We start from the raw sequence: 115,343 nt of genomic DNA on the forward strand, positions 1-115,343 counted from the left end.
GGCTGCGTGGAGGTGGGAACTTCTATCCACCACGCGCGGATTTACCGAATTGTGGGCCGTAAGAAACCGGTATATGCGATGCTCAGGGTATTTACGGTTGATTTACCGAATAAAGCTGGGGTTGATCTATTTCAGGTTGATTTGCCAGAACAAAGTATTTCGGTGCGTAATGCCGAAATGAAGTTACGGGAGGCTTTCCGGGAAGGCAATGCCGAGTATCTGGGTTGGCTAGTAGTCGATGACGAGCTGGAACTGGATTTATCTGCGGAAAGAAAAGGAGCAATTGCAGAGCTACTGTCAGAATATCCCGGAATTCCGCGTTGGTCGGTAGATGGGTTCCCATCTAATGGCAGATTTAGGTTGCGTCCACTTTATTTGGCTGGAGAAGGAATGCCGGAAGATGCCCTGCCAGGTACTCAAGAAATTTTACAAAAACAAGGGTGGAGACCGACAGTCAATAAGCTATTTTCAACCTGCAATTCTAAGGTAATCCGACGTGACGTGCTCGGAAATATCCGCAAGGATTCCTCGCGACTCCCCAGTAGCTGGTCTGTGTAGGAGGGGGAAGCATGGCTGCCTGGCGGATTATTGATTTAACGCAGTTTTCTGGGTCGGTTTCCTCGAAAACAGGAGCTATAGTCTTACATCCAGAAGACAAACCGCAGGTGACTCTACCAGTAGCTGATGTTGCGGTGGTTCTTATCGGGATGGGAGTTCACTTCTCCGGAGCTGTGCTGCATCGCTTAACCGCTGCAGATGTGTGTGTATTGCTCTGCGATTGGCGCTGTATTCCCGAGGCAGGAGCCTTTGCTTGGCGTCCCCATTCCCGAGTAGCTGCGCGACGAGTGGCACAGGCAGGTATGAGCGTTCCTAAACAAAAAACTGCGTGGAAAGCAGTGGTTAGGCGAAAAATAGAAAATCAAGCGAAAACTTTGCTGCTGTGTGGCAAAGGTAAAGACAGCAAAAAATTGTTGGAGTTGGTAAGCCTGGTACGCTCTGGCGATCCGGATAACACCGAAGGCAGAGCGGCCCGCTATTATTGGTCGGCGCTGTTCGGAAAAGGGTTCTCGCGTCAACCAGGGTTGGGCAATGGCATCAATTCTATGCTGGACTATGGTTATACGATAGTGCGCGGTCACGGGGTTAGAGCGGTGCTAGCTGCCGGTTTAGAACCGTCACTGGGGATATTTCATCACAATCGAGCTAATCTGTTTTGTTTGGTTGATGATTTGATGGAAATCTTTAGACCGTTGATTGATTTGGAGGTTTATCGCCTTGAAAAGGCCGGTAAATCTTCCGTGGCTGATTGCAAAGCTGAGCTGGTGGCGGCGGCCAGTAACCAGTATCGCGATGATGGTATCGGTATTCCTGCCGCTTTTGAGGATCTCGCTCAGTTATTTGGCCTTTATATAGAGAGTCAGGTAAGAAGCTTTTCTCCTCCTAAATGGTTTAAGTAGTTTCTATGAGTAAGAAACCCATGTGGTGCCTGGTGATGTTCGATTTGCCGGTGGATACCGCCCGCCATCGGCGCGAAGCAAACGCATACCGGCGAATGCTTTTGGACCTAGGGTTCAGCATGGTGCAGTTCAGTGTCTACGCAAAGTACACTCCGGCAGGTTTAAGTGACGTATCCACCATCGGCCAAGTCCGTGCCGGTATTCCTCCCGAAGGAAACGTTCGTATGATCTTCTTAACGGATAAGCAATGGTCTCGGACGTTTCATTTTTCCAACGGAACCTCTAGCAAAGCAGAGGAAAAACCGGAACAACTATCAATTTTTTAAGGAGAATTTGGGTGCAAAACCCTATATAAGCAGGGATTATTTACCCCTGCTCAAGCATATCAGGGGTAAATAAGAACTGAATCCCAGCTCCGCCAGGCTATCCCGGACGGGATACCCAAGCATATCAGGGGTAAATAAGAACTGAATCCCAGCAGATTAGCGAGGTCGTTGGTACCGCCTAACAAGCATATCAGGGGTAAATAAGAACTGAATCCCAGCCTCGAGAGTTGGCGCAGTATTTACCGTCCAAGCATATCAGGGGTAAATAAGAACTGAATCCCAGCGGAGCATGAGCACATTAACCACACCCTTCAAGCATATCAGGGGTAAATAAGAACTGAATCCCAGCATGAAAGGGGAATATTTTATATTCCTGGCAAGCATATCAGGGGTAAATAAGAACTGAATCCCAGCGTACCTCTGAGTAGTAGCAGGAGACGACAAGCATATCAGGGGTAAATAAGAACTGAATCCCAGCTATCCAGCCTTTACCTACCCAGTCACCACAAGCATATCAGGGGTAAATAAGAACTGAATCCCAGCCTCCGCTGAGTATTCGGCGGCTACATGGCAAGCATATCAGGGGTAAATAAGAACTGAATCCCAACAGAAATCGCGGGGGATTCCGAGTCAGAAATGACAATTACTGATCCCACCTTGATTAAGGTTTATCAGGCGTTATTGACACCGATAGAACGGATAAGTGATTAGACCGAGGGGTAAAAGAGGGTCGTAACCAAGGTTAGATCTGGCAGGCAATCGGTGAGAATATTGATATGAATCGGCAAGATGCAATGAAAAATTTCGCTGCCTAAGTAACTTACTGGCCCGTGATGTGGAGCCGCTAGGAAGGGGAAGTGGGGCGGCGGAGACTCTTGTCGCCTCCGCGGTGCTCGTGCGACTTACGTCCGGTGGGGGACGCTAATCAATCTGATAGAGTTCTAACCGTCTGTTCAGGTGACTCTAATCACCGCTGGCGGACGCTCCATTTTTCAAAGTTGAGGGTTGAGATAGGTCATTGAGGGGTGACCTGAAGGAGAAATAGCGTAATGAAGCAGCATGCCAAAAAACTGACGGCCACCGGATTTGCCTTAGCCTTGGCGGGGGTTCTACCAGCTACAGGGATTGCGCAAGCCGCGCCCGAGCCTACCGAACCCACTAATCCTGCGGATAGTCAGCAACAAAACCAGCAGCCGAATCCGAAACAAAAATCAGCAAAGCAGCTAGAGGAAGCCAAGAAAGCGGCACAGGACAGCGCTGCGACGGCCGCCAAGGCCGATAGGGAAGCAAAGGAAGCCTCACAAGCGGCAGCTACAGCTGCAAAAGAATCCGGGGAAAAGTCTGCTGCCAGTGAAAAAGCGAAGAAAGACGCCCTCAACGCTCTAGTTAAAGCACAGAAAGATAGTGCGGACGCAGTCACGGATGCGAAAGTTCTCCTCAAAAAGGCAAATGAGAATAAAACCGCTGCCGATGTCGCCGCAAAGGCAGCAGGAGAAACCTTGGCTCAAGCTGAGCAAGCTAAAGCTGTGGCCGATAAAGCAGTTGCGGATAATCCTGCTCCCGATGCCGAACAGTTACAGGCCGCTAAAGATAAGGTAGCGAAAGCTGAGAAAGCTAAGCAGGCAGCAGAAGCTAAGCAGGCAGAGGCGCAAAAGGCGCTAGCAGGGGCACAAGAGAAGGCGGAGGCCGCGGAAAAGCAATTACAGGCCGCCAAAGATGCTCAGACGAAAGCCGATACCGCGAAGCAGGCTGCAGAAGCCGATGTTAATGTCAAGCAGCAAAAAGTTGAGCAGCTACAGAAAAAAGTCGCTGACTTGGCCGAGGGTGAGTCAGCGGCGTTGCAAGAACAAATAAAAGCCGCCCAAGAAGCCTTGGATAAAGCCAAGGGCGAGTTGACCGCCGCCAAAGAGTTAGCTGCTCAATGGCAAACTGAGGTAGAGGAAGCTCAGAAAACAGCTACTGCTGCGCAAGGTGAGTTCGAGGCGAAACAAGCTACTGTCGAACAGCTAAAGAAAGATAAGGGTGCGGCGGAACAGGCAGTAAAGGATGCCAGCGAGCAGATAAAACTAGCCCAGGGGGAGCAGGCGCAAGCCGAGGCTTCACTAGCTGCTCGCCGAGGTGAAACAGCGGCAGCTAAGAAGGCTGCAGATGAGGCTAAAACCGCGCAAGCACGGGCAGGAGAGAATCTGGCAAAGGCGCGTGAGGCAAAAGAGCAGGCTGATGCAGCGGTAAAGGCTGCAGAAACAGAAGTAGCAAACGCGAAAAAAGCGGTGGACGAAGCCGCAGAAAAGTTCAACCAAGGTAGCTTCGGGTTCTTTAAAGCCATGGGCTCGCAAGCAGCTATCGACATCCTAAATAACGCTCAGTATGCTAGCTACACCAAAAAAGGCGATCCCAATGACGCCACTTCACTGGAAAATATGAAAGTTACTTTCAAGTGGATTCGGGAAGCAAATCGGTTGAGAGCTTTAGAAGGGCTAGCCCCTTTGAAAGTCACTGATTTGCTGACGGCCATGGCACAATCGAATGCCAACTGGTCTGATACTAATATGGATCATTCTAGGCAGCCTCATAAAGACCCGGATGCCCTGATGATAGGGGAAAATCTATCCTGGGGTGCAGGAGATGGAGCCTATTTTGCGAATCCCTTTGGTGATCAAACCAATTCTGGAAAAGAAATAAAGAAAGATGAAGGCGACGGATTCCAGTATGTGATTTGCTACTTCGATGGTTCATTCTGCACGGCTGATGGCTGGTATTGGGGAGAGAAGCGAAACTACGATTCTCAAAAAGCCGGTGAAACATGGAATGGGAAGAAAAATACGGGAGTAACTGGGCATTACGAAAACCTGATAGAAGATTTCAATGTAACTGGTTATGCTGCAAGTACTGATCCTAATGGTCAATATAAGCCCACGCACAGTCAAGTTTTCGCGAAGCAAGAAACATATACTACCGGTAAAGCGTATACCGTTGATGAATACGAAAAACGGTTCTTGGATTACTACAACTCGGTGACTCCGGAGGGTGCCAAGAAGAACCTAGAGGCTGCGGAAGCGAAGCTGGCAGACTTGCAGGCTAAGGCGAAAACTGCGGACGAAAAAGTTACTAGTGCCGAAAAGGATGCAGCCTCCGCTCAGACAGAAACTGAAGCCAAGGATGCACTATGGCAAACCGCACAGCACCAAGAAGCTGACGCCGCAGCAGCTATCGAAACCGCCCGGCAAAAGGTAACGGAGGCGGAAAACAAGAAGACAGCTGCCGAGGGTGAGGTAAGAGAAAAAGAACAGGCATTGCAGGCTGCTGCTGCCGCCGCTACTGCCGCTGAGGGCGCCCTCACCAATGCGAAAGCCGAAGTAACTGCCGCGCAGCAAGCCCTAGAAGGGGCGCAGCAGGATGTCAAGGAAAAAGAAGCTGCGCAAACGGAAAAACAGCAAGCGCTAGACGGGCTTACGGTTGGTGACGCCTTGGCCGCGGCACAAAAAGAATTAACGCAGGCGCAGCAGGAACTAACCGCTGCGAATGAGAAAGCCCAAGCAGCTGCCACCCAGCTGGGAAAGGCAACACAAGCGCAGCAACAAGCTCAGGAAGCTAAAACGGCAGCAGATGAGGCTCAGGAACAAGCGGCGCGTGAAAACCAGCAGGTAACGGAAACGGTCAGCCAGGCTGAAAATGAGCGTGCTAACGCACAACAGCAATTAAATCCTCTAGCTGAGCAGCAGATAGCCCACGATCAGTTGGTAGCTAAGGCTGCGAAGACAGCCCAAGACTTGCAACAGGCCAAAGCTATTGCCGATAAAGCCAGCGAAGACTTGCGAGTAGTAACCAAAGTTGCCGTCGACCTACAAAATGAGCTGAACGCCAAACAAGCTTTGGCGAAGAAACTGAATGATATTAAGGGGGAGCAGGCTTTGATAGCCGGGCTTACCGCTGGGGATAGCGACCTAGATAATCTGGGATTGCCCGCCCTCTTTAACGCCTATCCAGATACTGTTACTGCCGCTCAGCATGCGCAGCAAGAAGCAAAACGGTTAGCGGAAATAGCTGAGCGTGCGCAGAAACTGCAGCAGAAGACCGCCGAGGAAAATCAGCAGGCTCAAGCCAAACTGGCGGTTGCCCAAACAGAATACGCTCTTTACCATCAGGTTCAAGCTGTCGCTGCCATCAACCAGGCAACTTCTTTCGCACCTGGGGATACAATGCAGGTGCATTTCACGGGATTCAGTCCCGGGAGCATGAACCGGGTAGTCATGCATTCAACTGTGGTTGACCTCGGAGTTCATATGGCGGTAGGGAAAGGTGAATTCATCGTTCCCGTCAGGATCCCAGGTGAACTGGGTGCCCACACCATTACCGCCACCAATGAATGGGGAGAGAGTGCTAGCTTCAAATTTAAAGTAGTCGAAAAACTACCGGAAAAGTCCAGCGGTAAGAAAGTAATCAAATCTGTCGTGATTGAAGACGCTAACACTGGGAAACCGGCTACCGGAGAGCAAATGCCCGTTACCGGGGTATCTGCGAGTTCCTTGGTGGCATTGAACTCCCTAGCGGTAATCACTGGAGTGGGACTGGTAGCTGTTAGCCGCCGTCGTACCCAAGAGGTCTAGGAAGCCAAACCTCCCTAAGCAATTAAAGGTTGTCCCCGGGCTTAATAAGCCCGGGGACAACCTTTACTCAATTAGCTAACCGGAAAATAGGTAGCTAAAAAATGAGAGAAAAAATAGTTTAAATTAAGAACCTATTTGAGTAGCCAGGTAGCCGCGGCTTCTTTATCTATGATGTTTCCAAAGTAGGAAATGCTAGCAGCATCAGGTTTGACCGCAACAAATCCCGTCACTGTTCCGGCGGCTTTTAAGGTTCCACTGCCCAGCGGTTCTTCATCCAGGAAAGGAATTTCTGTATCTTCCATATTTCCGGAATCCGATGTTTGCTTCCAGTCAAACTGGTTGTAATCTATCGGTTCAGAGCCGGTATTTTTGTAGGTAACTGTCACAAGAAGATATTTTTTATCAGCCTGATCAGTCTTTTCCGCTTTGGAATCTACTGATACCTGTAAACCATTGTCCAAAGTAACCGCTTTCCCGATGGCAAGCTTGCTGTTATCTGCCTTCTGATCATCTTTCTTGGAATCACCGGCAGCGGCTTTTTGACTCGTGCTAACAACCTTGGAACCGGAATCCAGGTCTTTCGAAACCTCGTCAAGAGCTTTTGCGAACACCCACTGCGTGAAAAGAACAATTACAATGGCTACAACGTTAATTACTACTGCAGTAATCGTTAAACCTTTTCCGCCCGCTTTACCCTTGCGGATAGACAGGATAGCGATGATTCCTAGGATAAGCCCGATAAGAGCTAATTGGAATGCGAAGTTATTGAGAATCGGAATCCAGGAACCGATTATTGCAATAATTCCAAGCACCAGAGCAACGATTGCTAATCCTGAGGCTTTCGTGGGAACGGGAGAGGGCTGAGTATTTTGCCCTTGAATATCGGGTGGCGTTTGAGGCTGAATATCAGACATGATTACTTACTTTCCATAGATGCGGACACTAAAAGAATCTGCAGGATTCTATGGTTAATCCGAACCCTACAAATCATTACCTGAAAGATGAGAATAACGCGGCTGTATTGCCAAAAACGGGTCAATAATTCTCCGAATTATCTTCACTGTTCATTAAATCTGATTCTAGCGGGGGGGATTCTGTCAAGTTAATAGTCAGATGGATTCTAAAAGATTTCTGGTGACCATAAAGGACTGCTATACCCCCCCCTAAAAGGAAGGTGGCTGCTGGAAGGTGAGGTGGTCCCAAAACGGAATAGGGCGTAAAGGAGGCTCGCCCCTGCCCCTAGAAAATGGGTGTCGCACAGTTGGCGAATGGGGGGTGTTAGTCTTTACTCATGGAACATGAACTCCCCAAACCTAACCCCAAACCTAAGCTGGATTCACCAGAAAAACCGGAGAGGCCCGTACCAGAACCCGCGGGGGTAGTTAATGCGATAGATGCTCAGGACGTGGTGAAACTCTACGGCAATAACCTTGCCTTAGACCATCTTTATCTGCAAATACCGGCTGGCTCATTTTTCGGGCTGGTAGGTCCTAATGGGGCTGGAAAATCCACGTTTCTGTCTATCGCTACCGGTATTTTAGAACCTGATAAAGGCACAGTTTTCATTAATGGCATCAGTATGTGGGATGAACCCGTAGCAGCAAAGGGAGCGTTGGGGGTATTACCTGATGGGATGCATATGTTTGACCGTCTCAGCGGGATTGAACACTTAACATTTGTCGCTCAGCTGCGCGGTCTTGATAAACAGACTGCAATTCAGCGCTCCCGTTCACTTTTGCAAACATTTGAACTGCCGCTAGATAAAAAGAAAACGATAAGCGAATACTCAACCGGTATGCGCAAGAAAATCGGTTTAGCTTTAGCGCTGGTCACCTCCCCGCGCCTAGTGGTTTTGGACGAACCTTTTGAAGCGGTCGATCCGGTTTCGGCAAACACCCTACAACAAGTGTTAAAAGAATATGTGAAGCGAGGGGGAACAGTAGTGTTATCTTCCCACGTGATGGCGACCGTGGAATCATTATGTACCCATGTGGCAGTGATTAATCAGGGTCGTATTCTGGTGTCCGGAACCACCGAAGAAGTCGCGGCAGGGCAAGACCTGAACTCGCGCTTCCTACAGTTGGTAGGGGGACATCAGCAATGCGAAGGAGACCTGTCATGGTTGGGACGCTAATCCGGTTAAACCTGCGTTTGCAAACCAAACAGTTCACTAAACAGTGGTGGCGAATAGTCCTCGGTGTCCTAGCTATCATCTACGTGGCATTTATATTACTTGGGGTGGCAATCGGCTTTTGGCAAGCAGGTCGCGCGGGGCTTACCGCTCCGATTCAAATCTATTACGCGCTGCTTATCGTCCTGATTTGGATGATGATGGTATCGGCATCGGTAGCTGGTGAACAAAGCCTGACCCCCCAGGCGTTAAGCCCCTATATCGGCCCTACCCGGCGCGCAGCTTGCGGATTGCTCGCGGCTAATATCGTCAGTGTTTCCTCTTGTGTAGTTTTCGTTATCTACGAGGTGTCGCTGGCGGGGTGGCTAGCTGCCGGTAGCCTTGGTGCGAGTGTGCTTACCGTTCTAAGTGGGCTGCTAGGGGTATTTTTGATTGCAGCATTCACTCAGATATTGCAAACTCGGCTGGTGTCGCGATTAACTGCCAAGCGCGCTAGCTCTCGCCAGCTTTTTACCGGTATCGGTATGCTGGTGGTAATCGCTTTGGGATACTTGCTGGTGACTATGATTCAGCATTGGTTTGCCGATAGCGGTGGCGCAACCGCGTTTTTCCCGCTGCTGGTGCAAAAACTGACTGGAAGCACGGCGCAGATTTTTTGGTATTTCTTGGCACTTACTCCGCTTGCTCCTTTCCTGCTTGCTCCTTTCGTGATGGCTTACTTTTATTGGGGGCTGGCGCTCTCCCTCGCCTCTACCTGCTTTTATGGAATTCTAATCTTGAGGGCGTGGCCGAAGGTTTTTGCGAATGCTCTAATGGGGCGGGGGCAGGTTTTAGCGGAAGTATCCGCTGCCAAGAACTTAGATGCGTCCTTTAACGAAAATAGTGAGGACGAGTGGAGGATTCCTCTGTTAGCTCGAGTGTTACCCCTGTCGCTGGTAGGACAGATTCATTGGGCAAGAATAAGTTATTACCAGCGAAAAGACCCGCGCCAAATTATTTCCCTATCTTCGATACTGTATTTGGCAGTTATTTTTGGGATTATGTTGTGGGCAAACCATCCCTCGGGAGAAATGGTTTTTTGGGCGTTAAACGGAACTATCTTGCTGGTAGCGGTGACGGCCGCAACTGCGCTGCTGAATATGTGGTCCAATGATTCTTCCGCCTACTGGTATCAGATTATTGCCGGGGTTGCCGGTAAAACTGACAGAACCGTGCGTGTTGGGGTTCTTGCTAGCTATCAACTTCCGGTGATGGTGGCGATTACTTTGATTTTTGGTTTCGCGCTAAAAATGGACACCTCCGCAATTATGAAATCTGCCATTTTAGCCTGCTGCTACCTGTTAGTGGCTTTGGGTGCAAATTCTTTGATTTCTGCAGTGGTTACTATCCCCGGTCCGGCACCGGGACAGTCGGCTCTGCGTAATAATTCGGGCGGAAGCGGAAAATCTATGTTGGCTGCCATGGCATCCTCAATGGCGGCGTTATTGCTGTGTGCTCTCCCTTCGGGATTAATTGTGTTGGTCTGCGTCCTTTTGGATACCTCTTGGGTTTCGCTCTTGATAGCTGCCCTCATCACCGCTGCGGTGCTGGCGGGGGGAATCTACGGCGGCGGAAAACTGTTAGAACGCTTCCAGGTGCGTAATCTACGCCGAGTGATGGCGTGGCCAAAACATATATATAGCGGGGAGTAAACTAATAACGCCCAGATAGGCGTGATTTGCCGCGTATGGGGTGGCGAAATTTGGGTTAGTGCCTAAAAATCTTCGCGTAGTTTTCTGTCACTTTGGCATTAAAACTGGTGAGAAGCGCTAACAACCACCCTAAAAACTGACATAAATAGGGGTTAAAACCTGGTCTGTTGGCGGAGATGGAGGGATTCGAACCCTCGAGGGGCTATCCACCCCAACTCCCTTAGCAGGGGAGCGCACTAGGCCACTATGCGACATCTCCAATGTCAAAGCACCCCCACAGTTTAACGGACAGTCAGGGCGTGACCAAAAACATGATGCGTGCATCTGGTCACTTGCGAGCCGATAAGACCGTTATCGAAGACCACCAAGAAAGTCGGTATTGACGAAAAATAAGCATTTATATCGGATTATCTAGGAGTCTACTCATTCCCAGGGGATAAGACTGTATCCGGGTGAACAAACGGAAATACCTAACATGATGAACATGTGTAGTGACAGTCGGCCGCCTGACGCGCAAGCGCCACAGAAAAAGCCAGCATCCGCGCTGAAACAAGCCGCACGGCTAACTGGCCCGGTGGGTATGGGATACCTGCCACTGGGAATTGCATTCGGAGCATTCGCGGTCACCCAAGGATTCCCCATTTGGATGACCATAGTATCGGCTGTGATTATTTATGCCGGTTCCATGGAATTTACCGCGGTCTCCCTAATTCTAGGCGGTATTGATTTATTTCAAATCGCCCTCACCACCTTGTTCGTTAATTTTCGGCATGTGTTTTACGGTCTAAGTTTCCCGCTACGCAAAATAAAATCAGCCCCCGCCCGCATATATGCGATCCACTCCCTGACCGACGAAGCCTACGCCCTCAATGCTGCCCACTTGGCAGATAAGCGGTTAACCGGTTCGGTCGTCCTCTCAATCAACCTGCTCTGCCACCTGTACTGGGTAGGCGGGGTAACCGGGGGTGCCTTCCTCGGTAAAGCTCTGCCCTTCGATACCGATTTCCTGGGGTTCGCCCTGCCCGCCCTATTCGTAACCCTGGCAATAGATGCCTACCGACAAAGCGACTATCCTCTGCTCGGCCTAGCCGCACTAGCCTGCGGTTTAATCGGCGCAATCTGGTGCGGAAAATATATGCTTATCACTGCGCTCTCACTATTTACCGTAGTAGTTTTGCTGCATTGCACCTGGGTAATGCGCCGGAGTCCTTCTGGGAAAGGGGGCGTATAAAGTGAATCCTGCGACCTATCCCTACGCCCTGGGGGCTATCGCCGTAATCTGGGTAGTGACTTTCATTTTGCGGGCTTTCCCCTTTGTGGCGTTGCGTGGGAAAGAAGAATCACGGCTGGTTCATCTAGTGGCTACCAGCATGCCGCTAGGAGTCATGGTGATCCTGGTTGTATTTTCCTTGATGGGCATGGATTTTCGGGCGCTCAGCTCCTGGCTGCCGGCCATTGTCGGCATTTTGGTGACTGCTGCTATTCACTGGAAATGGACAAATGCAATGCTCTCTATCGTGGCTGGGGTCGCCACCTATTGGGCGTTAGGGATGTTACTTATATGAGGGCGCGTCCGGGTCAAGCAACAAAGTCAGCTCCCTACAGTTCGCCCGGAAATCCGTCCTCGCCGCCGCAGCTATGCTAAAAGCGTGGAAAGCTGCGGCCGGTATCCCAATAGGACTAGGGTGAATAAGCAGGGATATGGATTGCAAGATTTGAGGAGGAAGATTTGTCGCGCACATTTACCTCCTTCAAATACCACAACTATCGGCTCTGGTGGATGTCCAATATTTTCGCCTCCACCGGCGTGTGGATGCAGCGAGTCGCCCAAGACTGGGTGGTGCTAATGGTGCTCACCGAGCAGTCGGGCTTCGCCGTCGGCGTGGTCACCGCCTTACAGTTCCTGCCCCAATTGTTGCTGTCGATACCGGCGGGGATGGTGGCAGACCGCTTCAATCGGCGCAGAATTATCCAAATCTGTCAATGCATAGTTGCCCTGTGTGGGCTGATAACTGGGATTTTACTGCTTACCGGAGTAGCCGCTCTCTGGCAAATCTACATATTTGCCCTGGTAACTGGGGTTGCGGATTGTTTAATCTCTCCCGCGCGGCAAGCTTTCGTTTCTGAGCTGGTCTCCATGGAGGATCTACCGAATGCGGTGGGACTCAACTCGACCGCTTTTAACTCGGCACGTCTGATCGGTCCCGGTCTCGCTGGGTTCATGATCGCCGGAATTGGGCCAGGCTGGGTATTTATCGCCAACTGTGTGCTGTTTATCGTGCCAGTTTTAGGGTTGGCACTTATGGACTCCACCCGACTTTTTGGCCGAGAAAAAACTTCCCGGACTCAGGGAATGATGCGGGAAGGGTTGCGTTACGTGCAAAACCGTACCGATATTAAAGCCATCATCGCGATTCTCACGGTAGTGGGAGCCTTGGGGATGAATTTTCAACTAACCCAAGCTGTAATGGCCACCCGAGTATTCGGTAAAGGTGCAGGCGAATATGGCTTATTGGGGTCGATTATGGCAATCGGTGCCCTAGCGGGCGCCCTGCAAGCTGCTCGGCGTCGCCAGCCGCGAGTTTTTACCGTGGTGGTATCAGCCGTCCTGTTCGGGATTTTAGAGGGTGCACTCGCACTGGCTCCCACCTATGAAATCTTTGCCCTGTTGCTAATTCCCACCGGATTCGTGATGTTGAATCTGCTTACCAGTGCTAACGCCACTATTCAAGTTTCTACCCAGGAAGAAATTAGAGGGCGGGTACTGTCTATCTATTTCCTTTTCTTCCTGGGCACCACCCCGATTGGGGCGCCAATAATCGGTTGGGTGGCTGAACATTGGGGGCCGAGGTGGTCGCTAGGAGTGGGCGCCATTTCTTCGCTGCTGGTAGCAATAATAGTGGGACTTTGGCTGTGGCGGCATTGGAGAGTAGACGTTACTGTCCGTGCCTCGCGCCCCTTCTTACACATTGAAGGACCGCGAGAGCGGGCGATGCGGCGTCGCGCCGAACGCGCCGAACGGCAGCGGATTATGGATAATCAGTCGCGCGATACCGGAAACTAGGTAAATATCTCCGGGGGCTTATGTAGGTTCTAGCTGGTAAAAATAGTTTTAAATATGAGTGGGGGTAAAAATAGTACTGAACAGTGCCCCCGAGACGATTCGAACGTCCGACACCCGCTTTAGGAGAGCGGTGCTCTATCCCCTGAGCTACGAGGGCGCAAGGCGGCCGTCAGCGCCTCAGCCAGTCTAGGATAACACTGGTTAATCAGGCGCAAAACTGAAATGCGATCCACCTTGGGTTTTCTGGGGAGTGATTATTATCGTTTTCGCTCTCTTAGGGCATGGCAACCAGGGGAAACCCTCTACTTCTCGTATGCTGGCATCGTGAGCTATAACCCGGAAACAGAGATGAACTCAAGTGAGAACGCCGATGAGGTCTCGGCTATGGAAAAAGCACCTGCTAGCAGTCGGGAACAGCTAGTGGAGGCGGCGCTGAGTAACTGGAGCGCCGACCTGGAACGCACTATCGCAGAAGAGACCGCTTCGGCCTACTTGGAGCTGTCCGCCGCCCATCCTGGCGGTTTAGCGCAGCTTTACGGAGGGCGTCCCACCCGCTTATCTAACCTGGTAAGGGAACCGCATGCTCTCTCTCATTGTCGGATTCGGGCGCGAGAAGTGCTTTCCGCTTCCCGCGATCGTGAAGCTCGTTACGGTAGTGGGCCAGTCTACCTGGCAATTGGGACTGCCTCTTGGAGGCAGGGAGGAACCCTGGGGGCAGCTTGGGATCGGGCAGCTAGTCAAGCCGCATCGTCGGTAACCAAAATATCGGCGGCCGCTTCCTCGGCTTTAAGCGTAGAAAATACCGATACTAATCGTGAAAATGTGTCTGGGGAAGCGGGTCAAAACAGCGCGGTCTACGATATTGAAAAAATACATGCCACCGAGCCTCGCACTATCACAGGGCCGGCGCTACTTTGTCCAGTGGAATTGTCGCTGACTGCGGATGACGATGTGCTGCTCACCCTAGACAATGTGGTAGAAGTATGGCCGCCGCTAGAAGCAGCATTACGGGAAAAAGGGGAACAGGCAGAAATCGTTTCCATCCTGCAAGGAATGCAAGCAGATGAAGCTTTCAGCCCTACCAACGCTCTGCATGAACTGCGAAGTCTGGGAATGCTTCATCTTTTAGGATTTGACCTCTACGATTCGCTCACCGTAGGGCAATATTTACATCCTCTCTCTAACCTGGTAAAAGACTACGCCCTCAATAAAGAATTGTTAGCGCAATCCCCGGTGACAGCAGCGCTTTGTGGAGATGTGGAGGCCGCCGGGGTGGTGCTATCCCCCCTACCGGAACCGGTTTTAAGTGACCGCGACCCGGTAGCTGAGCACGGGGTAGGCGACCTTGATCCCGCGCAGCATAACATCCTAGATGCGGTGGCATCCGGGGCGAACCTGCTACTAGATGCACCTCCGGAATCTGAAATCACCTCCACAGTTACCGCGATTCTCGCGGATGCTGCCAGTGCCGGGCGTACTATCGCCTATGTGCCGGGGGCGCGGCGTCGCCTACAGCAAGTGCTCTCTTCCTTGGATCACCTGGGATTAGAGGGGCTCACCCTGGATTTATCGAACCGTAGCCGGTGGAACGATATCGTGCCGGCAAAGTTGCTGGAATCCTTGAACTCTCCGATTGAGTCGATTAATGCGGAGGAAGCCGACGCCACCAATAAGATGCGTCATGAGCTGACGCAAGTGCGTTCCCAGCTCGGTGGATATATGGAGCAGCTGCATCGTAAACGCGATCCCTGGCAAGTGTCAGCCTATGATGCATTGCAAGTATTGGCGGATTTAACTTCAATGAAGCCAGGGCCGCGCACTAAAGTACGGTTTGATCTGGAAACTTTACATCGTATCTCCGCAGATGGAGCCAAGCGTGCCCAAGAATTGCTCGCGGCAGCTGAAAAAGAAGGGATTTTTTCGCAGACACGAGCAAGCAACCCTTGGCATTCGGTGGTAGTTTCTTCCCCCGAAATGGTTGACGCCGCTGTCGAGGGAGTCAGTCAACTTTCGGGGCGCACTTTGCCACAGGTGCGGGCAGATATTGATCGCGCGCAAAAGGAAACAGGGCTCCGCCGCGCCGCTACTCTCAACCAGTGGCATGATCAGCTGCGCATGCTAGATGGCCTACGCGAAGCCATGGATGTGTTTAAGCCTCAGATCTTCGAGCGTTCCGCCGCCGATATGGTAATTGCTACTGCCACTAAGAAATGGCGTCAAGAGCGTGCTCTCAATATGAAAAATTCCCAGCGGCGTCGCCTCATTAAACAGGCAAAAGATCTGGTTCGCCCAGGGCGTCGGGTTGAGAATCTACATCGCGAACTAATCCGGGTGCAGCAACAACGTCGCATTTGGCGCGAATATTCTCCCGGTGGGGGCTGGCCAGTTTTGCCCGGGCGTCTGGATCAAATGCAAAAGGCCGAGGAAGCGCTGCGTAGCCATATATCACGGTTGCAGCCGTTCTTCTCTACCGGGTTTGGGGATTTGGCAGAAATGCCGCTCGATGATCTAGCCAGTTTGATGGATAGCCTATCTGCAGATGAAAAGGGGGCAGAGCGACTTCCGCAGCGGGTGTCCTTACTGAAAGAGATCCATGACATAGGAATGGATGAACTGGTAGATGACCTGCGTGAAAGGAGAGTTTCTCCCGAGCTGCTGCGCACTGAATTAGATTTGGCTTGGTGGGCATCGGCCTTGGCAGAAATGCTGCACCTTGATGATCGTCTGGCTCATTTTGACGGGGAACGTTTGAGTGAACTATCTGTGCGGCTGCGCGAACTTGACTCGGAGCAAGTGAAATCTTTATCTGGGCAAGTTTTGCGGCAGGTGCGTCGCCAGATTGCGAAACTGGTGGATTCTCAAAGTGAAACTGTTTCTGACCTGGAGCATGTGTTAAACGAGGCGCGCACAGATCTGCCGGAAATAATTGGGCAGTTCCCGATTGTCGAGCGGATGCGACCGATTCGTATGATTCCTCCGGTATTGGTACCCCAGATTCTCGGAAATGACCATCCCGTGGATTTGTTGGTTCTCGATGGTGTAGAAAACGCTGACTTGGCAGAAGTTATTCCCGCGATTGCTCGGGCGAAACAAGTGGTAGTGGTAGGCGATGTGCGCCGTAGTGAACAGGGAACTATCTCTGATTTTGCGGGGATATTCCCGCAACTAACCGCGCCTCCTACCCGTTCGCGGGTTAATGAATGGGTGGCGGCATTCCTGGCAGATCATGATTATGGCCGGGATGTGATGCCAGTGACCGTACCCCGTCCCTCACGTCCAGTAACTTTAACTGTTGTCGATGGACGGGGAATGCCCGCACCGGGAGCCCAATGTGTGGAAACCTCATCTCAAGAGGTTGATGAGGTAGTGCGGCAAGTTTGCAGGCACGTGGAACTACAACCGAAGGAATCTTTAGGTGTAGTGGCACTAACCGTAAAGCATGCCCAGCGAATCAGTGCCGCGATTATGAGCGAAGTTGCCCGTAACCCCAAGTTAGATAAATTCTTAGGGCATAATCAGGAAGAACCTTTTGTAATCGTAGATGCGGCGGGAGCCGCCGGTTTGCGTCGCGATCACGTAATTTTATCGGTGGGATTTGCGAAAACACCTCATGGACAGGTGTTACATGACTTCGGAGTAATCTCGGCGATGGAAGGTACGGCGTTACTGGTGGACGCGGTTTCGATGGTGCGTAAAGAACTATCGTTGGTTTCTTCGATGGATCCCGATGCTATTGACCGGCAGCGTCTACACACTGCGGGTTCTAAGATGCTCTACGACTTGCTGCAAGCTGCGCGCGCTCAGGCGCAAACCGTGGGGCCAGTAGAGGCAGCGCAGGCGATGGGCGAGGAAGAATCGCAGCCTGATCGCCTCCTACTAGATCTTGCAGAAAGGCTCTACTCGGTGGGATTAACTGTGATTCCCAACCTGGGACCCAAGAACGGGATGCGGATACCGTTAGCGATTGGACACCCCGACTATCCAGATGAACTGCTGGTAGCGGTGTTAACAGATAACCCCGATTATGTGGCCGAAAAATCTTTGCGGCGGCGCGAACGGCATTGGCCTGATCGTCTTAAAGAATATGGATGGGTAGTGAGCGTAGTGTATTCCACCGCGGTATTCATGGATCCCGCCGCGCAGGCACAACGCTTACTTGATCTGGTAGTTGACGTAGTTGAAGAACGCAAAAAAGCGCAGGCAAAACGCGAGGCAGCTACAGTTCCGGCGCCCGCACCTACACCCGAGCCGGTTTCAGTGCTACTTCCAGCGAGTTCACCAGCACCACAGACAGCAATCAGCGAAAACGAGCGTCCCGTACGCCGTCCGCGGCTTTCCCGGGGACTGCCGTTGACCGCCTATGGTGATGATCAGCTAGATGACTTGCTTGCTTGGATCCGTTCTGACGGTAAGACCCGCACTGTAGAAACAGAAGTAGATTTACTTTTCGGTGAATTAGGGCTGCGCCGCAGGGATACCCAGGTAGAAACGATTCTGAAGAATGTAGTAACCCGGAATCATTAACCATGAAACATCCCGCGGCGCGTAGCTACTCGCAGGTGGATCTGCAGCGCATCCGAGAAGGTAAACCCACCTCCTGGCAGGAAAGCGCAGATCCAAGCCTGGAACAACGGAAGCATCAAGAAACTGCTAACCAGCGCCCCGAGGTAGACTACCTATCCGAACTTCCGCCCCATTGGCGCGAACACAATCAATAGCCCTCATTTGGGTTTATCTTCGGTGAAACCGGGGTATGTGGGGGCAGGTTTTCCTCCCCGCAGTCGTCCGCGCTCAGGGGCGGGAGGAAAAACTTCTTCCCAGCGCTGAACCCGGAGTGCTTTTATCGAGCAAGACCCGATGAAGGAGGAAAACCTAGGCTCCGCGCTGTCAAGCAGCTCTGCCAGAGCCCTTACGGGATTAGCTGTTTTGGGCGGAAGATTGTTCGGATTGTAGCAGGTCGCGGATTTCGATTAGCAGTTCAACCTGGGGATCTGCTTCGGGTTTTTCTGCTTCCTCTTCGGCCTTTGCTTTAGCATCGCGTATGCGCATCAGCTTATTCATCGGTACGACAATACAGGTATAAATGGCCAGAGCCACCAACAGGAAGTTTACTAGAGCGGTGATAATTGCTCCTGGTTGCACAGTGGCACTGCCCAGATGGAACTCTAAAACGTTATCGAAGTTGGGTTTGCCTACTAGCCCAGCGATTAGCGGGTTGATAAATTTGTCTACTATGGCAGTGACCACCGCTCCGAAGGCGGCACCAATAACTACCCCGACTGCCAGGTCAATCGCGTTTCCGCGGGAAATAAACTCTTTGAATCCAGCAATGAAACCAGTTGTCTCCGTACTCATTATTCCTCTTTTCGTGGTTTTAACCTGTCCTAGCCAATTGTAGTGGTTCGGTCTTACTGGCTTGCACTAGCAGAGGAGCGTGCTTGGTGTTCACCGCTACCTCTATAGTGGCTGCTTTTTGTCTCCCAGTCAGTGAGCTGCTAGCGGTACTGACCGATAATACTCGCGCCGTGATTTGTGTGGAGAGTCCCTTACTTTCTGGAGCTTTTTGGATTGTTTCCTCGGGAAGGGTTTGGGGATTTTTCGTATCTGAGTTGTTACTGGTGGGAGAATTACTGCCTTGCTGATCTGTCAGGAAGAAAACCACCTCATCGCCGGAGCTGGCCAATCCCTGATCACTTTCGCGCAGCGGCAGCGCTAATATGACTTGCCCTTTATGGGCTTTTCGCGCGAACAGGGAGGAAGAAAATAAGGCTGGAAATAGGGGAGTGCCGGCAGCAATGGGAACCGCCGTTCGCTGCCCGACTACTTGGGAAACCTTTTGATACGTCCGGGGTGGCAAAGCCGCTAGGGGGACTGCTTTCACTGTCACTTTATCGGCGGTTATAACTGTGCCGGGGGCGATGGTGGTGGCAGATACGATCATCGGTTTGCTAACAACTTGGGGTAGCACTAAACGCAATAAGGTGACTATTGCTGCCACCGCAGCAGCTAGGGCGATGGTGCGCCGCCAGCGCCAGAGAAACTCTCGCATAGCTAGATTTTTGTCAGCTTTATGACCGCTAATAAAAGCCTAGATAATCCGCCGGGAATTATTTCGGTTATTACCCCTTGGGGACAGAAAAACGCTGTCGGTAAGAACTGTTAAGTTCCGGGCGATGGCTGGAGAATAAGTGATATCTGGGGAAAGCTTAGCTACAAAGAGCTCCGCTACCACCCTAGCCTCTCAGGGCTAAATATCCCTGCCGATCCTTGTCGATGCCTCTGCTAGCGCCCTAAAACTAGTCGTTTTCTAGTTTTTGCAGACCGCCCTCAGGGGTCAAGACCTGTTCGACTAGCTGGTCGTGCGGCTCCCGGGGTAATGCCCCTGCCTGGAGCATCTCCCAGTCATGTACCATGGCTATTAGCTGCGGATGGGTTGGACAATCCGTTCCGCAATGTAATAGTGCTTGGTCATACCATCCGGCTCCCCGCCCGAGACGCACTCCCGTCCTATCCACCGCCAAGGCAGGTAAGAAAATAATTTTTAGCCCGATTTTCGCTAGGTCTGCGCATTGCATTTCCCTCGAAAGCAAGGGTGGGTGCGGGTTGAAACGGCGGTAAAGAGCCCGTGTGTGCTGTACCGGATCCAGTTCTCCCCAACGTGATTGTTCCAGACCGCAAGGCACCACTAGTTTCAAACCAGTCGCCAGAATGGTTTCGTTGAGTAAGAAAGTAGGAACTTCGGTGTCGAAAGAAAGGTAACTAGCCACCGCCTCACCAGGCTTTAAGGAATCTAAAAGTGGTTTCGCTGCCGCCAAGACTTGCGTTTCTGCCTGGTGGCGTTGTGCGGGTGAAAATGACAGGCGGCGGCGATCTAAAAATTTTTTTCGCAATGCCCGTTTGCTAGTCACTAAATCCATGAATCAATGATAGACGTTCACGCGTTTGGTTCCGTTCGGCTTTTCGCCGCAAAGGCTAAGGCGTGGGCAGGTAACCTGGAAATAGTACTAGACCTCAGGAGGGCGAATGCGCACTGTTGCGGAACATTTGAATACTTGTCTGTCCCTGGTGGCACCGCTAGATCCCCTGGATGTGCTGCTACCAGATGCGGTGGGGTGTGTCCTGGCCGAGGACGTGAGCGCACCTTTCGATTTGCCGGTAACCGACCAGGCAACTTTGGATGGATATGCAGTACGTTCCCGAGATATCGGGGGTGCTGGGAAAATGCGCCAAGTCTACCTGGACGTAATCGCTGAGGTGAAAGCGGGGGATGCGGAGCCTTGTTCCCTAGTGGAAAATAGCGCGGTGCGGATTGCCTCTGGGGCGCCCCTGCCGGTGGGGGCTGATACTGTGGTTCCCCTGGAAGAAACCGATCAAGGCGCTACCCGGGTACAGATTTTGTCTGCTCCGGCAAAGGGTAGGAATATTCTGCGTCGGGGTCAAGATGTAAGCGCAGGTACTGTGATTTTACGTGCGGGATCGCGCGTGGGGTCGCGGCAAGTGGCATTATTGGCGGGGGTAGGGCGGCTGCGGGTTACCGTGCGTCCTCGCCCTCGGGTGGTGATTTTGTCAATCGGTGATGAGCTGATCGAGCCAGGTGAAGCTATCCGTGCGGGGGCAGTGTTTGATGCTAATGGGCATGCGCTTTCCTCGGCGGTGGAGGACGCGAGAGCGGATACTTTTCGGGTGGCGGCGGTTCCTGACGAGCACAGGGCTCTGTCTGAAACTATTGAAGACCAGCTAGTACGAGCAGATATTATTATCACCACTGGCGGCCTTTCCTATGGGAGTGCCGACACTGTTAAAGAGGTACTTGCTCCCCTGGGCACAGCGCGTTTCGATAATGTGGCGATGACTCCTGGCAAACAACTCGGGTACGGCACCGTTGGGGAAGGCACCCCTATCTTTTGCCTTCCCGGAAATCCGGTAGCTGCCCAAATTAGTTACGAGATTTTTGTGCGTCCCTGTTTGCGGCACCTGGCAGGTTGGGAAGAACTGTACCGTCCTTCACTGCGGGCACGAGTAGATCGTGGGTGGCGTTCTCCAGCTGGCAGGCGCCAGTTCGTACCGGTGAAAATTGTGGGTGCGCCTGACAGTGGTTATCGTGCGCGCCTGACTGGGGATCCAGAAGATATGTTGCTTTCCACTATGGCCAGAGCAAATGCGTTAGCGGTTATTCCCGAGGCAGTCACTTCGGTTTCCGAGGGTGACTATTTTCATTGCATGGTGCTAGATTAGGGCGTTGTTTTGATTTCTGAGCGAGCTATTTTTCGCCTGCGTCCGCGTTACCGTGCGCAGCTAGATAATCCAGTAGGACTAGGGCTGATAAAACCGGGGAATCCAACAGTTAGTCAATTGGTGATTCAGGAGATGAATGCTCGGGGTCATCGTTTAGCTGCGCAGGTGCGCGCCGATAATCACTCCTGGTTAGCGCCCTGGGAGGCGGGGGTAGCTCTCGATTATCCCGCGGAAGATATGCATTTGCGGGCGTTTATTAGACGTAGTGCTCGGCTAGTGCGAATTGGACGCTACTATCCTTTCGCCGTTTGGGCTGATGGAAAACTAGTGGGGCAGGTTAGTATTGGTGATATTGCCTTGGGAGCGGCACATTCTGGAAACCTGGGGTATTGGGTGTCCGAGGAATACAGTGGACGGGGAGTGATTACTACCGCGGTGGCGATGGTGCTGGATTTGTGTTTGGGGGCGCCGCGCCTGCATCGGGTAGAAATCAATGTGCGCCCAGAAAACAAGGCTTCGCGGCGGGTAGTTGAAAAGTTAGGGTTGCGTTTCGAGGGGCGAAAACAAAATTTTTACTACATCGCGGGAAAGTGGGCTGACCATATAGGATATGCCGCTACTGCCGAGGAGATTCCCGAGGGTGGCTACTTGGAACAACTTAAGAGGCGGGTGTGCTTTAAAAAGCAAGAGTCTTTAGGGGTGGCTGCTGAGGATGAGGGGTGAGTCTTCCTGTCGTGGAGCGTTATTCGCCCGATAGTAACTCGCGTGAGATTGGTTAAAGAATAGGTTCCTTTCGCGGATAGCTGCGAGCGGAGCTAAAGAAAAATGTGGCTATTGGTGTATTTGTTACAAATGTTGCATTTTGCTAAAAATTTAATAACTTTCCCTGTTCAACACGCCTTTATGGAGAGAGAATCTGGCAGCTAAATATCTTATTTTTAGTATGTGGAGTTTATTGGATTGGCCTTACCAGTTTTGGTATTGATTCTCGGGGGGATATATCTTCCGCTCTTAATCGACACCAAACGCCGGCAAGCTCATTCCCATGGCGATGACCGTTTCAGTGCGAATCTGCGGGTGTTGGACACGCAGTCACACCCAGAACAACGGCAACGTTACCGGGTAAACCCCTCAGTACTAGGAGGAACTATGCAGCGACCAGTAGCACCAACTCAACGTGACCACAGTGAACTGATGGCCGCGAAGATTAATCGGGCTCAACAGATACAGCGGCGCGCGCAGGCGGCACGCCGCCGACTCACCTTGCTAATCGTACAGTTTGCAGTGGGGATGGTGCTGTTAGCGGCGGCTATGGTGTCTTCCCTGTCCTGGTTATGGGTATTGGTTCCGGTTGTCACTGTGGCTGCTACCTTGTCCCTAGGGGCTCGTGCGGCGCAAGCTGGACGGCGAAATGATCAGCGCGCCGTCGAGCGTATCCGCGCACTTGAAATGCGCCCTGCCAAGGGTCATCGTATGAGCGCCGGTGAAAAGAAGTATGCGCAAATCAATGCGAAAGTTAAAGATAACGTAAACTCACAGGTGCACGCGGAAACTGAAACCGAAGATAAGAACGTAAACGCATCTGAAAAATTAGAAAGTACTGAACCGGTTATCGCTAGCGTTGCCGAGGTTGCCACAGAGCAGACAGCACGGGAAGGCTTGGGGAAGCTTGCCCTGGCCGCACTGGCGGCTGCTAGTCGCCGTACTGCGACCTTCCGGGAATACTTCGTGCGTGGTGAAGCCGAAATCGCTGCTAAAGCTCGGGAAGAAAGCACGGAGGTTACCGCGAAAGCCAAGACCATTACTCAAGATCAAACCGAAACCTCAGCAGAAAAAGCAGTGCTGGCAGACAAGGCTATCCAAGAAACTGAGGGGCAAGAATCAAAGCAAAGCGCACAGGCAGAGGTGACTCCGGAAATAGAAGTTTCCGTGGAAACTCCAGATGATAAGACAGATACAGTGGCGGTCAAAAACACTGTTTCCAGCGAAGCCGAAAGTAATCTGACAGATCGAAGCTGGACTCCCGCGCCGATGCCAAAACCGATTTACGCTCTTAAACCGCGATTGGCACGTCGTGATATAGATGCCTCCGAGCTGCTGGCCGAGCATTTGGCAGCGCGAGGTAGCGCTCCCTACCGTCCATCGCGTCCACATCCGCACACCGAGGAATCTTTGACCACCGCCCAGCTAGTGGCGCAGAGCAAACCGGTAGATGTGGAAGCTATTTTGGATACCCGACGGATTGCCAACTAATAACCGGGCAGGTAATATCCCTACCGATAATCTCGGGAGCCGAAAATATCAGTGCCGATACGCACTATAGTTGCCCCCTCGCTGATGGCGATTTCTAAGTCCCCTGACATCCCCATCGATAGCTGGGTTGCGTCCTGAGCGCGCCCTCCGGTAGAAACCGTGCGATCCCGCAGTTCTCGCAAAATCTGGAAGGACTCATGAATCCGCTTTTCGTCGGGGCTAAGCGCCCCGATAGTCATAAATCCGCGCAAGCTCAAGTGCTCCATTTCTAGTACTTGCTGGGTTAAATCCCAGGCAGCCTCGGGGCTGATTCCTTCTTTAGAGGCTTCGCGCGAGCAGTTTACTTCGATAAAGCAGGGGAGGATGCGTCCGGGGTAGTTGGCCACCAGGCGGCGCTCTAGGCGTTGGGCAGTCTTGAGGGAATCCACCGTTTCTACCAGGTCGCATACCTTGAGGGCGGCAGTAATTTTATTACCCTGCAGGCGACCAATAATATGCACTTCCGCATCTGGATTTGCTGCCCGAACCGCCTCATTGGTGGCCTGTGCCTCCTGAATATGGTTATGCCCCAGCACTGCTGGTAGTCCTCGTTTTTTCATTTCCTGGGAGGCAGTAATAATCTGCTCGCTAGTACGGGTTTTTACTGCCAACTCTAAAGTAACTTCGCTGCGCCGCCGTCCCGCTTGCTCACATGCTTTAGTGATTCGCTGGTCAACTTGTTCAATTCCGGTTGCGATATCCATGACTTCCACTCTAGTGCGCTAGGCAAATATCGAAAGTTTTGCGCTTTGAGCCCTAGGTTATATCTCCGTAGGCCACCAGGTATGTTTGTAGCTGCCCGCTCGCATCAGTTCTCGCGATATCTAAGGCAAATAGCATTCGCCATTCCCATAGTCCGCTGCCATCATCCACTTCTTGTAGTAGTGTCCAAACGTTATTGTCAGCTAGCAAATCGCTATCGGCAGGAAGATAACGAGAAAGCAGCTCTTGCGCCTGTTCGCCCTCACTAATTACCGCATGATTGCTGGAACGCGTCCCCTGATCCAAAGGCAGGTCATCATAGCGATCCCAATAGTCATCCAGTAGAGTCTCGCGATCCTCATCCGACCAGGCAGTCCCATCGGGGTGTAAATCTTGACAAGCCGCAAGGCGCGGCAGGCTATCAAAGGCCACCGCCTCCACGCGCTGCCAGGCGGCATTACGGAACTGCCGGCGCAAAGCGAAGGGATTAGCGCTGAGCGGTTGGTTTTCTCCGCTCCCAAAGGCGGGTTCTTCCTCGGTATCCTCCACTGGGCTTTCCCGACGTTTCCCATTAGCCAGTGCCTCCCATTCATCTAGCAGCGAGGAATCCACCCCTTTAACCGTATTACCCAGCCAAATTAATAGCTGGTCGAATTCCTCATTCCGCTTCTCCGGCGGCACGATTTGTCCCAGGGTGCGATAGGCATCGGTTAGATAGCGCAGCACTACCCCCTCGCTGCGTGCTAACTCGAAACGGGAAATGAACTGGGTGAAGGTTAGCGCATTTTCTACCAGGTAACGCACCACCGATTTAGGGGAGGGCTCAGAGCCATAAACCCAAGGGTTAGAGCGCGCAAAAGTCTTAAATGCGCCGGTAATAAGTTCTTTCAGGGGCTGTGGCCAGGTGGTTTCCTCCAAGATTTCTTGACGTTGGTTGTACTCCACGCCCTCGGAACGTAGCTTCTGATATACCTGGTCACGCTGGGCCTTCTGTTGGGCAATCAGCACTTGGCGCGGATCCTCTAACACCGATTCCACAATCGAAACTAAATCTAGAGCATAATCGGGGCTATCAGGATCTAATAGATCCAAAGCAGCCAGGGCGAAAGGCGATAGCGGTTGATTAAGTGCAAAATCTTCCGGTAGGTCATGGGTGAGCACTAACCTCCCAAGTTTCCCTGCCTTTTCCGTAGGTAAATGCCGAACCACCTCTGCCTGTTTTAAAGAGGAATAAACCTGCCCTAAGCGGCGTAAATGTGGGTTGGTTTCCTGCGGGTTATCATGGTTATTCCGTGCCAGCCATAGTAAATGTTCCCCGGCGTCCCTTTCTCCAGATAGCACATTAAGTGCCAGGGAGTGGTCAATCCGGAAATGGGAACGCAAGGGTTCCGGCTCCGCGGCTACCAGGCGTTCAAAAGTAGAACGCCCCCAAGAAATTTTCGGCTTTTGGCTATGGGTTGGGGGGACGCCCTTACGCTTTTGCCCTTTCGCTGCTAATCTCTTGGCCTCGATTACCTCGGGCGGCGCCTGCGCCACCACGAACCCCATAGTGTCGAATCCAGCACGCCCCGCTCTGCCGGCAATTTGGTGAAACTCTCGCGCAGAAAGATGACGTTGCCGACGCCCATCGAATTTAACTAGAGAAGTAAACACCACGGTGCGGATAGGAACATTTATTCCCACCCCTAAAGTATCAGTTCCGCAAATCACCGCTAACAGGCCGCGTTGCGCCAGTTGCTCCACCAATAGGCGGTAACGAGGCAACATTCCCGCATGATGTACCCCTACCCCTAGGCGTAAAAGACGGGAGAGTGTCTGTCCGAATCCTTTGGTGAAATGCACACTTTTTAACTGGGCAGCTATTTTTTCACGCTGCTCTCGGTCTAGCAGATTGGCAGAAGCCAGTCCCGCGGCGGTTTTAACTGCCTCATTTTGAGCAAAGTGCACCAGGTAAATCGGCCAACGTCCTGACTTGATTAGGCTTTCTAGCAGGTACTGGGGGTCGTCCTCGCTGTATTCCATTTCCAGAGGTACCGGGCGGGAGGCTCCATCAACTAGTACCACCTCGCGCCCGCTGCGTTCCTTTAAATCCCGGATGAAAAAATCTACGTTCCCCAAAGTAGCCGACATTAGCACGAACTGTATTTGCGGCAGTTCCAGCAGGGGTACCTGCCATGCCCAGCCGCGGTCAGGCTCACCGTAATAGTGGAATTCATCCATGATGACTATTCCAGCGTCCAGTTTGGCACCATCGCGCAGTGCTTGGTTAGCCAAGATTTCCGCGGTGCAACAAATTATCGGTGCTTCCGCATTCAAAGAAATATCTCCGGTAATCATCCCCACATTGCGTGCTCCAAATAGCTCCACCAGGTCGAAGAATTTCTCTGAGACTAGGGCTTTTATCGGAGCGGTGTAATAGGAACGCTGTTCTTTAGCCAGTGCTGCTAAGTGTCCTGCCAGAGCAATCATTGATTTGCCTGAACCGGTAGGAGTCGCTGCGATCACGTGGTGACCGGCAAAAATTTCGGTGGCCGCCTCCTCTTGATGCGGATATAAAGCTCGCCGGGTAGAGGCTGCCCAGTTACTGAACCCTGCGAGGACTTCTAGTGGATCATCTATTTTCCCCGTGTCCTCTAAATCGTCCAGTAGCTGATTTAGGGGAGCAATACTCATGTGGCTATTCTAACTAGCTTCCGCAGTATGGACACGTTTGCGTCAAAACGTCTTTCCCGACTGTTCTATTAGGGGGCGCCCAAAATAGTTTTGGGCGGATGAAAGGACAGAAATAACGTGGATCAAGCCGCTGCAATCGTTAAGGAAATAGCCGATGCTATCGCCCTGTACGCTGAAATCTGGATCTTAATCGGACTGGGAATCTTCTACACAGTAGTTACCCGGGGAGTGCAATTTCGTTTCTTCCGCCACATGTGGAAAGTGGTTTTCGCCTCTCGCCAGGGCTCGCAGGGAGGAATCTCTTCCTTCCAGGCTTTCACTATCTCTCTGGCTGCTCGCGTTGGAGTCGGTAACGTATTCGGGGTGGCGGCTGCGCTGATCATTGGGGGGCCGGGCGCGATTTTTTGGATGTGGATAGTGGCTCTGGTGGGGATGGCCACCTCATTTATGGAATCCACCCTGGCGCAACTTTTCAAGGTCAGGAACGAGGACGGAACTTTCCGAGGAGGGCCGGCCTACTATATGTGGCTGGGTCTGCGTAAACGTTGGTTTGGTTCCATTTTTGCTATTATCGCCATCGTTACCTGTGGTTTCGTCATCACTTCGGTACAGTCCAATGCGATTGCTGGCTCGATTATGGCCACAATGGGTACTACTGAGGCTCAGCAGGGGGCTCATTCGGCGATTATCGCGGTAATCCTGTTCGTGTTTGCGGCTCCGATTATTTTAGGAGGAATTCGTTCGGTAGCGCGAGTAACCGAATGGATGGCTCCCATTATGGCAATGGTTTACGTGATTATTGCATTTATTATCCTGGTCATGAATATTGGTCAGATCCCTGCGATCCTAGCTTTAATCGTAAAAAGTGCTTTCACGGGTGGAGCTTTAGGGGGAGGTGTTGGCGGAGGAATCTTCGCTGCCCTGATAAACGGGGTACAACGCGGTTTGTTTTCTAATGAGGCGGGGCAAGGCACTGCCCCGAACGCGGCAGCTACCGCTACGGTTTCTCATCCGGTGCGCCAGGGGCTTATCCAATCGCTTGGAGTTTTCGTAGATACCATTATCGTTTGCTCCGCGACCGCCATCATTATTTTGAGTGCACCCAAATCAGTGTTGAGTGGCACGGATCCCTCGCAGGCGGCTTCTTTGACTACAGTGGCGGTAGCTTCCCAGCTGGGAGGCTGGTCAACTTACCTAATGCTACTGATCATCTCCGTATTGGCGTTCTCTTCGATTATCGCCGCCTATGTTTACTCTGATGTGAATATGTCCTTTGTTACCACTAAGCCGTGGGCTTCTTGGCTGGTAAGGATAGTTTCGGTGGCTTCGGTGGTCTTGGGAGCGGTGGTTTCCTTGCCTCTGGTTTGGAATGCGGTCGATATCGCCATGGCAGTTATGACTATCACTAACCTGATAGCGATTACCTTACTGTGGAAGTGGGCAGCCGGCGCTTTGAAGGATTACTCGGTATCGCGGCGGCATGACCCGCGGGTGGTGCCGGTATTCATGGCCAAAGACAATCCCTATCTACCCGGGGAATTGCCGACTGATGTCTGGGATAATATTGCTGATCAGACTATTTCCAATGCTGACGCATAGGTGTGCTCGGCTGCGAGAAAATAAGTGACATATTTGTAGGTTTTCGTGTATTCGAAACCTAGGGCAAAATAGAGGTTATGGAACAGACTCCGACAACAGTCCGTACTGATTTCACCCGCCTAGACCAGCTAAAAGCTTGGGGGGTGCATGCTTTTACGGCCTCGGCAGTAATCTGGGCAGGCTGCGCGGTGCTAGCTTTGATGCGCCGCGACTATCTGCAGATGTGGGGCTGGTTGGCGATTAGTTTGATTGTCGATGGCCTCGACGGCACCTTAGCGCGGCATTGTCGGGTAAAAGAGGTAGTTCCCTGGTTTGATGGATCTGCCCTCGACCTGATCGTAGACTATCTAACTTGGACATTTATTCCTGCAATTTTCATGTCTCAAACCTTAGTTTTCGCCCCGGGAACTCCGGGTAAGGGAATGGATTTGCTAGTGACGGAAGTGTTGATGGTCGCTGTCTGCGCCTCCTCCATGTTTTGTTACTGCAATAAGAAAGCCAAGAGCTCCGATAACTATTTTGTGGGGTTCCCGGCCGCCTGGAATATTGTGATTCTCTATCTATATTTGATGGCGCTGCCCTGGTGGTTCAACTTGGCAATCGTGCTGTTATTTATTGTATTAACGCTTTCTCCACTCACCTTCTGTCATCCCTTCCGGGTTGAAAAACTCCGTTGGCTTAATATCGTGTCGGTAGTTATCTGGTTGGCCTGCATTGTGTGGCTTACCGTCTACTTCCCGGAGCGTAACCCGCTTATCTGGTGGGGGTCGTGGATCAGCGGTATTTATTTCATAGGTAACGGGGTGGTACGTACCTTTGTTGGTCCCCAAGCAATGCGTAAGAAAAGCAGCTAACGGAATAGCTATCTGGTGTCATTAACGGGATTTTAACAGGAAGTTAACCAGGTAACGTTCCCGTAAATACTTGGTTCCTTCTACCAGGAAACCGGAAATAATAAACAGGATTACAATCACTATTACATAAGTCGGGTAGTCTTTTCCGGTCATGGCAAAGTATACGTAAGGGGCAGCAAAGGTGATTGCGGTGGTAAAAGTACCTATCATTCGCACCCATCGGCGTTTAGCGGTGAACATGGCCAGTACCCCCCAGGTATAGGGGATGGCAGTAGCGATATCCATCGTCCACAGTACTAGCAGGGATCCATGAAATTCTTTAACCAGGCTTACTGGTAAAACTCGTAGGCTGGAATAAGTGATAACCACTAGATAGGCCAGCACTTTCGGGTCAGTACACCATTTCATCAGCCGAGAGCGGCGGGTTTGGATAATTTCACAAGCTTTGAGCGCTCCCGAAAGTTCTGGAGGTAGGTGGGTGGCGTCGATTTCAAGGAAGGCCTGCCTCACCCGTTGTCTGGTGTTTTCACTGAGGTCTTCCCAGCGGTCAACTATTGCTCCTACCAGGTTGCGTGGCTCTAATATCCAGGGGCGTGCGGGATCCGAGTCCTGCTGAGAAGGAGCAACCGCTCCCACTAGGCGTTTTCTGTATTCCATGCCTCCCGGGTAGTGGGCAGCATCCACTAAAGTGGAGCTTCCTAGCAGGTGAGCGAGGCGTTCGGCTTGCCTCCGGCTGCCTCCTCCTAGCCAAACAGAGAGAGCCTGTTGTAAGTCGCATCGCAGTTCCCGCAGGAAGCGTTCTCCATGCTTAGACGCGATGAATTCATCAAAGTTTTGTTTCGGGAGGGAGAAAAGCCAGGAAACATCCCGGGTGCTGCCTCGTCCCAGTTCGGAAACTCGGTGTAAACCGGTTCCGCGGCACAGAACTACCGGATCTACAGAGAATTTAGATATCACGGAGAGATCGGTGAGCTTTCGCCCTTTATTTGAGGAGGATCCGATCGTCGCCATGGTCTCCAGTCTAGGAGAATTCCGGATTTTCCGGTCTTTCCCTGACAAGAAAGAGAAAAATGGTCATACTAGAAGTATGAAGGTTTTAGTAACGATCGCCTCCAAGCATGGAGCCACGGAAGAAGTCGGCAAAGTTATCGCCGAGGAGCTGGAGAATGCAGGGCTAGAAGTAGACATGGAAAAACCAGAGGAGGTTTACAGCCTAGATGGATACGGGGCGGTAGTTATTGGGTCTGCTGTTTATCTAACTAAGTGGATGGATAATGCCAGAGACTTTTGCCGTCGCTTTGCTTCAGAGCTGCGGCGTACCCCGCTTTGGGCATTTTCGGTGGGACTTTCTGGAGTGCCGCAGGATAAAGTTCAAGATCCCTCCCGGGTGGGGCCGGTGCTTTTGAATATTGAGCCTAAGGAATATATAACCTTCCCCGGCAGGCTCGATCCCACGGAACTGTCCTTGCGGGAACGGACTGTGGCACGTTTAGGGGGAGCGGTTGAGGGTGACTTCCGCGATTATCAGCTGGTTCGCGACTGGGCGAAAAAAATTGTTAAAGAAATAAAGCCCTAATTTTTCTTAAACTTTCTTTACTATCCGCAGGTTAGCTGCTGACCAGTTATCTGGTTTGTCATTAACCTGCGGATAATTGTATTCGCAAAGGTGGGGTGGATTCGACAGTGTCGGTGCTTAGCCCCAAATGGTCTAGTTTAAAAGTATCGCTAGGCACATAGAGTTTCCTTAATTGTATATATATACGATGAATGATATAAATATACATCATGAAGGTTTCAATTATTGGTGCCAGCGGATTTGCTGGAGGAGAAATCCTGCGGATAGTTGCCGCACACCCCAATTTTGAGGTTGACCAGCTATGTGCTTCCTCCTCGGTCGGGAAAAAGCTAGGGGAATTTCACCCCCATCTTCCTCAGTTAGCACAGCGGGAACTACGGGCTGTAGACCCCGCAGCACTAAAAGAAAGCGCTGCTATTTTTCTGGCGCTCCCCCACGGACAGTCCGGAAAAATAGCGAAGCAGCTACGCGAATCTGGGGTGGAAAGTCTACTGGTAGACTGCGGAGCTGACCATCGTCTCACTTCCCAAGCGGACTGGGATCGCTACTATGGCGGGGAATATCATCAGGCTTGGACCTACGGGATGCCGGAACTGCGGGTTGGCGGCGTCTCTCAACGTGAGCAGTTGAAAAAAACTAAGCAGATCGCGGTTCCCGGGTGTAATGTAACTGCCGTTACCCTCGCCTTTCAGCCTTTGCTAGCCAGCGAGTTGATAGATCCGGAAGATATCGTGGCCACTCTGGCGGTTGGGTACTCGGGAGCTGGAAAATCCTTAAAACCACACCTTTTGGCCACTTCTGCCTTGGGAAATGCCCAACCTTATGCGGTAGGGGGCACTCACCGGCATATCCCCGAAATTGCCCAGAACTTTGCAGTCGGCAGCGGAAAAAACGCTAGCGACTACAAAGTTACCCTCACGCCGGTGCTCGTACCCATATCGCGGGGAATCCTGGCAACCGTGACCGCCGAGGCTGCAAAAATAACTTCTACCGACCAGCTGCATGCCCTCTATCAGGATTTTTATCAAGAAGAGAGCCTTATTCAGGTACTTGACGCCGGTATTTGGCCGCAAACCCAAGCGGTAACCGGCAGTGCGAATGTACAGGTACAGGTGGTGCTAGACCAAAGTTCCGACAAGATAATTGCCCTCAGCGCCCTTGACAATTTAGGTAAAGGAACCGCGCAGGCCGCCGTGCAATCAGCGAACCTAGCTCTGGGGCTGGCCGAATATACCGGTATTAACCAGATTGGAGTTGCCCCGTGAAAAACGAAAAAAGTCTCCAGGGAGTGACCAGTGTACCCGGATTCAAAGCCTGCGGGATTGCATCCGGAATGCGCCGCAGCGGGCGCAAAGATTTAGCTCTTGTCCTCAACACCGGCGCAAATCCGGTGGCTGCCGCGGTGTTTACCGCCAACCGTTTCGCTGCTGCCCCCGTGCTTTACTCGCGGGCGATGCTCAGTAAAGGGGGTGACGGCATGCGTTCGGTAGTGCTTAACTCCGGCAGCGCTAATGCCTGTACCGGCGAAAGCGGTCTTAAAGATACGGTGGCCACCGCGAAGGCAGTCGGGAATGCTCTGGAAATCGATCCGCGGAAAGTCTTGGTATGCTCCACCGGGATGATCGGGACGCCCTTGCCGATGGATAAAATGCTCTCTGGGGTTGAAACTGCAGTTCACAGCCTTAGTGAAGAGGGTGGCGCGGATGCCTCCTGGGCGATTCTCACCACCGATAACGAACCGAAAACTGTGTACTATCAGGCAAATGGTTACCAAATCGGGGGGATGGCGAAAGGTGCTGGAATGTTAGCCCCTGCTCTGGCCACCATGCTTTGTGTAATCACCACCGACGCCCTCCTCAATGCCGAAACTGCCCAAAAATCCCTGGAAGTTGCCTGCGCGAAAACCTTCAACCGCCTGGATTCTGATGGGTGTATGTCCACCAACGACACCGTGATATTGCTAGCCTCCGGGGAAAGCGGAAAAGTCCCCAGCGGATTTACGGCGGCGCTGACCGAAGCCTGTGCCCAGTTGGCGCGCAAATTAGCTGATGATGCGGAAGGTGCGCAGCATACGGTAGAGATTGCGGTTACCGAAGCTGAAAGCGAAGCCGGCGCTCTGATTGCGGCCAAAACTATTTCTCGCTCAAACTTGGTAAAAACGGCTATCGCCGGGTGCGACCCCAACTGGGGAAGGATCGTTTCGGAGTTGGGAACCGTACCCGAAAGTGTTTGCCCCTACGATCCTTCTAAAGTATCGGTGCTTTTCAACGGGGTGCAGGTGTGTAAGGACGGTGCTGCCTGGGGTAATCGTGAAGATGTCCCCTTTGACAGCCGTGACGTGCATTTAGAGGTGCGTCTGAGGGCGGGAGATGCCCAGGCCAGCGTGCTTACCAATGACCTTACCCACGAATATATTCATATCAACGCGGACTATTCATCATGAGTGTAAACAATCTATCTGCCGGAGATAAAGCCGGAATTCTGCTAGAAACCTTGCCGTGGCTGCGTGAATACTCCGGATCACGGATTGTTATTAAATACGGCGGCAATGCCATGATCTCTGAAGAACTCAAGGCGGCTTTTGCTCAGGATGTTAGTTTTCTGCACGAATGGGGGATTGAACCGATTGTAGTGCACGGGGGCGGCCCGCAAATTAGCTCAATGCTAAAAACCTTGGGAATTGAGGCTACATTCGTTTCCGGTCTTCGGGTTACCAGCCCGGAAGTAATGAAAGTAGTGCGGATGGTGCTCACCGGGATAGTGCAGCGCGAACTGGTTTCTTTGCTCAATGAAAAATCGATTGCCGCCATCGGGATATCTGGTGAGGACGGAGGGTTTCTTCGGGCAGTGAAAAAAGGAGCCATCATAGGGGAAAAGCGTGTTGACCTGGGGTTGGTGGGGGAAGTGACCGCAGTTGATCCCGGGCCGCTAGAAGATTTACTGCAGTCTGGGCGAATTCCGGTGGTCTCCTCAATTGCAGTAAATCAAGACAACCCTACGCAGGTTTTAAATATCAATGCGGATCTGGCGGCCGCGGCCGTAGCGGGAGCCATTGGAGCCAAAAGACTGATCGTTCTTACCGATGTGGAAGGGCTCTATCGTAAATGGCCAGACCCAAATACTCGGATTTCACAGATAACCGCCAGTGAGGCCGCCGAAATGCTGCCCGCCCTAGAAGCGGGGATGCGCCCCAAAGTACAGGCCTGTATTCAGGCCTGTCAGCAGGGGGTACCTAGAGCAACCATTATTGACGGGCGGGTTCCGCACTCGATGCTGCTAGAAATCTTCACCGACAGCGGATTTGGAACCATGGTGATGGGAGATAGCCATGACTAATATCGAATGGGTAAACGCCTACCAGGAAAATCTATTAGGGGTTTTCGGGCAGCCTCAGACCTGTTTTACCCACGGGAAAGGCGCCCGGGTGTGGGACGTCGATGGCAAAGAATATCTGGATTTACTGGCCGGAATCGCCGTTAACGCCCTCGGATACGCCCATCCCGAAATCGTGAAAACCATCAGTGAGCAAGCCGGTCGCTTTACCCACGTTTCTAACTTTTTCACTACTCCTCAGCAGGTAGAGGCTGCGGCGGCCGTAAAAAAGGTATGTGCTGCCGGATGGGGTAGCGAGGTGCAGGCGGAAATCACCTCCCAGGCACGGGTACTGTTCGTGAACTCAGGCACCGAAGCCAATGAAGCTGCCCTGAAAATGGCGCTAGCTGCCCAGCCGGGAGGGCGAGCGATTGCGTTGAAAGGCGCATTCCATGGCCGCACCCTGGGCTCGCTGTCTTTGACGTATAAAGCTCCCTACCGCGAGCCTTTTGCTCCTTTCGTGGGGCCCACCGAGTTTGTGGAGGCTTCGGTATCAGGAATCCAGGGGGTAGATCCGAAAGGAATCACCGCAATCTTCCTGGAACCCCTGCAAGGGGAGGCAGGTGTAATCCCCCTAGCCCCCGACGTTTTAGCGGCGGCTCGCGGCCTCGCCGACCAAACCGGTGCCCTGCTAATTTTTGACGAAGTGCAAACCGGGATGGGCAGATGCGGAAAATGGCTCGCCCACCAGGGAATCTGCTACCACGGAAAAGAAATAATCCCGGATGTGGTGACCCTGGCGAAAGGCTTGGGCGCCGGAGTGCCGGTAGGGGCTTGCGTGGCCATGAATGAACGCGCCGCCAGCGCCTTAAAACCAGGACGTCATGGTACTACTTTCGGAGGGAATCCGCTGGTAAGTGCAGTAGTGGCGCGGACTATTGCCCTAATGGAGGAGCTGGATTTACCGGCTCACGCTGCCAGAGTTGGGGATGCCTGGATACAGGCGATTGCCGAGGCTAAAATCCCGGGGATCAAGGCTACGCGCGGGCAGGGGCTGCTGCGCGGCCTTATCCTCGAAAAAAATATTGCCCCAGATCTGGCAAAAGCACTGTTTAAGGCGGGGTTTATCGTAAATGCCCCGGCGGCGAACATAATCCGTTTGGCGCCGCCCCTAATTATTGAACTTGCAGAAGCAAAAACCTTGATACCAGCGTTAAAAGAAGCGATAGCGCAGGTAGAACTAGACCTAGGAAAAGGAGAATAACCATGAGTAAAGATCGGGTAGTACTGGCATATTCGGGAGGCTTGGACACTTCGGTAGCCATCGGCTGGATCGGGGAACAAACCGGTAAAGAGGTGATCGCCTGCGCAGTGGACGTAGGGCAAGGCGGGGAAGACCTGGAAGTAATCCGTCAGCGCGCTCTCGATTGTGGGGCGGTCGACGCCTATGTGGCTGACGCTAAGGAGGAGTTCGCCGAAGAATATTGTCTGCCTGCCATCAAAGCTAATGGTCTTTACATGGATAAATATCCGCTGGTGTCGGCGCTTTCTCGGCCGCTGATTTGTAAACACTTGGTTAAAGTGGCGAAAGACTTTGGTGCCGATACCGTGGCTCATGGCTGCACTGGGAAAGGCAATGATCAAGTACGTTTCGAGGTGTCTCTCACCAGCCAAAACCCGGAAATTAAATGTATCTCTCCGGTGCGGGACTTGGCGCTAACCCGGGACGTGGCAATTAAATACGCGGAAGAGCACGAACTCCCGATTGAAACCACCAAACACAACCCCTTTTCCATTGACCAGAACGTGTGGGGACGTGCGGTTGAAACCGGATATCTGGAGGATCTGTGGAATCCGCCCACTAAAGACGTCTATGTTTACACCGATGATCCCGCCTATCCGCCGGTGCCGGATCAGGTAGTTATTAGTTTTAAGCAGGGCATTCCGGTGGCACTGGACGGGCAGGAAATGTCAGCTTTGCAGATTATTCAAGAAATGAACCGCCGGGCAGGTGCCCAGGGGATAGGTCGCTTGGATATGGTGGAAGATCGCCTAGTGGGGATTAAGTCGCGGGAAATCTATGAAGCTCCCGGCGCGGTTGCTCTGATTATTGCCCACCAAAACTTGGAAAACCTGACCTTGGAACGCGAACAAGGACGCTTCAAACGGCAAGTAGAACAGCGCTGGTCAGAACTGGTTTATGAAGGGCAGTGGTATTCTCCCCTCAAAGCCTCGCTTGATGCCTTCGTGGAAGACAGCCAAAAATATGTTACCGGCGATATCCGGATGATTCTGCACGGCGGGCGGGCAGTAGTTGATGGTCGGCGTTCTGAAGTAGGCTTGTACGACTTCAACCTAGCAACCTACGATTCAGGAGACAGCTTTGACCAGTCCCTCTCACGCGGATTCATTGGAATCTATGGGCTGTCAACCCAGTTGGCAGCGGCGCGGGAACAAAAGGAAAGCAAGAAATAACTATGAGCAAACAGGTATCGCTATGGGGAGGACGCTTCTCGGGTGGGCCTTCCCAAGCTTTGGCGGCACTTAGCGTATCCACCCACTTCGATTGGCGCCTGGCGCTCTATGATCTAGCAGGTTCGCGCGCCCATGCCCGGGCGCTCGCGGGAGCTGGTCTGCTAGATGCGGAAGAACTATCGCAGATGCTGGCGGCATTAGGGAGGCTGGAAGCAAAAGTTAAAAGCGGTGTCTTTGCTCCGGATCCCGGCGATGAGGACGTGCATACCGCCTTGGAGAGGGGGCTGTTAGGCGAGGCTGGAGAGCATTTAGGGGGGAAACTGCGTGCTGGACGTAGCCGTAACGACCAGATCGCCACCCTGATTCGGATGTATCTGCGGAACCAGGCGCGCGCCCTCGCTGAGCGCATTATCGAGGTAGTGGAGGCTCTTTTGGGACAGGCGAAAGCTGCCGGGGATACAGTCATGCCTGGGCGTACCCATATGCAGCACGCCCAGCCGGTATTGCTTGCCCACCAGTTACTCGCCCATGTATGGCCCTTACTGCGAAATATCCAGCGTTTTCAGGATTGGGATTACCGTGCTGCCGCCAGTCCCTATGGTTCCGGAGCGCTCGCCGGCAACACTCTGGGGTTAGACCCAGTTCAAGTGGGGGAAGACCTGGCTTTTGACCGGGTAGTGGAAAACTCTATCGACGGAACCGCCACCCGTGACCTGGTCGCCGAGTTTGCGTTCATCTGTGCTCAGGCCGGGATTGATATTTCCTCCCTTGCAGAAGAAATCATTATTTGGAATACCAAAGAATTCGGGTACGTTACCTTGGATGATGCCTTCTCCACTGGGTCATCAATTATGCCGCAAAAGAAGAATCCGGACGTAGCGGAGTTGGCGCGAGGTAAAGCCGGCCGGATGATTGGGGATTTAACCGGTCTACTGACAGTCCTAAAGGGGTTGCCCTTCGCCTATGCGCGTGATCTGCAAGAAGATAAAGAACCAGTTTTTGACCAGATCGACACTTTAGAAGTTTTGCTGCCGGCTGTAAGCGGGATGGTAGCCACTATGAAGATTGATTATCCCCGGCTAGAAGAACTCGCGCCCCAAGGGTTTTCGCTGGCCACCGATATTGCCGAGTGGCTAGTGGCGCAGGGAATGCCCTTCCGGCAGGCACATGAAGTTTCTGGATTCTGCGTGCGTGAATGCGAAGAAAACGGGATTGAGCTAGCAGATTTGAGTGACGAACAATTTGCCGCTATCGACCCGCTGCTAACCTCCGATGTGCGGGAAGTGCTCAGTCCTGCTGGTTCGGTGCGCGCCCGCGCTGGACGCGGAGGTACGGCGCCTGTGCAGGTTGCGCGGCAGATCGAATCTGCCGAAGAACAGATAGCGCGCATTCGCACAGATTTCGCCGGCAAACACCTGGAATTTAAATAATCATTTTTTTGTTTACGCGGGGGCTAGGTTTTTCCTCCTGAGCGAGGGTGACTGTCGAATCAGCACTAGTGGCGGCGGGTCTGGCTCGGTAAAAGCACTCCGGGGACCCCATGACCTGCTACGCAGGTCAAGCCCCTCTCGTATCTTTTACCGGCCGCGACCCTTGCATCGTGTGGCACAAACACGACTGCAATTACTCGGATAAAACCTAGTCCCCGCGCTTGGGCGATTCTTTGACCAAACAACTTCTCCTTTAGGTGTACTTGTAAAAGTACTGCTGCCTAGTCATATCTAGTGCGGGAAGTTTTTACTTTTTAATCCCGTCGTTGTTTTCCGCAAATCGGTTGCTTGCGCGCTGGAGGAATAATTCAGCCTACTAGCTGCATGGACGGTGTTTAGCCGGCTACGTCCCTTGCTGATTCTGATGCAAATGCGTTCGTAAGCGTAAAGGAACGGCGTTATTGTTGTTCGCTCACGCCACTTAGCAAACGCGAGGGCTAGGTTTTATCCGAGTGGGCGCGGTGGGCATAAGAATTCGGAAAATGCCTACGGTCTTTTTCCGAATTCTTGGGCGGGAGGAAAAACCTAGCCCTCGCGTGGAACGGATAGGAGGAAAAACTTCTGCCCCGGGCTTACAAGCGGCTCTTTCGTTTGTTAGGAAGGGCGGAGGATGGCGAAAGGGTCGGTTACCTGCAGGGAATTATTGGTAAAGCGGAAACGACGCGCGGGGCGTCCCCCCTTGGTGCCGGGGGCTTTGCGCTGGCCGGTGGGGGCGAGCTGCCCGCGGCGATTGAGCACCCGCTGCAGATTAGTGGGGGATACTTCATGCCCCAAGGCGGCCTGGTAAAGGCGAGTCAGTTCCGCCATGGTGAAATCTGGGGGAGCCAAGGCGAACGCAATATTGGTATAGGAAAGTTTCGCTCGTAACCGGTCTACGCCTTCGGAAATAATATCGGCATGATCGTAAGCCATCTGTGGCAAATCGTTTACCGGCACCCACTGGGCGTGAGCCGGAATCGTGGTAGTTACGTGGGCAGGCACTAGTCCTAAATAGGCGGTGGCGACGGTGCGTTGGCTGGGGTCGCGGGTGGGGTCAGAGCGGGTGCCAAGCTGTTCCATATAGGAAAGAGCGGCAATATCCATTTTTTCGGAAAGATGGCGAAAAGCGCTGGCTCCCAGGTTTTCTGCTGGTTCTAAAGGACCAGAAGGGAGGGCGGGTAAACCCCGAAAGGGGGAGTGTTCGCGGTGTGCTACCAGTACTGTTAGCTGCGGGGATTCTCCGCGGATTTGCAAGATCACGCTAAGTGCCTCATGCCGGTAGACGGCAACTTCTTCTGCGTCTCGCAATTGTGTTCTCACAAAATCTTATGGTAGCTTAAATTTCGGTTTTCGACTGTTAGACGAAAACCGAAATAGTTACCTCGAGAAGGAAAGTTTCCAAGATGAAACAACGTATAAAAGGCTGGTTATCTCTGTTCTTCATTGATGCGATGACCGGCATGGCACATGGACTGTTCGCCTCGCTGATTATCGGAACGATTATGGTACAAGTGGGCGGTTTTGTTCCGGGAATAGTCGGGCGAGGGCTGGTATTAATCGGTTCGGTGGCCTCGGTGCTTACCGGTGCTGGCATTGGGATGGGGGTGGCGCACCGCCTGAAAGCCTCTACCTTTGTGGTAGTAGGTACCGGCCTAGCGGGGATGATAGGAGCCCATGCCGCTAAAATCTTGAGTGGCGGAATTGTGGACGGTCTATCAATGCAACTAAAAGGGCCAGGGGAGCCCTTGGGGGCGTTTATTGCCTCCTTCGTGGCGGTCGAGTTCGGTCTGCTGGTTTCGGGTAAAACTCCGGTCGATATCTTGGTAACTCCTTTTGTTACTGTCACCTCCGGCGCTGTCGTAGGCCTGGCCATCGGGCCAGGAATCTCGGAGTTAATGACCGCTCTGGGAGCCATCATCAATTGGGGGACTGAGCGTCAACCTTTCCTGATGGGTATCATCGTGTCAGTACTAATGGGGATGATTTTGACTCTCCCGATCTCCTCGGCAGCCCTGGGAATTGTGTTGGGGTTATCCGGGCTGGCGGCCGGAGCTGCCACCGTAGGCTGTAGCGCCCAAATGGTAGGATTTGCAGTAGCCTCCTATAGAGAAAACAAAGTTTCCGGTCTAATCTCGCAGGGTATCGGCACTTCCATGTTGCAAGTCCCCAATATTATGCGGCATCCTCTAATTTGGATTCCCCCCACTTTGGCTTCAGCAATTCTCGGGCCGGTTGCCACTATGGTGTTCAAAATGGAATCCAATGCGGCCGGTTCCGGAATGGGAACTTCCGGCCTAGTAGGGCAAATCATGACCTGGAACGTGATGGGGGCTACTACCTCTTGGCCGGCTCTCTTGGGAATGATACTGCTTTTGCACTTTATTGCCCCCGCCCTTCTGTCTCTATTGTTCGCCGAGTTTATGCGGAAGAAGGGTTGGATCAAGGCCGGGGATATGTTGCTCGAAAAGTAGAAAGTATTCCGGATAGAAATCAAACCACCAGCTACATCTCCCGGTGGGTTAGACTAAGCCCGAGAAGACTATAGCCGTATTCGCCCAGAGGGTGAAGCGTAGGTTTAACCTGCAAGAGAAAGGAATATCGTGGCCGATATTATTGATGAGCTGGAATGGCGGGGCTTACTTGCTCAGCATACGGATCTGGAAAAACTACGCCAGGCACTTGCCAATGGGCCGGTCACCTTCTATTGCGGTTTCGATCCCACCGCTGCTTCTCTGCATCATGGTCATCTGGTGCAAGTACTGATGATGCGCCATTTACAGAAGGCGGGGCATCGTCCTATCGCCCTGGTAGGGGGTGCCACCGGTTTGATTGGGGATCCGCGGATGACTGCGGAGCGCCAGCTACAACCGAAAGAAGTAGTTGCGGGCTGGGTTGAACGCCTGCGGGGGCAAATCAGCCGCTTCCTGGATTTCGAGGGCGATAATCCAGCAATCATGGTTAACAATATGGACTGGATTCAGAACCTGGGAGCAATCGAGCTTCTGCGGGATCTGGGGAAGAATTTCAGGATGGGAACCATGCTGTCGAAAGACGCAGTGGCACGGCGCCTGAAATCCGAAGAAGGTATTTCTTACACCGAGTTCAGTTACCAAATCCTGCAAGCCTACGATTTCCTGCAACTCTACCGCCGCTATGGGTGCACCCTGGAAACTGGAGGAAACGACCAGTGGGGCAACCTGGTGGGTGGCATGGATCTAATTCACAAGGTCGAAGGCAAAGACGTTCATGTGATGACTACTCCCTTGATTACCAAGGCCGATGGCTCCAAGTTTGGTAAATCCGAGGGTGGGGCGATTTGGCTAGATCCAGAGATGCTTTCGCCCTACGAGTTTTACCAGTTCTGGCTAGGTGCCGAAGACGCTGACGTGGTTCGATTCTTAAAGGTATTTACTTTCCTGTCCCGCGAGGAAATCGAGGCGCTAGCAGTAGAGGTGGCCGACCGTCCTCATAAACGGGAAGCTCAAAAGGCTCTTGCCGCAGAGGTTACCCGCTTGGTGCATGGGGAAGAGGCATTGGATCAGGTGCTGGCGGCTACTGAGGCGCTGTGGGGTAGTGGTGATCTCCGTTCCGTGGATGGAAAGACCCTTAAGGGAGCAACTACTCATTTGCCCAGTGCCAAGGTGGAGGTTGGGAAAACTAACCTAGTGGACTTACTGATAGAGGCGGGTTTTGAGAAGGGTCGCGGAGCGGCTATGCGCACGATTAAGAACGGTGGCGCCTATCTGAATAATCAAAAAGTTACCGATCCGGATCGGATTATCACTTCCGAGGACGTATTGCCGGGTTCCTTGGTGCTTTTCCGGAAAGGTAAGCGTAATCTAGCTGCAGCTCACCTGCGCTAATAGCGTTCTATGGGCAGTGTGTGGGAGCTCACCGTCTCTCAGTTTGAAGTTTTCTGAGGTTAGTAGGTAAGTTAATACCTGTTGCTCCGGCAAGGGACTTCGGTTCTAGGCCAGTGGGTAAGATTGTTTGACTTGGTATTTAACAGATAAAAACTGGTTTTATGGCCTGTTTCACTTAGAAACAAGTTGAAAGTCAAAAACCAAATCTGTTAGACTGAGACTCGCGCGTTTTTCGCGCAATAACCTTTACCGGTCGATTTTGGTTGGTTTGTGGTTTGGTTGTTTGTGTTCTCGATAGTGTGTTTTTTTGTTTTGTTTGTGTGGGATTGAACTGGGTTTGCTCTGTTTTGGGGTGGGTTTGGTTTTTTCTGTTTATTTTGTTTTTTTGATGCTGATGATTTTGGAACGTTTTGTTTTTTGATTGTTGGTGTTTGTTTTTGCTGGATTGTTTTCTGGCTTGAACCTTTTTTTGGCCTGCTTTTTTGGTGGGTTGTTTTTGGTTTTTGTTGGAGAGTTTGATCCTGGCTCAGGATGAACGCTGGCGGCGTGCTTAACACATGCAAGTCGAACGGGATCCAAGGGTGCTTGCACTTTTGGTGAGAGTGGCGAACGGGTGAGTAACACGTGAGTAACCTGTCCTTTTCTTTGGGATAAGCTTCCGAAAGGGTGTTTAATACCTTATGTTCTGTCTGCCTCGCATGGGGTGGGTGGGAAAGGCTTTTGGCCGGAATTGGGTGGGCTCGCGGTCTATCAGCTTGTTGGTGGGGTGATGGCTTACCAAGGCTTTGACGGGTAGCCGGCCTGAGAGGGTGGTCGGTCACATTGGGACTGAGATACGGCCCAGACTCCTGCGGGAGGCAGCAGTGGGGGATATTGCACAATGGGCGAAAGCCTGATGCAGCGACGCCGCGTGGGGGATGAAGGCCTTCGGGTTGTAAACTCCTTTTGCTCTGAACAAGGCATGCCAATGGGTGTGTTGAGTGTAGGGGTTGATTAGCGCCGGCTAACTACGTGCCAGCAGCCGCGGTAATACGTAGGGCGCGAGCGTTGTCCGGAATTATTGGGCGTAAAGGGCTTGTAGGTGGCTGGTTGCGTCTGTCGTGAAAGCTCATGGCTTAACTGTGGGTTTGCGGTGGGTACGGGCTGGCTTGAGTGCAGTAGGGGAGACTGGAATTCCTGGTGTAGCGGTGGAATGCGCAGATATCAGGAGGAATACCGGTGGCGAAGGCGGGTCTCTGGGCTGTTACTGACGCTGAGGAGCGAAAGCGTGGGGAGCGAACAGGATTAGATACCCTGGTAGTCCATGCTGTAAACGTTGGGAACTGGGTGTGGGGGGCTTTTTTGTCTTCTGCGTCGTAGCTAACGCGTTAAGTTCCCCGCCTGGGGAGTACGGTCGCAAGGCTAAAACTCAAAGGAATTGACGGGGGCCCGCACAAGCGGCGGAGCATGCGGATTAATTCGATGCAACGCGAAGAACCTTACCAAGGCTTGACATGCACTGGACCGATCCAGAGATGGGTTTTCCTTTTTGGCTGGTGTGCAGGTGGTGCATGGTTGTCGTCAGCTCGTGTCGTGAGATGTTGGGTTAAGTCCCGCAACGAGCGCAACCCTTGTCCTATGTTGCCAGCAAGTTGTGTTGGGGACTCGTGGGAGACTGCCGGGGTTAACTCGGAGGAAGGTGGGGATGACGTCAAATCATCATGCCCCTTATGTCTTGGGCTTCACGCATGCTACATTGGCGTCTACAAAGGGTTGCGATACCGTGAGGTGGTGCGAATCTCTTAAAGGGCGTCTTGGTTCGGATCGGGGTCTGCAACTCGGCCCCGTGAAGGTGGAGTCGCTAGTAATCGCAGATCAGCAACGCTGCGGTGAATACGTTCTCGGGCCTTGTACACACCGCCCGTCACGTCACGAAAGTTGGTAACACTCGAAGCTTGTGGCCTAACTCTTTTTGAGGGGGAGCGGGTGAAGGTGGGGCTAGCGATTGGGACGAAGTCGTAACAAGGTAGCCGTACCGGAAGGTGCGGCTGGATCACCTCCTTTCTAGGGAGTTTTGTTTTTTGCGCAAATGGAATGAGAAAACACTTTCCCCCCGGGGCTTTGCTTGTTTTGGGTTTGGTTTTGGGGGGCTGTCGGGTATAGGGACAATCAGGCCTTGTGGGTTTGTTTGTTTGGCTCATTGACTTTTGAGGCTTTTTTGGTTTTGGGGTTTTTTGGGTTGGTTGTTTGTTTTTTGGAGAGTGGATGTGAGTGTCTTTGTGATGCTTTGAGTGAGAATCTTGTTCGTTGGCCGCCCTTTTTGGGTGGTTGGTGTTTTTGTTTATTGGTTTGTTTTTTGTTTAGAGCGTTTGGTGGATGCCTTGGCATCGTGTGCCGATGAAGGACGTTGTGGCTGGCGATAGCCTCGGGGAGTTAGCGAGCGAGCGTTGATCCGGGGGTTTCCGAATGGGGTAACCTAACCATAGTTGTGTGTGGTTGGACCGTACTGAAGTTTTTGTAGGTATTGGTTTGGTAGGGTGGGAAGTGAAACATCTTAGTACCGCCTTTTGTGAGATAGTCCGTGTGTAGTGGTGAGCGATAGCGGGTGTTGGCTAAACCGTTTGCGTGTGATACTCGGCAGGGGTTGCGCGGGCGGTGTTGTGGGGCAAAGTCGTTGAGAATCTGCCGGTTCTTGGAGCGTTTTTGTGTGTGCGAGGTGAACAGGTTGGGATGCCTGGCCGTAGACCGTGATAGTCGGGTAGCTGGTTGTGCATGTGGGGCGTTGGGTTTTGTTCCCGAGTAGCGCGGGGCTCGTGGAATCTCGTGTGAATCTGCCCAGACCATTGGGTAAGCCTGGACGGGCGCGGTGACCGATAGTGGATTAGTACCGTGAGGGAATGGTGAAAAGTACCCCGGGAGGGGAGTGAAATAGTTCCTGAAACCAAGCGTTTTTAAGCCGTCAGAGCCATGGGGTCTTTCGGGGCTGGTGTGGTGGTGGCGTGCCTATTGAAGAATGAGCCTGCGAGTTATGTTGCGTGGCGAGGTTAACCCGTTGTGGGGTAGTCGTAGGGAAACCGAGTCCTGGGGGCGTTTTAGTTGCGTGGTATAGACCCGAAGCGGGGTGATCTACCCATGGCCAGGATGAAGCGGCGGTAGAACGTCGTGGAGGTCCGCACCCACCAGGGTTGAAAACCTGGGGGATGAGTTGTGGGTAGGGGTGAAAGGCCAATCAAACTCCGTGATAGCTGGTTCTCCCCGAAATATATTTAGGTATAGCGTCCGTTTTTTGCTTGCGTGTGGTAGAGCTACTGGTTGGTTGATGGGCCTTGTTGGTTACTGAGATCTGCTAAACTCCGAATGCGCGTTAAGTAGGGCGGGCAGTCAGACAGCGGGGGATAAGCTTCGTTGTCGAGAGGGAAACAGCCCTGATCATCGGTTAAGGTCCCTAAGTGTGTGCTGAGTGGGAAAGGATGTGTAGTTGCGTTGACAGCCAGGAGGTTGGCTTAGAAGCAGCCACCCTTGAAAGAGTGCGTAATAGCTTACTGGTCGAGTGATTGTGCGCCGATAATGTAGTGGGGCTTAAGCATGCCACCGAAACTGTGACTGCGATGCTTTTGTGTCGCGGGGTAGGGGAGCGTCCTGCACTGTTGAAGCGGTCTGGTAATGGGTCGTGTGTGGTGTGGGAGTGAGAATGCAGGCATGAGTAGCGAGTCCAGCGTGAGAATCGCTGGCGCCGATAAACTAAGGGTTCCAGGGGAAGGTTTATCCGCCCTGGGTTAGTCGGGTCCTAAGGCGAGGCCGTCAGGCGTAGTCGATGGTTGAGCAGTTGATATTCTGCTACCGGGATGGGACCGTTTATAGCGCTTATTCTTTTGAGCTTGACGCCCTTTTTGGTTTTTGTCTTCCTTCGGGTTGGCAGGGATCGTTGGGTTTTGGGTTTTTGGTTTGAGTGTTTTAGCTTCGTGGTGACACAGTGAGATTGCCTGGCGCGGTGGTGGTTTACCGTGTTCAAGCCTGCAGCCTGTCTTCTAGGTCAAATCCGGGAGGCGTTAAGGGTCAGAGGTGATGGTGGGATCCTTTTGGGTCGATAACAGGGTTGGTCTGTGCTGTCGAGAAAAGCTGCGTTGTGAGGTGTTATTCCGCCCGTACCCTAAACCGACTCTGGTAGTTGGGTAGAGAATACTAAGGCGAGCGAGTGAATCGTGGTTAAGGAATTCGGCAAATTGCCTCCGTAACTTCGGGAGAAGGAGGCCCTGCCCCTTGAAACCGCTTTGCGTGGTTAGGGGGTGTGGGGTGCAATAGCAAGATGGAAGCGACTGTTTATCAAAAACATAGGTGCGTGCGAAGCTGTAAGGCGATGTATACGCACTGACGCCTGCCCGGTGCCGGAAGGTTAAGAGGAACTGTTAGCATTTATGCGAAGCGGTGAATTTAAGCCCCGGTAAACGGCGGTGGTAACTATAACCATCCTAAGGTAGCGAAATTCCTTGTCGGGTAAGTTCCGACCTGCACGAATGGCGTAACGACTTCTGTGCTGTCTTGACCGCGAACTCGGCGAAATTGCATTACGAGTAAAGATGCTCGTTACGCGCAGCAGGACGGAAAGACCCCGGGACCTTTACTATAGCTTGGTATTGGTAGCTGGTTGTGTTTGTGTAGGATAGGTGGGAGACGTTGAAGCAGGAACGCTAGTTTTTGTGGAGTCGGCAAGTGAAATACCACTCTGATGTTGCTGGTTATCTGAACCTCGGCCCATTATCTGGGTTAGGGACAGTGCCTGGTGGGTAGTTTAACTGGGGCGGTTGCCTCCTAAATGGTAACGGAGGCGCTCAAAGGTTTCCTCATCCTGGTTGGTAATCAGGGTTCGAGTGTAAGTGCACAAGGAAGCTTGACTGTGACACTGACGGGTGGAGCAGGTACGAAAGTAGGAACTAGTGATCCGGCAATGGCTTATGGAAGCGTTGTCGCTCAACGGATAAAAGGTACCCCGGGGATAACAGGCTGATCTTGCCCAAGAGTCCATATCGACGGCATGGTTTGGCACCTCGATGTCGGCTCGTCGCATCCTGGGGCTGGAGTTGGTCCCAAGGGTTGGGCTGTTCGCCCATTAAAGCGGTACGCGAGCTGGGTTCAGAACGTCGTGAGACAGTTCGGTCCCTATCCGCTGCGCGCGTTAAGACTTGAAGAAGGCCTGTCCCTAGTACGAGAGGACCGGGATGGACGAACCTCTGGTGTGCCAGTTGTACCGCCAGGTGCATGGCTGGTTGGCTATGTTCGGAAAGGATAACCGCTGAAAGCATCTAAGCGGGAAGCCTGCTTTAAGATAAGGTCTTTTAGGTTCCCAGTAGATCACTGGGTTGATAGGCCAGAAGTGTACACGTTGTAAAACGCAAAGCTGACTGGTACTAAATAACCATAAAAAAACAAGCAGTTAAAACACTTTCAGTGTTCAAGGCTTACTTAAACGTCACGAAGACGCTCACACTCACTCTCAAACCGTTAAACAAGACGGAATCCCGGGGAACCTGTTAAAAGGGATAGCAGCAAAACTCAAAAGGTATGAAACACGGGATTAAACAAAAGTCTTGTGGTGGTCATAGCGCCGGGGACACGCCCAGTCCCATCCCGAACCTGGAAGCTAAGCCCGGCAGCGCTGATGGTACTACGCCCCAACGAGCGCGGGAGAGTAAGACACCACCACAACCATTTCAAAAGGAGGCCAAACCCCAAAAAAAGGGGCTTGGCCTCCTTCATATAATAACTGCAGCTAGACGCGGATCGCAGATTCTAAACCACATAAAAGGCAATAACCACTAGCGGGGTCAGAACTCAAGAAATCAAAGACAGGCAGAGTATATGCGTATTGGGATAATTACGGATTGCTACTCGCCTCATATGGGGGGAATAGAAACTCAAACCCATAATTTGGCATTGCAACTCCGGCGGGCGGGTTACGAAGCAGAGGTTATCACTGCTACCCGCGCAGGATCCTTCGTGGGGCGCCGACTCGAAGATCAAATTCCGGTACATCGCTTAGGCATGCCCACCATTGGCTTCACTCCCATGAATCCTTTTGCCGCGTCGCTGTTTCGAGCGATTTTTCCTCACTTTGATTTGTTACACGTACACGTGGGAGTGGTTTCTCCTTTCGCTCACTTGGCATTAGCGGTGGCGGCGGAGGGAAACATCCCTACTTTGGCGACCTTCCATTGCGAGCTTTCCACTTGGGCTCCTCTGATGCGTGCCAGTAGATTTTTTGATCGTCTAGTCGAATCCGGGATAGTTTTTTCTGGAGTCTCTTCCCTAATGAACTCGCAGATAAACCGGATACTAAGTCCTCAAAATCGACGCTGTTGGCCAATAATTCCTAACGGAGTAGATACGCATTTTTGGGCGTCAGGTAGCCGGGGCATTCGTATTAACGGTCAGCCGGGAGTTGCACCAAATAACGTGGGTTATCCTAGTGGATCGTGTAATCCTGGCGGTGTTAAAGACTTCCAGGCTGTGAGCGCTATTCGTTTGATGCCACGCAAACGTCCCCTTGCCCTAATAAAATTTGTTGAAAGTGTAAATAATGTTTTGGGGTCACAAGCCTCTTTTTCTCTAACAATATTTGGAGAGGGCGCGTTACGACCTCTGCTGCGAAGACAGCGGCAAGTTACTAACGGTTCGGTGGTTTTAGCGGGACGCCAGGATGCGCGGGGTCTTTTAAATGCGTACCAGACAGCCGACATGTTCATTACGCTCTGCCTACACGAAAGTTTTGGAATCGCAGCGGCAGAAGCACGAGCAGGCGGGCTACCGGTTATCGTGCGCTCGCAGAGTCCGATTACTGATTTTGTTACGGATGGAATTACCGGTATTACCGCAGTTAATGACGGGGAATTAGCGGAAAAAACTGCTGCATCCCTGTTAAATGGAAGTCTTAGAAAAATACAGGAAAACTGCCGGCAGCAGCCCTGTCCGGTTTCATGGGAGCACTCATTAGAAGCGACTGTTAACGCCTATCGGCTCATTAAATCGCCAGCGGATGATTAAGACTATTTTTCCTCCGACTGGCGCCGCTTCGCGGCCATAATCCCTTCCGCGCGTCGCATAAAATCTGAGAGTCTACTGGCAGCAGCTACGACCGCCGGTCCGTGCACCCTGCCTGGTTGGCGCCCCATACGATCTATTGGACCGGAAACGCTTAGAGCTGCTACCACTTTTCCGGAAGCCAATCGCACCGGAGCCGAAACCGAAGCCAGCCCGGGTTCTCGTTCGCCGATAGATTGTGCCCAGCCTCTCCGGCGCACTACAGAAAGCTGGGTGGCGGTAAAAGATGCTCCCTGCAAGCCGCGATGCAGGCGATCTGGTTCCTCCCAGGCAAGCAAAATCTGCGCCGCAGACCCGGCTTTCATAGAGAGAGCGGAACCGGTAGGAGTTGAATCTCGTAGCCCCAGAGGTGACTCGCAACTGGCAACCACGATTCTTTGTTCTCCCTGACGGCGATACATTTGAGTGGATTCTTGCGTGTGTTCGCAAAGTGCCTTTAAAATCGGGCGCGCTGAAGCTAAGAGCCGATCTTCACCGGCAGCAGAAGCCAGTTCCCCGACTCTTGGGCCCAAAATAAAGCGCCCATTTACATCACGTGCCACGAAGCGGTGATACTCTAACGCGACCGCCAGGCGATGAGCAGTAGGACGCGCCAGACCGGTACTAGTAACTAGCTGAGCCAGGGTTCCCGGCCCTGCCTCTAGCGCACTGAGGACGAGCGCGGCCTTATCTAGAACGCCGACCCCGCTTCCTTCGGTTTGATTGTCCATGTTCTGATATTGCCATCTTAGAGCGTGGAATTCCAACTACACTTTCGGGAGATACGACAAGTCACGGGACATAAATTCTAGGAGGTGCGTATGGCTAAGACCTTGGCGGAAAAAGTTTGGGCTGCTCACGTGGTTAAACCTGGCGAAAATGGGGCACCTGATCTGCTTTATATTGACCTCCATTTATGTCATGAAGTAACCAGTCCCCAGGCCTTCGCCGGACTGCGGATGGCGGGGCGAAAAGTGCGGCGTCCCGACCTGACTATTGCCACCGAGGATCACAATACCCCCACGGTGGATATTGATTTGCCAATCAAAGACCAGACTTCTGCTACTCAGATTCATACCTTGCGGGAAAACGCGGAAGAATTCGGAATCCGTCTACACTCCCTGGGGGATGCCGACCAGGGGATCGTACATGTGGTCGGCCCGCAACTAGGTCTCACCCAGCCAGGAATGACGATCGTATGTGGTGACTCCCACACCTCCACTCATGGAGCTTTCGGAGCATTAGCGTTTGGGATTGGCACCTCCCAGGTTGAGCAGGTACTGGCCACGCAAACACTAGCGCTAAAACCTTTTAAGACCATGGCAGTTAACATCCCTGGGAAACTGCGTCCGGGAGTTTCTGCGAAAGATATTATTTTGGCGATCATTGCCGAAATCGGTACCGGTGGTGGGCAAGGGTACGTAATCGAATACCGTGGGGAAGCTATCGAAAACCTCTCTATGGAGGGGCGGATGACGATTTGTAATATGTCGATTGAGGCCGGTGCGCGGGCAGGGATGATTGCCCCTGACCAGATCACGTTTGACTATATTAAGGGGCGTCCTCATGCCCCTAATGGTGAGCAGTGGGAAAACGCCGTGCGTTACTGGCAAAGTCTGCGCAGTGATCAGGACGCTAAATTTGATCGGGAAGTCACGATTCCCGCCGAAAGTATCGAACCTTTCGTCACCTGGGGTACTAACCCGGGGCAAGGGGTAGCGCTCAGCGGGAAAGTACCCGCCCCAGAACAGATGCGTACCGATAGTGAACAAGATGCCGCTCGGCGCGCCCTCGAATATATGGGGCTAACCCCCGGTACTCCGATGCGTGACATTAAGGTAGACACGGTGTTTATAGGTTCGTGCACCAATGGGCGAATCGAGGATTTACGTACGGTAGCCCAAGTGTGGAAAGGACGTAAAAAAGCGGAGGACGTGCGGGTATTGGTAGTTCCCGGTTCAGCGCGGGTGCGGCTACAGGCTGAGGCCGAGGGGCTGGATAAAATCTTTACTAATTTTGGGGCGCAGTGGCGTAACGCTGGCTGCTCAATGTGTTTGGGGATGAATCCGGACAAACTGGCGGAGAAAGAACGGTCGGCCTCCACTTCGAATCGTAACTTTGAGGGACGGCAAGGAAAGAATTCGCGTACCCACCTGGTATCACCTGCGATTGCCGCTGCCACCGCGGTTACTGGAAAACTAACTAGTCCCTCGGATTTACCATTTGTTGCGATTAGGAAAGAGGTATGAACGATGAAAAAGTTTATTTCTCATACCGGTATAGGGGTGCCGCTACAGCGTTCAAATGTAGATACTGACCAGATTATTCCCGCCGTTTATCTAAAACGGGTTACCAAATCTGGGTTCGAGGATGGACTATTTGCGGCTTGGCGGCAAGATAAAAACTTTATCCTAAATCGCGCCCCCTATAAATACGGATCAATTCTGGTAGCCGGCCCTGATTTTGGTACCGGTTCTAGCCGAGAACACGCAGTTTGGGCATTGCGGGACTATGGATTCAAAGTGGTTTTAGCACCCAAATTTGCCGATATTTTCCGCGGAAATTGCGAAAAAGACGGGATGGTAGCGGGAGTGATTTCCCCCGAGGACTGCCAGACCTTATGGAAAATGTTAGAGGTAGAACCGGGAAGAGAAGTGACTGTTGACTTGGAAAATAAGTTGGTCACTTGCGGTTCCTTTATCTGTAGCTTCCAAATCGATGACTATACTCGCTGGCGTTTGCTGGAGGGGTTAGACGATATAGATTTAACTTTGCGAGATGAGGATGCTATTAGCGCTTTTGAGCAGGCAAGACCAGATTTCATGCCCCGTACTCTGCCGGCTAAGCATCTTCCCCCGGCCGAGGTAGTTTCTGCCCGGGAAGTTCCTCTCGGGATCCCTCAGATCAAGCGGTGATAGATTCGTAAGCTAAATCCTGCTCCTTTCCGGTAGGCTTTTCCGGTGTATAGCCTCGCCACTGCTCGATTTTTCTTGCAAACATCCTTGTTAACACGATATTTTTCCCAGGTTTCTACTTGGAGTTGCGTAGGCAGGTAGACTGGGGACACTGGGAAAAGCGGAAAGGGAAGTAACACGTGGAGCCGGTTCTAGAAGTGCAAGGCGGACACCCGCTGACAGGCCGAATTAAGGTGCGGGGGGCAAAGAATTTTGTGCCCAAAGCCATGGTAGCGGCGCTGTTGGGGAAAACTCCTTCCGTGTTGAAAAATGTGCCCCTGATTCGGGATGTGGATATCGTTTGTGGTCTGCTGGAATTACATGGGGTGGTCACCGAATATGATTCTGCGAGCGGTCAGCTGTATATTGACCCCTCTAATGTCGAGGCGGCTCAGGTGGCCAGTATTGATACCTTGGCAGGTTCTTCGCGAATCCCGATCCTGTTTTGCGGGCCGCTCTTGCACCGGCTAGGAGAAGCGATCATACCTGACCTGGGTGGTTGTGTAATCGGAACTCGACCTATTGATTTTCACCTGTCAATTCTGCGCTCGTTCGGGGCGCAAGTAGACAAGTTGGGATCCGGTATCCATATAGCAGCCCCGCAAGGTTTGCGGGGCGCAGTGATCGAACTGCCTTACCCCTCGGTGGGGGCAACCGAACAGACCTTACTGGCGGGGGTACAAGCCGAGGGAATCACGGAGTTGCGGGGCGCCGCCATTGAACCGGAAATTATGGATTTGATTAATGTACTACAAAAGATGGGTGCCATCATTAGCGTAGACACTGATCGTACGATTCAGATTGAGGGTGTCGAAAACCTAGAAGGTTTCACGCACACCTCCCTCGCAGATCGCATAGAAGCGGCCTCCTGGGGATCAGCCGCCCTAGCCACCCACGGCGATATTTTTGTGGAGGGCGCCTCCCAGCCGGAAATGATTACCTTCCTAAATGTTTTCCGCAAGGTGGGGGGAGCCTTCTCGGTGGAACCAGAGGGGATTCGTTTCTATCACCCTGGTGGGGAATTAAAACCGATTGTGCTAGAAACCAATGTGCACCCCGGTTTCATGACTGATTGGCAACAACCCTTAGTGGTAGCACTCACCCAGGCCAACGGTCTGTCAATCGTGCATGAAACCGTTTACGAACAGCGATTTGGATTTACCACCGCGCTCAATAAAATGGGGGCGCAAATCCAGCTGTATCGGGAATGCCTAACCGGACTGGCTTGCCGATTCGGGCAAAGAAATTACTACCATTCGGCAGCAATTTCGGGGCCGACCCGGTTGCATGGTGCCGATATAACCATCCCTGATTTGCGGGGAGGGTTCTCTCATTTGATAGCGGCGTTATCTGCCGAAGGAAAATCTACCGTGCGGGGAATCGATATGATTAGCCGCGGCTATGAACATTTCCTTACTAAATTGGGAGCATTGGGCGCACAGGTCAAGCTGGAGAAATAAGGGGTAAACATGGCCGGCAAATTTTCTCGCTTCTATAAGTTTTGTGTACGTGTGGCGCGTATACCGGTAGGAGCGGTTACTCGCCGACATTGGGAGGGGCAAGAAAATCTACCCCAAGAGGGTGGGTTTGTGGCGGTAGTTAACCATATTTCCGAGTTTGACTCCATGACCATGATGCATTTTATGACCAGTGCGGGATACCCGGTGCGGATTCTTTGCAAAGAAGAACTTTTCAGAGTTCCGATTTTAGGGTCAATTATGCGATCCTGCGGGCAGATTCCGGTTTACCGAGATTCCAGCCACTCTCGGGATGCGCTAGCGCCGGCAATCGAGGGTTTGCAGGCTGGCGAGTGCATAACCGTTTACGGCGAGGGAACGCTGACTCGTGATCCTGACTTTTGGCCGATGCGGATGAAAACTGGAGCGGCGCGAATGGCCTTGCGTGCACGGGTACCTTTGGTGCCGGTAGTGCAGTGGGGGGCGCAAGATGTGTTGGATCGTTACGTTCGCCGTCCCGACCTGAAGGGCAAAAAAGACGTGTGGGTGCGGGCGTTGCCCGCTGTAGATTTGTCTGATCTATATGATCGGGTTGATGACCCCGAAGTCTGGTATCAGGCCACCCAAAGAATAGAAGCGGCAATCTGTCGGGGGGTCGAAGAAATTCGGGGCGAGAAAATGCCGCACCGTCCTCTCGATCGAAAATCTGTTCAGATACCCTCAAAGAAACAATTAGCGGCAGCGGCGAAGGCTTGGCGAGCAGATCATCCCCAAAAACTGGTTTCTGCACGTTCGCTCGGAGAACTGGATCCCTATCTTAAAGGTGGTTTTACCGGAACTAGCCCTGAGCCCCAGCAAGAGGGGTAGAGGGTTATGGCCGCCTCTTCTGTTCGTAAAGTAGCTGTGCTCGGCGCTGGAGCTTGGGGAACCGTATTTGCGCAGATCCTAGCCGATGCTGGCAATCAGGTGCGAATTTGGGCGCGGCGTGCTGAACTTGCCGAACAGATTAACGCAGGCGAAAATCCGCGCTATGTGCCGGGAATAAAACTTCATGGAATCAGCGCTGCCAGCGACTTGGAGTGGGTATGCGAAGGCGCCGGAATGGTGGTGGTTTCCATTCCCTCAAACGGGGTTCGTGCCTTGCTCGAGCAGGTTTGTGACTTCATACCCCTAAACGCTACCGTAATATCCCTGGTCAAGGGGTTAGAGGCGGGAACCTTGAAAATGATGACGGAAGTTATCTCGGAGGCCGGACGGATACATCCTTCCCGGATAGTCGCGGTCTCGGGGCCAAATCTTTCCGGCGAGATTGCCCGGCATGAACCCACGGGAGCGGCAGTGGCTGGGCAAGACTCATGGCGTGCGGGGTTAGTGGCCTCCCGTATACACACCCACTATTTCCGACCCTATGTGGCCGAAGATGTAGTAGGAGTAGAAATCGGCGGGGTAGTAAAAAACATTATCGCTATGGCAGTGGGGGCTGCTGACGGGTTAGGGCTGGGAGTTAACTCCCGCTCTTTCTTGATTACCCGCGGGTTGGCGGAAATGGTACGCCTCGGGGTGGCGATGGGAGCCAAATCGGATACTTTCCTGGGGTTAGCGGGACTTGGCGATCTGGTGGCAACTTGTTCTTCCCCCTCCTCCCGTAATTTTGCGTTTGGTTATCGCCTGGGACAGGGGATGGATATTTCTCAGGCGCTGGAGGCATCGGCGGGCACGGTCGAGGGGGCGCGCTCCTGTCCGGTAGTACGTGATTTGGCGCATAAGAAAGGCGTGTCGATGCCTATTAATTCCGCTGCCTATCGGGTGATTAGCGGTAAACAGACTTTAGAAGAAGCATTAGTATCTTTGAGTACGGGGCCACGGGTAACTGAGGGTCCTAGCGCGCGAATGGTATAGAGAGGGCAGGTCATGGAGTCGAGTAAAAACGTTAAACCTCGGGTATTAGTTCTATTCGGGGGAGAATCGGGGGAGCATGGGATTTCCTGTGCTACCGCTGCTGGGGTAGTGGAGGCGATAAACCATGACCGTTACGAGGTAGTGACCGTAGGGATCACTCAGCAAGGTCAATGGGTGCCGGTAGATTTCAGTTCCAATCAGTTTCAGATATCGGAAGACGGGGTAGCAGAAGTTCCTTCCGCCAACCGGCAGCTATTCCTATCTCCTGGGGATGGTCACGTGGTGAGCCTGCCAACTCTGCTGGGGTCAGAGTTTTCCCTAAGTGATCTCGGCAGTTTCGATGTGGTTTTTCCCCTGTTGCATGGACCTTTCGGAGAAGATGGGACTGTGCAGGGGCTACTAGAGATGATGCACATGCCCTATGTGGGTTGCGGTGTGCTCGCTTCGGCTGCTGCCATGGATAAACCCACCACCAAAATACTTTTGCATGAGGCTAATCTACCGGCAGGAAGATGGGAAACCGTGACTGCAGGTCAGTGGCGTAAAGATCCCTGCGCGGTATTGGAACGCCTAAACAGCTTGGGGATGCCGGTCTTCGTAAAACCGGCTCGTGCCGGCTCTTCTCTAGGGATTACCAAGGTGAGCTCTACGGCCGATATAGAAGCAGCGATTGTCAAGGCACAGGCCGTTGATCCGCGGGTGATTGTGGAACAAGAACTTACTGGTTTCGAGGTGGAATGCGCAGTGTTGCAGGGAGCAGATGGGGGTATTCGTACCACCGAGCCAGGGCGAATTGCTATGCGTGATGACGTGGAGTTTTACGATTATAAAACTAAATATTTCGGGGAAGATACCGTCAGTTTAGAGATCCCAGCGAAGATACCTGAACGCTTAGCTACGCAGGTACGCGAGATTGCCGCTCAGGCCTTCGAGGCATTGGGATGCGAAGGGCTGGCGCGGGTGGATTTCTTCGTAGACCCAGAAAAAGATTCAGTGGTGATTAACGAGGTTAACACCATGCCGGGGTTTACCCCGTTTTCTATGTATCCCAAGTTGTGGGAACATATGGGTATTGGCTATTCCCAGCTTATGCAGGAATTGATCTCCCAGGCGTTGGCGCGTCCGCTGGGGTTGAGATAGTTAACACCGGACACATACTCATTTCCTAAGCTACAACGGAAAATAAAACACATAAGGTTGGAGATATGGCGAAGAAACGCGTGACCTTAGTAACTTGTGCGCAGTACCCAAACTTATCCGAGGACGAGGATGGGTTAGTTGATGAATTGAATGCTCGCGGTGTAGATGCGCGCATCGCGATCTGGAACGATCCACAGGTGGATTGGGAGGAAGCTGGAGTATGTGTAATTCGTTCGGTGCGCGATTATGCTACTCATCGGGATGAGTTTGTCCAATGGGCTCATCAGGTTCCACGTTTATTAAATCCGGCAGATGTGACCGAGTGGGCTACCGATAAACACTACCTGCTGCAACTGGAACAACGGGGAGTTCCGGTAATTCCGACGACCTGGTTACAACCGGAGCAAAATCTTAATAAGCATCAGGTACATACTCGTTTTCCCGCCTTCGGTGAGTTCGTGGTGAAACCGGCAGTCTCCTCGGGAGGGCGCGAAATGGGACGCTACGATGCCAATAGCGGGACGGCGCGAATGGCAGCAGTGACCCACGCCTACCGCCTGCTGCAAGAGGGAAGAGCTGTTATGGTGCAGCGTTACCTGTCGGAAGTTGATGAGCATGGTGAGTATTCCCTGGTTTATATGAATGGAGTTTTATCGCACTCGGTAGAAAAAGCCGCAATGCTCACCAATCCGAATACCACCGAATTGCAGGCTGAAGAGGAAGTAACCGGTAACCGCCAGCCAAAATCAGAAGAGTGGATTTTCGGGGAAAAAGTACGTTCCGCGATTCACTCGATGATTAAAGATCGCTTGGGTCATGACCAGCATTTGCTATTCTTGCGGGTAGATATGGTTCCTGATGGTAAGGGCTCCTTCTATCTGATGGAGGTCTCTCCAGTAGATGGTTCCCTTTATCTACGTACGCACCCAGAGGGGATTCGTACTTTTGCTGATGCGATTTGTAACCGCGTTTTTTGGTAAATACTCCACATTTACCTGCAGTAATATCAGGTGTGAGCGGATACATAGGCCAGCTTAGTGGCAAAAATTTCACCTGGAGCCTTTGGTTAGATAAAGTGGGTAAGCGTCGCTATGCGATAGATGGTGGCTGTAGTTCAGTTGGTAGAACGCCTGGTTGTGGTCCAGGAGGTCGCGGGTTCGAGCCCCGTCAGCCACCCCATACGGCAAGTGAATTGCAACTTGCCGCGGTGGTAGTTCAAATAATTCCTTGGGCTTGCGGTGGCAGATAACACACTGCTTGGACAGGGAATTTGTTTGATAAACGCCGCTGGTATCGACTAGCCTAGTTAGTCGGTGCTGGTTGTTTGGAAGGCCGGCTGGGTTCGGTATTCCGGATGAAAGAAAATGTACGTGACTAAGGAAATGAGCAGCAAAGTGGTCTACGCGATCGTCAAGGCGGGCGGACGGCAAGAAAAGGTCTCCGTCGGGGATGTAGTCGTCGTCGACAAGCTGGCAGCAGAGGTTGGCGATACTGTCGATTTCAAGCCAGTGATGGTAGTTGACGGTGACAAGGTCACCTCCGACGCCGCTGATCTAGAGAAAATTAAGGTAACGGCAGAAGTTTTGGAACAGACCAAAGGACCGAAGATTCGGATCCTGAAGTTTAAGAATAAGACTGGTTACACTCGCCGTATGGGCCACCGCGCTAAGCTGACCCAGGTAAAGATCACCAAGATCGCCTAACCTCAGGCAAGAAAGGAAAAGAAAATGGCACATAAGAAAGGGCTGGGTTCCTCTTCTAACGGCCGTGACTCTAACCCGCAATACCTGGGAATCAAGCGTTACGGTGGGGAAAGCGTTAACGCCGGAGAAATCCTGGTTCGTCAGCGGGGCAGCAAATACCACCCGGGAACCAACGTGGGAATGGGTAAGGATGATACCCTCTTTGCTTTGGCAGCCGGATCGGTGGAGTTTGGTCGCAAACGCGGTCGTAAAGTCGTAAATGTAGTTTCGGCTTAACACGAAGTTAATAGCTTAGAGGTAGCGGGGTCGCCAAGCGACCCCGCTACACTTATATAGCAGCAGGTGTGCAGCTGATATTGGCTTTAAAGCTGGGGACTAAGGAGTGATTATGGCCAGTTTTGTGGATCGAGTAAAAATCGATGTTACTGCCGGAAACGGAGGTAATGGCTGCGTCAGCGTCCGACGTGAGAAATACAAGCCGCTGGGTGGACCTGACGGGGGAGATGGAGGCCGTGGCGGCAGTGTGTTCCTGGAGGTTGATCCACAGACACACACTCTGCTTGACTATCACCATTTACCGCATCGCAAAGCCACTAATGGGACTCCTGGAATGGGAGACAATCGCGAGGGCGCAAACGGCGAAGATCTGGTGTTACCGGTTCCGCCTGGGACTGTGGTTAAAGCTGAAGATGGTGAAATCCTAGCCGATCTGCAGGGAGCTGGTTCCCGCCTAGAAGTTGCGCGCGGAGGAACCGGCGGGAAAGGTAATGCCGCATTGGCTACCAGAAAACGTAAAGCCCCCGGTTTTGCTCTTTTAGGTGAGGAAGGAGAATCTCGCGTCCTCATCCTGGAGATAAAATCAGTGGCCGATGTGGGGTTAGTTGGATTTCCCTCCTCCGGTAAATCTTCCCTAATTGGAGCGATCTCTGAAGCTAAACCGAAGATTGCGGATTACCCGTTCACGACCTTGGTGCCAAATCTGGGAGTGGTACAAGCCGGCGATGAGCGGTTTACGGTCGCCGATGTGCCGGGGCTGATACCCGGAGCTTCCCAAGGTAAAGGGCTGGGGCTGGATTTTCTCCGCCATATTGAACGGTGCGCGGTGATTGCACACGTGGTGGACTGTGCAAATATGGAAGCTGACCGTAACCCCGTTGACGATATTAAAGCTTTGGAAACCGAGCTGGCAGCCTATGAAAGTGACTTGGATGAAGTCTCTGGTTATATTCCTTTAGCTGATCGTCCCCGGGTAATCATTCTAAATAAGATGGACATTCCTGATGCTTTAGAAATGGCAAAAATACAAGCAAAACAGCTGGCAAAGTTTGGCTGGCCGATGTATGCGGTTTCCGCGGTCAGCGGAAGAGGACTCGAATCCTTGATATTTGCCCTGGCAGAAATGGTTATGAAGCTGCGTGCGCAAGAGCCCGAAACCGAAGCTCAACCCTTGCAGGTACTGCGACCGCCAGCCGTAGGGGAATCTGGTTTTACGGTCACACCCCAAAAAACCGGGCAAGGACTCGTATATCAAGTGCGGGGAGATAAACCGGAACGCTGGGTTAAACAAACTGATTTCTCTAATGATGAGGCGATAGGGTTCCTTGCAGACAGGCTTTACACACTGGGAGTGGAAACCGAATTAATGAAAATCGGTGCAACCACTGGTGATACCGTGGTAATCGGAGAAATGGAAGGCGGAGTAATCTTCGACTTTGAGCCTTTGCAGTCAGCTGGTGCCGAATTATTGGGGGCGCGGGGACAGGATCTACGTCTTTCCGGATCTGGGAGGCGCACTAACCAGGAACGACGCGAGCAATATCATCAGATGATGGATGGGAAAGAGGAAGCTCGTCAGAATCTACGGGCGGAGGCAGCGGCAGGGCTATGGACGGATCCTTCTGCAGACTAGAGGGATCTTTCTAAGTGAGATGTTCTGCGGACAATAGTTTTACTTAAGTCACGAAGTGGGTAGATGGATATTAGGGTTAGCTCGCCTTTGCTAGGATTGTAGCTACCGACCTAGCGGATAAGCTGGTAAGAAGGGAAACTTAATGACGGTAGGCGTCGGCGTCGATGGCAGGCGCATTGGAGTAATGGGGGGAACCTTCGACCCTATTCATAATGGTCACTTGGTGGCTGCTTCCGAGGTGCAGCATCGCTACTGTCTGGATGAAGTAATTTTCGTACCTACTGCGACTCAGCCGTTTAAGAGAGGACGGCGAGTCACCATACCGGAGCATCGCTATTTGATGACTTCTATTGCTACCGCTTCTAACCCGCGTTTTACGGTTTCGCGGGTGGATATTGAAAGAGGGGAAACTACCTACACGGTGGATACTCTGCGTGATTTGAAACGGGAAAGGCCTGGTTGTCACCTGTTTTTTATTACCGGAGCCGATGCGTTGCGTCAAATCATGAATTGGAAAAACGCTGATGAGCTGTTTCGTTTAGCACGATTTGTGGGGGTAACCCGTCCTGGTCACCGTTGGGGGAATACTGATAAGTTACCTACCGAACGCGTGTCGTTGTTGGAGGTACCTGCCATGGCAATTTCTTCTACCGATATTCGTCACCGGGTGGCCTCTGCGGCTCCGATCTGGTACTTAACCCCAGATGGGGTAGTGCAATATATTGCCAAATATGGTCTTTATCGAGAGGATGTTCAGCAATGAGTGAATCAGGCTTACCCTCCCGCTCCCTAGATCAGCAAGCGTATTCACCGATATCCAGATATGGGCAGATTTCTATTTCCCAACAGCTGGCACGTCTCGAAGAGATTCGTACGGGGGGACATCGTCCTAGTTATCGTCCAGCACCTTCCTCTCCAGAGTCTCAATGGGGACAGATTCAAGAGGGGTTTAGCCAGGTCGAGAGCGATTTATCTTGGCAGTTGCGACAGATTTCCTCCGAGGAACCCAGTCATCCCCGCCGCCCCCTCAGTCCCGATCAAGAAGGGCGTAGCTGGGTGCAGGAATATCGCGAGAAGCAGCGGATGCGTAAAGTTGCTCAGGAAGCGCGAGCACAGGCTGAGGCAGATTTGCAGCGACTACTGAAAGAACGCGAGGAAGCGCAGGCGCGGGCTCAGGAGCAGGAACGTTTGGCTGCTGAGGCAGCGGAACGTTTACGCAAGTTAGAGGAGGCTGAGCAAGAGACGTTGCGTGCTGCCGTTAGACAACAGCAACGCCGAGAACAGCAACTATTAAATGACCAGTTGGCGGCAGCAAAAAGTGAAGCCGAAAAGATGGCGGAACTATTGGAATCTTTCAAAAATCCTCCGGCGATCCCGAGTGCTCCTGATGATTCCGATTCCTCCAATCAGGTGACACCAGCAGTACCGGTGGTGCAGATATCTGCTAAAGGCCAGGGAAAGGTAGAACCGGTTGTAGCACCAGACATGCCGCTACCTGTAGCTTCGGAGCAACACTTGGGAGTTGCCCCACAGCTGCAAACGGTTATGGGGGATTCTCTAATGCCTTCCCGGGTCTTTGCTGATAAGCAAAGACTTTCTGGACAGGATGCAACCTCTAAATCTGCTATTAGCAGTGATCGTGCTCAGTCTGATGTAGTGGTCGAGAGCATACCCGATGGGGACGCTACCCAACCGATTAGAGTAAGTCCTATTGATTCTTTAGCTGATGCGGCTGATGATCGCGCTTTGGCAGATCAGCTAGCGTTGGCCTCTGGAAGCCAACCTATTTCTTCGCGGAAATCTACATCCACAGTAACGCCCGCCCTAGCAGTATCTACCAAACCGGTTGTTAGCAATCCATCTGCGCAGTATGCGGTGCACGGAGAGCGGGAATCCTTGCTAAGGGGAAATGATCAGCAATACCCTGCTGGTTTAGTGGATACGGTTAAACCTCCGTTGCAACCAGCTAGTGTAGCCACCAAGGCCAATGCATCTGCGGGAGTGGTGGCTAAAGGAGAAAGCGCAGAAGGTGCCCCCGTAAGCACCGCTGCAGCCCGAGCGGGATCAGCTGTCGAGTTATTCCAGCAGGTTTTGGCGCAAACTCGACAGGGACAGACTAGGGTTAGTGCTCCCGCGGGTACAGCTACAGTTAGTGCCACTAAGAATTCGGCGGTACCGCACGGTGACCAGATTTCTCCTCGTCCAGCTCCTGCGCCTCCGGTTACCAGTGTGCGCCAATCTCCGGGGGCTAGTTTTTCACCTCCCTCCGCGCATACAGCGCCAATAATGCCGCCGCTATCTGCGCAGATTCCAGTTGCTGAGCAGACTGTTTCGTTAACTCAAAACACTTTACTGGCAGATCCTGGCATGGCTGCAACTACGCCCACTAACCGGCAGTTGTCACCCGATCCTACGGGGGTTCCGGTGGTTTCAGTACCTGCGCAGGAAGCCATATCCCCTCGGGTAGCCACCTCTGCACCAGTAAGTCCTACAGCGCCCTCGACGAGCGAGAAAATCGCTCCCCCACCTACTTTAGAGAGGGAAGAATCTTCAGAAAGGGAAAACTCTCGGTGGTGGCAGCGGAAGCGTAAAGCAAAAAAAGCTGAGGCCCCGGAGCAGGAAGACACTCACTACGGGGCGTCACTTGAGTACCGTGAAGACCAGGACGAGGAAGAACCGTTGACATTTATTCAAACGTTCTGGCGTTGGACATTGCGACTGTCAATTTTGCTGATTATCGCTTTGGGAATGGTGTTGACTATGGATCGTCCGGTTATTTCTCAGACAATGGGGCAGGATACGGTGCAACCCGGTATCGTAGATGAGGTAAGAGTTTTACAGATATAGGAGTTATTCTTGGTCGATAAGCCTGACCCGCGCCAATTAGCAGAGATAGCTGCCAAAGCCGCTGCCAGTAAACTGGCGACTGATGTGGTAGCCATTGATGTCCATGCGCAAACCATTATCACTGATATTTTCTTGATCTGTTCTGGGGATAATCCACGGCAGGTGCGGGCGATCATGAATGAGATTGACCATGCCTGCCACGATAACGGTGCCGCCCCGAAGACAATCGAAGGTAATGACGAGTTCCGCTGGGTACTAATGGAATTGCCGGGGGTAATCGTCCATATTTTTCTGGATGAAGAGCGTGAATACTACGGTTTGGAACGCCTGTGGAATGACTGTCCGCGAATCGATTTACCAGATTTGGAGGAGGCTGCACGAGCCGGGAGGGCGCAGGAATATTCTCAGGATGAACTGAAGGACGCGCAGCAAGACGCTGAAAATTTGATTGTCGGTTTAGATTAGGCGAAATATGGCTACCAAGATTATCTTTTGGAGGCACGGTCAAACTGACTATAACCTGCAAGGACGGGTGCAAGGTCAGGTTGATATCCCTCTTAATGAGGCTGGTATTTCCCAGGCCGAGGCAGCGGCGAAAGAACTGGTAAAACTGAGTCCGCAGCGGATTATTTGTTCGGATTTGCGGCGCGCACAATCAACCGCCCGGGCTCTGGCTGATATTTGCAGCCAGGGAGCTGAATTGTTGTCTGATGAACGGTTACGGGAAAGGGCGTTTGGAGATTTTGAGGGACTATCGGCGAAAGAACTGAAAGAGCGCTTCGCACCACGCTACGAGGAATGGCGAGCTACCGGGGAATGCCCGCTGGCAGGAGTAGAGTCACGTGCTGCAGTCGGTTCGCGGGTAGCCACATGTGTGCTTGAACATTTCGAACAGGTAGAGGGGGCTCTGGTGGTTGTTTCCCATGGTTCGGCGCTTACACAGGGTTTGGTGAAGATCCTGGGCTTGGATCCTTTGGCTTGGCAGGGGTTACGGGGTTTAGATAACTGTCACTGGTCTACTCTGATTCCTTATTCGCGTGAGCCTGGGTGGCGTTTGGTTTCGCATAATCTGGGGGTTGCGGGACTTGCCAGTTCGACGTTACCATCCATAGCCTAGATGCTTTTGGAAGGGTTTGTGCTGGCTGAGGGGGGATATGTTGCAATACACAGACTGGAGATTTGAAGTAAAGGTGTCCTGTTAGTTAAAGTTATCTGGTGTCTACCGCGTTGGATTTCTGCGGTAGATAAGCTTGGGGCTATAGCGCAGTTGGTAGCGCGCTTCCATGGCATGGAAGAGGTCGCGGGTTCGATTCCCGCTAGCTCCACCACGAGCACACTGAATTGATACAATTGCGCAAAACTAGGGTTTTGCGCAAAGGTGCGCGCAAAATTTGAAAACGCGCGCAAAATCTAAAAGTCCTGCTCACAGGCATAAAAATAGAGCTGACTACATGAGTGGTGGTCAGCCCTATTTCGCTTTGCGCGGGGTGCTAAAGTTTGTGGCTCCAGTATCCGGTGAGCGCGAATGTGGCGATGAGTTGGAATGCTGCTGCGCTTTGGAGGGCAATGAATGCCGTAATGCTGAATGCGCCCACGATAAGTGACGCGCCAACGAGCACCATGGAGAGCACAGTGGTGACGGGTCTTCCAGATTTCATGCGAATCGCCGCTTCTCGCTCGTCATTTTCACGAATGTAGGCGTCCTGCAATATTTCGTCATTGCGCATTTTTCCAAGATTCACGCCCATGTATCCCACACAGATAAGTTCAAAAATGATTCCGGCGACGGTGATGATGTTGGCGATTGGTGTTCCCGGCACATTTGCGCGCAGGAAGACGTTCCCTAGGGCACTAAAAGCGAGACCGAGAATAACGAAGATCAGTGCCAGGGTCTGACGTTTCTTCAGTTCGTTGCGGTATTGCTCGAGTTCGTTCATTTTGATTCCTCCAGGTTTGTAAAGTCGAAGACGTCCTCAATGGTGTGGCCAAAGTAGTGGGCGATTTTGTACGCCAAGGGTAGAGAAGCCACGTACTTTCCGGTCTCAATCGAGGTGATTGTTTGCCGGGTGACACCAACGGCAGTTCCGAGCTCTTCTTGTGAGAGCTTTCGTTCTTTTCGTAGTTGTGGGATTTTTGTGCGCATTCCGTTCCTTTATGCAAAGCGTCCTTTACATAAAAAGACTAGCTAACTTTGCATTAAATGACAAGCTCGCTTTGCGTTCAGTATTGCAATGGTAATTTCGTACCGTCGGCAAAGATTACGTTCGCCTCGCCTGATGGTGTGATCTGGATGTGTTGGCAAAGAGCATGCAGGGTTGCTCGGTCAAAGTCTTGGCTGAGGGTGGCGTTTTGGATGGTTTTCTTAAACCTAGTGAGTCTGGCTTTGATGCCTGCGCGCCGCTCAATCTCCGCCGTGGTTGCCTGATGTGTAGCAATAGCTTCACGTTGGCGGGTTTTGAGCTGGCTGAAGCGCTCTTGGTAGTCGTCTTGGTTTTGGGAGTGATGAGCGTTGTGGGTGATGGCTTGGTTGATGAGCCATAAACCAAGCAAAACCCGCTGCCTAACACACCTCCAGCAAATGTCAAGCACGCTCACAAAATAAGCCCAAAAAGCTAACCAAACCCCAAATTACGCAATACCACCAGCAAAAACACCAAAATAAAGACAAAAATATGTTACTTAGCCCGAAATTTGCCTAGGGTACCGGTGGATTCGGGGACTCGCGGGAACGGCTACGGCAAGTGCAGGAACCAGTGGCGTTGCCACAGTTACTTTCGGATTTAGGTAAGTTACTAACTGAACTGCTTACCAAAGGTCAATAGCCATGAAAATGATTAACTCCTTGTTTCTTTGTATTTACTTTTTATAGAATTGGGTAGTCAGACTCTTGGGATTCGGTTTGGATGCGCACAGTTAGCGCGATTAGTCGAGAAAGAACTCGCATGAACTATGAAGGAACTGGGGGATTGCTCCGTAACCGCAAGCTAATTGGGGGGATTACTGCGGCAGCTATCGCTTCTTGCAGTCTGCTATTTGGAGGCAACGTTGCTATCGCGGAAACTGGTAGTGGCTCTGGACAGGGTGCCCCTGCTGATAACCAGGTTTTAAATATTCCGATAGATGCAAATGATCCAGATGCACTGGCTAAGATTCTGCGAGAGTTGCCGGATACGATTCAAAATAACATCAATCTTAAAAACAATATGGAGTCCCTGGGGAAAGCTACCGGCGTTAAGGCCGGTCAGGTAAAAGAAATCCAGGGCGATGATTTTGGCGGTTGGGAGCCTGTTGACGGCGGCAAATTTGCTATTGCTCGCAAAACTGATGCTGGCGTTTTCCCAATCGAGACCATTAACGTGACCAGGGATCTGAAAGCGGCCGGCAAGCCTACCACTGCTTGGGTACAAGAAAATTCGTTTGACCGCACCGGTAACTACATGTTGCTGCTGTCAAAAGTAAGAACGCTTGCTAGTAGTACGGAAGAAGCCGTCAATGGTCAACCTTATAAACGCACCGGCGAACCAGGTAATGGGTGGGCTCAAGGCGTTAAAGGATATAACGGCCTGCAAAAGACTTTTAAGGCTTATTCTCCGCAGGTGGGTTCGGGTATAGAACTTAGTTTCAAAATTGGCTACACCGGTGATATTGATGGCCATAAAGCCCAGTACAAGGTAGAGGTTATCACTTCGCAGGGGACAGTTTACGAGACAACGTTTAAACCTGATACAGCAGCAAATGATGACAAGAAAGTAGTGGTTCCTGCTAAAGATGGCGGTAACAGGCAGATATCCGGTACCCCTTATCGCAGCGAGAACGCAGAAGATATACAGGCCGGTAAGCCCTATTCCGAGACTGATGTTGCTTACAACAAGGCTCAACTTGATGCGGCTGTAGCAAAAAATGCTCCCCAGGGTACGGGAGGTACTTTCACCAGCAAGGGTATTAATATCCCTGCTGGGGTGACTGAATATACTGTGCGAATTAGTTCTGCAGATAACCTACATTTGGGTATGAGCTATCAGGCTCCTGTTGCGCAGTATGCGTTGCCATTAACTGGTCTAGATTTCGATATTAAGCAAGACACTAAGGGTGCCGCGAAATATCTTTTGAAGCTGATCTATCAGAAGTTGGAGACCGAAAAAGCTACTGACACCAACAAGAAAACTAAGACAAGTACGAAGGCATATCAGGAAAAGTTGGATGCTATCAAAGCTCTGTTAGATAATGTGCAACTGCAAAATAAGGATACCTATTCTGCGGCTGCGGATGCTGCTTTGAAAGCTCGAGGTGAGTTGGATCCTGCTGATGTGGCTGCTAAGAAAGAGGTAGAGGCTGCTGCAGCAGCAAAGATTGCTGAGATTGAAGGTAACGCCAATCTTTCTGAGTCGGAGAAAACTGCTTTGAAGAAGCAGGTGGAAGATTTGAAGGTGGCAGCCCTGAAAGCTATTGCGGAAGCTCCTGACACTGCTGGCATTGAGAAAGCACAAAAGGATGCGCTTAAGGCAATCAACGGTATTCATCCAGTAGCTCGTGAAAAAGCTAAGCAGGCTATCAAAGATGAGCTGGACGCGAAGAATAAAGAAATTGACGATAATACTTTCCTGAGCGCTGCCGAGAAGGAAAAAGCTAAAGGTCAAGCTTCGACTATCGCTACAACAAATATTAATCTTATCAATGGCCAGCCGGCAGTTGCGGATAGCGCAAATAAAGCTGCTACTGCCCAGTCTGAAGTAGATAAGGCCAAAACTGCTGGTGTCGACGATATCAAGAAGATCAACCCGGTTGGTAAAGAGAACGCTAGAAAGGCTGTCGAGGATGCGCTTGCTAAGAAGAACGCGGAGCTTGATGGCAATACTTCGTTGAGCGTGGCTGATCGCGACAAGGCCAAGGCACAGGCCAAAGCTATCGCTGATGCGAAGTTGCAGGCTATTAACGACCAGCCCGATTCTGCTGATACCGCTGAAGAGGTTGCTGGTGCCCAGGCAAAAGTAGAAGAAGCAAAAACGAGTGGGCTAGCTGAAATCGCCAAGATAGGGCCGATTAACAAGGATGCTGCCAAGAAAGCTATTAGTGACGCGCTTGTGGCTAAGCAGAAAGAGATCGACGCTAATGCGTCGTTGAGTGCTGCTGAAAAGACTGCTGCGAAATCTCAGGCGCAAGCTATTGCTGATGCGCAGCTGAAGATCATTAATGAACAACCAAACATTGCCGATGATTCAGCGGCGGCTGATAGTGTGCGAGCTAAGATCGCGAAAGCCCAGGAAGATGCGTTAGCTGGCATCGCGAAGATCAACCCGGTTGGTAAAGAGCTAGCTAAGAAAGCTATTAGTGATGCGCTTGTGGCTAAGCAGAAAGAGATCGACGCTAATGCGTCGTTGAGTGCTGCTGAAAAGGGCGCTGCTAAAGCACGGGCTAAAGCGATTGCCGATAAGTATTTGGCTGCTATCGAGGCTCAGTCTGATAATGCGGCAACAGCCGAGGCTGCAACTGCTGGTCAGAAGACAGTTAAGAAAGCTAAAGAAACTGCTCTGGCAGGCATTAAGAATGTTCGATTGGGATCGAGCCCAGAAAATACTGCTAATGGTAGTAATAAGCCTGGCGCGACAGCTGGTGCGAATAAACAAGGTTTGCCTAACACTGGTTTGGTCGGTCTTGCGGCTGTTTTGCTTGTGTCCTTAACTGCGGTAGCCGTTGGTGCCGGGGTGCTACTAAATAGACGCAAACAGCATTAATCAATTCAGGTAACGCTGTTCTTTATATCGAGGACAAGGTGGGGGATTCTAGTAATAGGATCCCCCACCTTTTTTCTGTATTTTTTTAAATAAATAACGTTTAAAACGGCGTAACGTTATTACTGCAGATGCGAATCTCTATATCTGCTGAGTTTTAATAACTAACCTGACTTATAGTGGAGGATTACATCTACACGATTGGCTACCAGTAAAACTGTTTTTTAGTCAGCCCCAGATATTGTCGACTTAGGCTTCATCCATAAAAAGAGTATGCATAATTGGCTATGCGAGAGCTGTGAGGGAACCGAGTATCCAATCACGTTTGATACTTTTCACTTGGAGTAGTTTGGTCTCGATGAGCAGGTGAAAATCAGATTTCAGCACGGTGTAACGGAACCGTAAAAAGCCGTTCAGGCTTTTTATTAGTGAGGATGACGAGATCGTGCGCAATCCCGTTAGGGATTGCAGGCAACAACTAAGGGGGCTCGGCTTTTGCCAAGCCCCTAAAGCTACAATCTGAGGGGATTGAACCTGGAAGGGTTGGCGCGGGGAGCTTATGAACGTTAACTCTGCGGTTAGCTACGCAGCCGGTTAGGTACGGAGATTAATTTTTCTACCTGTCCAGAGTCCGGTGGATACCATTGGTATTTACCAGACTCTACGCCCATCGCGCCTACTCGGATAAAACCTAAGTACCGCGTTTTCCCAGCCGGGTCTTAGTCGACTAACAAAAGTACTGTTCCCAGCGATACTGCGGCAATTAATACACTCAGGATTATTCCAAGGACGAGAGCGCGTCCTCCAGACTTTATAACGTTACGCAGGTTTACTCCCGCTCCCATCGCACCCATTGCAACGGTGAGCAACAGGGTAGCAACCGTGCCCCCTAGGGTGTTGAAAATGCTATTTACAGTGGGGATGCTGGCAAACACTGAAGCCAGCACAACCGCAACTAAGAATCCCACAACGAATCCGGGAACCAGTGGTGGGCGCTTGCCGGAGCTGGCTTTTTCTGACTGTTCGTGGCGTACTTCCACTACTCGCCGTTCAATAATCCCGACAACCGCTACTACGATTGCTAGGCAGGCTACGCGTCCCAGTTTGGTGGCGGTGGCTAAATCAGAGATTGCCGGATCATAAATATTAGCAGCTGCTACTACTTGACCAACCTCGTGAATAGAAGCACCCAGCCAGACGGCTGCTTGAGTGGGGGACAGATGCAGTGCGTGGGCAGCCGCCGGCAAAGCAACTAGGGAGAGCGTCCCAAATACGGTAACGCAGGCGATAGCAGTGGCGACAGCATCGTCAGCGTCCTCACGACTGCGGGCAGAAACTACCGGGGAGATACCAGCGACTGCCGAGGCTCCACAAATGGCGGTGCCAGAGGTGGTAAGAATTCCGGTGGCGTGACTGACCCGCATAAAGTAAGTGAGTAGGTAACCTGCCGCCATAGTTGCCGCAACTGCGCAGATGATAGTTACGATGGTTCCGGTTCCTAGCGCGGCAATAGCCGGTAGTGACAGGCGAAAACCAAGCAGCACCACCCCGGCTCGCAGAATGGTTTTTGCTGAAAAAGCAATACCGGGTTCGCAGATAACAGGAATTAGTTTCGTGTTCCGGACTGTTACTCCCAGTAAGATTGCCACCAGCATTGATGACAGCAGGGGGACGAAGAGGTTAATCAGCCAGGCGATAGCGGCAACCACGCACGCGTAGGCTATTCCCGGCAACAAACGTTTAATGTTATTCCAAAAATCCACTTGCCAGGTATACCACATGATTGAGGGGTAGCGGCAAATACCTTTGCCTGGTTGCGTTATTGTCACTAGATTTCCGCAATAAAACCTTAAAGACTGCTCAAGATGAATAGAGCATAGCTGTATTGCCCGTTTTGTTATAACACTAAGGCACGCAGGGGTTTGCAAGCTTTTATTTGCTTGGCGATACTTTAAGAGACGATACCTAGAAACTTGAGAGGTTACCGATGCTCACTTGTCCTGAACCTGCTGCTAATCCGGTACTGTGGCCCTGGGGAACCAAGCGGGAGGAAGATGGGCAACTATCTTTTGCTGGGCATAAAGTAACTGAACTGGCCCAGAGTTTCGGCACCCCGTCTTACCTGTTTGACCTGGATGATTTCGCTGCTCGCGCCGAAACTATTTCCTCTGCGATGGCGGAAGAATTTTGGGAAGGGTACGGATTTTCCGGTGCTAGCGTCTATTACGCGGGCAAAGCCTTTCTCTGCACTGCTTTAGGGAACGCCATCAGCAGGGCGGGGATGGGAATCGATACCGCCAGCTTGGGAGAGCTTACGGTTGCGCTTAATCCCGCAATGGGGGTTGATCCTAAGAAGATCGGGTTGCACGGTAACAACAAATCCGTAGAATGCTTGCGTCTGGCGCTACGCAGCGGGATTGGGCGGATTATTGTAGATTCCCTGGGGGAAATCGACCTCTTGCAGTCTCTATGTGAGAGTGAAAATGCCACCGCTCCGGTGATGGTGCGGGTAACCACCGGAGTGCACGCCGGGGGACACAGTTTTATCGCCACCGCCCACGAGGATCAAAAATTCGGCCTCTCCCTGGCGTCTGGAGCCGCTCTCCAGGCGGTAAAAAAGATTATTTCTGCCAAGAATCTGCAGTTGGTGGGGCTACATTCCCATATTGGTTCCCAAATCAAGGATTTAGCATCCTTCCAGGTGGCGGCAGAAAGAATGCTGGCGTTCCGCGCCCAGGTGCAAAAACTGGGCGAGCCTGTCCCCGAAGTCGACTTGGGTGGGGGATTAGCCATCTCCTATCAGGGGGAGGAAGTGCCCACGGCCAGTGAATATGCGCGTTCCCTGGCGTCCTCGGTAAAGCGAGCATGTCAGCAGGCAGGCAGCGACATTCCCCATATTTCGATTGAACCCGGGCGCTGGCTGGCCGGTCCGGTATGCGTAAGTCTGTACCAGGTGGGGACAGTAAAGGATGTGCAGCTAGAGGACGGTAGTATCCGCAAATACGTAAGCGTAGATGGGGGCATGAGCGATAATATCCGGCCTGCCCTCTATGATGCCGGATATGTGGCCACCTTGGCTTCGCGGGTTTCGGATGCACCTGCGGTCAGCTGCCGGGTAGTGGGAATGCATTGCGAATCCGGAGATATTTTGGTGCCGGAGATTGTCCTCCCTGCTGATGTTAACGCCGGTGATTTACTGGTGATTCCCGCGACCGGAGCCTATGGGCGGGCGATGGCTTCCAACTATAATCTGGTGCCTCGTCCCGGGGTGGTGGGGCTGAGTGGAAAATCATCCCCGCGTTATATAGTCGCGCTAGAAACTGTGGATGACCTGCTGCGAATGGATGTCGGAATTGTGGGTTTGTCTCAGGGGTAAATCCCGGGGGGCGATAGACCATAAATAACCGCTAGAGTAGAAAACCCCGGCGGGTAAAAACTCCCGGCCGAAAATGTTGAAAAGAGGGTGAAGATGAAGCAAGCGGTAAAAATAGCGGTTCTTGGGTGTGGAACTGTAGGTGCCCAAGTCGTGCGCCTACTGCAAGAACGTGCCAGAGATTATCAGGCCAGGTGTGGAGCCAGCCTGAAAATTATTGGTATTTGCGTAAATAATCTGGCTGCCCCCCGCCCTGATTTTATTAGCCGCGATCTGCTTACCGATCAGGCGGAGCCCTTGATTGACCAGGCTGACCTGGTAATTGAACTTATCGGAGGAATCGAGCCGGCACGCACCTACATTACCCGCGCCCTCGAAGCCGGTAAATCCGTGGTAACCGGCAATAAAGCCCTACTGGCGCAATACGGTCCGGAACTTTTTGATCTGTCTCGCCAGCGCGAGGCCGACCTTTATTACGAGGCGGCGGTGGCGGGCGCTATCCCCGTGGTCTATGGCCTGCGTGAATCTCTGGCTGGGGATCGCGTGCAGGTAGTACAAGGAATCGTTAATGGCACCACCAATTACATGCTCGATCAGATGGAGAAGAAAGGCTGGTCATTCGAGCAGGCGCTGTCTACCGCGCAAGAACTGGGGTATGCCGAGGCTGACCCGACTGCCGATATTGACGGGTTAGATGCCGCCGCAAAATGCGCCCTGCTCGCGCAACTAGCTTTCCATACTCGGGTTTCTCTGGAGCAGGTAGCGGTAAAGGGGATTCGCCAGATCACCGCGGACGATATTGCCGATGCTAAAGAATCGGGACGCACCATTAAACTGCTGGCGATTGCACAGGTCGCACAAGATGAACAGGGACGCGAATGCGTGTCCTGCCGGGTGGAGCCGGTATTGGTGAAACCAGATAATCCGCTCGCGAGCATAGCGGGAGCCTTTAACGCGATTGTGATTGATGCCGAGGCCGCGGGCAGATTAATGTTCTATGGTCAAGGTGCCGGTGGGGTGCAGACCGCATCAGCGGTTCTCTCTGATGTGGTGGCAGCGGCGTTCCACCTAGTGTCCGGGGGGAGTGCTCCGCGCGAATCCGCCTATGCCGATTTGCCGCAGATGCCGGCGGGGCAGGTGCGTTCTAAATACAGTATTCGCCTAGAAGTAGAGGATGCGACCGGAGTATTAGCTGAGGTAGCAGGAATCTTTGCTCGCCGGGGAATCTCCATCGAGCAGGTACGTCAAAGCAGCGACAGCGAATCCGGTAAGGCAGTGGTTTCCCTATCAACTGCCTGGGCGCAGGCGGAAGCCATAGACTTAACCGTAAAAGATTTGGCAGCCGCGGATCCGGTGAGCCGAGTAATCCAAGTAATCAGTATGGAGGGCTAGAAAAATGGCGCATCTATGGCAGGGAATAATCAACGAATATCGTGACTGGCTCCCCGTAAGCAATGAAGAAGAAATTGTTACTTTACAAGAGGGTGGCACTCCGCTGGTTTATTCGGAGGATCTGTCTGGCGAGGTAGGGGCGAAAGTCTATATTAAGGTGGAAGGGATGAACCCCACCGGGTCTTTTAAAGACCGGGGGATGACCATGGCGATTACCAAGGTAGTTTCCCAGGGGCAAAAGATGGTAGCTTGTGCCTCTACCGGCAACACCTCTGCTTCTGCCGCTGCCTATTCGGCGAAAGCCGGTCTGGAATGCGCGGTGATCCTGCCCGCAGGAAAGATCGCTGCCGGGAAACTTGCCCAGGCGATTGTGTATGGGTCGCGGCTAGTGGCGGTGGATGGTAACTTTGACCAGTGCCTGACCATTACCCGTCAGCTCACTGAAAAATATCCGGTAGCTCTAGTTAACTCGATTAATCCCTACCGTTTGCAGGGGCAAAAGACCGCGGCGTTCGAGATCGTTGATTTCCTGGGGGATGCTCCGGATATTCACGTGCTGCCCGTAGGGAATGCCGGTAATATCTCCGCCTACTGGATGGGGTATAACGAATATGCTGGTAAGCGCACTGCGCCCTCTTTGGAAAAAGAAACTAAACTCGGTCAGGCGCGTGCCAGCAAGGTGCCGCAAATGTGGGGTATCCAGGCCAAAGGGGCGGCTCCTTTTGTAGCCGGACACCCGATTGAAAACCCGGAAACCGTGGCGACCGCTATCCGGATTGGTAATCCTGCCTCCTGGGATTATGCCTCGGCTGCCCGGGATGATTCCCACGGTTTCATCACCGCCGTAACTGATGAAGCTATTTTGGCTGCGCAGGCTCGGCTGGCGGCCAGCACCGGAATCTTCGTGGAACCTGCCTCTGCAGCCTCGGTAGCTGGGCTTTTGCAAGCAGCCAGCCAAGGTAAAGTCCCTGGGGATGCCACGATTGTGTGTACGGTGACTGGAAATGGTCTGAAAGACACTGCTACCGCTCTGGGGGATCGGGATATTAACCCGCAGGTAATTGAGCCCACTTTGGAGGCTGCCCTTCGCGTCCTCGACCTGAAATAACGGGAACTGAGCGAAATGCGAATCGTTAAGGACGAAACGGAAGTAAAAGTTCCTGCCACCTCGGCTAATCTTGGTCCCGGATATGACTGTATGGGATTGGCGCTGTCCCTCTATGACCGGGTACGTTTTCGTGCTACGGTCGGGAAAACCCAGGTGCATGTGCGGGGGGAAGGCAAAGATCAGTTACCGGAGGATGAAAACCATCTGGTAGTGCGAGCAATTCGCCTCGGTTTAGACGCGGTGGGAGCGTTCCAGGTGGGGGTTTCCCTTTGGCAAGAAAATCAGATTCCCCAATCGCGCGGCCTGGGGTCTTCCGCCTCCGCTATTGTCAGTGGGTTGGCAATCGCGCGCGCCATTATTTCTGAACCACAGGCTTTAGATGCCGACACTATGCTACGTATCGCTACCTACCTGGAAGGGCATCCCGATAACTTGGCGCCGGCGATTTACGGGGGGATTACCCTAGCGGGCATTCATCGTACCTCGAGTGCAGAGGCCGCCACTACCAAAGAAATTAGCTCGCCTTTTTTGCAAATGGGGGAAGAGGAAGAAGTAAAGCGGAATGCTGAATCTGAACAGCATGCTCTCAGTGGGGATTTTCCCAAGACCTGGGCGGTGAGAATCGAGAATCACTACGGTCTGCGTCCTACTGTGTTTATCCCGGATTTTGAGTTAGATACTTCCCGGGCGCGTTCTCTGCTGCCCGAACAGGTACCTCACCAAGATGCGGCCGCGAATGTGGCTAATGCAGCGCTTTTGGTAAGTGCGCTGCAAGACCATCCCGAGTTGTTAATGGCTGCCACCACTGATTACTTGCATCAGAATTATCGCAGAGCGGCCATGCCGGCTTCTTTGGATTTGATGTATTGGTTGCGTGCCCAACAATTGCCGGCGGTGGTATCTGGAGCGGGGCCGTGCGTGTTAGTGCTAGCAAACGTTGGGGATCAGCTAAAATCGCAGGCGGAAAAAGTGGGTTGGAAAGTACGTACCCTGGATTTGGATATTCGCGGGGTGCGGGAACTCTAGGAGGCTATTTCCATTTCGGGCTTTATTGTCAGGCCTAGCCATGGCCAGGTTCACTAAGTGCAAGTTACCGACTGGGCGCAAATCCTGGTAAGCTGAATTCACGAAGGCAAAAGCGCCTGGTGGCTAGACCGCTAGGGACGCTCAGTTCTAGCCTTCAAAATCGAGACCTATTTCTCTCGGTTCTTAATATCCAGACGCATCTGCGTCATATCTACATTTAGAAGGAAAGTTTGTGAGCACAAACGAGAACGCTAATGATCTTCGCACCATGAAGCTGGATGAGCTAAAAGCGCTAGCAATAAAAATGCAGTTGCGAGGGATTTCCCGGCTGCGCAAGAACGAGCTTATCGAAAAAATAACTGAGGCTCGTCGACCCTCTAGTGCAGCTGCTGAAGGGGAGGAAACCCCTCGCGTCCTGCAAGGTGATGCCTCTAAGCGGACAGCGGATGCGCGGGGGCATAAGGGGCGGCGTCACGGCGCGGTGCGTCAGGAATCCAGCAGTAAAGAGGATGCGAAGGAACAGCTGAAGCAAGATTTGGCTGAGCGGGCTGGTAAGAAAGATATCCAAAGTAAGGCGCGGAAAAATAAAGGAGACGTCCCGCATTCGGTTGACGAGATTGCTTTGCCTAATGCGGAAGATGAAGATCGTGGGGAAGGGCGTGGACGCGGACGGCGTAACCGACGTCGGGATCGGAATCGACGTCGCGATGATAATTGGAACGATAATCGCGGTGATCGCGGGCGCGGAAAGTTTGATAACGAAGAGGACTCTAACGAGGAAACTGAGGAAGAACTCTTGCCTATTGCAGGAGTTTTGGATGTACAAAGCAATCATGCTTTCGTTCGTACCTCGGGTTATATAGCTGGCCCTAATGATGTCTATGTCACCCTCGGCCAGGTGCGTCGATGGGGTCTACGCTCCGGAGATGCGGTACAGGGTGCGGTGCGTCCGCCCAAAGAGGGCGACACTAACCGCCGGCAAAAATACAACGCCCTGGTGCGTTTGGACACCGTAAACGGAATGAGTATCGAGGACGCGCGGGCGCGGACTCAGTTTAAAGATTTAGTGCCGCTGTACCCTAATGAGCAGCTGCGCTTGGAGAACACCCCCAAGAACATTACCCAGCGGATAATCGACTTGATTTCTCCGATTGGCAAAGGTCAGCGCGGGTTGATTGTTTCTCCGCCTAAGGCCGGTAAAACCATTATTTTGCAGCAGATTGCCAATGCGATTACTACTAATAACCCGGAATGTCACCTGATGGTGGTACTGGTCGATGAACGTCCTGAAGAGGTCACCGATATGCAGCGCACCGTGAAGGGAGAGGTAATCGCTTCTACTTTCGATCGGCCAGCCTCCGACCATGCTTCAGTGGCTGAATTAGCAATTGAGCGGGCAAAGCGTTTGGTAGAGCTGGGGCAAGACGTGGTGGTTCTGCTGGATTCGATTACCCGTTTGGGACGTGCCTATAACTTGGCGGCTCCGGCTTCAGGTCGGATCCTCTCCGGTGGCGTGGATGCTTCTGCGCTCTATCCCCCGAAGAAGTTCTTTGGGGCAGCTCGTAATGTAGAAAACGGAGGATCTTTAACTATCTTGGCGACCGCTTTGGTAGAAACTAACTCCAAGATGGATGAAGTTATTTTCGAAGAGTTCAAAGGTACCGGCAATATGGAGTTGCGGCTATCGCGCCAGCTGGCTGATAAGCGCCTATTCCCAGCGGTCGATGTGAATGCCTCGGGTACTCGCCGGGAAGAACTGCTACTGAACAAAGAAGAGCTACAGGTAACTTGGAAGTTGCGGCGGATGCTCAGTGCCTTGGAGCCCCAGCAGGCTACCGAGTTTGTGCTTTCTAAACTCAAGAACACCAACTCTAACGCGGAGTTCTTGATGATGATCGCCAAGATGAGTTCTCAGGTCTAGATGCCAGTAACTAGTGGTTTTCCCGCTATTCAATCAAATAGCTAACGTATGGGGCGCCCCGCCGAAAAACGGCGGGGCGCCTTCTTCTTCTGCGTTAACTGTGGTGCCGACTACGAATATAACGATTTGGTAGCGAAAAGATTGCATATTGGTTTAGACTGATTTTTGCCTGGTTGAAAACGGGCAGGTTATTGTGTCGACTGAATGGAATAATCGTGGGACGTCATTGCCAAAAGAAGAAACCATTCCGCCATCTGTTCTGGCAGGCAGGATTGGCTACCGCAGTAATTGCGGGGGCAGTCGGTACCTCGGGGGCGGTAGCTCTGCATACTTCCTCACTCCCTGCCGGTCAACCGCAACCAGAAGTGACTGCCCAAACTATTTCTACTACCAACCCAGCTGCGCAAGCAGGCGGTGATTTGGGGTTGCAAGTCATAAACGCGAAAGTTCTCACTGGAGCCGAAGCTGATCCAGCTGGGGGCGCAGCCTCGCCTGGACAGTATTCTCTGCCAGCCCTGCGCAGCGCGGGGGTTATTAATTGGGGTGGATATAAGTTCACTTACTATTCCCAGCAGGTTTTGCCTGGTGGCGGTCTCAATATTCCGGGTCGTCACGTGAACGAGTCCGGCTTCGTAGCTGATGGTGACGGATATATTGTGCTGGCAAATGATGCCCCTAAAGGTACGGTTATAAAAACTCCTTTTGGAGCTCCGGGCAAGGTATATGACCGGGGTACCGTGGGGAATCATTTTGACGTTTACACTTCCTAAGCATCCGTTTGATGCCTGGGGAATATCCTCAGCAATGGTTCTGTTTTCCTTAACAGTTGAAAGTGACCTGGATAGCGCACTCATCTAGGATATAAACGATGAGTTTGCAAGCCGTTGTAGAAGAATTAGCTAATGAGTCGGCAGCTAAAGAGTTTTTTTCTCACCCTGTTAGTGCCGAATCGCTGTATTGCCCAGCAGGGGTGCGACCGGCGCTAATCGCTGCAGCCGCCCAGACCGATGCCAGCAGTGGTATTTTTTCTCCCCTTGATTTCGCTATTCCCCAAATCCTGGAATCTTCAAAATACCGGCAGGTAACGCCGGGACGCGGGTTAATCCTCTATGTAACCGCATCGGGGCGCTCCGCCGAACAAATAGAGGCGGAACTGACCGGATATCTACCCCGTGTTGCCCGCTTTCCTTCTTGGGAAACGCTGCCTCATGAACGTCTCTCTCCGCGCGCCGACACCATGGCGCAGCGCATTTCCGCTTTACGGCGCGTTACCCATCCCGAAAAAAGCGGTCCCGGACAGTCCATCTCTATTTTGGTGGCTCCGATTAGGGCGCTATTGCAGCCGGTAGTAGTCGGTTTGTCTGAGATTGAACCCCTTAGGATTCTCGAGGGCGAAGAATGCCCTCTGGACAAACTGGCCGCCCGCCTACTGGAACTGGGATATGAGAAAACTGATTTGGTGTCTACACGGGGACAGTTTGCGGTGCGAGGAGGAATCGTTGATGTTTTCGTTCCCGGGGAATCTCATCCTCAGCGCCTAGATTTTTTTGGTGACACCTTAGAAGAAGTTAGTTATTTCTCTCTCTCTGACCAGCGTAGTCTGGAAAAAAGTCCTACCGGAGTGTGGGCGCCAGCGTGCCGGGAACTGCTGCTGACCGAACAGGTTAAGCAAAGAGCCAGTGAACTTCAGGCATCCCTTCCCGGGGTTGCCGATATGTTAGAGCTGATCAGTCAGGGAATCGCGGTACAGGGAATGGAATCTTTAGCCTCGGTATTGGCTCCGGGATTACAAAGCGTAGTTTCTTTGCTGCCGGAAGATACCACCATCGTGATTGATGAGCCGGGAAAGGTTGCCCGGCGGGCAGCAGATCTACTAGCTACGTCCCACGAGTTTGAGCAGGCTGCCTGGCAAGCGGCTGCTGGAGGAGGGAAAATCCCGATTCGAGCTTCCCGCGCCCTCCAAAGTCTCAATGATTTTAATCAAGAGGCACGAGCCAGAGGATTAGGCTGGTGGGAGTTAACCGGGCTGCCTAGTGCGGATATCTTGGCTGCCGAAACCGAGGAAGCGGCGGGAGGACTGGCCGATTTTGCTGGAGGAACGACAAAATCAGCCGGGGAGGTAACCGGTGATCAAGAGGAAAATGGACTGAGTGAAACCACCCGTCCCACCTATGTATATAGCGGTCAAAAAACCTTACAAGCGCGGGAGACTCATGGTTACCGCGGACATATTGACCAGGCAGTAAAAGACTTAGAGCAGTATCTAAATGCCGATTGGAAAGTGGTTTTATCATGTTCGGGTCCCGGATTAGCCAGCCGCTTTGCCGCTAATCTTTCCGAGGCTGGCTTGCCCTCCAAAGCAGTACCAACTCTAGCTACTTCCGCGGATATAGAAAAGGGAACTGTGCTGGTAACCGCTGGTAAAATCGCCAGTGGTTTTTCCCTGCCTGTCTTGCGGTTGCTGGTGCTGTCCGAGGCGGACTTGACCGGACGCTCTCCACGTCTGGCGCAAGCTCCGCGAAAGTTAGCTAGTCGACGGGGAAAGACGGTCGTAGATCCGCTGTCTCTAAAGCCTGGGGACTATGTGGTACACAGTCAGCATGGGGTGGGTCGCTTCGTGCAAATGGCCAAACGTACCATCGGCAAAGGTCAAGATGCGGTTACTCGTGAATACCTGGTGCTGGAATATGCTCCTTCGCGGCGAGGACAAGCCGGTGATCGACTGTATGTCCCTACTGATTCTTTGGATTTGATATCCCGTTACGCCGGATCGGATACCCCGCAGCTCAACAAGATGGGGGGCGCAGATTGGGCGAAAACCAAGAATCGCGCTCGCAAAGCTACTCGGGAAATCGCCGCGGAACTTATTCGCCTCTATGCGGCGCGGCAAGCTACCAAAGGTCACGCATTCGGTCCCGATACTCCTTGGCAAAAAGAACTAGAGGACGCGTTTGAATATCAGGAAACCCCTGATCAGCTCGCGACTATCGATGAGGTTAAGGCGGATATGGAAAAACCGGCTCCTATGGATCGGCTACTCAGCGGAGACGTGGGGTTCGGGAAAACCGAAGTGGCGGTGCGTGCAGCTTTCAAAGCCATTCAGGAAGGTTTTCAGGTCGCGCTCCTGGTTCCGACTACGCTACTGGTAAAACAACATTTTGAAACTTTTTCAGATCGCTTTGCTCCCTTCCCGGTTAAAATCGGGCAACTGTCGCGTTTTTCTACCCCTTCTCAGGCGCGGCAAGTCAAAGAGCGGTTGCGGAGCGGCGAGATTGATTTGGTAATCGGAACTCATAGTTTGATTACCGGGGAAGTGGCGTTTAAAAACCTGGGCTTGGTGATAATTGATGAAGAGCAGCGGTTCGGAGTGGAACATAAGGAAACTTTGAAAGCTCTGCGCACCAATGTGGATGTACTTTCTATGTCCGCTACCCCGATTCCTCGTACCTTAGAAATGGCGGTCACCGGGATTAGGGAACTGTCAACGCTGTCAACACCCCCGGAAGAACGTCACCCGGTACTTACCTTTGTCGGAATCTACCAGGATAAACAAGTAAAGGCGGCAATACGTCGGGAGCTGCTGCGTGATGGACAGGTGTTTTATGTCCATAACCGGGTGGAATCTATTGATCGGGTGGCGGCGCATCTAGCGGAACTGGTACCGGAAGCTAGGATTGCGGTGGCGCACGGGAAAATGCATGAAAAGCAACTGGAAGAAGTGATAGTTGATTTCTGGAATCATCAGGCGGATGTGCTTGTTTGTACCACCATTGTAGAGACGGGGCTAGATATTTCCAACGCCAACACCCTGATTGTTTCCGGAGCTCATCGGATGGGGCTTTCTCAGCTACACCAGTTACGAGGACGAGTTGGGCGCGGGAGGGAACGTGCCTATGCCTATTTCTTCTATCCGGGTGATAAACCGTTGACGGAAACTGCGCAAGAGCGTCTGCAAACTATTGCTGCTAATACTGATTTAGGGGCAGGTACTGCGGTGGCGCAAAAGGATTTAGAAATTCGCGGCGCTGGGAATCTGCTAGGTGGACAACAGTCGGGGCACATCGCCGGGGTGGGCTTTGACCTCTATATCCGGATGGTTTCAGAGGCAGTGCGCGGTTTCAAAGAGGGCGTAGAAGCGGAAGAAGAAGATAACGAAGTTCGGATTGAACTGCCGATTGATGCCCATATTCCCCCTGAGTATATGGACTCGGAGCGGTTGCGTCTGGAAATGTATCAAAAGTTATCTAGCGTACGACAAGAACAAGAGCTGGAGACAGTGCGTGAAGAAATGTCAGACCGATACGGGGTGCCTCCCACAAATGTAGAACTTTTATTTACAGTGGCGCGGCTGCGGATGCAGGCACGTCTTCTGGGAATCAAAGAGATAGTGGCGCAAGGGCGGTTTGTGCGCTTTGCCCCGATTAGTCTGGCTGATTCGCAAGTACTGCGGATAAAGCGGTTACATCCGGGAACGGTGATTAAACCGGCGGTACGGCAAATTTTGGTTCCCTCGCCCAAGGGGGAAAGGTTGGGGCAAGGCTCCCTCCACGATGAACCGTTAGCGCAGTGGGTCTCGCAGTTGTTGCAAAATGTGCTTACTCCCTTTGGGAAAGTAAAATCAGAAGGTCAAAAATAGGGCTACCCGCGCCTCCTTGATAAACTAACCTTAGCTATTCGCTTCAGAAAGAATGTCTTATGAATAACAAAGTTCTTCGCGTTATTGGTATTTGTGCTGGCACCGCTCTGCTAAGTGCGGGGATTAGTGGTTGCTCTACCGTTAAAAAGGCGGGAGAGGACTTCCCGGTAGATCAGGTTGTATCCGAGATTAATGCTGCTCAGGTGGATAGCGAACAGCAGAAAGGACAAGCGCTCCAGGTGCAGCAAATGCGTTCACAGCTGCAGAAAGGACTGGGGAACGAGGTATATCCCCAAGCTGTTTGGGAAGCAATAGCGCGCGGGAGAATGCTCCCTGTGCACTTAGCTTCCTCTGTGGGGGTTGTTAAGGTCGCGCAGCACGAATTGCGAAAGCAACCGGGATATACCGATGCTGATATTAATACTTGGCTGTCTAAGCAGGTTAAACAGGGAGTTTTGCGGCATGCAGAATTTTCTGCAGCGTCACTAGATTTCTGGCGTTTGCAAAAGTTTACTATTGATACCCAGCAAGGGGCTGTATCTCAGGAATTAGTGAAACGAGTAGCTCCGAAACTTTCGGCAGCTTATAAACAAGGTGTCAAACAGGCTGCAGGGTTGAAAACTAATGCTCTATTGTCGCAGGCAGTGGCAACGCAAACCGGGGTACAGGTGTTAGAACCTGATTTGGGTTCGGGAGTAAGGCTTCAGGGGCTCGGTAAAGCAGCTCAGGCGTTGCAAGGACAAATGCAGCAAGGTGAACAGCCGGCTAAATAAAAATTGCCTTCTCTTTGAATACAGAACGGGACTTTTGCAACCTGCCGACTGGCTTTGCTTCCAGTAGACTGTAGCTAAGTCATCAAATAAATCTATAAGGAGCATGACCGTGTCACTAATCGTTGCTATTAATGCCCGTGAGATTCTGGATTCTCGCGGAAATCCCACTGTAGAAGTAGAAGTTCTGTTGGATTCTGGCGCCGCTAGCCGCGCCGAGGTTCCGTCTGGTGCTTCTACCGGTGCCTTTGAAGCGGTAGAACGCCGTGATGGCGACAAAGGTCGTTACCAGGGCAAGGGTGTACAGGATGCTGTACAGGCAGTTATTGACGATATCGCCCCCGAACTGATCGGCGAGGATGCCTGCGACCAGCGTCATATTGACGACATTATGATGCGCCTAGATGGAACCCCAAATAAGGGTAAACTGGGCGCCAACGCTATTTTGGGCGTTTCCCTGGCGGTAGCACAGGCAGCAGCGGAAGATTCCGATATGCCATTGTTCAAATACCTGGGCGGACCGAATGCCCACGTACTGCCGGTTCCCATGATGAACATTTTGAATGGTGGATCCCATGCGGACTCCAATGTAGATATTCAAGAGTTCATGATTGCCCCCATTGGCGCCGAAACTTTCGCGGAAGCACTCCGTATGGGAGCAGAGGTTTACCATACGTTGAAGGGCGTTATTAAGGATCGCGGACTTTCGACCGGGTTAGGTGACGAGGGTGGCTTTGCCCCCAACCTGGATTCGAACGCGGAAGCCTTGGATTTGATTTGTGAGGCCATCAAGAAGGCTGGATATGAGCCGGGCAAGGACGTGGCGCTGGCACTGGATGTAGCCTCCTCTGAATTCTTTGAGGACGGCAAGTACAACTTTGAAGGTCAAGCTCGTGACACCGAATACATGGTGAAATACTATGACGAATTGGTCGCCAAGTACCCGATCGTTTCCATCGAGGATCCTCTGTCCGAGGACGAATGGGATGCCTGGAAAGCTCTGACCGCCCATATCGGTGACAAAGTACAGCTGGTGGGTGACGATCTGTTTGTAACAAACCCGCAGCGCCTGGCTCGCGGCATTAAAGAAGGCGTTGCCAATGCTCTGTTGGTGAAGGTAAACCAGATTGGTAGCTTGACTGAAACTCTGCAGGCGGTAGAGGATGCCCACCGTGCCGGTTATAAGACCATGACCTCGCACCGCAGCGGTGAGACCGAAGATGTGACTATCGCTGATCTTGCGGTAGCTACCAACTCTGGTCAGATTAAGACGGGTGCCCCGGCTCGTAGCGAGCGGGTAGCTAAATACAACCAGCTTCTCCGTATCGAGGACGAGCTTGGTGATGCCGCTGTCTATGCTGGGCGCAGCGCATTCCCGCGTTTCAAAGCCTAAAGGCTGGGCGCAGATAATAACTACATAAGACACTCGGGTGGGGACAAAACTAGGTTTTGTCCCCACCCGCTTTAGTTGAACCTATTCGCTATTCATGTCATCCTCGGCTGCTACCTTTCATTATGATGATAAACACGGTTACCTGTTTGTTGGGGAGAGCGGGGGCAAGAAAACAATTAATCAGTTTTTCGGTAGTAACCAGCGAATAGTCACGGCTCTCAGAATGCCTGGCTGCTAATCGCCGATAACAATGGAATAATGAAGCCGTGAAGTCACCACAACCGCCCAAAAGTGTGCAAAGAGAGAATACCCGAAAGCAGGGATCTGCTTTCCGCTCGGTTTCTCCTTTGGTACGCAGTGCCAGGCGTAATCGGGGACGCTCTCCGATGGCCAAGGCGGCAAACCGGCGAGTAAAGGTAGGCTCACGCTTTTCAGTAACCGTAGGTACCATTCTGGTGGTGGCCTCCATCTTTTTATTGCTTGTAGGAGCGCCCTTATTTAATCTGGTAAGCCAGATAGAGCAACGCAATAAGGTGCACGCCCAACTGGTTGCCGCACAACAGGAAAACCGGAACCTGCGCCGTCAATTAGAGCTATGGAATGATTCAGAATATTTAAGCCAGCAGGCAAGGGAAAGGCTCGGTTACGTCAAACCCGGGGAAACCCGCTATGCGGTAGTTGATCCCGGCAAAGATTATCAAGCTCGCCGAGAAGCACGCCTGGAAAAACTTCCGGAGCGTCCTTGGTATTTAGAGGTTACCCATTCGGTAAAACTGGCAGGTCAGCGTGGGCAGGGTAAAGATGCATCTGCGCAGAGTCGCCCGAAACCGGCGCCGGGAGCCACCACCCAAAGTGAAGAGGAAATTCAAAAGTGAGTTTGCAACTTAACCCGGCCACGTCTGCCGATCTTCAAACCCTATCTTCCCAGTTAGGAAGGATTCCGCGGGGGGTTGTGGGAGTAGCTGCCCGTTGTGTGTGTGGAGCTCCGGCAGTGGTAGCTACCGCCCCGCGTCTAGAGGATGGATCTCCCTTTCCCACTACCTTTTATTTGACTCTTCCCTCTTTGGTGCGAGCCCTATCTACCGTGGAAGCTTCCGGTAAAATGGGGTACTACCAGCAGTTACTGTCCGAAGATGAGGGTCTAGCGGTGGAGTATCGGCGCGCCCACCTGGAGTATATTGCGGCTCGGGGACGCATAGGGCAGCAGATGGGGGTGGGGGAGGTGCCCGAAATTGCGGGAGTAAGTGCCGGGGGAATGCCCGAGCGGGTTAAATGCCTCCACGCTCTGGTAGGGCACGCCCTTGCCGTTGGTAAAGGGGTCAATCCTATTGGTGATTTAGTATTAGCTGATCTAGCTGCCAGCGGTTTGTGGGATAGCAAGCGCTGCTCCTGCGAATAGGTCGGTGCTTTTCTGGCTCCCTAGCGTCTGGGGGTGTGCGCCTCCTATTAGTTACCAATATCGATTCCGTGGAAATATAGGAGTATGGCTTTAGTTGCAGGTATTGATTGTGGAACCAACTCGATTCGTTTAATCATCGCGCGTCGGGAAAAATCGGACGAACCCCTAAACGTGCTTGCGCGGGAAATGCGGATAGTGCGTCTGGGAGAAGGTATTGACCAGAGCGGACAGTTCGCGCCAGCTGCTCTAGAGCGCTGTTTTGTGGCAGTAGAAGAATATGCCCAGATTGTCGCGAAATATGGGGTGGATAAGATCCGTTTCGTCGCCACTTCTGCCAGCCGGGATGCCAAAAATCGGGATGAATTTTTCTCCGGTATTAAGGAGCGCATAGGGGTAATCCCGGAAGTCATCTCAGGAGAGGAAGAAGCCACTTTATCTTTTATGGGGGCCACTTCCTCTTTTCGTGATGAGGAAGAGCCGGTGCTAGTAGTCGATATTGGCGGGGGATCTACCGAGTTTGTTTTAGGGCATCGCGGGCAAGTAATTGATGCTATTTCTACCAATATGGGTTCGGTGCGGATTTTTGAGCGCTACCTGGCTCCGGTGATTGCAAAGGCAAAAGGAGGGGATGGTTCTCTGGATCCAAGTCAGACCCCTGGTATAGCTAAAGCCCTGATAAAAGCCTCTTTTGCAATTGATGAACTAATCGATGAGGCCGATAAGAAACTGGGGTTGGATCGGGCAAGAACTTTAATCGGGGTGGCGGGCACGGTCACTACCATTACCGCCCATGCTCTCGGTTTAGAGGAATATCAGCCCGAAAAAATTCACGGCTCGCGAATTGCCCCCGTGCAAATGCTGCGTTCTTGTAACTGGATGATGAATCAGCCGGTATCCGCGCGTGCTGCCCTTGGCTACATGCCTTCCGGGCGGGCAGATGTGATCGGAGCGGGTGCGCTGGTGTGGTCGCGGATTATTGAACGAATCAACGGGGAAATCGAAGCAGATGGCTCCGGGTTAAAAGAAATTTTAACTTCCGAAACCGATATTTTAGACGGCATTGCCCTGTCGCTCCTGGCCTAGGACGCGCCCTACCTCCTCTACGGGCAGAACTGCGGTTAATGTTCCCCGTGGTACTGAGGAACGCTCTAAATCCAGGAACTAAACCACATGCGCCAACCCCAGTGGGAATAGGGAATCGGCATTCCGCTAACTACCGGGTAGAAAAATATTGCGACCAGTAGAATCACAATAACTAGGGCGATCCCCATTGAAACCGCGAAATCGGGGGTGCGTCGAGGTGGGGGAACTAGCCGATCTCGGCGAGCTAGCAGTGGCTCGGGGAGGGGGCGCAACATTCCCAGTAATAACCCGATTAAGTAGGTAACCGCTAAGGCCAGGAAAGGTGTTAACACCACCATGTAGAACATGAAAATGGTGCGGTACCAGTAAAGCATCCAAGGTGCCCACAGCCCTAAGTAGCCGACTAGAATTACCCCGGCGCGCCAGTCGCGGCGGAATAGCGCGCAGTAAATAATCACTGCCAGAGCGATTACCCCCACCCACCAGAGCATGGGGTTCCCCAGCGAAGACATAGCCTCCACGGTAAAATCCCCGTTCTCACCATGTGGTTTTTCAAACAGCATAGAGGTCGGACGCTGATTAATCAGCCATTGCCAAGGGTAAGATTGGTAAGGGTGCTTGCTGGTTACCCCGGTATGGAATTTCATTACCTCACTCATATAAGTGACGTAATCGGAAATCGGATCTAACCAGGAGGAGTGCCCAGCGGCGGCAGCTGTTTTCCCATGTCCCCAGGCGTGAGGGTGGGTAAACCAGTTCCACCAGTTAAGTAAATACACTCCGAAGGCCACCAGTACCAGCTGTGCAAATGCTGGCAGACCTCCCCGTAAGATTGCCCCCAGCCAGGCGCGGGGCTTGCCTTGTATCCCGGGATAATGCTTGCTTAGGGAATGGGAAGATATCCGCAGCGCGGAAAGTCTCAGGGTCAAATCTCGCAAGAACACAAAAATCCCACATAAAGCGAGTAAATAAAGTCCCGACCATTTAACTGCGCAGGCGCATCCTAGCCAGAACCCAGCCGTCACCAGCCACCAACGCACTCCAGCTAAGTCAGCACCTAGCTCTGCCCCTAACAGCTGTCGAGCTAACTTTTGGCGCACCTGTAGTTGATCATAAACTACGCATAGTACTCCTGCCAGGCAAAATGCTGCCAAAATCCCATCCAGTAGTCCTACGCGCGAAAGAGAAATCGCTACCCCATCGGTGGCGATAAACATTCCGGCAATCCCGGTGAGGATCCAAGAGTTAAACAATGCCCAAGCCAAACGGCAAGTCAGATAAACTAAGATAATTCCACAAATAGCAGTAGCTATTCTCCAACCTAAGGGATTAGACCATCCAAAGATCTTCATTCCCAGCCCGATGATCCATTTCCCCAGAGGGGGATGTACTACGAATGCTGGATCTGTCGTAGCCGCTGAAAAATTACCTACCACAAATTTAGCGTCTGTGCCTTTAGGCCAGTTAGTTTCATAACCAAAATGCCATAGCGAATAGGCATCCTTCACATAGTAAGTTTCATCGAAAATTAATTTGCGGGTAGAGCCCAGGCGCACAAGACGGGCGATGGCCGCGAAGGCGCATACGATCACGGTAACTATCCAGGCACGCTGATTTTCGATTGTTTCCTTATGACGTTGTCCACGCCATCCGTACAGGTAGAGTCGAGGAAGCGAGGTGGTAGAAGTCCATATGGGTCTAAGTGAACGTGTGTGACGGGGTTTAAGATTTTGCTTCTCGCTTTTTGTTAAAATTTTCCGTGCCGCTGTTGGCGGAGGCGGAGCTGGACGCCCAGGCATTGCTTGCATGTACTCGATATTAGCCGGATAGGGCATAATTGTGAGAGTGGAACAGTTTTCCTGGGATATAGGCGTCATCGCGTTAGCGGCTACCCCGATCGGTAACCTCGCTGATGCTACTCCCCGCCTTGTTAGTGCTTTCGAACAGGCGGATTTGATTGCGGCAGAAGATACCCGCCGTACCGGGTTATTACGTGAACGCCTAGGGGTCACTAGACGTGCGCCTTTAGTTTCTTGTCATGAACATAACGAGACGGCAAAAGCTGAGCAAATAGTTTCTTGCGCTGCAGAGGGGCAGCGAGTTTTGCTGGTAACTGATGCGGGAATGCCCACGGTCTCTGATCCGGGATATGTGATTGTACAAGCAGCGATTAAACGCGGGATTCCGCTGACGGTGTTGCCTGGTCCCTCTGCGCCCTTGCTCGCCCTCGCCCTTTCCGGAATGCCCACAGATCGCTTTTGCTTTGAAGGATTCTTGCCCCGCAAACAAGCTGCTCTAATGCGGCGTTTAGAGGTGCTTTCTAGCGAGGAACGTACCATGGTTTTCTTGGAATCTCCCCGCCGCCTGGCAAGCAGTTTATCGGCATTAGCCCAGGTCTTTGGGGTAGATCGTCCCGCGGCGGTATGTCGGGAGCTCACCAAGGTGCACGAGGAAGTCTGGCGCGGAACCCTCAGTGAGCTTAAAGACAAAGCAAAAGATGTCCGTGGCGAAATCGTGCTGGTAGTGGCCGGAGCTTCCCCGCAGACCCCCCTTAACGAGGAAGAGGCAGTGAAGCTCGTCCTCAGCCGGGTTGAAAAAGGGCAAAGGTTGAAAGATGCTGCCAAGGCAGTGGCGGCGCAAAGCGGAGTTAGTGCCAAAGCGCTTTATAATCGGGTACTTGCGGAGAGAAAATAGCCAGATCTTTAGGTATGTTTTGCTCCCGGCGGCGGGGCATTAGGATAGAGGTATGACTCATGTTTTATCCGCTGTTGCTTGGCCCTACGCCAACGGTCCGCGCCATATTGGGCACGTAGCCGGTTTTGGCGTCCCCTCCGACGTTTTTAGCCGCTATATGCGGATGGCCGGTTACGAAGTGTTAATGGTATCGGGCACCGACGAACATGGCACCCCGATTCTGGTGCAGGCCGAGGCGGAGGGGATTTCTCCCCAGGAACTCGCCGACCGCAACAACCGACTAATCGTAGAAGATCTGGTGAACCTGGGGCTCTCTTACGACCTGTTCACCCGTACCACTACCGGCAATCATATTGCGGTCACTAAAGCCATGTTTGCGCAGGTGCGCGATAACGGATACCTGATTGAAAAGCGGGCGATGGCCGCGATTAGTCCCTCTAGTGGCCGAGCGCTACCTGATCGCTATATCGAAGGTACGTGCCCGCTGTGCGGTGCCAGCGGAGCGCGTGGGGATCAATGTGACAGCTGCGGTAAACAGCTAGATCCTATCGACTTGATTGACCCGGTTTCGAAAATCAATGGGGAAACCCCTAAGTTCGAGGAAACCTCCCACTATTTCCTAGATCTACCCGCGCTCGCGGACGCCCTGGGTAAGTGGCTTGACGAACGTGAGGCCTCCGGGACTTGGCGACCCAATGTGATCCGTTTTTCCAAGAACATCTTGGCGGAAATCAAACCGCGCGCTATGACTCGCGATATTGATTGGGGAATTCCCGTTCCCGGCTGGGAAGACCAACCCAGCAAACGCTTATATGTGTGGTTCGATGCAGTGGTGGGATACCTATCGGCCAGCATCGAGTGGGCACGGCGTATCGGGCAGCCCGAACGTTGGCGGGAATGGTGGAATGATCCCCAGGCTCGCTCCTACTACTTTATGGGTAAAGACAATATTGTTTTCCACTCCCAGGTTTGGCCTGCCGAGCTGCTCGGATATAACGGCGAGGGCGATAAAGGTGGTGAGCCCGGAGAAATGGGACGGCTCAACCTGCCCACCGAAGTGGTTTCTTCGGAGTTCTTAACTATGGAGGGCAAGAAATTCTCTACCTCTAAATCCGTGGTGATTTATGTGCGGGATATGCTTTCGCGTTACCAGGCCGATGCCCTGCGCTATTTTATTTCCGCGGCCGGCCCCGAAAATCAGGATGCTGATTTCACTTGGGCAGAGTTCGTGCGTCGCACCAATGATGAACTGGTAGCCGCCTGGGGGAATCTGGTAAACCGGGTAGCTTCTATGATTCATAAACGGGTAGGTTCCATTCCTCAGCCCGGGCAGTTACAGCCGGAAGATCAACGGCTATTAGACCAGGTAGAAGCGGGCTTTGCTGAGGTCGGGGAACTGATTGAAACCCATCGCCAGAAGGCAGCATTGCAGCAGGTTATGCACCTGGTGTCACTCGCTAATCAGTACGTGGCTACTACCGAACCCTTTAAGCTAAAAACCCCGGAAACCCAAGAGCGTCTCCACACTATTTTGTGGGTATTAGCCCAGGTAATAGCGGATCTTAATCTAATGTTTTCCCCCTTCTTGCCCTCTTCGGCAAATGCAGTTGACCGTGTATTCGGGGGGACGGGCGAGATCGCCCCTATGCCTCGTATTGAAGAAGTTACTGATTTAGACCAAACTAGAGAAGACGGTTCAGATTTCACCTATCCCATTATTACGGGTGATTACACCCAGGTTCCCCGGTGGGGCAGGCATGAAATTAAAATCGGAAGTTCAGTTTCTAAACCTAAACCTGTGTTTAAGAAGTTAGACTCTGAGATCATAGAAGAGGAATTAGCCAGGCTTGCTTAAAGCCGAGGCGCAAAGGAGAAGGTACGTGGCAGGGTTTTGGCAACGTTTGAAAAGACTCTTTCGGGGGTCTTCAGCTCGTGATGACGAGCGCGACTCCCGCCTGCCTTTAGCCTTGGAAAGTGCTGGTAAGGAAGAAGATAAAACCGAGGTTGGACGTAAAGTTTACGAATCCTCGGGGGTTGTGATTTTAGAAGGTGGTACGGCCGAGGAATCACCAAGCGAAGAAACGGCTATCGCTCCCCCTGCATCTAAATCGCCAGAAGAAAAAGCTAAGGGTAGGGATACTAGTGTCCAATCACAGGCGCAAACCATCCCCAAGTCAGAACGAAATCCTGAATCAGCCCTCGAAAAAAGCGGGAAAGCAACCTCCGTGGCTGCTGACAATCACCAACCTCAGCGTGCTGTGGAACCGGTGAGAGAGCCTGAACAGAAACTTCCCCTACAAGGGGTAAAAACTGCAGATATTTGCGCAGCAAATGGTCAGGAAACTTATGGTGCGCCCGCGATTGATCGCACTCCGGGACGTAAACTAATTTTAGCTTTTGAAAAACGATCTCAGTGCGGACAGGTTCAAGTCTGGTACACCCGTAGTAATGATCATGGAATTAGTTGGGAAGAACCTCGTGTCCTCTTTGATTCAGAAAACTACACTGACTCGGGGGAATCCTTCACTGATCCGCAGATAATTATTTCTCAAGTAACTGGACGAGTTTTCATAGCGGTAACTACCCGCACCGGCGGTGACGACTCCCAAAATCGGATTGCAGTGGCTTTCACTGACGACGAGGGGGACTCCTGGCGTTACCGCGATTTGACCAGTCTAGTTGATGGGGATCAAAGCTGGATTTCACGGCGTACTGCTCATGGGCATGGCTTGCAGATGCGTCACGGGATTTGGACCGGTCGTCTTGCCTACGTGGCGATAGCTACCGAGGCAGATGGAAGACGAGGTGCAGTAGCGGTTTGTTCGGACGACCAGGGAATTTCTTGGTGGGCAGGTAAACTGGCTGGCGAAAGGGTTGTTCAAGCTACTATCACCGAGCTTACCAGCGGTGAATTAGTGTTGGGATGTGTCGAGGAAACCGACGAGGGGCTAACTTTTAATGCCTATGCCTCAGCTGATGGAGGACGTAGCTTCACCCGATCCCTAGGTAAGAACGCTTTCGGAAAAGCTTTGCCGGTTGCGGTGGAGCGGGCGTTCTATTCTGCTCCCGAACATACTGAACAATCCCGGGTAATGCTGGCGGTGGCACGTAACCAAAATGGGCAGGGAACAGTGCGCTCCATGTTTGATTTTGCCTCCGAGCTCTTGGGGATTATGCCCTTTACTTCCCGTCCGGTGAATTCGCTTGACGTGGTTTCCCTGGAGGATATTCGGATCGTGACTGTGGCGTATGAAACAGATTCTGGGATTTCAGTAGCCGCGTTGTGTATTGATTCTTTGTCTTTGAAATATCTAGCAGTCGGCTGGAACGCTACCGAGGCGGAACAAAACCAGGTGTTGCGGCGTGCCGGTCTGCTTACTAGAAAATAATCTTCGATAACCAGGTTTAATGATTGATTTTAACGCCCTTTTTTCTGGCGATACTCCTACGCCCCAAACCATGCTACCCGGGGGAGCTTTTTCCTCTCCGGGTTCTTCCTTGCCGGATGCCCCCGCAAATCCTGAAGAAATAGTTTCAGGTTTAAATGACCCGCAACGGCAAGCGGTAGAACATTACGGTAGCCCGTTGCTGGTAATGGCAGGAGCCGGTTCCGGTAAGACCCGCGTCCTCACCCGACGTATCGCCTATCTGCTAGCTACCGGCAGAGCCTATCCCTCGCAAATCCTAGCGATTACTTTTACCAACAAAGCGGCTGCAGAAATGCGGGAACGGGTCAGTGCTCTAGTAGGCGCGCAGGCTAGTGAAATGTTGGTTTCTACTTTCCATTCTGCCTGTGTGAGGATTCTTCGCCGCTATGCTGAGGCTGCCAACCTGAAATCCTCTTTCACTATTTATGACCAGAACGATGCTACCCGCTTAGTATCGATGATTCTCAAAGAAGCTCAGCTCGACCCCAAACGCTTCGTACCGAAAAAGATTCAAAATCGGATTTCAGATTTAAAGAACTCTCTGATCGATCCCGATACTTTTCTTAGTTCTGCGGGGCCAAGCCCCGATGCGGAAGTATTGGCAAAGGTTTACCCGATTTATCAGCGTCGCCTAATCGCTGCTAACGCCCTAGATTTTGATGACCTGATTATGCGTACGGTCCAAATCTTCCGCAGTAACCCCTTGGTGCAAGCCAGCTTCTGCCATCGTTTTCGCCACGTACTGGTAGATGAGTACCAAGATACTAACCACGCACAATACGTGCTGGTTAAACTGCTATCGGGAGTAGCAGGCGCGGCAGTTAATCACCCAGAACAGGTGCAAGGTGGACCAGTAACTCCGGCGGGACTTACGGTAGTTGGGGATTCTGACCAGTCTATCTATGCTTTCCGCGGCGCAACTGTGCGTAATATTGAGGAGTTCGAGAAAGACTTTCCCGGTGCGCGTACTATTTACCTAGAACAGAATTATCGTTCTAGCGGGAATATTTTGGCGGCAGCGAATGCGGTGATTTCTCATAACCAGAGCCGGCACAAGAAAAAGCTGTGGACCGATTCTGGCGAGGGTGAGAAAGTTGGGATACGAGTTTGCTCTGGTGACCGCGACGAGGCACTAGCGGTAGTTGAAGAAATAAATAAGCTGGTAGGCGGTAAGTATACCTATGGTGATATTGCGGTATTTTACCGAATAAACGCGCATTCGCGTCTCTTAGAAGAGACCCTTACCCATGCGGGGATTCCTTATCGGATTATTGGCGGAACCAAGTTCTATGAACGCAAGGAAATTAAGGATGCGATTGCCTACCTGCAGTTGGTGGTAAATCCTGATGATACGGTGTCCTTTGCCCGAGTGATCAATACTCCTAAACGTTCCCTGGGGAACAAGGCGCAAGAGGCATTGCAAGTCGCAGCGAACACCTATGATATTTCTCCGGGGCGGGCAGCTGCTTTGGTGTGGAAACAGGAGCTAGGAGAGAAACGTCCGCAAGCTGCGGACGACCGTAATCTTTCAGGTATCAGCGAGGTAACTCCCGATTCTACGCAGGTGTCAGGACTGCCAGCCCGGGCGCGCAGTAATATCGCTAACTTCTGGGATTGTCTAGTCGCCGCTCGTCAAGCCTATGTTGAGGGTGAACCGTTGAAAGATATCTTACAAACGGTGTTGACCGAATCGGGATATTTGAAGTCTTTGGAGGGTTCCAAAGACCCTCAAGATGCGGTGCGTCTGGATAACCTTTCAGAGTTCTATAACGTGGCTTCCCAGTTCAGTGAAGATGAACCAGAAGGTACTTTGGTGGACTTCTTAGAGCGAGTCGCCCTGGTGGCAGATGCGGATCAGCTTCCAGGCGATCAGCGCGGTCAAGTTACTTTAATGACCGTACATATGGCGAAGGGGCTAGAATTCCCGGTAGTTTTTGTCACCGGTCTAGAGGAGGGGACTTTCCCCCACTCCCGAGCCCTGGGGGAGGACGGGGAAATGGCAGAGGAACGCCGTCTGGCTTATGTGGCGATTACTCGAGCACAGGAAAAAGTCTATCTGACCGCCGCACATAATCGGCAGATGTGGGGAGAGACCCGTTGGCAACCGTTATCACCCTTCCTGCTAGAGGTGCCGCCTGAGCTTTTAGATCAACCTGAACAATTGAATAAGAACAATGGGCAGTTGGATTTTTCCTCCGACACTTCCCCTTGGAGTTACGGAGGTAGCTGGAGTAGTTCTCGCGGACGCACCGGTAATACCAGGTATCGCGGTCACAGTGAAGGTAGCTATCGACGCGGAGCTGGCAGTTATCGAGACGAGACCACTAGCGGCCCTGCTTTTGGATCAGGGGGTACTGGGAAGGTTGTACGCCGCGAGACCGGGAAAGTAAAACGTTTGGGCACTGAGTTGGGGGCACGTACCGATGCTAATGCCTCTATCGGTAAAGCTGCCGGGGTCGGAACTGGGGATCGGGTGCGGCACGACAAGTTTGGCGAAGGTACAGTAATCGCGATTGAGGGGCGTGGCCGGGCAAAGAGTGCAAAAGTAGAGTTCGAAGGGGGAGTAACCAAACGTTTACTGTTACGTCTAGCGCCGATGGAAAAAATCTAGTTAGTTAAAAGTCTGAGGGCGAGTTAAAACTAGCGCTAGCTATTCAGATGTCGCCTCGTTTGAACTGTTAAAAATGCTCGGGGGTTGGATGAAATGTCCAACCCCCGAGCAAATTTCTTCCGTTACCTAGCAGGTAGGGAGAAAACTAATATTTTTAGAGGATTCCCAGCTTCTTGACGGTAGCGATTTCTTCCTGTGCAGCCTCTGCATTCTTAGCGATCTGCTGTTTAGTCTTTTCAGGCAGTTCTAGCCCTTCTACTACCTGATATTGCCCATCTTTGCAGATAACAGGCATACCGTAGATGAGACCCTCTGGAACTCCGTATTCGCCGTGAGACGGACCAGCGAAGGTGGACCAGTCACCCTCGGGAGTGCCGAGCGCCCAAGTGTGCATATGGTCGATAGCCGCCGAAGCCGCCGAAGCCGCCGAAGAAGCACCCCGAGCTTCGATAATGGCAGCTCCCCGCTTAGCTACGGTGGGAACGAAGTAGTCGTCCAGCCAAGCCTCATCGACCAGTTCTGGAGCCGGCTTGCCGTTAACGGTAGCGAAGGTGAGATCCGGGTATTGATCAGCAGAGTGGTTACCCCACACGATCATCTTCTTAATATCTTTGACTGCGGCGCCAGTCTTTTCTGCCAACTGGGAGATAGCACGGTTGTGATCCAGACGCATCATGGCAGTGAAACGTTCTGCGGGGACATCCGGAGCCGACTTGGAAGCAATATAGGCGTTGGTATTAGCCGGATTGCCCACTACTAGTACCCGGATATCCTCCGCGGCATGGTCATTAATGGCTTTGCCTTGCGGGCCGAAAATACCGCCGTTAGCCGCCAAAAGATCTGCGCGTTCCATACCCTTGCCGCGTGGACGAGCCCCTACCAAGAGACCGTAGGAGCAGCCTTCGAAGGCTTTATTGGGATCATCGAAAATATCCACCCCCGCAAGTAGGGGGAAGGCGGAGTCATTTAGCTCCATCGCAGTGCCCTCGGCAGCCTTAACCGCTTGGGGGATTTCCAGTAGGTTTAATTTCACCGGCTGATTCGGGCCCAGCATTGCACCCGAAGCGATGCGGAATAGGAGGGCATAGCCGATATTACCGGCAGCACCAGTAACGGTTACGGTAACGGGTTTTTTACAGCAGCATTCTGCCATTAGATTCTCCTTCATTGAGAAATTTTCTTACCGGCCGCGTGCAGCCGGTCAAGCCAAGTAGACTTATGCTTTAACCCTAACGCTTTGAGGTGCTATCTGCCACTGAGGTCGGGAAACAAAACAACGATAAAACCGCAGGAAATATGGTATCTCTCGAACTCTAGATAGCTTTATTGACCCTTAGTCCTAACTGGAGTCTGATCCGATAGGAAAACTGCGGGTCGGTGCCTGAAAGATAAACAGGGGCAGCGCTATTTTTGAATACCGGTAAAAATAGTGTGCTCGTAGAGGAAGAAACGCAAAATAGTGCCTAACGCCAGCCCTATCACATTAGCGGAAATATTGTCGGCCAGGAGTGAAGAAAAACCGAAGAGGTAGTGGCTGATTCCTAGACAGATTATGGCCGGTAGCATTCCCAACACATTTACTACCGCAAAGCCCAGGAATTCTTGCATCCGCCGGTTAGTGCGTTTATTTCGGAATGTCCAATAGCGATTAATTACCCAAGAAAAAATAGTGGCCACCGTCGCCGCCAGTACTTTTGAAGTTAGGGGATGGGTAGATAAAAAACCCAGCATTAACAAATTAAATACTGAGACATCCACTAGGTAGTTCATTCCACCCACGAGACAAAACTTAATTATTCGGGTGACACGTCCCGGATAGCTAAGATAGGCGTACAGTTTTTCCACAGCTTAACGGTTACAGACGAGAATAAACCGGAGTTAGTTGAGCGGTACGAGCGTTAGAAAGCCGGTCGGTACGTCGGCCATCTGCTAACTGCCCTTGAGCATAGTTACCTAGACAATACATATTGTTCTGCTTGTCGAGCATACAGGTGAAGGTATTACCCATAACCAGAGTTGAGCGAGAATTGGCTCCCAGGCGAGCATCAAGCCCGCTGATAGCAGGGGCAGCTCCGATGGCTGTTGAATCACTGGCAGCAACTCGCTGGGTGAGAGCGATGTTGGGGCCGAGCTGCCCGAAATCATTACGACCCCAACAGTAGGTGCTATCGGCCGTGGTGACTGCGCATCCGCCATAAAATCCCAGGTAAACTTGCCCTACCTCTGGTAAAGAACTAACTAGTTCCGGTTCAAGTATTCCCAGATTATTGGACATATTACCCGGCTTTCCTGCCTGGCCGTCGCTGTTAATCCCCCAACAGTAAAGACGTCTATTGTTCTCGGCGATTGCGCAACTGTAATCACCGGCTGCTCGCAAGGACACAAACTTCATATCAGACACCGGTGCTGGACGTAACTGGTAATCCACGACTAGCTCGTTATTCCAAGAGTCTAGGCGGGATTTTACCCCCCAGCAATATACGGTGCCGTCTTGTTTGAGGGCGCAGGTGTGGTCATTGCCAGCGGCAACCTCTTTAACATTGGTCATTACCGCTACCGGTTTCAACTGGTTGCCGATGTTGGTACTGTTGCCCACTTGCGCCATTTCATTAGCTCCCCAGCAGGTAAGCACCCCGGAGTTGGATAGGGCGCAGGCATGGCGTCCTCCGGCAGCAATCTGGGCGGTGTCTGCCGGTAGTGCTGTAACTCGCAGCGGATTGAAAGAGCCAGAGAGTTGATTGCGGGAGCGAGCCTGTCCTAACTGGCCATAGGCGTTATCGCCCCAACAGTAAACAAAGCTATCGGTACCCAGGGCGCAGGTATATTCACGGCCAGTGGCGATCTGAGTGAACTTCACCGGCTGGTTAGCAATAGTTTGGGGGGTAATCGCTGGTTGTCGGCTGATAGGAATCCCCAATTGGCCGGATTTATTGATTCCCCAGCAGCGCGCGGTGCCGTCGACGCGCAGGGCACAGGCAAATGAGCCGGAAGCTGAAGCGCGTCGCAAGTCTTGGGCAACTCCTACTGGTTGAACGGTTTCCGAAGGGGCAGGAGTCTGATTGAAAGTGGGGACTGGGGAAGGGCCAGGTTGTACCGGGCGTAGCGAAAGAATTATGCGCGGACCGTTAAAAGTAGGGGTAGGGGAAGGCCCGGGCATTACCGAATCGTAGTCGGAATCGGAACTAGAGGAAGAGGGAGAGGGCTGGGGGTTGACTGGCGTGAGAGTGATTTCATAGGTTGGTTTGTTATCCCCTGCGATTGAGAAAGCGGGAGAAATAACTAGGGCTCCCAGAGTTACTAGCAAGGCTAACACGGCCAAGGTTGCCTGCAGTCCAATGCGTCGCTTCGAAGTCGCGTCACGCATCCCTATTCACCTCCCGTCTTACCTCGGGAATCCTACAGCCCATCTGAGTACATTCTAACTTATTTTTAACCAAGTTAGAAGTTAGAAATAGGGAAAATCCTGGCTAAATTCTACTTCTAAGGTTATTTATGGTAGCAGGACTTACGCACTAGGGTAACCTGATTACATGAGTATTTTAGTTGTAGGCGGCGCCGGCTACATCGGCGCACACGTCGTTCGGCTCCTGGTCGAGCGCGGAGAAAAAGTAGTCGTGATTGACGATTTATCTTACGGTACCCCAGATCGAATTGGTGACGCCAAACTGGTACAGCTGGATGTCGCGGGTGCAGGGGCACGAAAGAAAATTTTCCAAACCCTCATTGACGAAGATGTAACTGCGGTTATTCACTTTGCGGCACGAAAACAGGTAGGTGAATCGGTGGAAAAACCGATGTGGTACTACCAGCAGAATGTTGGGGGGTTGGCAAATGTTATGGCCGCCATGCGTGATGCCGGTATCCGCCAGATGATTTTCTCTTCCTCAGCTGCGGTTTATGGGCAGCCAGATGTGCCGGTGGTTCCCGAAGAATTAGCGGGTAAACCCATTAATCCTTATGGGGAAACTAAGCTAATTGGTGAGTGGATGATGGCGGATTGCGAACGCGCCTGGGGTTTACGCTGGATTGGGCTGCGTTACTTCAATGTGGCTGGTTCTGGTTGGGATGACCTGGGTGATCCTGCTCGTCTCAATCTGATTCCCATGGTGCTTGAGCGCCTAGCCAAGGGAGAAAACCCCAAGATTTTTGGTACCGACTATGAAACTCCTGACGGTACCTGCGTGCGCGACTATATTCATGTTCGCGACCTTGCTGATGCTCACCTGCACGCTCTCGATTATGTGGCATCCGGGCAAGAGATGGAAAACCACGTCTTTAACGTAGGTACGGGGCAGGGAACTTCGGTTCGAGAAATCGTGGAGGGCATCCGTAAGGTTACCGGCATTGATTTTACCGCGGATGAGGAAGCCCGCCGCCCCGGAGATCCTGCACAGCTAATCGGGGATACCACACGGATTCGCGTAGAACTTGATTGGAAAGCTGAGAACGGGATTAAAGAAATTCTGGAGTCTGCCTGGAGTGCCTGGCAAGCAGGTCCCGATAGAATCTCGGGACTATAGGGCGGCTTTAGAGCGCAGTTTTCTACCCCCGGTAAAGGGATTCCGTGCCCAAGGAGCCTTCCCGCCCCTTCCTAACGTGGGAGGTAGCGGGAACGGTCCAGCGGGTACCAGTTCATGTAGTTACTGGAACTGGTGATATTGACTAGGTTGGAGCGTGCCCTTCTGGAAAGCTGACCAGAAACCGGAGATTTTTTGCGTATCGAGCAGCACCATTGCGCCGTGCGCGCCGTCATAGTAGGCCATATCGGCAATGGGAGGCGCTCCGGTGAGGTTATTCTTGGTGGCGTTGCGGTAGGTCAATAGTAGCTTTCCGAGCGCCCAGGTACCCGAATCGTTATCACAAGTCAGGTTTTGGGCGCCCGCGATTGCCAGATCCTGTTGCTTGAAAGGATTCAGGAAAGTAGAGGGTGTGAACAGGGTATCTGCCAGTTTAGAAACCACCTGTCGTTGCCGTTCTGCTCGGCCGATATCACCCTTGGGATCCTGTTGGCGCATTCGGGAAAATGCTAACGCGGTGCCCCCATCCGCCCGGTGGCAGCCGCTTTGCCATTTCAAAGCGGAATCGGCGTCGTCAACGTCATAGTCTAGACAAAGTTCGATTCCCCCAACTGCGTCTACCAATTGAGTTACTGATCCCATGCTAACTTCTAGATAGTGATCAACTTTTACTCCACTTAAGCTTTCTACCGTTTGCACCAGTAGTTTGGGGCCTTCCAAAGAATAAGCGGCGTTTAGCTTGTTTAAACCGTATCCGGGAATATCTACTGCGGTATCACGGGGGAGGGAAACGATGGCGGACATAGAGTTAACTCTGCGTATCAGCATGATCGTATCTGTACGGGCGCCTACGTCCTCACCGGAAACTCCGCCATCACTACCATCGGAACGTTTATCAGAGCCGGCGATCAGCCATGTTTCACCTTCGTTAGCCGGCAAAGCAGAGAGTGCATCAACCCGATTTAACTGTGAATTCACTAAATGGCAAAGGTAGAGCGGCCAGGCAATCATAAAAATTAAGCCGAGTGTTAGCCCTATTGCCAAAATACGGCGAACTCTGAAGTTGGGGCGTGGAACTCGGCGCTCTTTAGAGGGCGGAATTGGCTCTAAGCGACTAGGAGTCTGGGGGGTTCCCAGCTCTTCTGGGGATGCATCTAGTTTTTTTTGGGGTAATACTCGGGTGCGAGCGGGCGCGGAGCGCCCAGCAAATCGGGAACCAGTGCGCATTTGTATGGGAATCTCTTGGGCATTGGTGGTGCAGGATTCCTTCTGGTGCGCCTGATTACTGCTTAGTTTTCTTGAAATTGCGGGACGAACCCTATTTCCCCCAGGGGTAGGGGAAGTATAACTTGTGTTCTGGTTATTGGCTGGGGAGGAGGAAACCTGGTTACCAGCTTGAGAGCTTTCTGGGCGGTTTCGTTTTTCCCTAGGAGAATATGAGGGGGGAATCTGTTGTTTGCGCTGCGGACGGGGACGTTTAGGTGGGGGAAACGATGCTGGAAGATCCGACTGACTCAAGTTACTTACTCCCTGATTAAAACTTGGGTATATGACCTATTTTTTCGCTTCGCACTTCCTTTGCAGTGCAACTAGGTCATCGTTTGGTTCCTGGGAACTGGCATCATTCCCATTGTTTTGGGGGCTGGAAGTGGTTGTGTTGGATTCAGTGCTTTTCCCGCTTGTAGTGTCCCCACTGGGGGAGCTAGCAGAGGGAGACGCTGAGCTCTCCGCTTCGATAGTGTAAACCTTGCCGTTACCGTCTCGAACTCCAACTCCCACCGGCAGGGAAGTATCGTTAATAAAAGCTTCCCAGATGGGTCTTACTTCTTCATCTTTTACCACCACTCGGTTGGGGTCGGTTGGGGCGGGATAAACTGGCAGGGTAACGAAACGAAGGTTTTCCGGTTTCAGCGACTGTAATGACCAGCCTAAGCCAGCCATTTCGGATACTGAAGATATGCCTTCAGAAATGCTCAAAGACCGTAATCCGCTGCCAATAAAATCGTAAAGTTGGTTGAGGGAAGTTAGCATATTTTTTTGCATAGCAGTGCGCATCATAATTCCCATTACTGCTTGTTGCCGCTCAATACGTTTCAGGTCAGACCCATCAGAACCTTCCACTCCTTCCCTTACACGCGCGTAACCCAGTGCTTGTTGGCCATTAAAATGGGTACATCCGGCCTCTAGATTTAGTCCCGAATTTTCTTGGTCATGAATGGCGGTGGGGATATAGACATTAATTCCGCCGAGAGCGTCAATCATAGAAGTAAAACCACTGAAATCTACCACTACGGATTCGTCAATTCGCATTCCAGAAAGTTTTTCTACAGTTTTCCAAGTGCACAACACCGCTGAAGTGCGGTCGTTGTTAGTTCCGCCGATAGAAAAAGCCCAATTGAACTGGGCATATTCTGGAGAAGATTCTGTGCCATTTCCCAGGTCGCACGCAGGAATGTCCACTAGCAAATCCCGGGGGATGGAAACCACGTTCACGTGGGATCGATCCTTGGAGATATGCATAATCATGGTGGTATCTGAGCGCTCACCATCGTCCTCGCCGCCAACTAAAGCTTGATTTTTGTCGCCCGCGCGGGAATCGGAACCAATAATCAAAATATTGATTGCACGTCCACTATAGGAATCAGGCGGGGTACGCCCCAATTTGCTGGCGGTATGGATGTTATTCACTTGACTAGATAAGTCGCGGTAAACCAGGAAACCTCCGGTGAGCGAAAAAGAGAGGGCAAACCCCAAGACACTGATTAGAATCCTGAGCAGCCTACGTGGGTAGGGGGGATTAACAGCGTGAAGGGTGCGCCCTAAATAGGCTTTTGCGCTTATCTTGTGTGAACTCACGTGTGTCACTCTATACTGTTCTGCCTAAATTGTAACGATTTGGCTAAGGAGTTAGGGAAGTTGCCAGTTAATTGGGGTTGTTCCCAGCTGTTGTAGCAAAGAATTGGTACGTGAAAAAGGTCGGGAACCGAAGAATCCACGAGAAGCTGATAATGGAGAGGGGTGTGCTGACTGTACGATCGGAGTTTTTCCGAGTGCAGAGCCTAGGGATTGAGCCTGCTTCCCCCATAGGATGGCTACCAGTGGCCGGTCGCGGGCTATTAAAGCGGAAATGGCGCAGTCGGTTACCTCTTCCCATCCGCGTCCTTGGTGAGAACCGGCCTTATTCGGGGTGACGGTAAGTACTCTGTTCAATAGCATTACTCCCTGTTTTGCCCAGGGACGTAAATCCCCGCTACTAGGAGTGGAACATCCTAAGTCGTCGTGGAGCTCCTTAAAAATATTTTTTAGGGATTTGGGAATTTCTATTCCTGGTTTTACCGAAAAAGACAGTCCCATTGCGTTCCCGGGAGTCGGGTAGGGATCCTGCCCCACAATTAATACTTTTACCTGATCAAAGGGGTAAGTGAATGCCCGAAAAATGTCCCCGCCAGAAGGAAGATAGTTATTGCCTTCATCGCGCAGCATCTTGCCCATTTCCGAGATTTTTGCAGTGGCTGGAGTCATTACTTCCGCCCAGGAAGGGTGCATGATCTTTTCCAGGTTTGTGCTCATGGCTTCATCTTAACCTGTTCTTCTAGCTTAGCTAACGGGGGTAAATGTTTATTCATCGGCGTGGCAGTCGCCCCTTGAATGGTCTAATCCGGTTAACCTGTGTTTGTGAGTAAACAAGAGTTTCCGGAAGATGAGTTTGATGTGATGGCCGAAGATGGCCCCTCGGGCGCTCATCGTCGCCCGGTTAGGCGCTGGCAGGCACTGTTACCTATTTTAGTGGTACTCGTACTCGGCCCAGCTTTGGCTTGGGGTGGGGTAGCCTTAATGAAAAGTGCCGAGCATACGCAAACTCCTGCTGCCACTAAAACTACGGCTGCGACCGCGAGCTCCAGGCCGAATACTAGCCCCAAAAAGAATGCTAAACCGCAGAAGTCGACGGCTCCGAAACCTACTGAAAGTCCTGCTGCTAAGGTTTCGGCAGAAGAGAAGGCAAAAGCCCGAGTATGGGTGCTGAATGCCTCTAATCGCACTGGATGGGCAAGAGAAATTGCAGATAAGCTCGAGAAGGATGGTTTTTCGAGTCCGGTGGCCAATAATACCCAAGCTAGTGGGATAAGTGGCTCGATTGTGCTTTATCGGGGTTCTCAGTTTGAAGCTGTCGCCAAGGAAGCTGCGAAAGTGGCAGGTATTAGTGATGTGCAAAATGCAGACAGTGGCGGATACCAAATTGGCGATACTGATATTGCCATTTATTTACTAAAGTGAGTTAGTGCTTATTTTAGGGGGCATGTTTACCCTTGTTTATTCCCCATCTTTAGACACGCACGATTTCTCAGAGATTATTTACTCGCCTATTTTCACTTAGAGGGTATTTTAGGTTCTGTTTTTCGCTGAAAGTTTGCACTTGCTATAGGAGAGTGCCAGAATCGTAGTTAGCACTCGAACCTAGAGAGTGATAAAACCGAGTTCTTGGTGAGGGGGCAACGTTCCGAGACGGGATCGGGGCGGAGTCCTCGTCCGTCGCGGGCATCAAGGCTGGGTCGAAGATCTAACCGCGTGGCGCGAACGCGTTACGATGGAGGGAATACAAGCATATGAGCAAGATTATTGCTTTTGATGAGGAAGCTCGTCGGGGAATGGAGCGGGGTCTAAACACCCTGGCTGACACGGTAAAAGTAACGTTGGGGCCGCGTGGTCGTAACGTAGTTTTAGAGAAGAAATGGGGAGCCCCCACCATCACTAAAGATGGCGTGTCTGTGGCCAAGGAAATCGACCTCGAAGATCCCTATGAAAAGATCGGTGCTGAGCTGGTCAAAGAGGTCGCCAAGAAGACTGACGATGTGGCAGGTGACGGCACCACCACTGCCACTGTATTGGCTCAAGCGCTGGTGCGCGAAGGGCTGCGCAACGTGGTAGCCGGGGCAAACCCAATCGCTCTTAAGCGCGGGATTGACAAGTCGGTTGAGGCAGTTGTGGATCAATTGCATGCTGACGCTAAGGAAGTTGAGACTCGCGATGAGATTGCTGCTACCGCTTCTATCTCCGCAAATGATCCCGAGATTGGGGCTTTGATTGCGGACGCCATGGAAAAGGTGGGCAACGAGGGTGTTATTACCGTTGAGGATTCCAACTCGTTTGGTACTCACCTGGAAGTCACCGAAGGTATGCGCTTTGATAAAGGCTACATCTCTGGTTACTTCGTGACTGACGCGGACCGGCAAGAGGCCGTACTAGAAGATCCCTATATTCTGCTGGTGGAATCGAAAGTTTCCCAGATTAAGGATCTGTTGCCGCTGTTGGAAAAGGTAATGTCTACTGGTAAGCCACTGCTGATTATTGCCGAGGATGTAGACGGCGAAGCCTTGACTACCTTGGTTTTGAACAAGATTCGCGGCACCTTCAAGACTGTTGCGGTTAAGGCTCCAGGATTCGGCGACCGTCGTAAGGCGATGCTACAGGATATGGCGATTCTAACCGGCGGACAGGTAATTTCCGAGACCGTGGGGCTCACCCTGGAAAATGCGGAACTGGATATGCTGGGCAAAGCGCGAAAAGTGGTTGTCACCAAAGATGAAACCACTATCGTGGAGGGAGCGGGAGCTGCCGAAGATATCGAGGCGCGGGTCAAGCAGATTCGTCAGGAAATCGAAAACACCGAATCTGATTACGACCGTGAGAAGCTGCAGGAACGTTTGGCTAAGCTGGCTGGCGGGGTAGCAGTTATTAAGTCGGGTGCGGCCACTGAAGTGGAAATGAAGGAGCGTAAGCACCGGATTGAGGACGCGGTTCGTAACGCGAAAGCCGCGGTTGAAGAAGGCATTGTGGCCGGCGGTGGGGTTGCCCTGCTGCAGTCCGGTCTGAAGGCTTTGGATAGCTTAAAGCTGGAAGGTGACGAAGATACCGGTTCTTCTATCGTTCGGGTGTCACTGTCCGCCCCGATGCGGCAGATCGCTGAGAATGCCGGTTTGGAAGGCTCAGTTGTGGCCGAACGGGTCGCAAACCTGCCTGCTGGTCAGGGGCTAAACGCGGCTACTGGAGAGTATGAGGATCTGCTGAAGAGCAATATCGCTGACCCGGTTAAGGTTACTCGTTCTGCTCTGCAGAATGCTGCCTCAATTGCGGGTATGTTCTTGACCACTGAAGCAGTGGTGGCTGATAAGCCAGAGCCTCCGGCTCCGGCTGGCGGTGACGATGCTGCAGCTGCAGGTATGGGCGGAATGTACTAATCGGTGCTGCGGTTGCTTGGCGGTATATAGCTGCTAGGCACAACTGATACTGAGAAGCGGGGGGCGAACCGAAAGGTTCGCCCCCCGCTTTTGCCTCCCCGCCTTACCCAGCAAACATGGCTGCCGCGCCACTTTCAGCATCTTCGTAACTGGCGGATGCGGCCTGTAAAGCATGGCCGATAGCATCAAGGGCGGATTCCATCTGGGCTTGAGCAGCGCGCCAACGGGTAGCACAATCCGCGAAGGAGCTGGCAGCTGTCCCGCTCCAGGATCCTTGTAGAGATTGAACTTGCGTCATCATGGCGGCGGCATCGGTGCGTAGCTGTCCGGCGATTGCTGCTGCTTGAGCACCTGCGGCCGCCACCTGTCCGGAATCTACGTTGAACTGTGCCATATAGTTTTCTCCTTAAAGTAGCTTATTGATTGGTTAGCGTCATCAATCTAGAGCCGGGGCGAAGGAGATATTGCAGTCCCTATAATTTTTCGAGGAAATGACAGTATTGGGCACGCCTGTGTACAAATCTGTAAATCGAAGATCATCCAATTATTTATATTGGACGATTTTGCGGTTATATCTCGGACAATGAATCCTCGTCATCGGCGGAAGAATACATATTTTCCTCGTTTTCGTCTTCCTGAGGCAGGGAGGGAGAATCTTCCTCTTCAGTTTCATCAAAATTTTGAGCGCTGCGGCTTTCAAGTTTTTTCACAGCAATCTTTCGCATAGTTAAAGTGGAGAACTGGTCAGCCACATTCTCCATTGAAGACAATCCATTTTCGGTTTCGTTAGCGACATTTTCGGCTTGTAACTGCGCAGCTCGTTCCTCTATGGCTTTTCTTTCGGTGGCTGATACTTTTACTACCGGGATCTTGGTGGAAGAGGGTTTGTCTTCCGGTGACAAATTTGGCTGGCGGGATATCGTTCGTGCAGAAGCACCTTTAATCACTACGATTTCCGAGGTATCAGTAGCGGAACTTTTGTCTTTATTCTTGGGACGCGATACGGTTTTTTCTTTCCCGGTCGGATCCCCCGGAATTAAAGCTGAAAGCTTCGCGTACTCACCCTCCAAATTTTGTCGTGCCGCATTCTCGTTTCCACTGCCCAGGGGGGAGTGGAAAATCGTATCCCGTGCCAGGAGCTTCGAGATCAATGACCTTCGCAAGCGGGCGTAACGGAGCTGCTCCATAGCATCCATCTCCGCCCTCATTAACTGACAGTAGCTGCGGTAATCCTGAGGGGAAGCTCCCAAATACGAAATGGCAGCATCAACAAAAATACAGGCATCTAAATCATCAGAGGGAGGTTGCCGTCCTTCTAGCATCAGAATCAGTTCCCCGACCCGAATGGCATTTTCTTTTTGCGCTCCGAGCTGCAAAAGACGATCAAGTGCAAAATCGGAAGAAGCGGGATAGTTTTCGTAGTTAGTGGTATTTCTAGCTCGCGTTTGTGACTGGGTAATTACTCCGTGATACCAGGCAGCTACGGTTAAAACTGCTGGTTGCTGTGAAGCGTTAGTGAAGTGATCCAAACAAGTTAGCAGGCGAATCAAATGGGAAGTAGTGTGAAACTCTCGTCCGACAGATTGCCACATTCCCAGGAGTTTATCTGCTTCTTTCCGTAGCAAGACGTCATCGGCTATCCCCAGCTCCCGCATAGCTTTGACGAATCCCGTCTGTAGCCAAGATGGCGCACCTGGCATAGCCCTTGAACCCCCAATGAATGAATCTTGCTTTGGTTATCCTACGGCTAAAAACGTAGGAGGGAAAATAAACGATAAATATGCTGATCCATCTATAGTAGATTTAGTCTGCTTTAGGTGGAAGCTTTCTCTGTGTTTTTAAGTGATTTCCTGGTAGAGCCTTTTTTGAAAATCTTTCCTGGAGTTTTTGCGGTTTTCTTTTCAGTGGGCGAAGGATCAATCGCGGGGAAAGATACTCGAATGGTGAGCCCGCCCCCAACAGTAGCTAATGCTTGGGCAGTTCCCCCATGCACTGCGGCAATCGCGGCCACAATCGAGAGTCCAAGACCGGTACCACCAGTTTGGCGCGAACGGGAACCGTCCCGGCGATAAAAACGTCCAAAAATTTCATCTAGCTCGTTCTCCGGAACCCCCTCGCCATGGTCACGAACCTCTAAAACGGCTTTACCAGCGCTGATTCCCGCGAGGATCTCTACCGGAACTTGTGTGGAAGTGTAGCGCTCCACGTTACCAATCAGATTGGTCATCACTTGCGTGAGCTGGTCACGATCTGCCAGCACTAGTGCGCTGTCTCCCTTGTCTAACTCCAGGGGTGAGCCGTCCAGGTGTAGCAGGCTAATTTCCCGCTCTGGCGAAAGTGCTGTTAAATCGAGAGCTCCGGCGGCAGCAACCCGATATAAATCTACAGCCTTCATTTTTATCTGCCTGCCCTCATCTAGGCGCGCCAGTTTGAGTAGATCCTCTACCAGCAACCCCATTCGGGTGGCTTCTGATTCGATGCGTCCCATGACTTCATCAACCCGCTCTGGAGGTACGCCGCCCATTTTATATAGTTCCCCATAACCGCGAATTGCAGCCAGGGGAGTGCGTAACTCGTGAGAAGCATCAGACACGAACTGGCGTACTTTTTGCTCGCTGCGTTTTTGGGTGACAATAGTTTCCTCAATCCGGGAAAGCATAAAGTTTAGCGCTGACGCCAGGGATAACACTTCACCGGAACGCACTTGGGATATGTCGATACGTTCATGCAGGTCGCCAGAGGAAATCTTCCCGGCAACCTCCTCCATTTGCCGCAGAGGACGCAGGGAAACTTGTACTAACACGTAGGCTAAAACCCCGCCTATCAAAATAATGATGACCGACGTCCCCAAAACGTTAATGCCGGTAGCGGTAACTGTTTGGGTAACGGTTTGTAGCGGTAGTGCCACGATTAAAGTTCCGGTGATTTTAGAGTCGTGAGTGCTGCGAACTGGAAGCATAATCGCTCGCCAAGCTGAGGAAGCTTCCCCCGCAATTGTAAAGGGCTTTTCCCAGGAGATGTCTCGCGATTTTTCTGCTAGTGCTAAAGCCTTGGGATCTGGACGTCCCATATCCAAAGCCGCAATAGAGGAAGTGGCTTCCGCAACTTCGCCATCGTAGTTTACCCTTACAAAATAGTTCGTGGGTTGATTGCCTTGGAAAGTGCCTTTATCCAGCAGATCCACCAAATCATTAGTTTTTATCCGTGAGGCGGTAGCTTTCAGATTGGAGTCGATCTGTGCCGCTAAGTGGGAATGTAAAATTCCCAGCATTGCGGTTCCGGTTCCGCCTAAACCTCCGGCCAGCAGTGCCATAATTATCAAGACTAGACGCCAGGTCAGGGGGATACGTTGCCAATAGCTGCGGTTTTTCCTAGTGTCTTTAGCTGCCGGATGTTCCGCAGTCTTCTCCGAGGTTCTACCAGCGTTCGCTAAGGGCATTAGTGCTTTCCAGAACGAATCATGTAGCCGATTCCACGTCGGGTGGTAATAATATCCCCGCAAGATCCGGGTACATCTAGTTTGCGCCGCAGATAGGAAATATAGGATTCCACGATGGCGGCTTCGCCGTTCCAGTCGTATTCCCAGACGTGGTCAAGGATTTGGGCTTTAGAAACAACTCGTCCTTCGTTGATCATTAGGTAACGTAATAATTTGAACTCAGTGGGGGAGAGGTCTATTACTTGCCCGGCACGGCGTACCTCATGGGCGTCCTCGTCTAAAGCAATATCAGCCACCCGAATTACCGCATCTTCCCCGGAAACCCCCCGGGTGCGCCGCAAAATCGCGTTAATCCGGGCGACTACTTCTTCTAGCCCAAAAGGTTTAGTTACGTAGTCGTCCCCACCTACGGTTAGCCCCTGGACTTTATCGCTCATATCGTCTTTTGCAGTCAGGAAGAGAATGGGGGTGGTGAAGCCATTTTCGCGTAGGCGGCGGGTGACAGTGAAGCCGTCCACGTCTGGAAGCATTACATCCAACACGATTAGATCCGGGTTGGTGGATTCGGCCTGTTTGATAGCTTCGGAGCCATTGGCGGCAGTGATAACTTCGAATCCGGTGTAGCGCAAAGAAGAAGCGAGGAGGTCGCGGATATTAGGTTCATCGTCTACCACCAACAGGCGGGCAGCGTCTTTAGTAGTCATAAGCCAAATTTTACCCAAAAAACTGGATAGTAGCTGAATGAATTCTGGGAGACGTGTGGATGGAGGCTTAGAGGGCTTGGGTGTTAATCCTCGCCGCCAGCGGGTAGAATCAAGCCAGCAAGAAAAGAACATCTGAGGGAAATAGCGTGAATAATCCGAAAGAACCGCTGGTTGTGCATGATCGTCAGACCTTGGCGCGGGCAGAAAGAAATGTCGGGACTGTGGGACTGATTGTTACTCGTGGCAATTGGCATCGTGGGCACCAGGCTGCTTTTTCCGAAGCTAGTGGGCGGGTGGATAGCCTGGTGGCATCGGTTTATACCGATCCAGTAGGGTCAGCCTTTGAGACTACTTCCGACATGATTAGCGCCGCTGATTTTCAGTTAGCTGCGCGTAGCGGAGTAGATATTATTTTCGCGCCCTCAACCGAGGCTTTCTATCCTTTTGGAACCGCACAGACTGTACTGGATCCGGGGAAGATTATTAGGGAATACGAGGCTGCTCATAACCCGCAACAGGCGCTGAATCGCCTGACTCAATTAGTGAAGATGTTGGGAATCGTGCGCCCGGACAAGGTATTTATTGGGCAATGTGACGCCCAGTTGTTGGCTACGGTACGCCTGGTGGTTCGGGATCTGGATATTCCGGTAATGGTAGAGGCGCTTCCCACCTTCCGAGATTTGGATGGGCTTACAGTTTCGCAAACAACCCTGAATCTTTCCCCTGCTCAGCGTGAGGATGCTGCTGTTTTTGCGAAAGCCCTGTTTGCGGGGGTAAGCCAAGCCGCTGCAACCGGGTCGGGGGCGGCAGTAATGGCTGCAACTCGAGATGTACTAAGCGATAGTGGGGTCGAAATTGAGTACCTTGATTTGGTAGATCCTATTTCCTTTGAGCCCTGGCAGGGGGACGGTGCTAGTACTGCCTGCCTGATTGCGGCAGTGAAGCTGGGTGAGGTACGGCTAAGCGATAACCAGTTAGTGGTACTTTCCCGCCTCTAAGGCAAACTAAAGCTTAGAGCGCAATAGAGCTTTATAACAGTTTGCGGGTCTTCCTAGCAATAGGAAGACCCGCAAACTGGTTTATTCAGTTAATTTTAGCTGTTACGACGGCGCAATAGTGCAAAACCTAGTAAGAACAGCACACTCGCTCCGAACCCTAAGATGGTGGTGTCCACTGATCCTGTTCTAACCAGGGAGTCGGGAGTGGAGGGAGTGTTTCCTTTTGCCCCGTTAGCTATGTTGGCTCCGGAATTGGTTCCTCCGGGGTTTGTATTTCCCGGTTGTGTGCCAGGCTGGGTTCCACCCGGAGTAGTTCCAGGCTGGGTGCCCGGCTGCTGGCCACCTGGTACGGTACCAGGATCACCGCAGGGCTTACAGGGTTCGCAGGGAGTGTCCGGTTTTGCTGTCCGCTCCTTGTAATCCAAAATCACAGTGAACTTAACGGTTCCGTCCTTTTGTAGTTCACAGGAGGTTTCAGCCGGCAGTGGTGCATCGGGACACTGCATCCTGTTGAAAAGTTTTTCGCCCTTTTCTTTAGTTAGCGGGACCACCACTTCTGCCCTCTTTCCCCTACTTATCGGATCTTTGGAATCAAACGGTAATCCAAGATGATTTAGGTAGGTGACTTTAGCGTAGTCAAAAACGCCCTTAAGTGGGTTCTCCTTACCATCCTTGTCTGGGCCATAGGAAGGGATTACCAGCTCTTGCCAATTGCCTTCCTTAACCTTCTTAAAATCTTGCGCACTCGGAGCTTCCGGAGTAGCAATCGGATTTACCCCTACCGGAGCAATCGCAATGCGCTGCTTACGTCCAGGTTCATTAGAACCGATTTCGGATTCCGCCGTTGTATCGGCCGGGAACGCGGCGTTAGCGTAAGACAGGGTAACCGGGATTTTCGCTATATCGTCTTTCCTAGCATCTTTGTGCGGGGTGACAGTCAGCTCTCCGGTAGTGGCATCGATTGCCACCTCCCAGGTTTTCCCGTTAACCTCTACGGTTTTGGGTGCGCTATAGGTGGCTTGGGTGGCGTTAGCAGCGTCCTCATAGGTCTTAGTTTTCACCGGGGATTTAACTGCTTTACCGGGTTCGGTTTTAACTTCCTCGTATTTGGGAGGCAGCATTGATAAACGCCAGGAGCCGACCTTCTTTCCGGCTTTGTCAGCAACTCCTGGGTTGGCGGTGCTACCGGCTACTGGCAGGTAAACCCCATAACCATCCGCAAACTTGATGCCTCCATCCGCTCTTAGCGAAGAACCGGTATTACCGGAGCCGAGAATATCACCCGGTCCGGAGAAATCGGCGCCTTGCTTCGCAAAAATAGCGGGTCCTGTAGAAGAAGTGATTTTAGCATCTTCGGCAGTGGAGAAGTTGATATTTCCGAGGGAATAAATGCCAATTGTTGGTGCCGTTGGCGAGGTTTCGTTATAAGCCTTAATAGATAGGCGAGCGTTCTCGGCTACCGAGATATCTTTGCTTTCTTGAGGAGATCTGTACATTCCCAATGTATAACCAGAGGAAGCTCCATTCACAGCGATATTAACTATCGAATTTCCCTTTAGAACAGCTGCCCCTTCAATGCCGATAACGCCATATCCTATGGAAGTCGCTTCTTTATGCATCAAATTAGAATTGATATTAACAGTGACATTACCTGTAATTGTCGTGTAATAGCTGGCGATACCAGTCACGGCATTAATTTTACCGGTGCCACTAAAACCAGGATTCAGGTTGATGGTGCCTTTACCACCGATGGTCATTGAGGCTCCAAAAGCTTTAATAGCTCTGGAATTATTAGGGTCGGAATTGGTGATGTCACTATTAATCGTCAAACTATCCTCTGGGGATTCACCAATAATGTTGACCATCGGGGTCGTTTGATTGCCGCTTCCTTCACCATAAAACGTCGGGGCCAGAGTTAGGGCATCACTATGTCCCTTAGACTGCTGGTCGATGACGTTTTTACCCTTGAACTTGATGGTTAGCTCAGTCACGCTACTTTTGGGGCGATTAAAAACCGGTTCAATAAAAGTGCCGGCTCCATAAGATCCAGTAAAGTTTGCGCGTTTCAGTACGAAGTTATCGAAGGTAAGGGTATTGGTATCATTGTCCCAGTACCAATAGCCTGAGTCTCCTTCGCCATAGATTTTACTATTGAGGCAGTAAGTCCATTCAGCCACATGCATATACTGGCTATTAGGGCATTCTGAATAATAACCATGCTCATGTTGGGCAGCTTTGGTATATCCCTGCGGGGGAGCGGGCTCGGCTTGGGCTACCGGAGATAATAACACCCCGGTTAGGATGACAAACGCCGCGGCCAAGGCGGAGATTGCTAGGTGTGCGGTTTTCTTCATATTACATTCTCTTACTCTTAATTGCGTAAAATTTCATCGACTATCCATTGTTAACATACTTAACATGGCTTTGACAAGGGAAAATGGGTGTAAAAACCATGATGGAGTGTAAATCATAGGTTTTGCGAAATGGGTTTCTTTTAAAATGGTGATCTCAGTGGGGGGCGGGAGTAAAACCGCTAACTTTCTTCCCTCGCCCTCGCCTAGATAACATGGAGGGCGTGAGTGAAGCTAATAACCAAAGTGTGCCTGAACAAATTCGTATTCGCGCTGAGAAACGGCAGCGCCTGATTGACGATGGTCGCAACCCCTATCCCATCGCGGTTCCCATCACCCATACCCTCAGCCAAGTGCGGGAAAAATACCCGAACCTAGCGGCTGGGGAAGAAACTGAGGACTTCGTAGGGGTTGCCGGCCGGGTAGTTTTTTCTCGCAATACCGGCAAACTCTGCTTCGTTACCTTGCAGCAAGGCGATGGCACCCGCCTGCAGGCCATGCTTTCTGCCGCCCAGGTAGGTAAAGAATCCCTAAGTGATTACAAAGCCGATGTGGATCTAGGGGATCACCTATTTGTCTACGGGCGGGTAATAGCCTCCAAACGCGGAGAACTTTCGGTAATGGCGCAGCCGGGTGCACAAGGACAGCCCGCCTGGCAGCTCACGGCAAAATCTTTACGTCCGCTGCCGAAAACTTTCAAAACTGAGGACGGGCAGGAAGTTTCCCTCTCGGAAGACCAGCGAGTACGTCACCGGGAAGTCGATATGATCACCCGGGAAGCTGCTCGAGAAATGGTGCGCACCCGTGCGAAAGTGGTGGCCTCTCTGCGCGGTACCCTGAGTGGGGAAGATTTTATCGAGGTGGAAACCCCGATGCTGCAAACCCTGCACGGCGGGGCAGCCGCGCGCCCCTTCGTGACTCATATGAACGCCTATGACACCGACCTTTATCTGCGGATCGCTCCGGAACTGTTCTTGAAACGTTGCCTGGTAGGCGGGATTGACCGGGTTTTTGAAATTAACCGTAATTTCCGTAACGAGGGCGCAGATTCCTCCCATTCCCCCGAGTTCACCATGCTAGAGGCCTACCAGGCCTATGGAAATTATCGCCAGATCGCCGAGCTCACTCGCCAGCTGGTGCAAAACGCGGCACAGGCCGCCCTGGGAAGCACCGTCGCCACCTTGCCGAACGGGGAATCCTATGACCTAGGGGGAGAGTGGGAATGGATTGACCTCTATGGTTCACTA

Annotated in this window: 87 protein-coding genes, 4 tRNA genes, 3 rRNA genes and 1 CRISPR repeat array (2 of these 95 running past the window's edge); of the genes, 67 read left to right on the forward strand and 27 right to left on the reverse strand. The window is 52.1% G+C overall.

Annotated elements, in window-relative coordinates; all coding sequences use genetic code 11:
- The 4 genes from cas9 to EFB02_RS02210 form a co-directional block, all read left to right on the forward strand.
- On the forward strand, positions 1 to 558 hold the 3' end of the coding sequence (cas9, locus tag EFB02_RS02195; RefSeq protein WP_160115352.1) for a type II CRISPR RNA-guided endonuclease Cas9. Its footprint begins 2,793 nt before the window's first position; the window shows 558 of its 3,351 coding nt (coding positions 2,794–3,351); the start codon falls outside the window, past its left edge; it ends in the stop codon at positions 556 to 558.
- 11 nt (positions 559 to 569) lie between these two features.
- Positions 570 to 1,457 carry a type II CRISPR-associated endonuclease Cas1 gene (cas1, locus tag EFB02_RS02200; protein ID WP_122819966.1) on the forward strand — a complete coding sequence of 296 codons (888 nt, stop codon included), beginning with the start codon at positions 570 to 572 and terminating at the stop codon, positions 1,455 to 1,457.
- 5 nt (positions 1,458 to 1,462) lie between these two features.
- Positions 1,463 to 1,783: a CRISPR-associated endonuclease Cas2 gene (cas2, locus tag EFB02_RS02205; protein WP_122819968.1), complete on the forward strand. Its 321-nt coding sequence runs from the start codon at positions 1,463 to 1,465 to the stop codon at positions 1,781 to 1,783.
- A gap of 51 nt (positions 1,784 to 1,834) precedes the next feature.
- Positions 1,835 to 2,391: direct repeats of the CRISPR family, unit length 37 nt; unit sequence CAAGCATATCAGGGGTAAATAAGAACTGAATCCCAGC.
- A 441-nt stretch (positions 2,392 to 2,832) separates the two neighbouring features.
- Complete coding sequence (locus EFB02_RS02210) at positions 2,833 to 6,390, forward strand: CAP domain-containing protein (protein ID WP_122819970.1); 3,558 nt, start codon at positions 2,833 to 2,835, stop codon at positions 6,388 to 6,390.
- Positions 6,391 to 6,521: 131 nt separating this feature from the next.
- On the opposite strand, the gene EFB02_RS02215 is transcribed toward EFB02_RS02210, so the two are convergent.
- Complete coding sequence (locus EFB02_RS02215) at positions 6,522 to 7,304, reverse strand: DUF4352 domain-containing protein (RefSeq protein ID WP_122819972.1); 783 nt, start codon at positions 7,302 to 7,304, stop codon at positions 6,522 to 6,524.
- A gap of 377 nt (positions 7,305 to 7,681) precedes the next feature.
- Here EFB02_RS02215 and EFB02_RS02220 point away from each other — a divergent pair, with 377 nt between their 5' ends.
- The gene (locus EFB02_RS02220; protein WP_122819974.1) at positions 7,682 to 8,524 is read left to right on the forward strand and encodes an ABC transporter ATP-binding protein; all 843 of its coding nucleotides are present in this window, start codon (positions 7,682 to 7,684) and stop codon (positions 8,522 to 8,524) included.
- Positions 8,509 to 10,212, forward strand: a complete 1,704-nt coding sequence (locus EFB02_RS02225) for a hypothetical protein (protein WP_122819976.1) — start codon at positions 8,509 to 8,511, stop codon at positions 10,210 to 10,212. Before EFB02_RS02220 ends, EFB02_RS02225 begins: the two co-directional genes overlap by 16 nt.
- Before the next feature lie 168 nt (positions 10,213 to 10,380).
- On the opposite strand, the gene EFB02_RS02230 is transcribed toward EFB02_RS02225, so the two are convergent.
- Positions 10,381 to 10,471: transfer RNA gene (locus EFB02_RS02230), tRNA-Ser, on the reverse strand.
- Between the two features lie 219 nt (positions 10,472 to 10,690).
- Here EFB02_RS02230 and EFB02_RS02235 point away from each other — a divergent pair.
- The 3 genes from EFB02_RS02235 to EFB02_RS02245 all read left to right on the forward strand — a co-directional run bounded on the left by EFB02_RS02235 (position 10,691) and on the right by EFB02_RS02245 (position 13,276).
- Entirely contained in the window at positions 10,691 to 11,443 is a 753-nt protein-coding gene (locus EFB02_RS02235; protein ID WP_234992699.1) for an AzlC family ABC transporter permease, read from the forward strand.
- Between the two features lies 1 nt (position 11,444).
- Complete coding sequence (locus EFB02_RS02240) at positions 11,445 to 11,777, forward strand: branched-chain amino acid transporter permease (RefSeq protein ID WP_160115353.1); 333 nt, start codon at positions 11,445 to 11,447, stop codon at positions 11,775 to 11,777.
- A 164-nt stretch (positions 11,778 to 11,941) separates the two neighbouring features.
- The gene (locus tag EFB02_RS02245) at positions 11,942 to 13,276 is read left to right on the forward strand and encodes an MFS transporter (RefSeq protein ID WP_122819980.1); all 1,335 of its coding nucleotides are present in this window, start codon (positions 11,942 to 11,944) and stop codon (positions 13,274 to 13,276) included.
- 84 nt (positions 13,277 to 13,360) lie between these two features.
- Here the strand turns inward: EFB02_RS02245 and EFB02_RS02250 are convergent.
- A tRNA-Arg gene (locus EFB02_RS02250) sits at positions 13,361 to 13,433 on the reverse strand.
- A 167-nt stretch (positions 13,434 to 13,600) separates the two neighbouring features.
- Between EFB02_RS02250 and EFB02_RS02255 the strand changes: the two genes are divergently transcribed.
- Together EFB02_RS02255 and EFB02_RS02260 are read left to right on the forward strand one after the other, a co-directional pair.
- Positions 13,601 to 17,800, forward strand: coding sequence for a DNA helicase (locus EFB02_RS02255; RefSeq protein ID WP_147471012.1), 4,200 nt, complete (start codon positions 13,601 to 13,603; stop codon positions 17,798 to 17,800).
- 2 nt (positions 17,801 to 17,802) lie between these two features.
- Positions 17,803 to 17,994, forward strand: a complete 192-nt coding sequence (locus EFB02_RS02260; RefSeq protein WP_122819984.1) for a hypothetical protein — start codon at positions 17,803 to 17,805, stop codon at positions 17,992 to 17,994.
- 199 nt (positions 17,995 to 18,193) lie between these two features.
- Here the strand turns inward: EFB02_RS02260 and mscL are convergent, their stop codons facing one another.
- The 3 genes from mscL to EFB02_RS02275 form a co-directional block, all read right to left on the reverse strand.
- A complete protein-coding gene (gene mscL, locus EFB02_RS02265; protein WP_122819986.1) occupies positions 18,194 to 18,631 on the reverse strand; it encodes a large conductance mechanosensitive channel protein MscL in 438 nt (145 codons plus the stop codon).
- 19 nt (positions 18,632 to 18,650) lie between these two features.
- A complete protein-coding gene (locus EFB02_RS02270) occupies positions 18,651 to 19,325 on the reverse strand; it encodes an SAF domain-containing protein (RefSeq protein WP_122819988.1) in 675 nt (224 codons plus the stop codon).
- Positions 19,326 to 19,572: 247 nt separating this feature from the next.
- Entirely contained in the window at positions 19,573 to 20,193 is a 621-nt protein-coding gene (locus tag EFB02_RS02275; RefSeq protein WP_122819990.1) for a 5-formyltetrahydrofolate cyclo-ligase, read from the reverse strand.
- A gap of 106 nt (positions 20,194 to 20,299) precedes the next feature.
- Here EFB02_RS02275 and EFB02_RS02280 point away from each other — a divergent pair, with 106 nt between their 5' ends.
- The 3 genes from EFB02_RS02280 (at position 20,300) to EFB02_RS02290 (ending at position 23,764) form a co-directional block, all read left to right on the forward strand.
- A complete protein-coding gene (locus EFB02_RS02280; protein WP_122819992.1) occupies positions 20,300 to 21,511 on the forward strand; it encodes a molybdopterin molybdotransferase MoeA in 1,212 nt (403 codons plus the stop codon).
- 9 nt (positions 21,512 to 21,520) lie between these two features.
- Positions 21,521 to 22,234, forward strand: a complete 714-nt coding sequence (locus EFB02_RS02285; RefSeq protein ID WP_122819994.1) for a GNAT family N-acetyltransferase — start codon at positions 21,521 to 21,523, stop codon at positions 22,232 to 22,234.
- Between the two features lie 222 nt (positions 22,235 to 22,456).
- Positions 22,457 to 23,764, forward strand: a complete 1,308-nt coding sequence (locus tag EFB02_RS02290; RefSeq protein WP_122819995.1) for a hypothetical protein — start codon at positions 22,457 to 22,459, stop codon at positions 23,762 to 23,764.
- Between the two features lie 20 nt (positions 23,765 to 23,784).
- Here EFB02_RS02290 and EFB02_RS02295 read toward each other — a convergent pair whose 3' ends face one another.
- Positions 23,785 to 24,507 carry a YggS family pyridoxal phosphate-dependent enzyme gene (locus tag EFB02_RS02295; RefSeq protein WP_122819996.1) on the reverse strand — a complete coding sequence of 241 codons (723 nt, stop codon included), beginning with the start codon at positions 24,505 to 24,507 and terminating at the stop codon, positions 23,785 to 23,787.
- A gap of 52 nt (positions 24,508 to 24,559) precedes the next feature.
- On the reverse strand, positions 24,560 to 27,178 hold the full coding sequence (locus tag EFB02_RS02300) for a DEAD/DEAH box helicase (protein ID WP_122819997.1): 2,619 nt from the start codon (positions 27,176 to 27,178) through the stop codon (positions 24,560 to 24,562).
- 117 nt (positions 27,179 to 27,295) lie between these two features.
- Between EFB02_RS02300 and EFB02_RS02305 the strand changes: the two genes are divergently transcribed.
- Positions 27,296 to 28,777, forward strand: coding sequence for an alanine/glycine:cation symporter family protein (locus EFB02_RS02305; protein WP_122819998.1), 1,482 nt, complete (start codon positions 27,296 to 27,298; stop codon positions 28,775 to 28,777).
- 77 nt (positions 28,778 to 28,854) lie between these two features.
- Positions 28,855 to 29,631 carry a CDP-alcohol phosphatidyltransferase family protein gene (locus EFB02_RS02310; RefSeq protein ID WP_122819999.1) on the forward strand — a complete coding sequence of 259 codons (777 nt, stop codon included), beginning with the start codon at positions 28,855 to 28,857 and terminating at the stop codon, positions 29,629 to 29,631.
- Between the two features lie 21 nt (positions 29,632 to 29,652).
- Here the strand turns inward: EFB02_RS02310 and EFB02_RS02315 are convergent, their stop codons facing one another.
- A complete protein-coding gene (locus EFB02_RS02315; protein WP_122820000.1) occupies positions 29,653 to 30,642 on the reverse strand; it encodes a hypothetical protein in 990 nt (329 codons plus the stop codon).
- Positions 30,643 to 30,718: 76 nt separating this feature from the next.
- On the opposite strand from EFB02_RS02315, the gene EFB02_RS02320 reads away from it, so the two are divergent.
- The 7 genes from EFB02_RS02320 to argH all read left to right on the forward strand — a co-directional run bounded on the left by EFB02_RS02320 (position 30,719) and on the right by argH (position 38,424).
- The gene (locus tag EFB02_RS02320) at positions 30,719 to 31,207 is read left to right on the forward strand and encodes a flavodoxin domain-containing protein (RefSeq protein ID WP_122820624.1); all 489 of its coding nucleotides are present in this window, start codon (positions 30,719 to 30,721) and stop codon (positions 31,205 to 31,207) included.
- Positions 31,208 to 31,416: 209 nt separating this feature from the next.
- The gene (argC, locus tag EFB02_RS02325) at positions 31,417 to 32,472 is read left to right on the forward strand and encodes an N-acetyl-gamma-glutamyl-phosphate reductase (RefSeq protein ID WP_122820001.1); all 1,056 of its coding nucleotides are present in this window, start codon (positions 31,417 to 31,419) and stop codon (positions 32,470 to 32,472) included.
- A 68-nt stretch (positions 32,473 to 32,540) separates the two neighbouring features.
- Entirely contained in the window at positions 32,541 to 33,650 is a 1,110-nt protein-coding gene (gene argJ / locus EFB02_RS02330; protein WP_234992751.1) for a bifunctional glutamate N-acetyltransferase/amino-acid acetyltransferase ArgJ, read from the forward strand.
- Positions 33,647 to 34,543 carry an acetylglutamate kinase gene (argB, locus tag EFB02_RS02335; RefSeq protein WP_122820002.1) on the forward strand — a complete coding sequence of 299 codons (897 nt, stop codon included), beginning with the start codon at positions 33,647 to 33,649 and terminating at the stop codon, positions 34,541 to 34,543. The genes argJ and argB overlap by 4 nt, the downstream gene beginning before the upstream one ends.
- Positions 34,536 to 35,783, forward strand: coding sequence for an aspartate aminotransferase family protein (locus EFB02_RS02340; protein WP_122820003.1), 1,248 nt, complete (start codon positions 34,536 to 34,538; stop codon positions 35,781 to 35,783). Before argB ends, EFB02_RS02340 begins: the two co-directional genes overlap by 8 nt.
- Positions 35,780 to 36,994, forward strand: coding sequence for an argininosuccinate synthase (locus EFB02_RS02345; protein WP_327395320.1), 1,215 nt, complete (start codon positions 35,780 to 35,782; stop codon positions 36,992 to 36,994). The genes EFB02_RS02340 and EFB02_RS02345 overlap by 4 nt, the downstream gene beginning before the upstream one ends.
- 2 nt (positions 36,995 to 36,996) lie before the next feature.
- Positions 36,997 to 38,424, forward strand: a complete 1,428-nt coding sequence (gene argH / locus EFB02_RS02350) for an argininosuccinate lyase (protein ID WP_122820005.1) — start codon at positions 36,997 to 36,999, stop codon at positions 38,422 to 38,424.
- A gap of 654 nt (positions 38,425 to 39,078) precedes the next feature.
- Here the strand turns inward: argH and EFB02_RS02355 are convergent.
- Positions 39,079 to 39,783, reverse strand: coding sequence for an NUDIX hydrolase (locus EFB02_RS02355; protein WP_200831528.1), 705 nt, complete (start codon positions 39,781 to 39,783; stop codon positions 39,079 to 39,081).
- A gap of 83 nt (positions 39,784 to 39,866) precedes the next feature.
- Here EFB02_RS02355 and EFB02_RS02360 point away from each other — a divergent pair, with 83 nt between their 5' ends.
- The 6 genes from EFB02_RS02360 (at position 39,867) to EFB02_RS02385 (ending at position 49,343) form a co-directional block, all read left to right on the forward strand.
- Positions 39,867 to 40,934 (forward strand): PTS sugar transporter subunit IIC, encoded by a 1,068-nt coding sequence (locus EFB02_RS02360; RefSeq protein ID WP_122820007.1) that lies wholly within the window; start codon positions 39,867 to 39,869, stop codon positions 40,932 to 40,934.
- A 129-nt stretch (positions 40,935 to 41,063) separates the two neighbouring features.
- Positions 41,064 to 42,326, forward strand: coding sequence for a tyrosine--tRNA ligase (gene tyrS, locus EFB02_RS02365; RefSeq protein ID WP_122820008.1), 1,263 nt, complete (start codon positions 41,064 to 41,066; stop codon positions 42,324 to 42,326).
- A 503-nt stretch (positions 42,327 to 42,829) separates the two neighbouring features.
- Positions 42,830 to 44,369 (forward strand): 16S ribosomal RNA (locus EFB02_RS02370).
- Positions 44,370 to 44,654: 285 nt separating this feature from the next.
- Positions 44,655 to 47,734, forward strand: a 23S ribosomal RNA gene (locus EFB02_RS02375).
- Between the two features lie 157 nt (positions 47,735 to 47,891).
- Positions 47,892 to 48,008: ribosomal RNA gene (gene rrf / locus EFB02_RS02380) — 5S ribosomal RNA — on the forward strand.
- The 16S, 23S and 5S rRNA genes sit together here, the layout of an rRNA operon.
- A gap of 153 nt (positions 48,009 to 48,161) precedes the next feature.
- Positions 48,162 to 49,343, forward strand: coding sequence for a glycosyltransferase family 4 protein (locus tag EFB02_RS02385; RefSeq protein ID WP_122820009.1), 1,182 nt, complete (start codon positions 48,162 to 48,164; stop codon positions 49,341 to 49,343).
- Between the two features lie 2 nt (positions 49,344 to 49,345).
- Here EFB02_RS02385 and EFB02_RS02390 read toward each other — a convergent pair whose 3' ends face one another.
- Entirely contained in the window at positions 49,346 to 50,110 is a 765-nt protein-coding gene (locus EFB02_RS02390) for an IclR family transcriptional regulator (protein ID WP_122820010.1), read from the reverse strand.
- A 90-nt stretch (positions 50,111 to 50,200) separates the two neighbouring features.
- Here EFB02_RS02390 and leuC point away from each other — a divergent pair, with 90 nt between their 5' ends.
- From leuC to EFB02_RS02470, 16 genes are all read left to right on the forward strand, one after another.
- Positions 50,201 to 51,628, forward strand: coding sequence for a 3-isopropylmalate dehydratase large subunit (leuC, locus tag EFB02_RS02395; RefSeq protein ID WP_122820011.1), 1,428 nt, complete (start codon positions 50,201 to 50,203; stop codon positions 51,626 to 51,628).
- 3 nt (positions 51,629 to 51,631) lie between these two features.
- Entirely contained in the window at positions 51,632 to 52,294 is a 663-nt protein-coding gene (leuD, locus tag EFB02_RS02400) for a 3-isopropylmalate dehydratase small subunit (protein ID WP_122820012.1), read from the forward strand.
- A gap of 179 nt (positions 52,295 to 52,473) precedes the next feature.
- On the forward strand, positions 52,474 to 53,793 hold the full coding sequence (gene murA / locus EFB02_RS02405) for a UDP-N-acetylglucosamine 1-carboxyvinyltransferase (protein ID WP_122820013.1): 1,320 nt from the start codon (positions 52,474 to 52,476) through the stop codon (positions 53,791 to 53,793).
- Positions 53,794 to 53,802: 9 nt separating this feature from the next.
- Positions 53,803 to 54,657 (forward strand): lysophospholipid acyltransferase family protein, encoded by an 855-nt coding sequence (locus EFB02_RS02410; RefSeq protein ID WP_122820014.1) that lies wholly within the window; start codon positions 53,803 to 53,805, stop codon positions 54,655 to 54,657.
- Positions 54,658 to 54,663: 6 nt separating this feature from the next.
- Positions 54,664 to 55,689 (forward strand): NAD(P)H-dependent glycerol-3-phosphate dehydrogenase, encoded by a 1,026-nt coding sequence (locus EFB02_RS02415; protein WP_122820015.1) that lies wholly within the window; start codon positions 54,664 to 54,666, stop codon positions 55,687 to 55,689.
- A gap of 12 nt (positions 55,690 to 55,701) precedes the next feature.
- Positions 55,702 to 56,829, forward strand: a complete 1,128-nt coding sequence (locus tag EFB02_RS02420) for a D-alanine--D-alanine ligase family protein (RefSeq protein ID WP_122820016.1) — start codon at positions 55,702 to 55,704, stop codon at positions 56,827 to 56,829.
- A gap of 65 nt (positions 56,830 to 56,894) precedes the next feature.
- Entirely contained in the window at positions 56,895 to 57,809 is a 915-nt protein-coding gene (locus EFB02_RS02425) for an ATP-grasp domain-containing protein (protein WP_122820017.1), read from the forward strand.
- A gap of 123 nt (positions 57,810 to 57,932) precedes the next feature.
- A tRNA-His gene (locus EFB02_RS02430) sits at positions 57,933 to 58,008 on the forward strand.
- 203 nt (positions 58,009 to 58,211) lie between these two features.
- Positions 58,212 to 58,532, forward strand: a complete 321-nt coding sequence (gene rplU / locus EFB02_RS02435) for a 50S ribosomal protein L21 (protein WP_122820626.1) — start codon at positions 58,212 to 58,214, stop codon at positions 58,530 to 58,532.
- A 24-nt stretch (positions 58,533 to 58,556) separates the two neighbouring features.
- Positions 58,557 to 58,808 (forward strand): 50S ribosomal protein L27, encoded by a 252-nt coding sequence (gene rpmA / locus EFB02_RS02440; RefSeq protein ID WP_122820018.1) that lies wholly within the window; start codon positions 58,557 to 58,559, stop codon positions 58,806 to 58,808.
- A 112-nt stretch (positions 58,809 to 58,920) separates the two neighbouring features.
- On the forward strand, positions 58,921 to 60,441 hold the full coding sequence (gene obgE / locus EFB02_RS02445; protein ID WP_122820019.1) for a GTPase ObgE: 1,521 nt from the start codon (positions 58,921 to 58,923) through the stop codon (positions 60,439 to 60,441).
- A 142-nt stretch (positions 60,442 to 60,583) separates the two neighbouring features.
- Entirely contained in the window at positions 60,584 to 61,204 is a 621-nt protein-coding gene (gene nadD, locus EFB02_RS02450) for a nicotinate-nucleotide adenylyltransferase (RefSeq protein WP_122820020.1), read from the forward strand.
- Positions 61,201 to 63,288, forward strand: a complete 2,088-nt coding sequence (locus EFB02_RS02455) for a hypothetical protein (protein WP_122820021.1) — start codon at positions 61,201 to 61,203, stop codon at positions 63,286 to 63,288. Before nadD ends, EFB02_RS02455 begins: the two co-directional genes overlap by 4 nt.
- A 9-nt stretch (positions 63,289 to 63,297) precedes the next feature.
- Positions 63,298 to 63,753: a ribosome silencing factor gene (gene rsfS / locus EFB02_RS02460; RefSeq protein ID WP_122820022.1), complete on the forward strand. Its 456-nt coding sequence runs from the start codon at positions 63,298 to 63,300 to the stop codon at positions 63,751 to 63,753.
- A 7-nt stretch (positions 63,754 to 63,760) separates the two neighbouring features.
- Positions 63,761 to 64,405: a histidine phosphatase family protein gene (locus tag EFB02_RS02465; protein WP_122820023.1), complete on the forward strand. Its 645-nt coding sequence runs from the start codon at positions 63,761 to 63,763 to the stop codon at positions 64,403 to 64,405.
- A gap of 135 nt (positions 64,406 to 64,540) precedes the next feature.
- Positions 64,541 to 64,616, forward strand: a tRNA-Ala gene (locus tag EFB02_RS02470).
- Positions 64,617 to 64,778: 162 nt separating this feature from the next.
- Here EFB02_RS02470 and EFB02_RS02475 read toward each other — a convergent pair.
- From EFB02_RS02475 to EFB02_RS08810, 3 genes are all read right to left on the reverse strand, one after another.
- Entirely contained in the window at positions 64,779 to 65,225 is a 447-nt protein-coding gene (locus EFB02_RS02475) for a hypothetical protein (RefSeq protein WP_122820024.1), read from the reverse strand.
- Complete coding sequence (locus EFB02_RS02480; protein ID WP_122820025.1) at positions 65,222 to 65,431, reverse strand: helix-turn-helix transcriptional regulator; 210 nt, start codon at positions 65,429 to 65,431, stop codon at positions 65,222 to 65,224. Before EFB02_RS02480 ends, EFB02_RS02475 begins: the two co-directional genes overlap by 4 nt.
- A gap of 77 nt (positions 65,432 to 65,508) precedes the next feature.
- On the reverse strand, positions 65,509 to 65,838 hold the full coding sequence (locus EFB02_RS08810; protein WP_234992700.1) for a hypothetical protein: 330 nt from the start codon (positions 65,836 to 65,838) through the stop codon (positions 65,509 to 65,511).
- A gap of 392 nt (positions 65,839 to 66,230) precedes the next feature.
- Here EFB02_RS08810 and EFB02_RS02490 point away from each other — a divergent pair, with 392 nt between their 5' ends.
- Positions 66,231 to 69,020 (forward strand): DUF1542 domain-containing protein, encoded by a 2,790-nt coding sequence (locus EFB02_RS02490; protein WP_160115354.1) that lies wholly within the window; start codon positions 66,231 to 66,233, stop codon positions 69,018 to 69,020.
- A 716-nt stretch (positions 69,021 to 69,736) separates the two neighbouring features.
- Here the strand turns inward: EFB02_RS02490 and EFB02_RS02495 are convergent.
- Positions 69,737 to 70,846 carry a YeiH family protein gene (locus EFB02_RS02495; protein WP_234992701.1) on the reverse strand — a complete coding sequence of 370 codons (1,110 nt, stop codon included), beginning with the start codon at positions 70,844 to 70,846 and terminating at the stop codon, positions 69,737 to 69,739.
- 158 nt (positions 70,847 to 71,004) lie between these two features.
- Between EFB02_RS02495 and lysA the strand changes: the two genes are divergently transcribed.
- The 12 genes from lysA (at position 71,005) to EFB02_RS02555 (ending at position 87,118) form a co-directional block, all read left to right on the forward strand.
- Entirely contained in the window at positions 71,005 to 72,393 is a 1,389-nt protein-coding gene (lysA, locus tag EFB02_RS02500) for a diaminopimelate decarboxylase (protein ID WP_122820027.1), read from the forward strand.
- Between the two features lie 93 nt (positions 72,394 to 72,486).
- The gene (locus tag EFB02_RS02505; RefSeq protein WP_122820028.1) at positions 72,487 to 73,782 is read left to right on the forward strand and encodes a homoserine dehydrogenase; all 1,296 of its coding nucleotides are present in this window, start codon (positions 72,487 to 72,489) and stop codon (positions 73,780 to 73,782) included.
- Between the two features lie 4 nt (positions 73,783 to 73,786).
- Positions 73,787 to 74,890: a threonine synthase gene (thrC, locus tag EFB02_RS02510; RefSeq protein ID WP_122820029.1), complete on the forward strand. Its 1,104-nt coding sequence runs from the start codon at positions 73,787 to 73,789 to the stop codon at positions 74,888 to 74,890.
- A gap of 15 nt (positions 74,891 to 74,905) precedes the next feature.
- A complete protein-coding gene (gene thrB / locus EFB02_RS02515) occupies positions 74,906 to 75,916 on the forward strand; it encodes a homoserine kinase (RefSeq protein WP_122820030.1) in 1,011 nt (336 codons plus the stop codon).
- 232 nt (positions 75,917 to 76,148) lie between these two features.
- Positions 76,149 to 77,837 carry a transcription termination factor Rho gene (gene rho, locus EFB02_RS02520; protein ID WP_122820031.1) on the forward strand — a complete coding sequence of 563 codons (1,689 nt, stop codon included), beginning with the start codon at positions 76,149 to 76,151 and terminating at the stop codon, positions 77,835 to 77,837.
- Between the two features lie 215 nt (positions 77,838 to 78,052).
- Positions 78,053 to 78,607, forward strand: coding sequence for a hypothetical protein (locus EFB02_RS02525; protein WP_122820032.1), 555 nt, complete (start codon positions 78,053 to 78,055; stop codon positions 78,605 to 78,607).
- Positions 78,608 to 78,705: 98 nt separating this feature from the next.
- Positions 78,706 to 82,473, forward strand: coding sequence for a transcription-repair coupling factor (gene mfd / locus EFB02_RS02530; protein ID WP_122820033.1), 3,768 nt, complete (start codon positions 78,706 to 78,708; stop codon positions 82,471 to 82,473).
- A 59-nt stretch (positions 82,474 to 82,532) separates the two neighbouring features.
- Complete coding sequence (locus EFB02_RS02535) at positions 82,533 to 83,246, forward strand: hypothetical protein (protein ID WP_122820034.1); 714 nt, start codon at positions 82,533 to 82,535, stop codon at positions 83,244 to 83,246.
- A 103-nt stretch (positions 83,247 to 83,349) separates the two neighbouring features.
- Entirely contained in the window at positions 83,350 to 84,636 is a 1,287-nt protein-coding gene (gene eno / locus EFB02_RS02540; protein WP_122820035.1) for a phosphopyruvate hydratase, read from the forward strand.
- Positions 84,637 to 84,902: 266 nt separating this feature from the next.
- Positions 84,903 to 85,511, forward strand: coding sequence for an FtsB family cell division protein (locus EFB02_RS02545; protein WP_234992703.1), 609 nt, complete (start codon positions 84,903 to 84,905; stop codon positions 85,509 to 85,511).
- On the forward strand, positions 85,508 to 86,035 hold the full coding sequence (locus tag EFB02_RS02550) for a DUF501 domain-containing protein (RefSeq protein WP_122820036.1): 528 nt from the start codon (positions 85,508 to 85,510) through the stop codon (positions 86,033 to 86,035). The genes EFB02_RS02545 and EFB02_RS02550 overlap by 4 nt, the downstream gene beginning before the upstream one ends.
- 84 nt (positions 86,036 to 86,119) lie before the next feature.
- The gene (locus EFB02_RS02555) at positions 86,120 to 87,118 is read left to right on the forward strand and encodes a Ppx/GppA phosphatase family protein (protein WP_122820037.1); all 999 of its coding nucleotides are present in this window, start codon (positions 86,120 to 86,122) and stop codon (positions 87,116 to 87,118) included.
- Positions 87,119 to 87,183: 65 nt separating this feature from the next.
- Here EFB02_RS02555 and EFB02_RS02560 read toward each other — a convergent pair whose 3' ends face one another.
- A complete protein-coding gene (locus tag EFB02_RS02560) occupies positions 87,184 to 88,995 on the reverse strand; it encodes a dolichyl-phosphate-mannose--protein mannosyltransferase (RefSeq protein ID WP_122820038.1) in 1,812 nt (603 codons plus the stop codon).
- Between EFB02_RS02560 and rsmI the strand changes: the two genes are divergently transcribed.
- The 4 genes from rsmI to EFB02_RS02580 are packed head-to-tail and all read left to right on the forward strand — an operon-like array spanning position 88,958 to position 95,851.
- Positions 88,958 to 89,812 (forward strand): 16S rRNA (cytidine(1402)-2'-O)-methyltransferase, encoded by an 855-nt coding sequence (gene rsmI / locus EFB02_RS02565; protein WP_234992704.1) that lies wholly within the window; start codon positions 88,958 to 88,960, stop codon positions 89,810 to 89,812. The two genes, EFB02_RS02560 and rsmI, sit on opposite strands and share 38 nt — an antisense overlap.
- Before the next feature lie 52 nt (positions 89,813 to 89,864).
- Positions 89,865 to 91,667: a methionine--tRNA ligase gene (gene metG, locus EFB02_RS02570; RefSeq protein ID WP_122820040.1), complete on the forward strand. Its 1,803-nt coding sequence runs from the start codon at positions 89,865 to 89,867 to the stop codon at positions 91,665 to 91,667.
- 25 nt (positions 91,668 to 91,692) lie between these two features.
- Positions 91,693 to 93,201: a sialidase family protein gene (locus tag EFB02_RS02575; protein WP_160115355.1), complete on the forward strand. Its 1,509-nt coding sequence runs from the start codon at positions 91,693 to 91,695 to the stop codon at positions 93,199 to 93,201.
- A gap of 19 nt (positions 93,202 to 93,220) precedes the next feature.
- Positions 93,221 to 95,851, forward strand: a complete 2,631-nt coding sequence (locus EFB02_RS02580) for an ATP-dependent helicase (protein ID WP_122820042.1) — start codon at positions 93,221 to 93,223, stop codon at positions 95,849 to 95,851.
- A gap of 154 nt (positions 95,852 to 96,005) precedes the next feature.
- Here the strand turns inward: EFB02_RS02580 and EFB02_RS02585 are convergent, their stop codons facing one another.
- From EFB02_RS02585 to EFB02_RS02595, 3 genes are all read right to left on the reverse strand, one after another.
- A complete protein-coding gene (locus EFB02_RS02585; protein ID WP_122820043.1) occupies positions 96,006 to 97,004 on the reverse strand; it encodes a malate dehydrogenase in 999 nt (332 codons plus the stop codon).
- A 251-nt stretch (positions 97,005 to 97,255) separates the two neighbouring features.
- Complete coding sequence (locus EFB02_RS02590; RefSeq protein ID WP_327395122.1) at positions 97,256 to 97,696, reverse strand: GtrA family protein; 441 nt, start codon at positions 97,694 to 97,696, stop codon at positions 97,256 to 97,258.
- A 10-nt stretch (positions 97,697 to 97,706) separates the two neighbouring features.
- The gene (locus EFB02_RS02595) at positions 97,707 to 99,215 is read right to left on the reverse strand and encodes an RCC1 domain-containing protein (RefSeq protein WP_122820045.1); all 1,509 of its coding nucleotides are present in this window, start codon (positions 99,213 to 99,215) and stop codon (positions 97,707 to 97,709) included.
- Positions 99,216 to 99,381: 166 nt separating this feature from the next.
- Here EFB02_RS02595 and galE point away from each other — a divergent pair, with 166 nt between their 5' ends.
- Entirely contained in the window at positions 99,382 to 100,371 is a 990-nt protein-coding gene (gene galE / locus EFB02_RS02600; protein WP_122820046.1) for a UDP-glucose 4-epimerase GalE, read from the forward strand.
- A gap of 120 nt (positions 100,372 to 100,491) precedes the next feature.
- Here galE and EFB02_RS08815 read toward each other — a convergent pair whose 3' ends face one another.
- The 3 genes from EFB02_RS08815 to EFB02_RS02615 all read right to left on the reverse strand — a co-directional run bounded on the left by EFB02_RS08815 (position 100,492) and on the right by EFB02_RS02615 (position 103,938).
- Positions 100,492 to 101,886, reverse strand: a complete 1,395-nt coding sequence (locus EFB02_RS08815; protein ID WP_234992705.1) for an LCP family protein — start codon at positions 101,884 to 101,886, stop codon at positions 100,492 to 100,494.
- Positions 101,887 to 101,922: 36 nt separating this feature from the next.
- Positions 101,923 to 103,056 carry an LCP family protein gene (locus tag EFB02_RS02610; RefSeq protein WP_147471014.1) on the reverse strand — a complete coding sequence of 378 codons (1,134 nt, stop codon included), beginning with the start codon at positions 103,054 to 103,056 and terminating at the stop codon, positions 101,923 to 101,925.
- A gap of 219 nt (positions 103,057 to 103,275) precedes the next feature.
- Complete coding sequence (locus EFB02_RS02615) at positions 103,276 to 103,938, reverse strand: uracil-DNA glycosylase (RefSeq protein ID WP_122820048.1); 663 nt, start codon at positions 103,936 to 103,938, stop codon at positions 103,276 to 103,278.
- A 105-nt stretch (positions 103,939 to 104,043) separates the two neighbouring features.
- On the opposite strand from EFB02_RS02615, the gene EFB02_RS02620 reads away from it, so the two are divergent.
- Together EFB02_RS02620 and groL are read left to right on the forward strand one after the other, a co-directional pair.
- Positions 104,044 to 104,643, forward strand: a complete 600-nt coding sequence (locus EFB02_RS02620; RefSeq protein ID WP_147471015.1) for a LytR C-terminal domain-containing protein — start codon at positions 104,044 to 104,046, stop codon at positions 104,641 to 104,643.
- Positions 104,644 to 104,972: 329 nt separating this feature from the next.
- A complete protein-coding gene (groL, locus tag EFB02_RS02625) occupies positions 104,973 to 106,604 on the forward strand; it encodes a chaperonin GroEL (protein ID WP_122820050.1) in 1,632 nt (543 codons plus the stop codon).
- A gap of 103 nt (positions 106,605 to 106,707) precedes the next feature.
- Here groL and EFB02_RS02630 read toward each other — a convergent pair whose 3' ends face one another.
- The 4 genes from EFB02_RS02630 to EFB02_RS02645 all read right to left on the reverse strand — a co-directional run bounded on the left by EFB02_RS02630 (position 106,708) and on the right by EFB02_RS02645 (position 110,747).
- Entirely contained in the window at positions 106,708 to 106,998 is a 291-nt protein-coding gene (locus tag EFB02_RS02630) for a WXG100 family type VII secretion target (RefSeq protein ID WP_122820051.1), read from the reverse strand.
- 175 nt (positions 106,999 to 107,173) lie between these two features.
- Entirely contained in the window at positions 107,174 to 108,304 is a 1,131-nt protein-coding gene (locus EFB02_RS02635; RefSeq protein ID WP_147471016.1) for an HD domain-containing protein, read from the reverse strand.
- Between the two features lie 113 nt (positions 108,305 to 108,417).
- On the reverse strand, positions 108,418 to 110,043 hold the full coding sequence (locus EFB02_RS02640) for a sensor histidine kinase (RefSeq protein WP_122820053.1): 1,626 nt from the start codon (positions 110,041 to 110,043) through the stop codon (positions 108,418 to 108,420).
- Complete coding sequence (locus EFB02_RS02645) at positions 110,043 to 110,747, reverse strand: response regulator transcription factor (RefSeq protein WP_122820054.1); 705 nt, start codon at positions 110,745 to 110,747, stop codon at positions 110,043 to 110,045. Before EFB02_RS02645 ends, EFB02_RS02640 begins: the two co-directional genes overlap by 1 nt.
- A gap of 146 nt (positions 110,748 to 110,893) precedes the next feature.
- Between EFB02_RS02645 and EFB02_RS02650 the strand changes: the two genes are divergently transcribed.
- Positions 110,894 to 111,745 carry a pantoate--beta-alanine ligase gene (locus tag EFB02_RS02650; RefSeq protein ID WP_122820055.1) on the forward strand — a complete coding sequence of 284 codons (852 nt, stop codon included), beginning with the start codon at positions 110,894 to 110,896 and terminating at the stop codon, positions 111,743 to 111,745.
- A gap of 95 nt (positions 111,746 to 111,840) precedes the next feature.
- Here EFB02_RS02650 and EFB02_RS02655 read toward each other — a convergent pair whose 3' ends face one another.
- The gene (locus tag EFB02_RS02655) at positions 111,841 to 114,099 is read right to left on the reverse strand and encodes a YPDG domain-containing protein (RefSeq protein ID WP_122820056.1); all 2,259 of its coding nucleotides are present in this window, start codon (positions 114,097 to 114,099) and stop codon (positions 111,841 to 111,843) included.
- Positions 114,100 to 114,311: 212 nt separating this feature from the next.
- Between EFB02_RS02655 and lysS the strand changes: the two genes are divergently transcribed.
- Positions 114,312 to 115,343, forward strand: partial view of a lysine--tRNA ligase gene (lysS, locus tag EFB02_RS02660; RefSeq protein ID WP_122820057.1) — the 5' portion only. It continues 510 nt past the right edge of the window; only the first 1,032 of its 1,542 coding nucleotides appear in the window; its start codon is at positions 114,312 to 114,314; its stop codon lies beyond the right edge, outside the window.

Source organism: Varibaculum vaginae, assembly GCF_900604285.1.
Classification (GTDB): Bacteria; Actinomycetota; Actinomycetes; order Actinomycetales; family Actinomycetaceae; genus Varibaculum; species Varibaculum vaginae.

What these genes read in the sequence shown, in the direction of transcription:
- cas1 (WP_122819966.1), top strand. Translation starts at nt 570, where the DNA reads ATGGCTGCCTGGCGGATTATTGATTTAACGCAGTTTTCTGGGTCGGTT.
- cas2 (WP_122819968.1), top strand. Translation starts at nt 1,463, where the DNA reads ATGAGTAAGAAACCCATGTGGTGCCTGGTGATGTTCGATTTGCCGGTG.
- EFB02_RS02210 (WP_122819970.1), top strand. Translation starts at nt 2,833, where the DNA reads ATGAAGCAGCATGCCAAAAAACTGACGGCCACCGGATTTGCCTTAGCC.
- EFB02_RS02215 (WP_122819972.1), bottom strand. Translation starts at nt 7,304, where the DNA reads ATGTCTGATATTCAGCCTCAAACGCCACCCGATATTCAAGGGCAAAAT.
- EFB02_RS02220 (WP_122819974.1), top strand. Translation starts at nt 7,682, where the DNA reads ATGGAACATGAACTCCCCAAACCTAACCCCAAACCTAAGCTGGATTCA.
- EFB02_RS02225 (WP_122819976.1), top strand. Translation starts at nt 8,509, where the DNA reads ATGGTTGGGACGCTAATCCGGTTAAACCTGCGTTTGCAAACCAAACAG.
- EFB02_RS02235 (WP_234992699.1), top strand. Translation starts at nt 10,691, where the DNA reads ATGAACATGTGTAGTGACAGTCGGCCGCCTGACGCGCAAGCGCCACAG.
- EFB02_RS02260 (WP_122819984.1), top strand. Translation starts at nt 17,803, where the DNA reads ATGAAACATCCCGCGGCGCGTAGCTACTCGCAGGTGGATCTGCAGCGC.
- mscL (WP_122819986.1), bottom strand. Translation starts at nt 18,631, where the DNA reads ATGAGTACGGAGACAACTGGTTTCATTGCTGGATTCAAAGAGTTTATT.
- EFB02_RS02270 (WP_122819988.1), bottom strand. Translation starts at nt 19,325, where the DNA reads ATGCGAGAGTTTCTCTGGCGCTGGCGGCGCACCATCGCCCTAGCTGCT.
- EFB02_RS02275 (WP_122819990.1), bottom strand. Translation starts at nt 20,193, where the DNA reads ATGGATTTAGTGACTAGCAAACGGGCATTGCGAAAAAAATTTTTAGAT.
- EFB02_RS02280 (WP_122819992.1), top strand. Translation starts at nt 20,300, where the DNA reads ATGCGCACTGTTGCGGAACATTTGAATACTTGTCTGTCCCTGGTGGCA.
- EFB02_RS02295 (WP_122819996.1), bottom strand. Translation starts at nt 24,507, where the DNA reads ATGGATATCGCAACCGGAATTGAACAAGTTGACCAGCGAATCACTAAA.
- EFB02_RS02300 (WP_122819997.1), bottom strand. Translation starts at nt 27,178, where the DNA reads ATGAGTATTGCTCCCCTAAATCAGCTACTGGACGATTTAGAGGACACG.
- EFB02_RS02310 (WP_122819999.1), top strand. Translation starts at nt 28,855, where the DNA reads ATGGAACAGACTCCGACAACAGTCCGTACTGATTTCACCCGCCTAGAC.
- EFB02_RS02315 (WP_122820000.1), bottom strand. Translation starts at nt 30,642, where the DNA reads ATGGCGACGATCGGATCCTCCTCAAATAAAGGGCGAAAGCTCACCGAT.
- EFB02_RS02320 (WP_122820624.1), top strand. Translation starts at nt 30,719, where the DNA reads ATGAAGGTTTTAGTAACGATCGCCTCCAAGCATGGAGCCACGGAAGAA.
- argC (WP_122820001.1), top strand. Translation starts at nt 31,417, where the DNA reads ATGAAGGTTTCAATTATTGGTGCCAGCGGATTTGCTGGAGGAGAAATC.
- argJ (WP_234992751.1), top strand. Translation starts at nt 32,541, where the DNA reads ATGCGCCGCAGCGGGCGCAAAGATTTAGCTCTTGTCCTCAACACCGGC.
- argB (WP_122820002.1), top strand. Translation starts at nt 33,647, where the DNA reads ATGAGTGTAAACAATCTATCTGCCGGAGATAAAGCCGGAATTCTGCTA.
- EFB02_RS02340 (WP_122820003.1), top strand. Translation starts at nt 34,536, where the DNA reads ATGACTAATATCGAATGGGTAAACGCCTACCAGGAAAATCTATTAGGG.
- argH (WP_122820005.1), top strand. Translation starts at nt 36,997, where the DNA reads ATGAGCAAACAGGTATCGCTATGGGGAGGACGCTTCTCGGGTGGGCCT.
- EFB02_RS02360 (WP_122820007.1), top strand. Translation starts at nt 39,867, where the DNA reads ATGAAACAACGTATAAAAGGCTGGTTATCTCTGTTCTTCATTGATGCG.
- EFB02_RS02385 (WP_122820009.1), top strand. Translation starts at nt 48,162, where the DNA reads ATGCGTATTGGGATAATTACGGATTGCTACTCGCCTCATATGGGGGGA.
- EFB02_RS02390 (WP_122820010.1), bottom strand. Translation starts at nt 50,110, where the DNA reads ATGGACAATCAAACCGAAGGAAGCGGGGTCGGCGTTCTAGATAAGGCC.
- leuC (WP_122820011.1), top strand. Translation starts at nt 50,201, where the DNA reads ATGGCTAAGACCTTGGCGGAAAAAGTTTGGGCTGCTCACGTGGTTAAA.
- leuD (WP_122820012.1), top strand. Translation starts at nt 51,632, where the DNA reads ATGAAAAAGTTTATTTCTCATACCGGTATAGGGGTGCCGCTACAGCGT.
- EFB02_RS02410 (WP_122820014.1), top strand. Translation starts at nt 53,803, where the DNA reads ATGGCCGGCAAATTTTCTCGCTTCTATAAGTTTTGTGTACGTGTGGCG.
- EFB02_RS02415 (WP_122820015.1), top strand. Translation starts at nt 54,664, where the DNA reads ATGGCCGCCTCTTCTGTTCGTAAAGTAGCTGTGCTCGGCGCTGGAGCT.
- EFB02_RS02420 (WP_122820016.1), top strand. Translation starts at nt 55,702, where the DNA reads ATGGAGTCGAGTAAAAACGTTAAACCTCGGGTATTAGTTCTATTCGGG.
- EFB02_RS02425 (WP_122820017.1), top strand. Translation starts at nt 56,895, where the DNA reads ATGGCGAAGAAACGCGTGACCTTAGTAACTTGTGCGCAGTACCCAAAC.
- rplU (WP_122820626.1), top strand. Translation starts at nt 58,212, where the DNA reads ATGAGCAGCAAAGTGGTCTACGCGATCGTCAAGGCGGGCGGACGGCAA.
- rpmA (WP_122820018.1), top strand. Translation starts at nt 58,557, where the DNA reads ATGGCACATAAGAAAGGGCTGGGTTCCTCTTCTAACGGCCGTGACTCT.
- obgE (WP_122820019.1), top strand. Translation starts at nt 58,921, where the DNA reads ATGGCCAGTTTTGTGGATCGAGTAAAAATCGATGTTACTGCCGGAAAC.
- nadD (WP_122820020.1), top strand. Translation starts at nt 60,584, where the DNA reads ATGACGGTAGGCGTCGGCGTCGATGGCAGGCGCATTGGAGTAATGGGG.
- EFB02_RS02455 (WP_122820021.1), top strand. Translation starts at nt 61,201, where the DNA reads ATGAGTGAATCAGGCTTACCCTCCCGCTCCCTAGATCAGCAAGCGTAT.
- EFB02_RS02465 (WP_122820023.1), top strand. Translation starts at nt 63,761, where the DNA reads ATGGCTACCAAGATTATCTTTTGGAGGCACGGTCAAACTGACTATAAC.
- EFB02_RS02475 (WP_122820024.1), bottom strand. Translation starts at nt 65,225, where the DNA reads ATGAACGAACTCGAGCAATACCGCAACGAACTGAAGAAACGTCAGACC.
- EFB02_RS02480 (WP_122820025.1), bottom strand. Translation starts at nt 65,431, where the DNA reads ATGCGCACAAAAATCCCACAACTACGAAAAGAACGAAAGCTCTCACAA.
- EFB02_RS02490 (WP_160115354.1), top strand. Translation starts at nt 66,231, where the DNA reads ATGAACTATGAAGGAACTGGGGGATTGCTCCGTAACCGCAAGCTAATT.
- lysA (WP_122820027.1), top strand. Translation starts at nt 71,005, where the DNA reads ATGCTCACTTGTCCTGAACCTGCTGCTAATCCGGTACTGTGGCCCTGG.
- EFB02_RS02505 (WP_122820028.1), top strand. Translation starts at nt 72,487, where the DNA reads ATGAAGCAAGCGGTAAAAATAGCGGTTCTTGGGTGTGGAACTGTAGGT.
- thrC (WP_122820029.1), top strand. Translation starts at nt 73,787, where the DNA reads ATGGCGCATCTATGGCAGGGAATAATCAACGAATATCGTGACTGGCTC.
- thrB (WP_122820030.1), top strand. Translation starts at nt 74,906, where the DNA reads ATGCGAATCGTTAAGGACGAAACGGAAGTAAAAGTTCCTGCCACCTCG.
- mfd (WP_122820033.1), top strand. Translation starts at nt 78,706, where the DNA reads ATGAGTTTGCAAGCCGTTGTAGAAGAATTAGCTAATGAGTCGGCAGCT.
- EFB02_RS02535 (WP_122820034.1), top strand. Translation starts at nt 82,533, where the DNA reads ATGAATAACAAAGTTCTTCGCGTTATTGGTATTTGTGCTGGCACCGCT.
- eno (WP_122820035.1), top strand. Translation starts at nt 83,350, where the DNA reads ATGACCGTGTCACTAATCGTTGCTATTAATGCCCGTGAGATTCTGGAT.
- EFB02_RS02555 (WP_122820037.1), top strand. Translation starts at nt 86,120, where the DNA reads ATGGCTTTAGTTGCAGGTATTGATTGTGGAACCAACTCGATTCGTTTA.
- EFB02_RS02560 (WP_122820038.1), bottom strand. Translation starts at nt 88,995, where the DNA reads ATGACGCCTATATCCCAGGAAAACTGTTCCACTCTCACAATTATGCCC.
- metG (WP_122820040.1), top strand. Translation starts at nt 89,865, where the DNA reads ATGACTCATGTTTTATCCGCTGTTGCTTGGCCCTACGCCAACGGTCCG.
- EFB02_RS02580 (WP_122820042.1), top strand. Translation starts at nt 93,221, where the DNA reads ATGATTGATTTTAACGCCCTTTTTTCTGGCGATACTCCTACGCCCCAA.
- EFB02_RS02585 (WP_122820043.1), bottom strand. Translation starts at nt 97,004, where the DNA reads ATGGCAGAATGCTGCTGTAAAAAACCCGTTACCGTAACCGTTACTGGT.
- EFB02_RS02595 (WP_122820045.1), bottom strand. Translation starts at nt 99,215, where the DNA reads ATGCGTGACGCGACTTCGAAGCGACGCATTGGACTGCAGGCAACCTTG.
- galE (WP_122820046.1), top strand. Translation starts at nt 99,382, where the DNA reads ATGAGTATTTTAGTTGTAGGCGGCGCCGGCTACATCGGCGCACACGTC.
- EFB02_RS02615 (WP_122820048.1), bottom strand. Translation starts at nt 103,938, where the DNA reads ATGAGCACAAACCTGGAAAAGATCATGCACCCTTCCTGGGCGGAAGTA.
- groL (WP_122820050.1), top strand. Translation starts at nt 104,973, where the DNA reads ATGAGCAAGATTATTGCTTTTGATGAGGAAGCTCGTCGGGGAATGGAG.
- EFB02_RS02630 (WP_122820051.1), bottom strand. Translation starts at nt 106,998, where the DNA reads ATGGCACAGTTCAACGTAGATTCCGGACAGGTGGCGGCCGCAGGTGCT.
- EFB02_RS02635 (WP_147471016.1), bottom strand. Translation starts at nt 108,304, where the DNA reads ATGCCAGGTGCGCCATCTTGGCTACAGACGGGATTCGTCAAAGCTATG.
- EFB02_RS02640 (WP_122820053.1), bottom strand. Translation starts at nt 110,043, where the DNA reads ATGCCCTTAGCGAACGCTGGTAGAACCTCGGAGAAGACTGCGGAACAT.
- EFB02_RS02645 (WP_122820054.1), bottom strand. Translation starts at nt 110,747, where the DNA reads ATGACTACTAAAGACGCTGCCCGCCTGTTGGTGGTAGACGATGAACCT.
- EFB02_RS02655 (WP_122820056.1), bottom strand. Translation starts at nt 114,099, where the DNA reads ATGAAGAAAACCGCACACCTAGCAATCTCCGCCTTGGCCGCGGCGTTT.